At 72.2% G+C, this 115343-nt stretch carries 89 protein-coding genes and 2 riboswitches (1 of these 91 running past the window's edge); of the genes, 59 read left to right on the top strand and 30 right to left on the bottom strand.

The window, feature by feature from the left end:
• The 4 genes from B085_RS0136185 to B085_RS0136170 all read left to right on the top strand — a co-directional run.
• On the top strand, positions 1-69 hold the final stretch of the coding sequence (locus tag B085_RS0136185; RefSeq protein ID WP_078620223.1) for a tetratricopeptide repeat protein. 891 nt of this gene lie to the left of the window's left edge; the window shows 69 of its 960 coding nt (coding positions 892-960); its start codon lies off the left edge, out of view; its stop codon occupies positions 67-69.
• Positions 70-688: 619 nt separating this feature from the next.
• Positions 689-1312: a DUF6230 family protein gene (locus tag B085_RS0136180; RefSeq protein ID WP_018563483.1), complete on the top strand. Its 624-nt coding sequence runs from the start codon at positions 689-691 to the stop codon at positions 1310-1312.
• Positions 1313-1403: 91 nt separating this feature from the next.
• A complete protein-coding gene (locus tag B085_RS0136175; protein WP_018563482.1) occupies positions 1404-2015 on the top strand; it encodes a DUF6114 domain-containing protein in 612 nt (203 codons plus the stop codon).
• Entirely contained in the window at positions 2005-3267 is a 1263-nt protein-coding gene (locus B085_RS0136170; RefSeq protein ID WP_018563481.1) for a hypothetical protein, read from the top strand. The genes B085_RS0136175 and B085_RS0136170 overlap by 11 nt, the downstream gene beginning before the upstream one ends.
• A 115-nt stretch (positions 3268-3382) precedes the next feature.
• On the opposite strand, the gene pyk is transcribed toward B085_RS0136170, so the two are convergent.
• From pyk to pta, 3 genes are all read right to left on the bottom strand, one after another.
• Complete coding sequence (gene pyk / locus B085_RS0136165; RefSeq protein WP_018563480.1) at positions 3383-4807, bottom strand: pyruvate kinase; 1425 nt, start codon at positions 4805-4807, stop codon at positions 3383-3385.
• 108 nt (positions 4808-4915) lie between these two features.
• A complete protein-coding gene (locus tag B085_RS0136160; protein WP_018563479.1) occupies positions 4916-6067 on the bottom strand; it encodes an acetate kinase in 1152 nt (383 codons plus the stop codon).
• Between the two features lie 23 nt (positions 6068-6090).
• A complete protein-coding gene (gene pta / locus B085_RS0136155) occupies positions 6091-8169 on the bottom strand; it encodes a phosphate acetyltransferase (RefSeq protein ID WP_018563478.1) in 2079 nt (692 codons plus the stop codon).
• Between the two features lie 158 nt (positions 8170-8327).
• On the opposite strand from pta, the gene B085_RS0136150 reads away from it, so the two are divergent.
• Positions 8328-9353 (top strand): ATP-dependent 6-phosphofructokinase, encoded by a 1026-nt coding sequence (locus tag B085_RS0136150; protein ID WP_018563477.1) that lies wholly within the window; start codon positions 8328-8330, stop codon positions 9351-9353.
• Between the two features lie 30 nt (positions 9354-9383).
• On the opposite strand, the gene B085_RS0136145 is transcribed toward B085_RS0136150, so the two are convergent.
• Both B085_RS0136145 and B085_RS0136140 read right to left on the bottom strand, forming a co-directional pair.
• Positions 9384-10067 carry a response regulator gene (locus B085_RS0136145; RefSeq protein WP_018563476.1) on the bottom strand — a complete coding sequence of 228 codons (684 nt, stop codon included), beginning with the start codon at positions 10065-10067 and terminating at the stop codon, positions 9384-9386.
• Positions 10064-11698 carry a sensor histidine kinase gene (locus tag B085_RS0136140; protein WP_026251809.1) on the bottom strand — a complete coding sequence of 545 codons (1635 nt, stop codon included), beginning with the start codon at positions 11696-11698 and terminating at the stop codon, positions 10064-10066. Before B085_RS0136140 ends, B085_RS0136145 begins: the two co-directional genes overlap by 4 nt.
• A 143-nt stretch (positions 11699-11841) precedes the next feature.
• Between B085_RS0136140 and B085_RS0136135 the strand changes: the two genes are divergently transcribed.
• The 6 genes from B085_RS0136135 to fxsT all read left to right on the top strand — a co-directional run bounded on the left by B085_RS0136135 (position 11842) and on the right by fxsT (position 22457).
• Positions 11842-13224, top strand: a complete 1383-nt coding sequence (locus B085_RS0136135) for a C4-dicarboxylate transporter DctA (protein ID WP_018563474.1) — start codon at positions 11842-11844, stop codon at positions 13222-13224.
• Between the two features lie 492 nt (positions 13225-13716).
• Positions 13717-13914, top strand: coding sequence for a hypothetical protein (locus B085_RS0136130; RefSeq protein ID WP_018563473.1), 198 nt, complete (start codon positions 13717-13719; stop codon positions 13912-13914).
• Positions 13915-13946: 32 nt separating this feature from the next.
• Positions 13947-16304 carry an FxsB family cyclophane-forming radical SAM/SPASM peptide maturase gene (locus B085_RS0136125; RefSeq protein WP_037733168.1) on the top strand — a complete coding sequence of 786 codons (2358 nt, stop codon included), beginning with the start codon at positions 13947-13949 and terminating at the stop codon, positions 16302-16304.
• A 1-nt stretch (position 16305) separates the two neighbouring features.
• Positions 16306-17091 (top strand): aminoglycoside N(3)-acetyltransferase, encoded by a 786-nt coding sequence (locus tag B085_RS0136120; RefSeq protein WP_018563471.1) that lies wholly within the window; start codon positions 16306-16308, stop codon positions 17089-17091.
• 121 nt (positions 17092-17212) lie between these two features.
• Positions 17213-18556, top strand: a complete 1344-nt coding sequence (locus tag B085_RS0136115) for a TIR-like protein FxsC (protein ID WP_051102251.1) — start codon at positions 17213-17215, stop codon at positions 18554-18556.
• Positions 18540-22457, top strand: a complete 3918-nt coding sequence (fxsT, locus tag B085_RS0136110) for an FxSxx-COOH system tetratricopeptide repeat protein (RefSeq protein ID WP_026251808.1) — start codon at positions 18540-18542, stop codon at positions 22455-22457. Before B085_RS0136115 ends, fxsT begins: the two co-directional genes overlap by 17 nt.
• Before the next feature lie 7 nt (positions 22458-22464).
• Here the strand turns inward: fxsT and B085_RS0136105 are convergent, their stop codons facing one another.
• The 6 genes from B085_RS0136105 to B085_RS0136080 form a co-directional block, all read right to left on the bottom strand.
• Complete coding sequence (locus B085_RS0136105; RefSeq protein ID WP_106435120.1) at positions 22465-23346, bottom strand: alpha/beta fold hydrolase; 882 nt, start codon at positions 23344-23346, stop codon at positions 22465-22467.
• 48 nt (positions 23347-23394) lie between these two features.
• Positions 23395-24291 (bottom strand): DUF4231 domain-containing protein, encoded by an 897-nt coding sequence (locus B085_RS0136100; protein WP_018563467.1) that lies wholly within the window; start codon positions 24289-24291, stop codon positions 23395-23397.
• Positions 24292-24476: 185 nt separating this feature from the next.
• On the bottom strand, positions 24477-27098 hold the full coding sequence (gene glgB, locus B085_RS0136095; protein ID WP_018563466.1) for a 1,4-alpha-glucan branching enzyme: 2622 nt from the start codon (positions 27096-27098) through the stop codon (positions 24477-24479).
• A 37-nt stretch (positions 27099-27135) separates the two neighbouring features.
• Complete coding sequence (locus tag B085_RS0136090) at positions 27136-28593, bottom strand: maltokinase N-terminal cap-like domain-containing protein (RefSeq protein WP_018563465.1); 1458 nt, start codon at positions 28591-28593, stop codon at positions 27136-27138.
• A gap of 272 nt (positions 28594-28865) precedes the next feature.
• Positions 28866-30566 (bottom strand): maltose alpha-D-glucosyltransferase, encoded by a 1701-nt coding sequence (gene treS / locus B085_RS0136085; RefSeq protein ID WP_018563464.1) that lies wholly within the window; start codon positions 30564-30566, stop codon positions 28866-28868.
• Positions 30563-32560 (bottom strand): alpha-1,4-glucan--maltose-1-phosphate maltosyltransferase, encoded by a 1998-nt coding sequence (locus B085_RS0136080; protein ID WP_018563463.1) that lies wholly within the window; start codon positions 32558-32560, stop codon positions 30563-30565. Before B085_RS0136080 ends, treS begins: the two co-directional genes overlap by 4 nt.
• Positions 32561-33128: 568 nt before the next feature.
• Here B085_RS0136080 and glgP point away from each other — a divergent pair.
• Complete coding sequence (glgP, locus tag B085_RS0136075) at positions 33129-35765, top strand: alpha-glucan family phosphorylase (RefSeq protein ID WP_026251804.1); 2637 nt, start codon at positions 33129-33131, stop codon at positions 35763-35765.
• Between the two features lie 85 nt (positions 35766-35850).
• On the opposite strand, the gene B085_RS0136070 is transcribed toward glgP, so the two are convergent.
• The 5 genes from B085_RS0136070 to glgX form a co-directional block, all read right to left on the bottom strand.
• Positions 35851-38226 carry a M4 family metallopeptidase gene (locus tag B085_RS0136070; protein ID WP_026251803.1) on the bottom strand — a complete coding sequence of 792 codons (2376 nt, stop codon included), beginning with the start codon at positions 38224-38226 and terminating at the stop codon, positions 35851-35853.
• Positions 38227-38774: 548 nt separating this feature from the next.
• Entirely contained in the window at positions 38775-40661 is a 1887-nt protein-coding gene (locus B085_RS0136065) for an ABC transporter ATP-binding protein (protein WP_018563460.1), read from the bottom strand.
• The gene (locus tag B085_RS44920; protein WP_051102250.1) at positions 40658-42502 is read right to left on the bottom strand and encodes an ABC transporter ATP-binding protein; all 1845 of its coding nucleotides are present in this window, start codon (positions 42500-42502) and stop codon (positions 40658-40660) included. The genes B085_RS0136065 and B085_RS44920 overlap by 4 nt, the downstream gene beginning before the upstream one ends.
• Positions 42503-42536: 34 nt before the next feature.
• Positions 42537-43808, bottom strand: a complete 1272-nt coding sequence (locus B085_RS0136055; protein ID WP_106435113.1) for an MFS transporter — start codon at positions 43806-43808, stop codon at positions 42537-42539.
• Between the two features lie 63 nt (positions 43809-43871).
• Positions 43872-46154, bottom strand: coding sequence for a glycogen debranching protein GlgX (glgX, locus tag B085_RS0136050; RefSeq protein ID WP_018563457.1), 2283 nt, complete (start codon positions 46152-46154; stop codon positions 43872-43874).
• Positions 46155-46416: 262 nt separating this feature from the next.
• On the opposite strand from glgX, the gene B085_RS0136045 reads away from it, so the two are divergent.
• The 5 genes from B085_RS0136045 to B085_RS51565 all read left to right on the top strand — a co-directional run bounded on the left by B085_RS0136045 (position 46417) and on the right by B085_RS51565 (position 51762).
• Positions 46417-47553, top strand: coding sequence for an Ig-like domain-containing protein (locus tag B085_RS0136045; RefSeq protein WP_018563456.1), 1137 nt, complete (start codon positions 46417-46419; stop codon positions 47551-47553).
• A 202-nt stretch (positions 47554-47755) separates the two neighbouring features.
• A complete protein-coding gene (locus B085_RS0136040) occupies positions 47756-48934 on the top strand; it encodes a L,D-transpeptidase (RefSeq protein ID WP_018563455.1) in 1179 nt (392 codons plus the stop codon).
• Positions 48935-48992: 58 nt separating this feature from the next.
• Complete coding sequence (locus B085_RS0136035; protein ID WP_018563454.1) at positions 48993-49760, top strand: enoyl-CoA hydratase/isomerase family protein; 768 nt, start codon at positions 48993-48995, stop codon at positions 49758-49760.
• A gap of 149 nt (positions 49761-49909) precedes the next feature.
• A complete protein-coding gene (locus B085_RS0136030; protein ID WP_202470684.1) occupies positions 49910-50512 on the top strand; it encodes an ATP-binding protein in 603 nt (200 codons plus the stop codon).
• A 290-nt stretch (positions 50513-50802) separates the two neighbouring features.
• A complete protein-coding gene (locus B085_RS51565) occupies positions 50803-51762 on the top strand; it encodes a scabin-related ADP-ribosyltransferase (RefSeq protein ID WP_018563452.1) in 960 nt (319 codons plus the stop codon).
• Between the two features lie 163 nt (positions 51763-51925).
• Here the strand turns inward: B085_RS51565 and B085_RS0136020 are convergent, their stop codons facing one another.
• The gene (locus B085_RS0136020) at positions 51926-53563 is read right to left on the bottom strand and encodes an FAD-dependent oxidoreductase (RefSeq protein ID WP_018563451.1); all 1638 of its coding nucleotides are present in this window, start codon (positions 53561-53563) and stop codon (positions 51926-51928) included.
• Between the two features lie 140 nt (positions 53564-53703).
• On the opposite strand from B085_RS0136020, the gene B085_RS0136015 reads away from it, so the two are divergent.
• From B085_RS0136015 to B085_RS0135970, 10 genes are all read left to right on the top strand, one after another.
• Positions 53704-54804, top strand: a complete 1101-nt coding sequence (locus B085_RS0136015) for a SchA/CurD-like domain-containing protein (RefSeq protein ID WP_018563450.1) — start codon at positions 53704-53706, stop codon at positions 54802-54804.
• An 81-nt stretch (positions 54805-54885) separates the two neighbouring features.
• Complete coding sequence (locus B085_RS44910) at positions 54886-55323, top strand: cupin domain-containing protein (RefSeq protein WP_018563449.1); 438 nt, start codon at positions 54886-54888, stop codon at positions 55321-55323.
• Positions 55320-56588 carry a beta-ketoacyl-[acyl-carrier-protein] synthase family protein gene (locus tag B085_RS0136005; protein ID WP_018563448.1) on the top strand — a complete coding sequence of 423 codons (1269 nt, stop codon included), beginning with the start codon at positions 55320-55322 and terminating at the stop codon, positions 56586-56588. Before B085_RS44910 ends, B085_RS0136005 begins: the two co-directional genes overlap by 4 nt.
• On the top strand, positions 56585-57805 hold the full coding sequence (locus tag B085_RS0136000) for a ketosynthase chain-length factor (RefSeq protein WP_018563447.1): 1221 nt from the start codon (positions 56585-56587) through the stop codon (positions 57803-57805). The genes B085_RS0136005 and B085_RS0136000 overlap by 4 nt, the downstream gene beginning before the upstream one ends.
• Before the next feature lie 28 nt (positions 57806-57833).
• Positions 57834-58091: an acyl carrier protein gene (locus B085_RS0135995; protein WP_018563446.1), complete on the top strand. Its 258-nt coding sequence runs from the start codon at positions 57834-57836 to the stop codon at positions 58089-58091.
• Positions 58092-58094: 3 nt separating this feature from the next.
• A complete protein-coding gene (locus B085_RS0135990; RefSeq protein WP_018563445.1) occupies positions 58095-58556 on the top strand; it encodes an SRPBCC family protein in 462 nt (153 codons plus the stop codon).
• Complete coding sequence (locus tag B085_RS0135985) at positions 58553-58885, top strand: TcmI family type II polyketide cyclase (protein WP_018563444.1); 333 nt, start codon at positions 58553-58555, stop codon at positions 58883-58885. Before B085_RS0135990 ends, B085_RS0135985 begins: the two co-directional genes overlap by 4 nt.
• A complete protein-coding gene (accD, locus tag B085_RS0135980; protein WP_018563443.1) occupies positions 58878-60608 on the top strand; it encodes an acetyl-CoA carboxylase, carboxyltransferase subunit beta in 1731 nt (576 codons plus the stop codon). Before B085_RS0135985 ends, accD begins: the two co-directional genes overlap by 8 nt.
• Positions 60605-61195 carry an acetyl-CoA carboxylase biotin carboxyl carrier protein gene (locus B085_RS0135975; RefSeq protein WP_018563442.1) on the top strand — a complete coding sequence of 197 codons (591 nt, stop codon included), beginning with the start codon at positions 60605-60607 and terminating at the stop codon, positions 61193-61195. The genes accD and B085_RS0135975 overlap by 4 nt, the downstream gene beginning before the upstream one ends.
• A gap of 6 nt (positions 61196-61201) precedes the next feature.
• Positions 61202-62548, top strand: a complete 1347-nt coding sequence (locus tag B085_RS0135970; protein ID WP_018563441.1) for an acetyl-CoA carboxylase biotin carboxylase subunit — start codon at positions 61202-61204, stop codon at positions 62546-62548.
• Positions 62549-62552: 4 nt separating this feature from the next.
• Here B085_RS0135970 and B085_RS0135965 read toward each other — a convergent pair whose 3' ends face one another.
• Entirely contained in the window at positions 62553-63629 is a 1077-nt protein-coding gene (locus B085_RS0135965) for a methyltransferase (protein WP_026251801.1), read from the bottom strand.
• Complete coding sequence (locus tag B085_RS0135960; protein ID WP_051102249.1) at positions 63626-64696, bottom strand: right-handed parallel beta-helix repeat-containing protein; 1071 nt, start codon at positions 64694-64696, stop codon at positions 63626-63628. Before B085_RS0135960 ends, B085_RS0135965 begins: the two co-directional genes overlap by 4 nt.
• A gap of 135 nt (positions 64697-64831) precedes the next feature.
• Between B085_RS0135960 and B085_RS49805 the strand changes: the two genes are divergently transcribed.
• The gene (locus tag B085_RS49805; protein WP_158689892.1) at positions 64832-65050 is read left to right on the top strand and encodes a hypothetical protein; all 219 of its coding nucleotides are present in this window, start codon (positions 64832-64834) and stop codon (positions 65048-65050) included.
• 316 nt (positions 65051-65366) lie between these two features.
• Here the strand turns inward: B085_RS49805 and B085_RS0135950 are convergent, their stop codons facing one another.
• On the bottom strand, positions 65367-65990 hold the full coding sequence (locus B085_RS0135950) for an FMN-dependent NADH-azoreductase (protein ID WP_018563437.1): 624 nt from the start codon (positions 65988-65990) through the stop codon (positions 65367-65369).
• Positions 65991-66110: 120 nt separating this feature from the next.
• Positions 66111-66563 (bottom strand): MarR family winged helix-turn-helix transcriptional regulator, encoded by a 453-nt coding sequence (locus B085_RS44905; RefSeq protein WP_018563436.1) that lies wholly within the window; start codon positions 66561-66563, stop codon positions 66111-66113.
• A gap of 67 nt (positions 66564-66630) precedes the next feature.
• On the opposite strand from B085_RS44905, the gene B085_RS0135940 reads away from it, so the two are divergent.
• The gene (locus B085_RS0135940) at positions 66631-67719 is read left to right on the top strand and encodes an ABC transporter permease (RefSeq protein WP_018563435.1); all 1089 of its coding nucleotides are present in this window, start codon (positions 66631-66633) and stop codon (positions 67717-67719) included.
• Positions 67720-67803: 84 nt separating this feature from the next.
• Complete coding sequence (locus tag B085_RS0135935; RefSeq protein WP_018563434.1) at positions 67804-68589, top strand: hypothetical protein; 786 nt, start codon at positions 67804-67806, stop codon at positions 68587-68589.
• A gap of 33 nt (positions 68590-68622) precedes the next feature.
• Here B085_RS0135935 and B085_RS0135930 read toward each other — a convergent pair whose 3' ends face one another.
• The 4 genes from B085_RS0135930 to gcvT all read right to left on the bottom strand — a co-directional run bounded on the left by B085_RS0135930 (position 68623) and on the right by gcvT (position 73071).
• Positions 68623-70005 (bottom strand): L-serine ammonia-lyase, encoded by a 1383-nt coding sequence (locus tag B085_RS0135930; RefSeq protein WP_018563433.1) that lies wholly within the window; start codon positions 70003-70005, stop codon positions 68623-68625.
• A 154-nt stretch (positions 70006-70159) separates the two neighbouring features.
• Complete coding sequence (gene glyA / locus B085_RS0135925) at positions 70160-71431, bottom strand: serine hydroxymethyltransferase (RefSeq protein ID WP_018563432.1); 1272 nt, start codon at positions 71429-71431, stop codon at positions 70160-70162.
• A 61-nt stretch (positions 71432-71492) separates the two neighbouring features.
• Positions 71493-71873 (bottom strand): glycine cleavage system protein GcvH, encoded by a 381-nt coding sequence (gcvH, locus tag B085_RS0135920; protein ID WP_018563431.1) that lies wholly within the window; start codon positions 71871-71873, stop codon positions 71493-71495.
• An 85-nt stretch (positions 71874-71958) separates the two neighbouring features.
• A complete protein-coding gene (gene gcvT, locus B085_RS0135915) occupies positions 71959-73071 on the bottom strand; it encodes a glycine cleavage system aminomethyltransferase GcvT (RefSeq protein ID WP_018563430.1) in 1113 nt (370 codons plus the stop codon).
• A 55-nt stretch (positions 73072-73126) separates the two neighbouring features.
• A riboswitch (glycine riboswitch) is annotated at positions 73127-73249 on the bottom strand.
• 1 nt (position 73250) lies between these two features.
• A riboswitch (glycine riboswitch) is annotated at positions 73251-73351 on the bottom strand.
• A gap of 173 nt (positions 73352-73524) precedes the next feature.
• Here gcvT and B085_RS0135910 point away from each other — a divergent pair.
• On the top strand, positions 73525-74202 hold the full coding sequence (locus tag B085_RS0135910; protein WP_018563429.1) for an AAA family ATPase: 678 nt from the start codon (positions 73525-73527) through the stop codon (positions 74200-74202).
• A 34-nt stretch (positions 74203-74236) separates the two neighbouring features.
• Here B085_RS0135910 and B085_RS0135905 read toward each other — a convergent pair whose 3' ends face one another.
• Positions 74237-74980 carry a hypothetical protein gene (locus B085_RS0135905; RefSeq protein WP_018563428.1) on the bottom strand — a complete coding sequence of 248 codons (744 nt, stop codon included), beginning with the start codon at positions 74978-74980 and terminating at the stop codon, positions 74237-74239.
• A 182-nt stretch (positions 74981-75162) separates the two neighbouring features.
• On the opposite strand from B085_RS0135905, the gene B085_RS0135900 reads away from it, so the two are divergent.
• Positions 75163-75945, top strand: coding sequence for an enhanced serine sensitivity protein SseB (locus B085_RS0135900; protein ID WP_018563427.1), 783 nt, complete (start codon positions 75163-75165; stop codon positions 75943-75945).
• A gap of 77 nt (positions 75946-76022) precedes the next feature.
• Entirely contained in the window at positions 76023-76808 is a 786-nt protein-coding gene (locus B085_RS0135895; RefSeq protein WP_018563426.1) for an enhanced serine sensitivity protein SseB C-terminal domain-containing protein, read from the top strand.
• Positions 76809-77091: 283 nt separating this feature from the next.
• Here the strand turns inward: B085_RS0135895 and B085_RS0135890 are convergent, their stop codons facing one another.
• Positions 77092-78603 (bottom strand): DUF885 family protein, encoded by a 1512-nt coding sequence (locus B085_RS0135890; RefSeq protein ID WP_026251796.1) that lies wholly within the window; start codon positions 78601-78603, stop codon positions 77092-77094.
• A 323-nt stretch (positions 78604-78926) separates the two neighbouring features.
• Between B085_RS0135890 and B085_RS0135885 the strand changes: the two genes are divergently transcribed.
• From B085_RS0135885 to B085_RS0135785, 21 genes are all read left to right on the top strand, one after another.
• Entirely contained in the window at positions 78927-79919 is a 993-nt protein-coding gene (locus B085_RS0135885) for an ABC transporter permease (protein ID WP_018563424.1), read from the top strand.
• 104 nt (positions 79920-80023) lie between these two features.
• Positions 80024-81796 carry an ABC transporter substrate-binding protein gene (locus B085_RS0135880; protein WP_037733159.1) on the top strand — a complete coding sequence of 591 codons (1773 nt, stop codon included), beginning with the start codon at positions 80024-80026 and terminating at the stop codon, positions 81794-81796.
• 106 nt (positions 81797-81902) lie between these two features.
• Positions 81903-82901: an ABC transporter permease gene (locus B085_RS0135875; protein WP_018563422.1), complete on the top strand. Its 999-nt coding sequence runs from the start codon at positions 81903-81905 to the stop codon at positions 82899-82901.
• On the top strand, positions 82898-84010 hold the full coding sequence (locus B085_RS0135870; RefSeq protein ID WP_018563421.1) for an ABC transporter ATP-binding protein: 1113 nt from the start codon (positions 82898-82900) through the stop codon (positions 84008-84010). The genes B085_RS0135875 and B085_RS0135870 overlap by 4 nt, the downstream gene beginning before the upstream one ends.
• Positions 84011-84021: 11 nt before the next feature.
• Positions 84022-85086, top strand: a complete 1065-nt coding sequence (locus tag B085_RS0135865) for an ABC transporter ATP-binding protein (protein ID WP_018563420.1) — start codon at positions 84022-84024, stop codon at positions 85084-85086.
• A 26-nt stretch (positions 85087-85112) separates the two neighbouring features.
• Positions 85113-85778, top strand: coding sequence for a trimeric intracellular cation channel family protein (locus tag B085_RS0135860; protein WP_086020780.1), 666 nt, complete (start codon positions 85113-85115; stop codon positions 85776-85778).
• 71 nt (positions 85779-85849) lie between these two features.
• Entirely contained in the window at positions 85850-87019 is a 1170-nt protein-coding gene (locus tag B085_RS0135855) for a cysteine desulfurase family protein (RefSeq protein WP_018563418.1), read from the top strand.
• Between the two features lie 197 nt (positions 87020-87216).
• Positions 87217-88380 (top strand): tRNA 2-thiouridine(34) synthase MnmA, encoded by a 1164-nt coding sequence (mnmA, locus tag B085_RS0135850; protein WP_026251794.1) that lies wholly within the window; start codon positions 87217-87219, stop codon positions 88378-88380.
• Between the two features lie 76 nt (positions 88381-88456).
• Entirely contained in the window at positions 88457-88996 is a 540-nt protein-coding gene (locus B085_RS0135845; RefSeq protein ID WP_018563416.1) for a TIGR00730 family Rossman fold protein, read from the top strand.
• 27 nt (positions 88997-89023) lie between these two features.
• Positions 89024-89713, top strand: a complete 690-nt coding sequence (locus tag B085_RS0135840) for an SDR family oxidoreductase (RefSeq protein ID WP_018563415.1) — start codon at positions 89024-89026, stop codon at positions 89711-89713.
• A gap of 92 nt (positions 89714-89805) precedes the next feature.
• A complete protein-coding gene (locus B085_RS0135835; protein WP_051102256.1) occupies positions 89806-90771 on the top strand; it encodes a methionine synthase in 966 nt (321 codons plus the stop codon).
• A 7-nt stretch (positions 90772-90778) separates the two neighbouring features.
• A complete protein-coding gene (gene ligA, locus B085_RS0135830; protein ID WP_018563413.1) occupies positions 90779-93007 on the top strand; it encodes an NAD-dependent DNA ligase LigA in 2229 nt (742 codons plus the stop codon).
• A 216-nt stretch (positions 93008-93223) separates the two neighbouring features.
• Complete coding sequence (locus tag B085_RS0135825; RefSeq protein ID WP_018563412.1) at positions 93224-95332, top strand: putative bifunctional diguanylate cyclase/phosphodiesterase; 2109 nt, start codon at positions 93224-93226, stop codon at positions 95330-95332.
• A 211-nt stretch (positions 95333-95543) separates the two neighbouring features.
• A complete protein-coding gene (gene gatC / locus B085_RS0135820; RefSeq protein ID WP_018563411.1) occupies positions 95544-95840 on the top strand; it encodes an Asp-tRNA(Asn)/Glu-tRNA(Gln) amidotransferase subunit GatC in 297 nt (98 codons plus the stop codon).
• A 5-nt stretch (positions 95841-95845) separates the two neighbouring features.
• Positions 95846-97339 (top strand): Asp-tRNA(Asn)/Glu-tRNA(Gln) amidotransferase subunit GatA, encoded by a 1494-nt coding sequence (gatA, locus tag B085_RS0135815; RefSeq protein WP_018563410.1) that lies wholly within the window; start codon positions 95846-95848, stop codon positions 97337-97339.
• Positions 97336-97575: a hypothetical protein gene (locus tag B085_RS0135810; protein ID WP_018563409.1), complete on the top strand. Its 240-nt coding sequence runs from the start codon at positions 97336-97338 to the stop codon at positions 97573-97575. Before gatA ends, B085_RS0135810 begins: the two co-directional genes overlap by 4 nt.
• 25 nt (positions 97576-97600) lie before the next feature.
• On the top strand, positions 97601-99109 hold the full coding sequence (gene gatB, locus B085_RS0135805) for an Asp-tRNA(Asn)/Glu-tRNA(Gln) amidotransferase subunit GatB (RefSeq protein WP_018563408.1): 1509 nt from the start codon (positions 97601-97603) through the stop codon (positions 99107-99109).
• A 244-nt stretch (positions 99110-99353) separates the two neighbouring features.
• On the top strand, positions 99354-101552 hold the full coding sequence (locus B085_RS44900) for an MMPL family transporter (RefSeq protein WP_018563407.1): 2199 nt from the start codon (positions 99354-99356) through the stop codon (positions 101550-101552).
• Between the two features lie 17 nt (positions 101553-101569).
• Entirely contained in the window at positions 101570-102187 is a 618-nt protein-coding gene (locus B085_RS0135795) for a hypothetical protein (RefSeq protein WP_018563406.1), read from the top strand.
• A gap of 179 nt (positions 102188-102366) precedes the next feature.
• Positions 102367-102567: a hypothetical protein gene (locus B085_RS0135790; protein WP_018563405.1), complete on the top strand. Its 201-nt coding sequence runs from the start codon at positions 102367-102369 to the stop codon at positions 102565-102567.
• A 50-nt stretch (positions 102568-102617) separates the two neighbouring features.
• Positions 102618-105695: a helix-turn-helix transcriptional regulator gene (locus tag B085_RS0135785; protein WP_018563404.1), complete on the top strand. Its 3078-nt coding sequence runs from the start codon at positions 102618-102620 to the stop codon at positions 105693-105695.
• Between the two features lie 30 nt (positions 105696-105725).
• On the opposite strand, the gene B085_RS50280 is transcribed toward B085_RS0135785, so the two are convergent.
• The 3 genes from B085_RS50280 to B085_RS0135770 all read right to left on the bottom strand — a co-directional run bounded on the left by B085_RS50280 (position 105726) and on the right by B085_RS0135770 (position 108204).
• Positions 105726-105893, bottom strand: a complete 168-nt coding sequence (locus tag B085_RS50280; RefSeq protein ID WP_018563403.1) for a DUF6191 domain-containing protein — start codon at positions 105891-105893, stop codon at positions 105726-105728.
• Positions 105894-105916: 23 nt separating this feature from the next.
• Positions 105917-107053 (bottom strand): PQQ-dependent sugar dehydrogenase, encoded by a 1137-nt coding sequence (locus tag B085_RS0135775; protein WP_026251791.1) that lies wholly within the window; start codon positions 107051-107053, stop codon positions 105917-105919.
• 158 nt (positions 107054-107211) lie between these two features.
• Positions 107212-108204 carry an aldo/keto reductase gene (locus B085_RS0135770; RefSeq protein WP_026251790.1) on the bottom strand — a complete coding sequence of 331 codons (993 nt, stop codon included), beginning with the start codon at positions 108202-108204 and terminating at the stop codon, positions 107212-107214.
• A gap of 56 nt (positions 108205-108260) precedes the next feature.
• Here B085_RS0135770 and B085_RS0135765 point away from each other — a divergent pair, with 56 nt between their 5' ends.
• The 5 genes from B085_RS0135765 to B085_RS44895 form a co-directional block, all read left to right on the top strand.
• On the top strand, positions 108261-109214 hold the full coding sequence (locus B085_RS0135765) for a 2-hydroxyacid dehydrogenase (protein WP_018563400.1): 954 nt from the start codon (positions 108261-108263) through the stop codon (positions 109212-109214).
• 272 nt (positions 109215-109486) lie between these two features.
• Positions 109487-112339 (top strand): putative bifunctional diguanylate cyclase/phosphodiesterase, encoded by a 2853-nt coding sequence (locus B085_RS0135760; RefSeq protein ID WP_026251789.1) that lies wholly within the window; start codon positions 109487-109489, stop codon positions 112337-112339.
• Between the two features lie 212 nt (positions 112340-112551).
• Positions 112552-114429, top strand: a complete 1878-nt coding sequence (locus B085_RS0135755) for an acetolactate synthase large subunit (protein ID WP_018563398.1) — start codon at positions 112552-112554, stop codon at positions 114427-114429.
• Positions 114430-114461: 32 nt separating this feature from the next.
• Positions 114462-114989, top strand: coding sequence for an acetolactate synthase small subunit (ilvN, locus tag B085_RS0135750; RefSeq protein ID WP_018563397.1), 528 nt, complete (start codon positions 114462-114464; stop codon positions 114987-114989).
• Between the two features lie 76 nt (positions 114990-115065).
• The coding region (locus tag B085_RS44895; RefSeq protein ID WP_037733156.1) for an NAD(P)-binding domain-containing protein at positions 115066-115343 on the top strand (278 nt) is incomplete at its 3' end.

Here is a 115343-nt window from a genome sequence, read left to right as displayed (position 1 = left end):
GAGGTGATCGGTGCCGACGACCCCCGGGTGACGGCCGCCCGCGCGGCCCTCGCGCGAGTGCTGTTCTGACCTGATCACGTAAGGTGGCCGTGCTTCGAAAGCCATTTCGAGCCCGGCGCAGGACCGGCCGCGCTTTACCAAATCTTGATGAAGCGCGGCCGCTGTTACTTCCGGTAAGAGAGTGACAGGACTCTGTCCGCATCTGTTACCCGGTGGGCGATTTTCACACCCTCATCGCAACTACGTACGGTAACCGTTGTGGTCTAGACCATAACTTCTGGGTTATCGCACCGTTACCCGCTAGTAACGACGCCCCTTGTGCAGCGGCGCCGAATGGACCACGATCGGCCAAGCCCGGTCCGTCGCCGAGAAGTCGGCATCCAGCCGTCCGATTCGTGCGCGGGTCCCCACCGGGCCGGGACGCCGAAGCTGTGCCAGCAGTGGACGCGGACCGCGGACAGGGGGGTCTCCGCCGTCCGGCGGGGCCTGTCCAGCAGGTTGCGCGAGAGCGTGGCCGTGTGGTTGTCGCTCGGGGGTGATCGCCGATTTTCGGACAGTGTCGTCCGCTCTTACCCGCGTGACGGCCGTCGATACGGCGCTCTCCTTCCCGAGGACGTAGCACTTCTCCCATCCCGCCGCAATCCCCACGATTCCGGCCGGAGATGTACGTCCGAGAAGGAGGAAAGTCATGGAGTCGCTCATCCGCGGCGGTACCAGATGGAAGCGGTTCGCCGTCGTCATGGTGCCCAGCATCGCTGCCACCGCGGCGATAGGCGTGGCCCTGGGTCAGGGCGCGCTCGCCGCGTCGTTCAGCGTTTCCGGCCAGCAGTTCAAGGTCAAGGCCCAGGACCTGGACGGTGACGGCTTCGTCCAGTACGGAGCCCTGGACATCCAGCACGGCGGCAAGCCGATCCCGGTCGCGGTCTCCGCGTTCGACTCGGCCACGATCACCGGACTGTGCCAGTCCGTGGTCGTGCCGACGCCGATCGGCGACGTCACGCTGAAGCTGGGTGCCGGCAACAACGGCAAGAAGGTCGAGGCGAAGAACCTCTACATCGACCTCGACCAGCTCGACGCCGACGCGGAGTTCACCGATATCAACATCGGTGTCGCCGCCGAGGACACCCAGCAGGGTCCCGGAGTGAAGGCCGGCGACAAGATCGTCCCCGGTTCCTTCGCGCAGGAGGCCCGGAAGGCCCACCTCACCGGTGTCGAGCAGACCGCGTGGGCGACCAGCGCGGGCACCTTCAAGCTCAGCGGGCTGAGCATGTCGGTGAAGATGGGTTCCGGCGCGAAGTACGAGTGCTTCTAGCCTGACCAGAGGGGGTGGGGGGCACGGGATGCCCCTCACCTTCCTCACCCCCGACTCTTTCCAGAACGCCAGTCCCAGGGAGCTGTTTTCCATGAGCGCCGAGACACACGGACTGAGGGGCCGGTTCGGCTATTGGCGGTTCCGCTTCCGCGTATGGCGCGGGCAGCGGCCGTTCTGGGCGGGCCTGCTGACGCTGCTGGCCGGTCTGCCCATCGCGTACTTCCCGTACGCCCATCTCTCACTCGGCGCGCTGAGCCTGACCATGGCCACCACGGCCGGGTCCGGTTCGCTGATCATCGGCGTGCTGCTGGTCGTACTCGGCCTCACCATGTGGTTCCAGTCGGCGGTGCGGGTCTTCTCGGGCGTCGCGTCGATCCTGCTGGCGCTGGTGTCGCTGGTGGTCTCCAACTTCGGCGGCTTCGTGATGGGCTTCCTGCTGGGCCTGATCGGCGGCGCCCTCGCCGTCTCCTGGGCCCCGGGCGTACCGCCCGCCGACGGCGGCGCGGACCCGGCGGAACTGCCCGGCAGCGGCAAGGGTGACGACGGTGACGCCGGCTATGTGCCGCCGCCCGGCTCCCCCTACGCGGCGGCCTACGGCGAGTACCAGGCCGACCCGGCCGGCGACCAGGCGGCGACCGCCCCGCAGCACCCGGTGGACGGCGCCGAGACCGTAGACGCGAACGGGAGGCACAGTGCGGGGTGATGAGGTCCAGCCCGCTTCCGGGGTCGCCGCCGGCAGCGGCACCCGTGAGAGAACGGGGCCGCGGCACGCGGCACCGAGGAAGTCGCTGCTGACCAAGCTGCAGATGCCCGCGGGCAAGGCGATAGCCCTGGCCGCGATGCCGACGGCGGTCCTGATGGGCATGGGACTGACCCCGAGGCTGGCCTCCGCCGACGAACTGCCGAAGAACCCGTTCTCGGGCACCAAGTGCGTCGAGCAGCCCGACGAACCGTCGGAGTCCGCTAGGCCGGGCGTCACCCCGTCGAGCGGGGCCACCAAGTCCCCGACCGAGACCCCCACCCCGTCCGTGAGCCCCTCGTCGGGATCCCCTGGTTCCGGTGACGGGGGCGGCAAGGGCGACGAGAGCGGCGGCGGTTCCTCCGGTGGCGCGGGGACGACGGCGCCCGAGCCGTCCGCCTCGCCGTCGGCGACCAAGCAGAGCAACCCGCTGGACCCGCTGGGCGTCGGTGACGCCCTGGGCGACCTGCTGGGCCTCGACAAGGAGAGCGAGGAGTCCGCCACGGCGACCCCCTCGCCGAGCACGACCCCCGTCCCGGGCGCGACCTCGGCCGCTCCCGGGCCGAGCGCCTCGACGGGCACGGTGAAGAAGGCCGGGGACACCACCGACACGCTGAAGAAGTCGGTGTCGGAGGCGGTCGAGAAGCTCTCGGAGACGACGGGTGAGGTCACGCAGACCCCGAACCCCTCGCAGAGCTCGCCGGCCGTGTCGGAGGACGGCAAGACCCCGTTCCCGTGCCCGACCCACGACGCGCAGGCCCTGGCGGACGCCGCCTACCAGGAGACGCAGTCGCTGCTGCCGGACGACCCCTGGGTCCTGCGCAGCAGCCTGCTGACCCTGACCGGGCTCGACTACAAGGGCATCGTCGAGGTCAAGACCTGGAGCGGAAAGGTCAAGAAGGTCCTGAAGTTCACCGCCACCGGCGTGGACATCAAGGACCTGCGGCAGGAGGTCGTGGGGCCGAACGGCACCGTCGGGCACGTGGACGCCCGCAAGGGCAGCACCTCGACGATCCGCAACGGCACGGTGACGATGTACACCGAGTCGCTGAAGGGCAACCTCTTCGGGCTCATCCCCATCGAGTTCACCCCGGACACCCCGCCTCCGATCAACGTGCCGGCCGCCTTCTTCACCAACGTGACGGTCGAGCAGGCCGGTCAGTTCGGCGGCACGCTGAAGGTCCCCGGCATGCACGTGTACAACACCGCGGACTGAGCGAACCGGCCCGCCCGCACGGAGGACCCCTCCGGGAGCCGCACGAGGAAACGGCGGAGGGCGCCGTCCCCGCAAGGGGAGGCGCCCTCCGCCGTTCCCGTGTCCGGGCGGCCGGTCAGACCGCGCGGTGGCCGAGGTGGTGGACCCGCACCAGGTTGGTGGTGCCGGGGACGCCGGGCGGGGAGCCGGCCGTGATGATCACGGTATCGCCCTCGGTGTAGTCGCTGAGCTTCAGCATCTCCTCGTTGACGATCTCGACCATCTCGTCGGTGGTGTTCACGTGCGGGACGACGGTGGTCTGCACGCCCCAGGTGAGCGCCAGCATGTTGCGGGTCGACTCGTCGGTCGTGTACGCCACCACCGTCTGCGGCACGCGGTAGCGGGCCAGCCGGCGGGCGGTGTCGCCGGACTTGGTGAAGGCGACAAGGGTCTTGGCGTCCAGGTAGTCCGCGAGCTCGGCGGCGGCGCGGGCGACGGCGCCGCCCTGGGTGCGCGGCTTGCGGCCCTCGAGCGGCCACAGGCCCTGCTTGAGCAGTTCGACCTCGGCCGCCTCGATGATCCGCGACATCGTCTTCACGGTCTCGATCGGGTACTTGCCGACGCTGGACTCCGCGGAGAGCATGACCGCGTCCGTGCCGTCCAGGATCGCGTTGGCGACGTCGGAGGCCTCGGCGCGGGTCGGACGGGAGTTGGTGATCATCGACTCCATCATCTGGGTCGCGACGATCACCGGCTTGGCGTTGCGGCGGCAGAGCTCGATCAGCCGCTTCTGCACCATCGGGACCTTCTCCAGCGGGTACTCCACCGCCAGGTCGCCGCGGGCCACCATGACGCCGTCGAAGGCGGCGACGACGTCCTCCATGTTCTCGACCGCCTGCGGCTTCTCGACCTTGGCGATGACCGGCACGCGGCGGCCGACCTCGTCCATGACGCGGTGGACGTCGCGGACGTCCTTGGCGTCGCGCACGAAGGAGAGCGCCACCATGTCGACGCCCATGTACAGGGCGAAGCGCAGGTCCTCGATGTCCTTCTCGGACAGGGCGGGGACGTTGACCGCGGCGCCGGGCAGGTTGATGCCCTTGTGGTCGGAGATGACGCCGCCCTCGACGACCAGGCAGCGGACCCGCTGGCCCTCGACCTCGATCACGCGCAGCGCGACGTTGCCGTCGTTGATCAGGACGGGGTCGCCGGCGCGGACGTCGGCGGGCAGGCCCTTGTAGGTGGTGCCGCAGATGGTCTTGTCACCGGGGACGTCCTCGGTGGTGATGACGAACTCGTCACCGGCGACCAGCTCCACGGGACCGTCCGCGAAGGTCTCCAGGCGGATCTTGGGCCCCTGGAGGTCGGCCAGCACGCCGATGGCACGTCCGGTCTCCGCGGAGACCTTGCGCACCCGCTGGTAGCGCTCCTCGTGCTCGGCGTGGCTGCCGTGGCTGAAGTTGAAGCGGGCCACGTTCATTCCGGCCTCGGCCAGCGTCTTCAGCTGGTCGTAGGAGTCGACGGCGGGACCCAGGGTGCAGACGATTTTCGCTCGGCGCATGACGACGATCCTATCGGGTTTGTTCCGCTCCGGAATTTTCCCGTGCGGGGGAGGCATGGACGGTGCGGACGGCGGCCATAGAGTAGAGCCTGCGGCGGCCTCGACGAGTCACCGGCCGGTCACCAGCGAGTACGTCTGCTGCGCGATCTCCAGCTCCTCGTCGGTGGGGACGACCGCGACCACCACCCGGCTGCCCCCGGCCGACACCACACGGGCGGCGCTGCCGCGCACCGCGTTGCGCACCGGGTCCAGCTCGACGCCCAGAGCCTCCAGGCCGTCCATGGCGGCGGCCCGGACCGCCGCGGAGTTCTCGCCGACGCCCGCCGTGAAGGCGATCGCGTCGACCCGTCCCAGCACGGCGGTGTAGGCGCCGACGTATTTGCGCAGCCGGTGGACGTAGACGTCGAAGGCGAGCTGCGCGGCCGCGTCGCCCTCGGCCATCCGGCGGGCGATCTCCCGCATGTCGTTGTCGCCGCACAGGCCGAGCAGGCCGGAGCGCTTGTTGAGCAGGGTGTCGATCTCCGCCACCCGCATCCCGCCGACGCGGGCCAGGTGGAAGACCACGGCCGGGTCCAGGTCCCCCGAACGGGTACCCATCACCAGGCCCTCCAGGGGGGTGAGCCCCATCGAGGTCTCCACGCACTCCCCGCCGCGCACGGCGGAGGCGGACGCGCCGTTGCCCAGGTGCAGCACGATGACGTTGACCTCGGCCGGGTTCCTGCCCAGCAGCCGCGCGGTGGCGCGGGAGACGTACGCGTGCGAGGTCCCGTGGAAGCCGTAGCGGCGCACCTGGTGGGCGTCGGCGGTCTCCCGGTCGATCGCGTAGCGGTAGGCCTGCTCCGGGATCGTGGAGTGGAAGGCGGTGTCGAAGACGGCGACCTGCGGCAGGTCCGGGCGCAGGTCGCGGGCGACCCGGATGCCGGTGACGTTCGCCGGGTTGTGGAGCGGGGCCAGCGGCGCGAGTTCCTCGACGGCGGCGAGCACCTCGTCGTCGATCAGCGTCGGCGCGGTGAAGCGCGTGCCGCCGTGCACGACCCGGTGGCCCACCGCGGCCAGTTCGGGGGAGTCCAGGCCGAGGTCGCGGGCGGCGAGCTCGTCCGCGACGGTCTTCAGCGCCTCGGCGTGGTCCGCGGCCCCGCCCGGCTCGCCGATCCGCTCGACGATCCCGGCCGCCGGCCGGCTGCCGTCGGCCATGTCCAGCAGCTGGTACTTCACCGACGAGGAGCCGGAGTTGAGCACGAGTACGCGGGTGGCGGTCACGTTGCCTTCCCTGTTGTGGCCGGTCACCGGTCGCCCTGGGCCTGGATGGCCGTGATGGCGACGGTGTTGACGATGTCCTGGACGAGCGCGCCGCGCGACAGGTCGTTGACGGGCTTGCGCAGACCCTGCAGCACCGGGCCGACCGCCACGGCGCCCGCCGAACGCTGCACGGCCTTGTAGGTGTTGTTGCCCGTGTTGAGGTCCGGGAAGATCAGCACGGTGGCGTTCCCGGCGACCTTCGAGTCCGGCAGCTTGGTGGCCGCGACCTTCGCGTCGACCGCCGCGTCGTACTGGATCGGGCCCTCCACCAGCAGCTCCGGGCGCCGCTGCCGGACCAGTTCGGTGGCCCGGCGCACCTTGTCCACGTCGGCGCCCGAGCCGGAGGTGCCGGTGGAGTACGACAGCATCGCCACCCGCGGCTCGACCCCGAACTGGGCGGCCGTCTCGGCGGACTGGATCGCGATGTCGGCCAGCTGCTCGGCGTCCGGGTCCGGGTTGACGGCGCAGTCGCCGTACACCAGCACCCGGTCGGCCAGGCACATGAAGAAGACGGAGCTGACGATGGACGCGCCCGGAGCGGTCTTGATGATCTCGAAGGCCGGGCGGATCGTCGCCGCCGTGGAGTGGACGGCGCCGGAGACCATGCCGTCGGCGAGGCCCTGCTCGACCATCAGCGTCCCGAAGTAGGAGACGTCGGCCACGACGTCGTACGCCAGCTCGTAGCTGACGCCCCGGTGGGCGCGGAGCCTGGCGTAGAGCTCGGCGAAGTTCTCGCGCAGCGGCGAGGTCTGAGGGTTCGTCAGGGTGCAGCCGGGCACGTCGACGTTGACGCCGAGCTCGCCGGCCCGCTTGCGGATCGCGTCCTCGTCGCCGAGCAGGACGATGTCGCACACGTCCCGGCGCAGCAGGACCTCGGCCGCGTGCAGGATGCGCTCCTCGGTCCCCTCGGGCAGGACCACCCGGCGGCGGCCGGAGCGGGCCCGCTCGATCAGCTCGTGCTCGAACATCATCGGGGTGACGCGCTCACCGCGGACCACCGACAGCCGCTCGGTCAGCTCGGGACCGTCCACGTGCTTCTCGAAGAGCCCCAGGGCCGTCTCCGCCTTGCGGGGGGTGGCCGCGCCCAGCCGCGCCTCCAGGGCGAAGAGCTCGGCGGCGGTCGGGAAGCTGCCGGCGGGCACCGACATCACCGGCGTGCCGGGGGCCAGCCGCGCCGCCAGGGCCATGATCTCCGGGCCGGGCACCTCGTCCAGGGTGAGCAGGATGCCGGCGATGGGCGGGGAGCCGGCGGAGTGCGCGGCCAGCGAGCCGATGATCAGGTCCGCCCGGTCGCCGGGGGTGATCACCATGCAGCCGGGGGTCAGCGCGCGGATGAAGGTCGGCAGCATCGCCCCGCCGAAGACGAAACCCATCACGTCCCGGGACAGCCCGCCGTGGTCGCCGAGGAGCACCTCGGCGTGGAGCGTCTCGACGACCTGGGAGACGGTGGGGGCCGACAGCGCGGGCTCGTCGGGCAGGACGTACGAGGGCACCGGGAGCCGGCGGCGCAGCCGCGTCGCGGTTTCCTCCAGCACCTGCGGGGGCACCCGGTTGGCGATCATGGCGATGATGTCGCAGCCCAGCCCGCTGTACGCCTGGTGCGCGTTGCGGACCTCGTCCACCACCGAGTCGGCGCTCTGGTCGCGGCCGCCGACCACCGGGATCACCGAGGCGCCGAACTCGTTCGCCAGCCGGGCGTTGACGCCCAGCTCGCCGGGGAGGTTGGTCTCGTGGAAGTCCGAGCCGAGGACGAGCACGGTGGGGAACTCCGCGGCCACCAGGTGGTAGCGGTCCACGAGGCGGGCGATGAGCGCGTCCCGGCCCTGCTCGGCCTGGAGCGCGGCCGCCTCCTCGTAGCTCAGGCCGTAGGCGGTCGCCGGGTCCTGGGTGAGCCGGTAGCGGCTGCGCAGCAGCTCGAACATCCGGTCGGGTGTGTCGTGGACGAGCGGCCGGAACACCCCGACGCGGTCCACCTGCCGGGTCAGCAGCTCCATCACGCCCAGCTCGACGACCTGGCGGCCGTCCCCCCTGCCGATACCGGTTACGTACACGCTGCGCGTCACGCGCTCTCTCCGTTCCTGCCCGGGCGTGCTCCACCCAGTCGGGTGGCGGACATCTGTTGACATTACCGTTCGGTGTGCGTATGGCGCGCGGCGGGTGCGGTGCGGACCTACGATGCGAAAAGGCGACCGTACACGCGACGGAGGGAGCGTGGAGCGCCATGCGCATCGGAGTCCTCACCGCCGGCGGCGACTGCCCCGGGCTCAACGCCGTCATCCGCTCGGTGACCCACCGCGCGCTGACCTACCACGGCGACGAGGTCATCGGCTTCGAGGACGGCTTCAAGGGCCTGCTGGAGGGCCGCTACCGTCCGCTCGACCTCAATTCCGTCAGCGGCATCCTCGCCCGGGGCGGCACCATCCTGGGCTCCTCCCGGCTGGAACGCGCACGTCTCCACGAGGCCGCCGACAACTGGCGCACCATCTGCTCCGGCTACGGCCTGGACGTCCTCATCCCCATCGGCGGCGAGGGTACGCTCACCGCGGCCCGGCTGCTCGCCGAGGCCGGAATGCCGGTGGTCGGCGTCCCCAAGACCATCGACAACGACATCTCCGCCACCGACCGCACCTTCGGCTTCGACACCGCCGTCACCGTCGCCACCGAGGCCATCGACCGCCTCAAGACCACCGCCGAGTCCCACCAGCGCGTCATGGTCGTCGAGGTCATGGGCCGGCACGCCGGGTGGATCGCCCTGGAGTCCGGCATGGCCGGCGGCGCCCACGGCATCTGCCTGCCGGAACGCCCCTTCGACCCCGCCGACCTCGTCGCGATGGTCGAGGAGCGCTTCGCCCGCGGCAAGAAGTTCGCCGTGGTCTGCGTCGCCGAGGGCGCCCACCCCGCCGAGGGCACCATGCCGTACGCCCACGGCGAGATCGACGCCTACGGCCACGAGCGCTTCGCCGGGATCGGAGCCCGGCTCGCCGCGGAACTCGAGCAGCGCATGGGCAAGGAGGCGCGCCCCGTCATCCTCGGCCACGTCCAGCGCGGCGGCGTCCCCACCGCGTACGACCGGGTGCTGGCCACCCGCTTCGGCTGGCACGCCGTGGAGGCCGCGCACAAGGGAGCCTTCGGCTGCATGACGGCGCTGCGCGGCACCGCGGTGGACCTGGTGCCGCTCGCCGACGCGGTGATGGTGCTCAAGCGGGTGCCCGAGGACCGCATGCAGGAGGCGGAGTCGGTCTTCTGACGGTACGTCACCCGCGTTCGGCCCGGCGGCTCACGGACGGCGCTGCGGGGCCCAGCGGTAGGTGAGTTCGGGCCTGCCGACCTGGCCGTACTGCGGGGCGCGGACCGCGCGGCCGGTCTCCACCAGGTGCTCCAGGTAGCGGCGGGCGGTGATCCGTGAGACGCCGACGGCCTGGGCCGCCCCGTTCGCCGACAGGCCCTCCGCCGCCTCCCGCAGCGCCGTGGTCACCGCCTCCAGGGTGGGGCCGCTGAGGCCCTTGGGGAGCACGGAGCCCTCCGGGCTGCGCAGCGCCGCCAGCGCGCGGTCCACCTCGTCCTGCCCCGAGGCCTCTCCGCCGGCGAGCTCGTCGCGGTAGCGCGCCCAGCGCTCCAGCCGGTCGCGCAGGGTGGGGAAGGTGAAGGGCTTCAGCAGGTACTGCACCACCCCGACCGAGACGGCCTGCCGCACCACGCCGAGATCGCGGGCCGAGGTCACCGCCACCACGTCGGCGGTGTGCCCGGCCGCCCGCAGGGTGCGCACCACCTGCAGCCCGTGACCGTCGGGCAGGTTGAGGTCGAGCAGGATCAGGTCCACCTGGTGGCGTTCGAGGGCGCGCAGCGCCGCGCCGCCGGAATGGGCCACCGCGGCCACCGTGAACCCCGGCAGCCGGTCCACGTACAGCCGGTGGGCGTCCGCCGCCACCGGGTCGTCCTCGACGACCAGCACTTTGATCATGTCCGCACCTCCCCGCGCAGCGGCAACCGTACGGTGAAGGATGCGCCGCCGCCCACCGCCCGGTCCAGGTCCACCGTGCCGCCCGCGCGACGGGCGGTCTGCTCGACGAGCGCGAGCCCGAGGCCGTGCCCGTGGCTCTTGGTCGTCCAGCCGCGCAGGAAGACCTCGCGCACCACCGCCGGGTCCACCCCCCGCCCGCTGTCGGTGACCCTCAGCAGCAGCTCGTCGTCGTCGGCGCGGGCGGTGACCTCGACGTGCGGGCGCGCCGCCGACTGCGCGGTCCCCTCGATGGCGGCGTCCAGGGCGTTGTCGACCAGGTTGCCCAGGAGGGTGACGAGGTCCCGGGAGGTCAGCGAGGCGGGCAGCACCCCGTCGTCGATGCGGCTGTCCCCGGTGACCGTCAGCTCCACGCCGCGCTCGTTCGCCTCGGCCGCCTTGCCCAGCAGCAGCGCGGCCAGCACCGGTTCCGCCACCGCGGCCACCACGCGGTCGGTCAGCGCCTGGGCCAGCTCCAGTTCGGCGGTGGCGAAGTCCACCGCCTCCTGGGTGCGGCCCAGTTCGATGAGCGAGACGACCGCGTGCAGCCGGTTGGAGGCCTCGTGCGCCTGCGAGCGCAGTGCCTCGGCGAAACCGCGCACGGAGTCCAGCTCGCCGGTGAGCGACTGCAGGTCGGTGTGGTCCCGCAGGGTCACCACGGTGCCGCGGCGCTCCCCGCCGCGCACCGGCGAGGTGTTGACCACCACCACCCGCTCCGCGGTCAGGTGCACCTCGTCCACCCGCGGCTCGGCCGCCAGCAGCGCGCCGGTCAGCGAGGCGGGCAGCCCGAGGTCGGCGACGTAGGAGCCCACCACGTCCCCGGGCAGGCCCAGCAGTTCGCGGGCGGCGTCGTTGCAGAGAGCGACCCTGCGGTCGGCGTCCAGCAGGATCAGGCCCTCGCGCACCGCGTGCAGGGTCGCCTGGTGGTAGTCGTACATGCGGCTCAGCTCGTCCGCGGCCATGCCGTGCGTGTGGCGGCGCAGCCGGGCGTTGGCGAGGTAGGTGCCCAGGCCCCCGACCGCCAGGGCCGCCGCGGCGATCCCGATGAGCGCCGCCAGTTGGTCCCGCACCTGGTCGGTGATGGCCTCGAGCGTGATGCCGACGCTGACCAGGCCGATGATCCGGCCGTCGTCGAGGACGGGGGTGACCACGCGTACGGACGCGCCCAGCGTGCCGGTGTACGTCTCCGTGAAGGTGCCGCCGCGCTGTGCGCCTTCTATGTGCCCGAGGAAGGGGAGGCCTATCTGCCGGGTGTCGGGGTGCGTCCAGCGGATGCCGTCCGGGCTCATGATCGTGATGAAGGAGACGCCGGTGTCCCGCCGGACCTGCTCGGCGTACGGCTGGAGCGCGGCGGTGGGGTCCTCGCCGCGGATCGCCGCCGCGACCGAGGGGGCGTCGGCCACCGCCAGCGCGGCGGCCGTGACCCGGTCCTCCGCGGCGTCCTCCGCGCGCTCGGCGGCGTTGACGTAGACGAGCACCGCGATGCCCGCGACCACCATGGCCACGATGACCACCTGCATCGCGAACAACTGGCCCGCCAGGCTGCGCGCACGGCGGCGCGGCCGGGGGTGGCGGAGGCGGGTCGGGAGCGGCATGCCCACCAGTGTGCACAGGTCCCGCGAACACAATGAACGCAAACGTGACCTGGCTCACTGCACGGGCGCATAGTCACCGGGACCTATCCAATCGCGGACGTCCCGGGACGGCGTCCGGGTGGACCGAGGAGACGAAGGTGTCAGTGCCGGTACAGAGCCGTACCCAAGGTCGCAGGGACCGCACCCATTTCCTGTACATCGCGGTGCTCGTCGCCGCGATCGCCGGCGCCGTGCTCGGCATGGTCGCGCCCGACGCGGCCGTCGAGCTGAAGCCCATAGGCACCGGGTTCGTCAACCTGATCAAGATGATGATCTCGCCGATCATCTTCTGCACGATCGTGCTCGGCGTGGGCTCGGTCCGCCAGGCCGCCAAGGTCGGCCGGGTCGGCGGCCTAGCCCTCGGCTACTTCGTGGTGATGTCGTTCGTCGCCCTGGCCATCGGCCTGGTGGTCGGCAACATCCTCCAGCCCGGCGAGGGGCTGCACCTGACCGACGCGCTCAAGGACGTGGGCCAGGCGCAGGCCAAGGACGCCCCGGCCGAGACCCTGCCGGACTTCCTGCTGAGCATCATCCCGGTCACCCTGGTCTCCGCCTTCACCGAGGGGCAGGTGCTGCAGACCCTCCTGGTCGCGCTGCTGGTCGGTTTCGGCCTGCAGGCCATGGGGCCGGCGGGCGAGCCGATCCTGCGCGGTGTCGGCCACATCCAGAAGCTGGTCTTCCGCGTGCTGTCCATGATCATGTGGGCGGCCCCGATCGGTGCCTTCGGCGCGATCGCTGCGGTCGTCGGCTCGGCGGGCGTGGACGCCCTCAAGGCGCTCGCCACGATCATGTTCGGCTTCTACGTCACGTGCCTGATCTTCGTCGTGGTCGTGCTCGGCCTGATGCTCCGCTTCTTCGCCGGGGTCAACCTCTTCCAGCTGCTGAAGTACCTCGGCCGGGAGTTCCTGCTGATCGTCTCCACCTCCTCCTCGGAGTCGGCGCTGCCCCGCCTGATCGCCAAGATGGAGCACCTGGGCGTCAGCCGTCCGGTCGTCGGCATCACCGTGCCGACCGGCTACTCCTTCAACCTCGACGGCACCATGATCTACCTGACCATGGCCTCGCTGTTCATCGCCGACTCGATGGGCCAGCCGCTCTCCCTCGGCCAGCAGATCACCCTGCTGCTGTTCATGATGGTCGCCTCCAAGGGCGCCGCCGGCGTCACCGGCGCGGGCCTGGCGACCCTCGCCGGCGCGCTGCAGTCGCACAAGCCGGCCCTGGTCGACGGTGTCGGCCTGATCGTCGGCATCGACCGCTTCATGAGCGAGGCGCGCGCCGTCACCAACTTCGCGGGCAACGCGGTCGCCACGGTGCTGATCGGCACGTGGACCAAGGAGTTCGACCGTGAGCAGGCCCGGCGGGTGTTCGCCGGCGAGCTGCCCTTCGACGAGACCACGCTCGTCGACGACGGCCACGGCGCGGCCCCCGAACCGGCCGCGCCGGCCGAGCCGACGGACACCGGCAAGGAGCCGGTGAAGACGGCCTGACCTGCCGTCACCCCCAGAACGGTCCCGCCGGGCGGATCCCCCCTCCGCCCGGCGGGACCCGCATTTGTGCGGGGTTCACCCGGTCGGCCCATGGTGCGGCGCGAATTTCCGCCAGAGTGGGCCGGGCGCGCGGGAGCCGGTGAGGGAGCGGGCGCACAGGGCTCGTGCGCTGGGCGCGCGGCCTGCGCCACGACACGCCGGATGCCGTGACGAGGGGGCGGGTGCCGAGCGGCGCTCGTTCCGCTCCAGAAACTTGGTCTCGAATCGGGAAACTTCTCAACTACCGCCCTGCATAAGGGAGATAATCACACGGCCCGGCCATGGGGGGTGGGGAGTACGCGTGCCTGCTGGACTTGACGAAAACGTGCACTTGTCACGGCTCGCTCGTTATGCGTGTGCGTCGCCTTTCTGTGTCCGGGATGAGATATTTGCCGCATTCCGGACAAATGGTGTGCGCGCGCCAACGCACCCCGAGTGAACGAGGTCCCCGCTATGACTGCCACCCCCACCGTGATGGCCGAGAACGACGTCCTGGCCGGGCGCTCGCAGACGCGGCGGAGGATCCCGCTGGCGGAGCTCGCCTCCCGCGGCAGCTCGCACGCCTCGCCGACCCTCAGCCGCGTGATGCCCGCCGCCGCCTCCGCCGGGAACGTCCCGGTCGCGGCCTTCCAGTCGTTCAGCAGCAAGTAGGCCCGACCGACTCGGGGGTCCGGGCCGCAGCCATGGAGACACCGGCGCCGACCAGGGCGTTGTCGCAGTTCGTACTGAAGTTGCACAGCCGGTGCGACCTGGCGTGCGACCACTGCTACGTCTACGAGCACGCCGACACCAGCTGGAAGGCGCGGATCCGCGCCACGCCGCACGAGGTCGTCGAACGCGTGGCGGCACGGATCGCCGAGCACGCCTCGGCGCACCGGATCCCGGCCGTCCAGGTGGTGTTCCACGGGGGAGAACCCCTCCTGGCCGGGCCGGCACGGATCCGCCGGGCCGCCGCCGCCTTACGCGGGGCGCTCGACGGAGTGTGCGCCCTCGAGCTCGGCATCCAGACCAACGCCGTGCTCCTGGACGAGCGGTTCTGCGACGTCTTCGACGAGTTCGGCATCTCGGTCGGCGTCTCTCTCGACGGCGGCCGGGCCGAGAACGACCGCCACCGGCGGTTCGCCGACGGGCGGGGCAGCTACGACCGCGTGGTGGCGTCGATCGGGCTGCTCCGCGAGCCGCGCTACCGCCATCTCTTCGGCGGACTGCTCTGCACGATCGACGTCGAGAACGACCCACTGGCGGTGTACGAGGCCCTGATGGCGCTCGAACCGCCCCGCGTCGACTTCCTGCTGCCGCACGCCACCCACGACGTCCCGCCCACGCGTCCCGGCGGTACCCCGGCGCCCTACGCGCAGTGGCTGCTGGCCGTCCACGGCCGCTGGACGGCCGAGGGACGCCCGGTCCCGGTGCGGGTCTTCGACTCCGTGCGCCGGATGCTGCGCGGCGGGAGCAGCCTCGTCGAGTCGATCGGCACCGATCCGGTCGACCTCGTCGTCATCGAGACCGACGGCGGCTTCGAGCAGGCGGACTCGCTCAAGACCGCCTACGACGGCGCACCGGCCACCGGGATGGACGTGTTCGCCCACTCCCTGGACGAGGTCGCCGCCCACCCCGGCATCGCGGCGCGGCGGCAGGGCAAGGAGGGGCTGTGCGACGAGTGCCGCCGCTGCCCGGTCGTCGACGTCTGCGGCGGGGGACTGTACGCGCACCGCTACCGCACCGGGACGGGATTCGCGAATCCGTCCGTGTACTGCGGTGACCTGATGGAGTTGATCCTCGGCATCCGCGAGGCCGAGGAGACGGAACGGGAGAACCCGGTGAGCACCGCGTCGGGGCAGCAGCCCCAGTCCCCCCTGACGGAGGATTGGATCGACCAGCTGGCCGCCGGCTACGGCGACGCCGCGACCGTCGCCGCGCTCGCCGCCGAGCAGCTGGAGCACACCCGCGGGCTGCTCACGGCCGTCTGGGAGCGTGCTCCCCGCGACGGCAGGACCGCCGCGGTCTGGCGGGTGCTCGCCGAGGTCGACGAGGCCGCGCCGGAAGCCCTGGACAAGGTGCTCGGCCACCCCTACGTACGGACGTGGGCCCGGCACTGCCTGGAGACGGGCGGCGACCGCGGGGCGGACGTGGCGGGGCTCGCCGAGTTCGCGGCCGCCGCCGTGGTGCGGGCCGCGGGCCGGTACGGGGCGGCGGTACGGGTGCCCGTGCACGACGGCGCGGTCCGGCTGCCGGGCCTCGGCCGCGTCCTGGTCGGCGCCGCCGACGGCGAGGACGCCGAGGTCACCGCCACCGCCGACGGTTTCTCCGTGAGCGCCGCGGGCGGCACCGTACGGATCGACGTGCACGGCCCGGGGGACGCGCGGTGGCACCCCGTACGGCGGGTCGGCCCGGCCGGCTGGAGCGTGGCGCTGGAGGACACCGACCGCTACCGCGACGCCCACCAGTGGCCCCCGGTGCCCCGGCAGGGCGAGGCCGAGGTGAAGGCCTGGCACGAGGACCTGGTCGCCGCCTGGGACTTCATCGGCCGTGAACTGCCCCGCTACGCACCGGGCCTGGCCGCCGGGCTCGGCACCGTCACCCCGCTGGTCCCGCCGGGCGACGGCAGCGACGTCAGCGGGGCCGCCCGGCAGGCGTTCGGCGCGGTCGGCATCGCGCGGCCCGCGTCACCGGACACCCTGGCCCTGCTGGTCGCCCACGAGTTCCAGCATGTGAAGCTCGGTGCCGTACTGGACCTGATGGACCTGTACGACCCGGAGGACACCCGCCTCTTCCACGCCCCGTGGCGCCCCGATCCGCGCCCGCTGGAAGGGCTGCTGCAGGGGACGTACGCCCATGTCGCCGTCGCCGAGTACTGGCGCGCGCTGGCCCGCCGGGGCGTCCCGGGGGCGGCGGCGCCGTTCGCCCGGTGGACCCGCGAGACGGCGGAGGCGGTCGACCGGCTGGCCGGCAGCGGATCGCTCACCCCGCTCGGCAAGCGGTTCGCCGACGGGATGGCCCGCACCGTCGCCCCCTGGCTCTCCGAACTGAACGGGGTCTGAGGTGCACACGCTGAGAAGCCTGACCCGGGATCTGCGCGCGCTGGGCGTCGAACCGGGGGAGGTGCTGCTCGTCCAGGGCTCACTGAAGGCGCTCGGCCCGGTCGAGGGCGGCGGCCGCACCGTGGTCGCGGCCCTGCGGGCGGTGCTGGGCGACCACGGCACCCTGGTCGCGTACGCGGCGACGCCGGAGAACTCGGTCACCTCCCGTGTGGACCGGCAGCGCACCGAGGGCATGGACGAGGCGGAACTGGCCGCTTACCGCGAGTCGATGCCCCCCTTCGACCCGCTGACCACCCCCGTGTCGCCCAGCGTGGGGCGGCTCGCGGAGGAGGTGCGGCTGCTCCCGGGCGCACTGCGCAGTGCGCACCCGCACACCTCCTTCACCGCCTTCGGCCCGGCCGCGAGCTTCGTCACCGAGGCCCACGCGCTGGAGAGCCACCTCGGTGAGGACTCGCCCACCGCCCGGCTCTACGACCTGCGGGCCCGCGCCCTGCTGATCGGCGTGGACCTGTGGGTCTGCACCGCCTACCACCTGGCCGACTACCGGGCCGTCCCGCCGCCGGACCGCCCGTACCGGGCCCTGGTGCGCACGGAGGACGGCGGCGGGGAATGGGTGCACTTCGAGGCGCCCGACATCGACGACCGGCACTTCCCGGGGATGGTCCCGGTGGTCGCGAACGGGTGCGCGGTGCTGGACGGCCCGGTCGGCGACGCCTCCTGCCATCTGGTGCCGATCGCCGACGCGGTGGATGTCATCGCCAAGTGGCTCGTGAACAACGGCCGTTGACCTGATCCGCGCAAAAATGATGGTCATGCGCTATTCCGCCGGAGAATCGGCGGTTCCTACACTGAGATTCCCTCACGAGGGGTGGAGCGGGGTCGTGTAGGTCGGGCGGGGGAGATGGCGCATGGCATTACCCGTGGGGCAGGGAGACGCCTCGGACAAGCCCTATTTCTTCCTCAGTTATGCGCACACCCCCAGGAACGACCCCTCGGACCCCGACCCCGACCTGTGGGTCGCCAAGCTCTACAACGACCTGTGCGCGCACATCCTGCAGATGACGACGCTGCCCGCCGGGGTGCGGGCGGGCTTCATGGACCGGGGGATGAACGTCGGCGAGGGCTGGCCCGAATCGCTCGCCGAGGCGCTCGCGCACTGCCGGGTGTTCGTCCCGCTCTATTCGCCCCGCTACTTCCGCAGTCAGCAGTGCGGCAAGGAGTGGTACGCCTTCTCGCAGCGCGCCGTCTACCACCGGTCCCTGCACGACCGCCAGATATCCGGCATCGTGCCCGCGCTGTGGGTGCCGGTCGCGGCGAACGACATGCCGGGCCCGGCCGAGGGACTGCAGTTCAACCACGCGGACTTCGGCGAGGACTACGCCGCCGAGGGTTTCTACGGGCTGATCAAGCTCAGCTACCTCAAGCACGAGTACGAGCGGGCCGTCTACCGCCTCGCCCAGCGCATCGTGCAGGTCGTGGAGGACACCAAGATCGCCAAAGGGCGCCACCTCGACTACCACCACGTCCCCAGCGCCTTCGGCCCCCCGGGTGCCAGCCGGCCGCTGCGCGTGACGGTGCTCGCCTGCTGCGACACCGAGGAGCTGCCCGCGGGCCGCAGCCCCACCTGCTACGGGCCCTCGCCGCGCGACTGGAACCCCTACCGCCCGCAGAGCAGCCGGCCGCTGGCCGACCACGCCGCCGACCTGGCGCGCAACCTCGACTACCGCGTCAGCGTGGGGGTCTTCGAGGAGGAGCTGGACCGCCTGCTGGACCCCACCCCCACCGCCCCCGGGCTGCTGCTGCTCGACCGCTGGGCCCTGGAGTCGGCCGAACGGCGTGAGATGCTCAGCCGCTTCGGCAGCGAGCACCGCCCCTGGGTCAGCGTCCTGGTGCCGTGGAACCGTGCCGACCCGGAGTCCAACGGCCACGAGGAGAACCTGCGCCGCCTCGCCGACGACGCCCTCGACCCCAGCCGCACGGACGGTACGGGCGGGCGCTTCGTGCGCAACAACATCCCGAGCCTCGAGGTCTTCAGCGACGACGTGCCCAGGGCCGTGGGACGCGCGGCCAAGCACTACGCCGCCCACGCCCCGGCCTTCCCGCCCCGGGGCCCGCACAGCTCCCGCCCCAGGCTCCGGGGTCCGTCCGCCGGGGCGTACGGATCCGACCGCTCCTCCCCGCACGGCCTGCACGACGACCGCGGCACCACTGAACCCGACAAGCCGGAGGGCCAGGATGACCGAGAGCCGTAACGGACGTGTGATCACGTTCTACTCGTACAAGGGCGGCACCGGACGGACCATGGCCCTGGCGAACACCGCCTGGATCCTCGCCGCGAACGGCCACCGGGTGCTGACGGTGGACTGGGACCTGGAAGCCCCCGGCCTCTTCCGCTTCTTCCACCCCTTCCTCGACTCCTCCGCGCTCGCGGCCACCACCGGCATGATCGACCTGATCACCGAGTACCGGGAGGAGGCGCTGCGCGACGTGCCGCGGCCGCCCGACTGGCACCGCCAGTTCGCCAGGGTCCGCCCGCACGCCATCTCCCTCAACTGGGCCTTCCCCGACGGCGGCAGCCTGGACTACCTGTCCGCCGGCCGGCAGGACCGCAACTACTCCACCGCGCTCACCGGCATCGACTGGGACGTCTTCTACGACCGCTTCGGCGGCGGCCAGTTCCTGGACGCCATGCGCGCGGACATGCGCCGCCACTACGACTACGTCCTCATCGACAGCCGCACCGGGCTCAGCGACATCGCCGACATCTGCACCGTCCACATGCCCGACGAGCTGGTGGTCTGCTTCACCCTCAGCGACCAGAGCATCTACGGCGCCTCCGCCGTCGCCCGCGACATCGAGGAGCGCTACAACGGCCGCGGAATCCGCATCTTCCCCGTGCCGATGCGCATCGACGACGGGGAGAAGGAGAAGGCGGACGCCGGACGGGCCCTGGCCCGCGCCCGGTTCGAGGGGCTGCCGGCCGGGATGGACGACGACGAACGCGTCTCCTACTGGGGGTCGGTGGAGATCCCGTACCGCCCCTTCTACGCCTACGAGGAGATCCTGGCGACCTTCGGGGACGCCCCGGGCCTGTCCAGTTCGATGCTGTCGGCCTGCGAACGCCTCACCTCCGTGGTCTCCGGAGGCTCGGTGACCTCGCTGCCCCCGATCGCGGAGTCCGAACGGCTGCGCTGGGCAGCGGAGTTCACCCGCCGCAGGCCCGTCCCGCCGTCCGGGCTGGTGCTGGCTTACGTGCCCGAGGACCGCATGTGGGCGGACTGGATCGAGTGGATCCTGACCCGGGCCGGCTTCCGGGTCGTCCCCTGGGACGTGGAGACGCACACCGCCCCCGCGGATCAGCCCGCCGTGGCCGGAGCCTCGTCCCGGACCCTCGTCGTGCTGTCCGCCGCCTACCTGCGCTCCCGGCGGGCCATGCGCGTGTGGGAGTCGAGCGCGGGCACCGACCCCTCGGGCCTGCAGCACCAACTGATGCCGATCCGGGTCGGCGACGTACGCCCCGGCCCGCCGCTGGCCCAGCGGAGCCCGGTCAGCCTGGTGCGGCTCGACCACTCCGCGGCCGCCACCACCCTGCTGCGCGCCCTCGGCCGGGACGAGGCGGACCTCAACCCGACCGCCATGGCCGGCGGCCCGCGCTACCCCGTCGGCGACCCCAAGGTGTCCAACCTGCGGCCCCGCAACACCTTCTTCACCGGTCGCTCCACCGTCCTGGACCGGCTGCGCGACCGCCTGGGCGGCGGCAACCCCTCCGTCCAGCCCTTCCCGCAGACCCTCCACGGCCTCGGCGGCGTCGGCAAGACGCAGGTGGCGCTGGAGTACGCGCACCGTTTCAAGGCCGACTACGACCTGGTGTGGTGGATCGAGGCGGAGCAGGAGGACCGGATCGCGCCCTCCCTCGCCGAACTCGCCCGCCGTCTGGAACTGCGCGTCGGCGACAGCGTGTCCGAGGCCGCCGAGGCGGCCCGCGAGGAACTGGCCGCCGGCACCCGCTTCGCGCGCTGGCTGCTGGTCTTCGACAACGTCGAGGACCCCGAGCGGGTACGCCGCTTCTTCCCCGGTGGGCGCGGCCACATCGTGGTCACCGCACGGAACAAGCCGCCGACGGGACCGACCGAGCCGCTGGAGATCGAGGTCTTCAACCGCTCGGAGAGCGTGGAGCACCTGCGCCGCCGGGTCGGCGGCATGACCCGGGAGGACGCCGGGCAGGTGGCCGAGGCGGTCGGTGACCTGCCGCTGGCCGTCGAGGTGGCCGCCGCGTGGCTCGCCGAGACCGCCACCCCCGTCGACGTCTATGTGCACCAGCTCAAGGAGCAGACCACCAAGGCCCTGTCGGTCACCACCGCCGCCGGCTACCCGCGGGAGGTCGGCGCGACCTGGAGCATCTCCATCAGCCGGCTGCGCAACCAGTCCAAGGCCGCCGTCCGGCTGCTGGAGCTGTGCGCGTTCTTCGCGGCCGAGCCGATCTCGATGACCCTGATCGAGAGCGACTCCATGATCCAGGCGCTGCTGCCCCACGACCGCGAGCTGCGCGACCGCTACATGCTCGGCAAGGTCATCCAGGCGCTGAACCGCTTCGCCCTGGCCAAGGTCGACCCGGCCGACAGCAGCATCCAGGTGCACCGGCTGGTGCAGGCCGCCGTGCGCGCGGAGATGACCGAGGACGACCGGCAGGAGACGATGCACGAGGTGCACCGCATCCTCGCCGAGGCCCGGCCGCCGGAGGACGCCATCAACGACCCGGCGAACTGGCCCGGGTTCGAGCTGATCTGGCCGCACCTCGCCCCGTCGCAGGCCGAGGAGTGCCGTGAGGAGAAGCCGCGCCAGCTGCTGGTCAACCGCGTCCGCTACCTGTGGAAGAGCGGCGAGCTGGAGCAGGCGCGGCTGCTGGCCGAGCAACTGCTCGGCGTGTGGAAGCAGTCCCTCGGAGAGGACGACCTGCAGACCCTCAACCTGCAGTTCGAGCTCGCCAACGTGCTCCGCTCGCAGGGCAAGTACCCGGAGGCGCGGCGGTACGACGAGGACACCCTGGCCCGGCAGACCTCACTGCTGCCCGCCGGCCACCCGCACACGCTGATCACCGGCGGCAGCCTCGCCGCGGACCTGCGGGCACTCGGCCTCTTCCAGGAGGCCAGGGAACGCGACGAGGAGATCTACGCCGGATTCAAGGACATCTTCGGCGAACAGCACCCGCGCTCCCTCGTCGCGGCCAACAACCTCGCCATCGACTACCGGCTCACCGGGGACTCCGAACTCGCCCGCCGCCTGGACCAGGAGACCGTGGACCGGCGTACCCCGATGCTCGGCGACCGCCACCCGTACACCCTGTCCACCAAGGCCAATCTCGCCCGCGACCTGCGGGAGGTCGGCGACTACACCGGTTCCGTGGCGATGCTCGAAGAGGTGATGGACGTCTTCCAGGACGTCCTCAACCCCGACGTGCCCGAGACGCTCCGCAACGCCAAGAGCCTCGCGGTCTCGCTGCGCAAGGCGGGCCGGGCCGCCGAGGCGATGCGGCTCACCCAGGTGACCTACGACCGCTACCTGGAGCGGTACGGGCCCGACGTGCCCGACACGCTCGCCTGCGCGCTCAACCTCGCCGCCGACTACTCGGCCGCCGGCGACAAGGAGAAGGCCCGCGACCTGGCCGCCGACGCCCTCGCCTCCTACCGCCGGATGCTCGGCGACGACCACCCGTTCACCCTGGCCTGCCGCAACAACCTCGCCATCTACCTGCGCGGCAGCGGCAACGCCGAGGAGGCCGTGGCGGTCGGCAACGACACCCTGGCGCGGCTGGAGCGGGCCGTCGGACCCCGCCACCCGTACACCCTCAACTGCATGATCAACCTGGGCAACGCCACGGGCGAACTCGGCGACAGCGAGCGGGCCGTGACCCTGCTGGAGACCGCCCTGCGCGGCATCACCGAGCGCTACGGACCCGAGCACCCGGACGCCCTGGCCTGCGAGATCAACCTGGCCTACGCCCTGCGGCAGTCCGGCCGGCACGCACGGGCGCAAGCGATCCGCGGCCGGGTGCTCCCGGAGTGCGTACGGCTGCTCGGCGAGGAGCACCCCCTCAGCCGGGCCGCCCGCGAGTGGTACCGCGTCAACCGGGACCTGGAGCCGCAGCCGGTGTGAGCGGCGGTCAGGCGGGCACGGACCGTTCCCGGCCGTCCCCGGCGGCCGCCCAGGCCAGCACGCGGGGCAGCACCGACAGGGCCGCGAAGTGCGCGGCCCCCGGTTGCACCACCATGGTCGCGCCGGGGATGTGCTCGGCCAGCCAGCGGGAGTGCGCCACCGGCGAGAACACGTCGTCCTCGCCGTGCCACAGCAGCACCGGCACCGCGATGCGGTCCAGGCCGAACCCCCAGCCGCGGTTGAACGCCATCGTGTCGTCGATCCAGCCGTCGGCCGAGGTGCGCAGCGCCTCAGCGTAGGTGCGCAGCAGCATCGTGCGCAGGCCCGCGTCCGCGATCACCAGCTGGTCCGGCAGCGGCATCTCCTCGCGGAGCAGGGCGAGCAGGCTGGCCGGATCGTCGCGGATGGTGCGGGAGCGCAGTTCCAGCCGGGCGGCGAGCCGCCGGTGCGCCGCGTCGGCGGTGGTGTGGTCACGGACGTTGGACCGGGTCATCCCCGCGTGCCAGGCGAGCCCCCGCGCGTCCCGCGGCGCGAGCCCCACCAGCACCGCCACCCGCCTCACCCGGTCCGGCAGCAGCGCGGCGCAGGCCAGCGAGTGCGGACCGCCGCCCGAGCGGCCGACGACCGCGAAGGCGTCCAGGCCCATGGCGTCCGCGATCGCCGCGACGTCGGCGGCGGCGTCCGCGACCCGGCGGTTCGGCAGCCGCTCGGAACCGCCGTAGCCGGGCCGGTCGAAGGAGATCAGCCGCACCCCCAGCCGGTACAGCACCGCACTGCGCGGCACCGGGCCGAGCCGGCTGCCGGGGGTGCCGTGCAGCAGGAACACGGGTCTGCCCCGCGGATCGCCCCGGGTCTCCACCGCCAGTTCCCGACCGTCCCTCGCCCGCACCACACGCACTCCGAGCGGCCCCCTCTCGTGTGTCCTCCGGTCCGTCCCTCACACCCGCATCTCGCGCCTCGCCTGCCAGGTGGTGTGCTCCCGGGACACCGCGTCCTCGGCGTCGCGGGTCAGCTGGGACCACAGGTGCTCGGCGTGCGGGTCGTCCAGGTCCAGCGACGCCAGCTGCACCCGGATCAGCTCCAGCTCGTCCGCCGCCACCCGGTACGCCGCGGCCAGCGGACTGTACTGGCGCAGCTGCGCCCAGGCGGCGACCGAGGCCGTGATGGCCGACACGAAGCCCAGGGTGTCGAAGGGGGACCAGCCGCCCGCCCGCAGGACCAGGAACAGGATGCCGAGCAGCGGGAACGTCATCGCCAGGCGTCCCGCCCGGCGCCCGTTCACCTCGCAGCGGGCCGCCTTGACCGTGTACCACTCGTGCTGCACCCGGATGCGCTCCCGCAGGTACACGTCGTGGCGCACGCGCAGCGGTGCGTCGCGCAGCCGCCGCATCGCCGGGGTGATGCCCGAGTCGACGTGCGGGGGCAGCGCCCTGCTGCGGCGGAAGGTGTGCAGGACGTCGCCGAGCTGCAGCCGGTACAGGGCGTCCGGGTCGCGTTTGTCGCCGGGTGGCGTGAAGGGGTCGGCCCGCACCGAGTACTTCCAGGCGAGCGTCTTCATGGACTCGGCCAGCGCCCGGCCCTCGTACCAGAGGCCCTGCGGGTTGTGGCGGTGGATCACCCAGGTCGTCCACGCGGCGAACGCGAACATGACGGCCGCGAGCCACGAGGCCCAGTGCAGGCGGCCCGCGGTCGCGTCGAACGAGCTGAAGACGGAGGCCGCCGTGAGCAGGCCGAGCTGGCGGCGCGACAGCCGTACGGTCTGCAACTGGCCCCGAAGCGAAGCCCGGTCGGCGCCCCAGAACAGGTCCGACAGCAACTCCCGTTCGTTCACCATCGACAGCGGCCCCCCGGTACTCGCCGAATCCCGCAGTCACCTCAGTATGGGCGCGCAGGGGGGTGGCCGCCCAGTAGGCGTCCGGCCGAACTCCCGCTCCCAACGGGCCCCTTGCTCGCGCGGGCGGCGCCCGCCCGCACCTGGCGTGGTGCGGGCGGGCGACATCGCGTCGTCGTGCCCTCCGGTCAGGCGGGGCGCAGCCAGACCGTGGCCAGCGGGGGCAGCGTGAACTGCACACTCTGGCGGCGGCCGTTCCAGGCGACCGGCTCGGACTTCAGCGGCTCGGCGTTGGTGACGTCGCTCCCGCCGTACGCGGCGGCGTCGGTGTTCAGCACCTCCCGCAGTGCCTCCACCCCGTCCGGCACGCCGATCCGGTAGCCGTGCCGGACGACCGGCGAGAAGTTGCTGACCGCGACCAGCGGGTTCCCGCCCGCGTCCAGGCGGACGAAGGAGAAGACGTTGTCCTCGGCGGCGCCGCCGTCGAGCCAGGCGAAGCCGTCCGGGGTGGTGTCGCGCTGCCACAGCGGCGGTGTGGCCCGGTACAGGGTGTTGAGGTCCCGGACGAGGTCCCTTACGCCGCGGTGGTCGCCCGCCGCGGAGTAGGTCTCGTCGAGCAGCCACCAGTCCGGCCCGTGGTCGTGGGACCATTCGGCGCCCTGGGCGAACTCCTGCCCCATGAACAGCAGTTGCTTGCCCGGGTGGGCCCACATGAAGCCGAGGTAGGCGCGGTGGGTGGCGCGCTGCTGCCACCAGTCGCCGGGCATCTTGGCCACCAGCGCGCGCTTGCCGTGGACGACCTCGTCGTGCGAGATCGGCAGGACGTAGTTCTCGCTGTAGGCGTACACCATCGAGAAGGTCATCTCGTTGTGGTGGTACCTGCGGTGCACCGGCTCGTGCTGGACGTACTCCAGCGAGTCGTGCATCCAGCCCATGTTCCACTTCAGGCCGAAGCCGAGCCCGCCGAAGCCGGCCGGGCCGACGTGGTGGGTGGGACGTGTGACGCCGTCCCAGGCGGTGGACTCCTCCGCGATGGTGACCACACCGGGGCAGCGCCGGTAGACGGTCGCGTTCATCTCCTGGAGGAAGGCGACGGCGTCCAGGTCCTCGCGGCCGCCGTAGGAGTTCGGCGCCCACTGGCCGTCCTCGCGCGAGTAGTCGAGGTAGAGCATCGAGGCGACCGCGTCCACCCGCAGCCCGTCGATGTGGAACTCCTCGCACCAGTAAACCGCGTTGGCCACCAGGAAGTTGCGGACCTCGGTGCGGCCGAAGTCGAACTCCAGCGTCCCCCAGTCGGGATGCTCCCCGCGCCAGGGGTGCTCGTAGAGGTTGGTGCCGTCGAAGTCCGCCAGCGCCCAGTCGTCCTTGGGGAAGTGGGCCGGCACCCAGTCCATGATGACGCCGATGCCCGCCCGGTGCAGCGCGTCCACCAGGTACCTGAAGTCGTCCGGGGTGCCCATGCGGGCGGTCGGGGCGTAGTACGAGGTGACCTGGTAGCCCCACGAGCCGCCGAAGGGGTGCTCGGCGACCGGCATCAGCTCCACGTGCGTGAAGCCCAGATCGCGCACATAGGCCGGCAGTTGCTCGGCCAGTTCGCGGTAGGACAGCCCCGGCCGCCAGGAGGCGAGGTGCACCTCGTACACGGAGAAGGGCGCCTCGTGCACCGGCAGGCTGCCGCGCGAGGCCATCCAGTCGGAGTCCTGCCACTCGTGGTGGGACGCGGTGACCACGGAGGCGGTGGCCGGCGGCTCCTCGGTACGGCGGGCCATCGGGTCGGCCTTGAGCCGCCGTCCGCCGTCCGCGCCGCAGACCTCGAACTTGTAGCGCCGGCCCTCGCCGACCTCGGGCAGGAACAGCTCCCACACGCCGGAGGAGCCCAGCGAGCGCATCGGGAAGGCGGTGCCGTCCCAGTAGGTGAAGTCGCCGACCACCCGCACCCCGCGGGCGTTGGGGGCCCACACGGTGAACCGGGTGCCGGTGACGCCCTCGTGGGTCATCGGCTCGGCGCCCAGCGCCCGCCACAGCTGCTCGTGCCGCCCCTCGTGGATGAGGTGCAGGTCGAACTCGCCGAGCGCGGGCAGGAAGCGGTACGGGTCGTGGACCTCGCGCTCTTCGCCGTCGTAGGCGACGGCCAGCCGGTACTCGGGGACCTCCGTCAGCGGGAGCACCCCGCTGAACAGCCCGTCGCCCTCGTGGTTCAGCACCGTCCGCGTCCCGTCGCCGGTGACGACGGCCACGCTGCGCGCGTACGGCCGCAGCGCCCGGAAGGCCAGGCCGTCCGCCACGCGGCGGACGCCGAGCAGCCCGTGCGGGTCGTGGTGGGCGCCGTCCAGCAGCCGCCGGCGCTCGCCCGGGTCGAGTTCCGGGGCCGGCGGAACGTCACCGGTTGCGGGGCCCGCGGCCGGAGCGACCTCGGGCGCGGGCGGCGGCGCCTGGTGGCCGACCCCCGCGGGGGGCGCGGTGCGCGGGGCCGTGCCCGAGGCGGGCGGGCGTTGGGACCCGGCGGGGTCGTAGCCCCGCGCGACGGCCTCGGAGGAGCCGGACGCGTCCGGTCGCGGGTGGCCCGCGGCGGCCGGGCCGGCGCCCTCGGCCGCGGGTTGCGCACCGGAGGCCTTGCCACCGCGGGCGGGTTTCGCGCCGGCCGCCTTCTGCGGCCGGGTGGCCGGGGCCGGCGGGTTCGGCGGGGCTGCGGGGGGCGGCGGGGGAGCCGAGCCCTCGGACCCGCTGCCGCGTGCGGGACGTGCGGCGCGGGCCCTCCCGTTCCCGCCCGGGCCGGGGGTGGCGTCGGGGAACGGCTGGCGATCGGTCACGATCAGGTCCTCCTCGGATGGGCGTGGGGGTGCCCGGTCAGGGGGTGCGGCCGTGCGGCGGCTGCGCGAGACGGCGCACCGCGGCCATGGGGATGGGCAGCCAGGCGGGCCGGTGCCTGGCCTCGTAGAGCACTTCGTAGACGGCCTTGTCGGTCTCGAAGGCTCGTATGACGACGGGCTCGTCCCTCGGATCGGTACCGGCGGCCTCCGCGTAGCCCGCGCAGAAGGCGGCGCGCTGCGTCTCCGCCCATTCGGGCGCCCCGGGGGCGGACGGGTCGTGGTGCCGGGCGGCGTAGTCGAAGGAGCGCAGCATCCCGGCGACGTCCTGCACCGGGGGCGCGGGACGGCGGCGTTCGGCCAGCGGCCGGGCCGGCTCGCCCTCGAAGTCGATGAGAACCCACCCTCCGGGCCCCGTGCGCAGGGCCTGACCGAGGTGGAGGTCGCCGTGGACGCGTTGCGCGGCCAGCGTCGTGCCGCGCGTGCCGAGCGCCGCGAGGTCGTCGAAGGCGGTCCTCAGCGCGGCGCGGTACGGCCGCAGGGCGGGCACCGCCGCCGCGGCGGCGTCCAGCCGTCCGGCCATCGCGGCGGCGAGCAGTTCGATCTGCGGACGGCGCAGGGTGCTCGTCGGCAGGGCGCGGGCCAGCGCCAGATGGACCTCCGCGGTGGCGCGCCCCAGAGCGCGCGCCTCGCCGGAGAAGTCCGTGCCGTCCTCCACCGCCTGCAGGGCGAGTTCCCACGCCCCGGCCGAACCGGGCAGGAAACGCTGCAGCACGCCGAGCGTGGCGGGCTCGTCGTAGAGGCCGAGCGCCTCGAACCAGGCGGCGGGCGCCGGGACCCGCCGCGAGCCCGCCCGCGCCAGGGCGAGCGAGAGCTCCAGGTCGGGGTTGGGGCCCGGGGCGATCCGCCGGAACAGCTTGAGGATGAACGTGTCGCCGTAGATGACCGAGCTGTTGGACTGCTCGGCGGTGGACAGCCGGGGCGCCAGCCCCGCCGGGATCGCCGCGGCCGGCTCGGAACCGAAGCGCAGGTGCCCGGTGCGGCCGGGGGCGCGCAGCCGCTCCAGCAGCAGGGACGTCAGACGCGGGTCGTGCAGCGCCTCGTAGATGGTCAGGCCGTCCAGGGGGCCGCCGACGGCGTGCCCGACGAGGGCGGGGGCGAGCGCGGGCGGCAGCAGTGCCCGGGTGCCGAGCAGCAACTGATAGGTGTCGGCCGGCTGCCCGCGCCCGGTCCCGGGCATCCGCTCCTGCACGTCGTGGTGGACGTCGAGCAGCAGATGGAGCAGTCCGGGGGTGCCCAGCCGCCCGTCGGCGGGCAGCAGCTCGGTGGCCGAGACCAGTCCGAAGCCGCTGATCGGCCGTCCCTTCCCGGCGAACCACCGCTGCCGGGGCAGCCACTCCCGCAGCATCGGGACGAGCGCGGAGAGCAGCCCCGGCGCCGGGGGCACGGTGGTCCCCGACCGGACTGCGGAGGTGCGAAGCCACGAGGTGTCCGACATGACGTCCTTTCCTCGGGTGCCGGGCCTGCTGGTTCCCTAAGTGAAGGGGCGTGCTGCGGCGATGGTCCGACGAGTGGGACGTGTCGGACGAATATCATCCGAGCCGGTGGATCAATTGGCGTACTTGGCGTACTTGGCGTACTTGGCGTACGAGGGACAAGGGCCCGTACAGCATCCGATATGACGCTGGATCCGGCAGGGGGAGCCTGCCCCGGCGGCCCGGCACGAAACCGTGCCGGGCCGCCGGGTCGCCGTCACCCGGCGGGGACCGCCTACACCGCGTCGCGGCGCAGCCGGAACCAGTAGAAGCCGTGACCGGCGAGGGTGAGCAGGTACGGCCATTCGCCGACGGCCGGGAAGCGCACCCCGCCGATCAGCTCGACGGGATGCCTGCCGGTGAAGGACCGCAGGTCGAGCTCGGTGGGCTGGGCGAAGCGCGAGAAGTTGTTCACGCACAGGACGAGGTCGTCCTTGTACTCGCGCAGGAAGGCCAGGACGGCCGGGTTGGTGGAGGGGAGTTCGGTGTACGAGCCCAGGCCGAAGGCCGGGTTCTGCTTCCGGATCTCCACCATCCGGCGGGTCCAGTGCAGCAGCGAGCTCGGGGAGCTCATCTGCGCCTCGACGTTGGTGACTTGGTAGCCGTAGACCGGATCCATGATGGTCGGCAGGTAGAGCCGGCCCGGATCGCAGGAGGAGAAGCCCGCGTTGCGGTCCGGGGTCCACTGCATGGGGGTGCGCACGGCGTCGCGGTCACCGAGCCAGATGTTGTCGCCCATGCCGATCTCGTCGCCGTAGTAGAGGATCGGCGAACCCGGCAGGGAGAGCAGCAGCGCGGTGAAGAGCTCGATCTGGTTGCGGTCGTTGTCCAGCAGCGGGGAGAGCCGGCGCCGGATGCCGATGTTGGCCCGCATACGCGGGTCCTTGGCGTACTCCGCGTACATGTAGTCGCGCTCTTCGTCCGTCACCATCTCGAGCGTCAGCTCGTCGTGGTTGCGCAGGAAGATGCCCCACTGGCAATTCTCGGGGATCGCCGGGGTCTTGGCCAGGATCTCCGAGACCGGGTAGCGCGACTCCCGGCGCACCGCCATGAAGATGCGCGGCATGACCGGGAAGTGGAAGGCCATGTGGCACTCGTCGCCGCCCTTGGCGTAGTCGCCGAAGTAGTCGACCACGTCCTCGGGCCACTGGTTGGCCTCGGCGAGCAGCACCGTGTCCGGGTAGTGGGCGTCGATCTCCTCGCGGACCATCTTCAGGAAGTCATGGGTACGCGGCAGGTTCTCGCAGTTGGTGCCCTCCTCCTGGTACAGGTACGGCACCGCGTCCAGCCGGAAGCCGTCGATGCCGAGGTCCAGCCAGAACCGCAGGGCGGCCAGGATCTCCTCCTGGACCTTGGGGTTCTCGTAGTTGAGGTCCGGCTGGTGCGAGAAGAAGCGGTGCCAGTAGTACTGCTTGCGCACCGGATCGAAGGTCCAGTTGGAGCTCTCGGTGTCGACGAAGATGATGCGGGCGTCCTGGTACTGCTTGTCGTCGTCCGCCCAGACGTAGTAGTCGCCGTAGGGGCCGTCCGGGTCCGTGCGGGACTGCTGGAACCACTCGTGCTGGTCGCTGGTGTGGTTGACGACGAAGTCGATGATCACCCGCATCCCGCGCTGGTGGGAGGCGTCCACGAATTCCACGAAGTCGGCCAGGTCGCCGAACTCCGGCAGTACGGCCGTGTAGTCGGCGACGTCGTAGCCTCCGTCTCGCAGCGGCGAGGCGAAGAACGGCGGCAGCCACAGGCAGTCGACGCCCAGCCACTGCAGATAGTCCAGTTTGGCAGTGAGCCCTTTGAGGTCGCCGATGCCGTCGCCGTTGCTGTCCTGGAAGGACCGTACGAGGACTTCGTAGAAGACGGCCCGCTTGAACCAGTCGGGATCCCGGTCTTTGGCCGGGGTGTCTTCGAACGTGTCAGGTACGGGTTCGTTGACGATCAAGTGGGTGACCCTCCTGTCGATGGAGTAGGTCGCAGGGTGAGGATGTGCGCGGGCGTACGGCCCGGCTCGAGGCGCACATAGTTGTCCCTGCCCCAGTGGTAGGTCTCGCCGGTGAGCTCGTCGCGCACCGGGGTGGACTCGTGCCACGCGAGGCCGAGTTCCGGCATGTTCAACGAGACGGTCGCCTCCTGGGTGTGGTGCGGGTCCAGGTTGACGACCACCAGTACGACATCGCTGCCGTCGCCCGAGCGCTTGGAGTACGCCAGCACCGCGTCGTTGTTCACGGGGTGGAAGCGCAGATCGCGTAGCTGCTGGAGCGCGGGGTGACGGCGTCGCAGCCGGTTCAGCGTGGTGAGCAGCGGAGCCAGCGAACGGCCGTCGGCCTCGGCTGCCGCCCAGTCGCGGGGCTTGAGCTCGTACTTCTCCGAGTGTAGGTACTCTTCGCTTCCCTCGCGCACCGGCGCGTTCTCACAGAGCTCATATCCGGCGTACACCCCCCATGTGGGGGAGAGCGTCGCCGCCAGGACCGCACGCGCCTCGAACGCCGGGCGGCCGCCGTGCTGCAGATAGGCGTGGAGGATGTCCGGGGTGTTGACGAAGAAGTTGGGCCGCATGTAGCTCGCGGCCTCGCCGGACAGCTCCGTCAGGTACTCCGTCAGTTCCTGCTTGCCGTTGCGCCAGGTGAAGTAGGTGTACGACTGCTGGAAGCCGATCTGGGCCAGGGTGTGCATCATGGCCGGACGGGTGAAGGCCTCCGCCAGGAAGATGACGTCGGGGTCGGTGCGGTTGATGTCGGCGATGACCTTCTCCCAGAAGACCACCGGCTTGGTGTGCGGGTTGTCGACCCGGAAGATCCGCACCCCGTGGTCCATCCAGTGCCGCAGCACCCGCTCGGTCTCCTGCACGATGCCGCCGAAGTCGGCGTCGAAGGCGATCGGGTAGATGTCCTGGTACTTCTTCGGCGGGTTCTCGGCGTACGCGATCGAGCCGTCCGCCCGGGTGGTGAACCATTCGGGGTGCTTGCCGACCCACGGATGGTCGGGGGAGCACTGCAGCGCGAAGTCCAGGGCGATCTCCAGCCGCAGCTCGCGCGCCCGCTCCACGAAGAAGTCGAAGTCCTCGATCGTGCCGAGGTCCGGGTGGACGGCGTCGTGGCCGCCCTCCGCGGAGCCGATCGCCCAGGGCGAGCCCACGTCGTGCGGCCCGGGGTCGAGCGTGTTGTCCGGCCCCTTGCGGAACGCTGCGCCGATCGGGTGGACGGGTGGCAGATAGACCACGTCGAAGCCCATCGCGGCGATCGCCGGCAACCGTTCGGCCGCCGTGCGGAAGGTGCCGGACCTCGGTGGTCGCCGGCCCGTGGGGTCCACCACGGCACCCTCGGACCGGGGGAACATCTCGTACCAGGACCCGAACAGCGCACGCTGCCGCTCCACCTGGAGGGCCGCCGGACGGGAGGCGCTGACCAGGTCGCGCAGCGGGTGCCGGCCGAGCACCTCCACCACGTCGGCCGTGAGGGCGGCGGCGTGCCGCTCGGCGGGGGTGCGGGAGGTGTCGCGCAGGGCGTCGGCGGCGGCCAGCACCACGGCGCGGCCGTCCTTCTTGGGTACCCCGGCCGCCGCGCGCTCGTGCAGTTCGGCCCCCTCGGCGAGGACCAGTTCGGTGTCGATGCCCGCGGGGACCTTGATGTCCGCGTGGTGCCGCCAGGTGGCCACCGGATCGCTCCAGGCCTCCACCGTGTACGTCCAGCGGCCCTCCGCGGTCGGGGTCACCTCGGCGCCCCACCGGTCGGTGCCGGGGGCGAGTTCGCGCATGGGGATCCGTGGCCCGGAACGTCCCGCGGGGCTGCGCAGGACCACGTTGGCCGCCACCGCGTCATGTCCCTCGCGGAACACCGTGGCGGTGACCTGGAAGGTCTCGCCGACCACGGCCTTGGCGGGGCGGCGGCCGCAGTCGACCAGCGGGCGGACGTCCAGGACGGGGATACGACCGATCATTGCGCCTCACCAGTTTGTGCGGGTGGCCGGACGGGTACCTTCCGCTCTTTTTATCTGCTCCTTCGGATGCCTGCCTGTGGGCATGACCGCTCCTGTCCGCGTTCACTCGGGTGGGCGGATACGAGTTGTGGTGTGGGAGGGTTCGGCGCCGCGTCGCGCAAGGGTGAGCCTGCCCATTGGATGACGGTCGAATACTCCCCGGGAAGGGGTACTGGCGCGTAAGTTGCGCTCCCGGCGCCCCCGGCGGCGCCCGGACGAAGACAACCGGCCACCGTCCCGCGGCCCGGCGCGCACGGCCGCCGGGGGCGCCGGGCCGCCGCCCGTGACCCCGTCCCCGGCCGTACGTCGTAGCCCCCTTGGTGCGCCGCGGCCACGGCCGTGCCGCAGTGGTCGTAGCCGCCGCCCGACACGCTGACGAGGCGCCCGCCGGCCCGCGGGCGGGGGGCCCGGGACGCCCGTGACGTCCCCGTACGCCAGGGCACGGGTGCCGCGTGGCGGCGCCCGGGTTCGGGATGTTGGGTCCCCGGTTGTCGCCACCGCACCGAAAGATGCCGCTACCGTCGGAGATGTGAAGGCTATTCGTCGATTCACCGTGCGAACCGTCCTGCCCGAACCACTACGTCCCCTGGGGGAGCTCGCGCAGAATCTGCGCTGGTCCTGGCACAACGAGACCCGTGAGCTGTTCCAGTCCGTCGACCCCGAGGGCTGGAGAGCCGCGGCCGGCGACCCGGTGCGGCTGCTCGGCGCCGTCTCGAAGGACCGGCTGAACGCCCTCGCCAAGGACCGCAGGTTCCTCCGCCGGCTCGGCACCGCCGTCGAGGACCTCCACGACTACCTCGGCAATCCGCGCTGGTACCAAGGGGCCGCCGAGGAGGGGGAACTCCCCTCCGCCATCGCCTACTTCTCACCCGAGTTCGGGATCACCGCCGCGCTGCCCCAGTACTCCGGCGGCCTCGGCATCCTGGCCGGCGACCACCTCAAGGCCGCCAGCGACCTGGGCGTGCCGCTGATCGGGGTCGGCCTGCTCTACCGGCACGGCTACTTCCGCCAGTCCCTGTCCCGGGACGGCTGGCAGCAGGAGCACTACCCGGTGCTCGACCCGAACGAGCTGCCGCTGTCGCTGCTGCGGGACGAGGACGGCGGCCCCGTCCTGGTCACCCTGGACCTCCCCGGGGGCCGAAGCCTGCGCGCCCACGTGTGGCTGGCGAGGGTCGGCCGGGTCCCGCTGCTGCTGCTCGACTCCGACGTCGAGGAGAACCACCCCAACGAACGCGACGTCACCGACCGCCTCTACGGCGGCGGCAGCGAGCACCGGCTGCTCCAGGAGATGCTGCTCGGCATCGGCGGCGTCCGTGCCGTACGCACCTACTGCGCGCTGACCGGGCACCCGGCGCCCGAGGTCTTCCACACCAACGAGGGCCACGCGGGCTTCCTCGGCCTGGAGCGCATCCGCGAGCTCGCGGCCGACGGAGAAGGGCTGGATTTCGACTCCGCCCTGGAGGCCGTGCGGGCCGGCACGGTCTTCACCACCCACACCCCCGTACCGGCGGGCATCGACCGCTTCGACCGGGAACTGGTCGCCCGGCACCTCGGCGACGAGGGCGAGCTGCGCGGCGTGGACGTCCAGCGGGTGCTGGAGCTGGGGATGGAGACCTACTCCGGCGGCGACCCCAACGTCTTCAACATGGCCGTGATGGGGCTGCGGCTCGCGCAGCGCGCCAACGGAGTGTCCACCCTGCACGGCGGCGTCAGCCGCGAGATGTTCGCCGGACTGTGGCCGGGCTTCGACCCGGAGGAGGTGCCGATCACCTCCATCACCAACGGCGTGCACGCCCCCACCTGGGTGGCGCCCGAGGTGTTCCGGCTCGGCGCCCGGCAGGCCGGCGCCCAGAACGCCGAGGACGCGATGACCACCGGTCTCGCCGACACCTGGGAGAGCGTCTTCCGGATCCCCGACGCCACGATCTGGGAGCTCCGCCGGGAGCTGCGCGAACAACTGGTGCGGGAGGTGCGCCGCAGGGTCCGCGCCTCCTGGCGGCAGCGCGGCGCCGGCTCCGCCGAGCTGGGCTGGGTCGACGACGTCCTCGACCCGGACGTGCTGACCATCGGCTTCGCACGCCGGGTCCCGTCGTACAAGCGGCTCACCCTGATGCTGCGCGACCAGGACCGTCTGATGGAGCTGCTGCTGCACCCGGCCCGGCCGATCCAGATGGTCGTCGCCGGCAAGGCGCACCCGGCCGACGACAGCGGCAAGCGGCTGGTGCAGGAGCTGGTGCGCTTCGCCGACGACCCCCGGGTGCGGCACCGCATCGTCTTCCTGCCGGACTACGACATGGCCATGGCCCAGCACCTCTACCCCGGGTGCGACGTCTGGCTGAACAACCCGCTGCGGCCGCTGGAGGCGTGCGGCACCTCCGGCATGAAGGCCGCGCTCAACGGCTGCCTCAACCTGTCCGTCCTGGACGGCTGGTGGGAGGAGTGGTTCGACGGCAACAACGGGTGGGCGATCCCCACCGCCGACGGTTTCGGCGCGGCCGGCGACCCCGACCGCCGCGACGACATCGAGGCCGCGGCCCTGTACGACCTGATCGAGAACCAGGTCGCCCCCCGCTTCTACGACCGCGGCGCGTCGGGTCTGCCGGTCCGCTGGATCGAGATGGTGCGGCACACCCTGAGCACCCTGGGGCCGAAGGTCCTCGCCGGGCGCATGGTCCGCGAGTACGTGACCCGGCTGTACGCGCCCGCCGCGCGCGCCCACCGCCTGGCGGGCGGCGGGGAGTGCGTCGAACTCGCCGCGTGGAAGCGGCGGGTGCGCGAACAGTGGCCCATGGTCGCCGTCGACCACGTGGAGACCGGTGCCTCGGTCGGCGGCTCACCGGAGCTCGGGACGACGCTCACCCTGCGGGTCCAGGTGGCCCTCGGCGGCCTGGAGCCCGGGGACGTGGACGTCCAGGTGGTGTCCGGGCGCGTCGACGAGTCCGACCGGATCGCCGACCCGACGGTGGTCTCCCTCAAGCCGGGCGGACGGCCGGACCTGGAGGGCCGCTGGCTCTTCGAGGGCCCGCTCGCCCTCGACCGCACCGGACCCTTCGGCTACACCGTCCGCGTCCTGCCGACGCACCGGCTGCTCGCCTCGGTCGCCGAGCTCGGGCTGATCGCCGTGCCGCCCGAGGCGACGGGGATGACGGCGGGCGTGCTGCGCTGAGCCGGACGCCCCGCGGGAACGGGACCGGGCCCCGGCCGTCGTCGACGACGGCCGGGGCCCGGAGTGCGCGGTCAGCCGAGGGGGGTCAGCTGCTGGTGTTCACCGCGGTGTCGTCGACCACGAAGCTCGTCTGCAGCGAGGAGTCCTCGGTGCCGGTGAACTTCAGGGTGACGGTGGAGCCGGCGAAGGCGTTCAGGCTGAAGGACTTCTGGGTGTAGCCCGAGGCCTTGTTGAGGTTGGAGTAGGTGGCCAGGGTGGTCGACCCGGCGGTGACCGTCAGCTTGTCGTACTGGGTGCTGGTGGTCGTCTCGGCGGAGTCGATGTGCAGCCAGAAGGTGAAGGTCGCCTTGCAGCCCGCCGGAACGGTCACCGACTGGGAGAGCGTGTCGGTGTGGGTCGAGCCGTAGCCGTCCAGCCACGCCTTGTACGAACCGCCGTGGGCGGCCTGGCTGCTGGAGTTGGTGATCACACCGCTGGAGGCCGTCCACGAGGCGCTGCCGGACTCGAAGCCGGGGTTGCCGAGCAGCTGGGCGGAGGCGCAGCTGCCGGGTGTGGTGACGGTCCAGGTGAAGGACGCGGTGCCGGTCTTCGCGGCGGAGTCGGTGACCGTGACCGTGGTGGTGTACGTGCCCGCGGTGCTCGGGGTGCCGGAGACCAGGCCCGTGGAGGCGTTGATCGACAGGCCGGAGGGCAGGCCGCTCGCCGCGTAGCTCAGCGCGCCGCTGTTGGTGCTGCTCGCCTGGATCTGCAGGCTGACCGCGGTGCCCACGGTGCTGCTCTGGTTCCCCGGGTTGGTGACCGTGACGCCCGAGACGGGCGCGTGGCTGCCGACGCCGATGCCGGCGAAGGCGTTCTGCACGCCCGCGTACTGGGCGGAGCCGGCGCCGTACAGCGCCTGGGCGGCGTTCAGGGCGGCGGTGCGGGCGCCCGCGTAGTTGGTGCTGCTCGTCATGTACGAGGTCAGCGCCTTGTACCAGATCTGCAGCGCGGCGGCGCGGCCGATGCCGGTGACGGCGATGCCGTCGGCGGTCGGGCTGTTGTAGCTCACGCCGTTGATGACCTTGGCGCCGCTGCCCTCGGAGAGCAGGTAGAACATGTGGTTCGCCGGGCCCGAGGAGTAGTGGACGTCCAGGTTGCCGATGCCGGAGTACCAGTTGTCCGGCGAGGTGCCGTCGCGGGACGGCTTGTCCTGGTAGCGCAGCGGGGTGCCGTTGCCGTTGATGTCGATCTCTTCACCGATGAGGTAGTCACCGATGTCGTTGCCGTTGTTCGCGTAGAACTCGACGCCCGTGCCGAAGATGTCGGAGGTCGCCTCGTTCAGGCCGCCGGACTCCCCGGAGTAGTTGAGGTTCGCCGTGGCGGAGGTGACGCCGTGGCTCATCTCGTGGCCCGCGACGTCCAGCGAGGTCAGCGCGTGGGTGTTGCCCGAGCCGTCGCCGTAGGTCATGCAGAAGCAGCTGTCGTCCCAGAAGGCGTTGACGTAGCCGCTGCTGTAGTGGACCCGCGAGTACGCGGCGACACCGTCGTTGCGGATGCCGCTGCGGCCGAAGGTGCTCTTGTAGAAGTCCCAGGTCGTCTGCGCGCCGTAGGCGGCGTCGGCGCCCGCGGTCTGGGTGTTGGAGCCGGTGCCGTCGCCCCAGACGTCGTCGGCGTCGGTGAACAGCGTCCCGGTGCCGGAGGTGCCGCGGTTGAGGTTGTACGTCTTGTGGCCGCCGCGGGTCGTGTCGTTCAGCTGGTACGTCGAGCCGGACAGCGTGGTGGTCAGCGACACCTGGCCGCTGTACTGGGTGTTGCCGGTACCGGTCTTGACGTCCTGGTACCGGTGGAGCTCCCTGCCGGTCGCGGCGTCGGTGACGACGTGCAGCCGGCTCGGCGTGCCGTCGTCCTGCAGCCCGCTCACCACGGTCTCCCAGGCGAGCTTCGGGGTGCCCTGGCCGGCCCAGATCACCTTGCGGGCGTCGTCGGCGACGGGCGCCTTCGCGTCCAGGGACTTGGCGGCCTTCAGCGCGGCGGTGGTCGCGGCGGACTCGACGACCTTTGGCGTCGTCGAGGCGACCGTGATCCTCTGGCTGGTGTTGAACGTCGTGCCGACCGTGCCGGCGCCCTTGGCGGGCGTGTGCACCACGAGGTCGCCGCCGAGCACGGGGAGCCCGGCGTAGGTGCGCTCGTAGCGGGTGTGCAGCGTGCCGTCGGCGTCCTTGACGACGTCCCTGACGACCAGTTTCTCCTTGCTGCCCAGACCCAGCGACCGGGCCGTGACCGCGGTGCGGTCGCTCGCGCTCTTGATCAGCGCCGTGCGCTGGGCGGGGGTGAGCTTCGCCTCGAGGGCTCCGGTGCGGAGCTGGCTCGTGTGGGGGGCGGCGTTCGCCGTCGCGGACGTGGCCGGTATGCCGACGGCGATGAATGCGGCGGTGGCGACCACACTGGCGGCCGCGACAGCCTTGCGGGGGGATCGTCTCACTCGGACTCCTACTGCGTCGGCCGCGGTTGGCGGCCGGGGACAGCCGGGCAGACGGGGTGTGCTGCCCGGGCGGAACTAGCCGTGCGGGTGGGACGTGCGGAGTTCGGACGGTGCGTCAGCACGAGGTGGTGCGGTGTGTGGGCGTACTGACGGCCGACCGGGGGAAGAGTGCCACTGTTCACCGCTTGGTGTCATGTACGTGACGAGAAGTTGGCCGAATTCGTCCTTTGAGGGGGACGGCGGGTTCGCATTCCGGACAGGGCGGGGCGAACGGTCCCGGTGGGTGGGGGTGGTGCCGGTGGGCGGGCGCGGGTTCGCCTCGCGCCGTTCGGGCGCACGGCGGCCGGCTGCGGACGGGAGGGTGGATCGCCTCTCCTCGGCAGTGTGCGGGCGGGTGCGTGGCGCCTGAACCCGAGCCACCCACCTACCCGCACACGGCCGACCGGCCCCGGACCGCCGCCCTCCCGTCCGCAGCAGGCCGGTTGCTCCCGAAGGCGCGAGACGGCGCGCAGCCGGACGACCGGCGCGGCATCCACCGGCCGCCGGCCCTACACGAGGCTGTCGCGCCAGGCCTGGTGCAGATCGGCGAAGCGTCCCGCGCCGGAGATGAGTTCGGCCGGGGTGCCGTCCTCCACGACGCGGCCCTGGTCCATCACCAGCACCCGGTCCGCGATCTCCACCGTCGACAGGCGGTGCGCGATGATCACGGCCGTGCGGCCGCGCAGCACCTCGCGCATCGCCTGCTGCACCGCGCGCTCGCCCGGCACGTCCAGCGAGGAGGTCGCCTCGTCCAGGATGAGCACCGCCGGGTCGGCGAGCAGGGCGCGGGCGAAGGCCACCAACTGGCGCTGGCCCGCCGAGATGCGGCCGCCGCGCTTGCGCACGTCGGTGTCGTAGCCCTCGGGCAGCGCCGTGATGAAGTCATGGGCGCCGATCGCCCTGGCGGCCGCCTCGATCTCCTCGCGGGTGGCCTCCGGGCGGCCGATGGAGATGTTCTCGGCGACGGTGCCGGAGAAGAGGAACGCCTCCTGGGTCACCATGACGACCCCTCGGCGCAGTTCGGGCAGGGCCAGGTCGCGCAGGTCCACCCCGTCCAGGGTGACCCGGCCGTCGGTCGGGTCGTAGAACCGGGCCAGCAGCTTGGCCAGCGTCGACTTGCCCGCGCCGGTGGCGCCGACCACCGCGACCGTCTGCCCGGCGGGCAGCCGCAGGCCGAAGCGGGGCAGCACCTCGCCGCCCGTGCGGTAGGCGAAGCGGACCTGATCGAAGACGACCTCGCGGCCGGGAACGTCCGCCTCCGTGGCCGGCAGTGTCCGCGGCGTCCGCGGCTCGGGCACCGAGGGCCGCTGGGCCAGCAGCCCGGCGATCTTCTCCAGCGAGGCGGCCGCCGACTGGTAGGAGTTGAGGAACATGCCGAGCGGGTCGATCGGCGCGTACAGCCGCCGCAGGTAGAGCACGAAGGCGGCGAGCACGCCCAGCGCGAGCGAGCCGGAGGCCACGCGGTACGCGCCCCACACCACCACCAGCGCCACCGAGGTGTTGGCGATCAGCCAGGAACCGACGGTGAAGCGGCCCATCTCCAGTATCGCGTCGCCGTTGGCCTTGCGGTGGGTGGCGTTGAGCTCGTCGAAGGCCTCGTCGTTCGCCTTCTCGCGGCGGAAGGCCTGCACGGGCCGGATGCCGTTCATCGTCTCGGTGAAGCGCACGATGACGGCGGCGATCGCCGCGGAGCGGAGCGTGTAGACCTTGGCCGACCGGCGCCTGAAGATCCGCACGGTCACCACCAGCGGCACCGCGGTGGCGAGCGCGAACAGGCCGAGCCCCCAGTCCAGCCACAGCAGGACCGCCGAGATGTAGAGCACCGACAGCCCGACGTTCAGCAGCTCCTGCAGGCCCTCGGTCAGCAGCTCCCGGATCGACTCCACGTCGGAGGTGGCGCGGGCGATGATCCGGCCCGAGGTGTACCGCTCATGGAAGTCCAGGCCGAGCGCCTGGGCGTGCCGGAAGATCCGGCTGCGCAGCTCGACCAGCACGTCCTGGCAGATCCGGCCGGCCTGCCGGATGAACGTGCGCTGCAGCAGGCCGCCCGCCACGGCGCAGCCGATGTAACCGACGGCCACCGCGATCAGCGGGCCGTGGTCGTCGCGGCGCAGCGCCGGGATGGCCCGGTCGATCGCCACCGCCACGATCAGCGGGCCCGCCTGCACGGCCGCCTGCTGCAGCAGCAGGAGTACGGCCGCCAGCCACACGCGCCGCCGGTGCGGGCCGACCAGTTCGCGCAGCAGCGCGCGTGACGCCCCTTCGGGCGCCGGGAGCCGGTCCTGGTCGAAAGCGTCGTCCTCCCGGCCCTCCCGTGCCTCCCCGGACTCCCGGTTCCCCGCCGGCTCCTCGTCGGCCGACTTCTCGGCGGGCTGCGACTGGGCGACGGAGGTCATCGGGTGCTGCTCCCTTCGAATTGCGGGCGGTCCGGCGCGGCGGGAGTGCTCCCGTCCTGGCCGGACATCAGGCGGCGGTAAGCCGCGGAGGAGGTCAGCAGCTCCTGGTGGGTGCCGACCGCGGTGACGCGGCCCTCCGACAGCAGGGCCACCCGGTCGGCGAGCATCACCGTGGAGGGACGGTGGGCGACCACGAGTGCCGTCGTGGTGGACAGCACCTGGCGCAGCGCCGCCTCGACGAGGGCCTCGGTGTGCACGTCGAGGGCGGACAGGGGGTCGTCCAGCACCAGGAAGCGGGGGCGGCCGACGACCGCGCGGGCCAGCGCGAGCCGTTGCCGCTGACCGCCGGACAGGCTCAGGCCCTGCTCCCCGACCTGGGTGTCCACACCCTGCGGGAGCTTGTGGACGAAGTCGCACTGGGCGATCTCCAGTGCCCGCAGCAGGTCCGCCTCGTCGGCGCCGGGCGCGCCCATCAGCACGTTCTCCCGCACGCTGGCGGAGAACAGGGTGGGCTCCTCGAAGGCCGTCGCGACCAGGGAGCGCAGCGCGGAGCGGGTGAGCAGCGCGGCGTCGGTGCCGTCCAGCGTGACGCGGCCGCCGGTCGGCTCGTACAACCGCGGGATCAGCGAGGTCAGGCTCGTCTTGCCGCTGCCCGTCGCGCCGACCAGCGCCACGGTCTCGCCGCTGCGGATGTGCAGGTCGACCCCGGTGAGCAGGTCGGGGGTGCCCTCGGGGGCGTCGGGGTAGCGGAAGCGCACGGCGCTGAAGCGGATGCCGTCGGCGGGCTGCCCCTCCTCTGCGGTGCCCGTGCCGGTGCCCGTGCCCGTGCCGGTCTCCGGCGGGACCTCGGTGTCCAGGACCTCGAAGACGCGGTCGGCGGCGGTGGCCGCCTCATTGCTGAAGGACAGCAGCCAGCCCAGCGACTCCACCGGCCAGCGCAGCGCGAGCGCCGTGGAGAGGAAGGCGACCAGGGTGCCCGCCGACAGGTCGCCGTCGGCGACCTGCACCACGCCCAGGACCAGCGCCGCGCCGAGCGCGACGTCCGGCAGGCCGACGATGACCATCCACAGGTCGGCCAGCAGCCGGGCCTTGCGCAGCTCGGTGCCGCGCAGTTCGCGCGACTGCCGGTGGAAGGCCTCGGCCTGGCTGCGGTGCCGGCCGAAGGCCTTGATGATGCGGATGCCGAGCACCGACTCCTCGACCAGCGTGGTCAGATCGCCGACCTGGTCCTGGGCGGTGCGGGTGGCCACCTGGTACCGCGCCTCGAAGTACGAGCAGAGGATCACCAGCGGCACGACCGGGCCCAGCAGGATCAGCCCCAGCGACCACTGCTGCACGAACAGGATGGCGAAGCCCGCGACGATCGTGGCGGTGTTGACCGCGAGGAAGACCATCGGGAAGGTCAGGAACATCCGCAGGATCTGCAGGTCGTTCGTGGCCCGGGAGAGCAGCTGGCCCGAGCCCCAGCGGTCGTGGAAGGACACCGGCAGGCGCTGCAGCCGGTGGTACAGGTCGGCCCGCATCGTGGCCTCGAGCCCGGCCATGGGACGCGCCACCAGCCAGCGCCGAACACCGAAGAGCCCGGCCTCCAGGAGACCGAGCAGCAGCACCAGCCCACCCCCGAGCCACACCCCGGACGGGTCGCGGTGGGCGACCGGACCGTCCACGATCCACTTCAGGACCAGCGGGATCAGCAGTGCCAGGCAGGACGCGACCACGGCCACACCCGCGGAACCGAACAGCCGGTGGCTGACCGGCTTCACGTACGGCCACAGGCGCAGCAGTGAGCGCACCGCGGATCGGGAACGTTCGGGCTCGGGTTGGTTGGTCGACTCAGGCATCGTTTCAGAGGGTACGTGCGACCGCCGACAACGCTCACCCGGATTTTCGGCCGAGGTCGCGCACGGCGGGCACCGCCAGCAGCGCCACGCACACCAGCAGGGTCACCGCACCCCCGGCGAGCAGCACCGGGCGCGCGCCGAGGAGGCCCGCCGCCGGCCCCGCCAGGGCCTGGCCGACGGGCAGCATGGCGACCGATCCGGCGACCTCGTACGCATGGATCCGGTTGAGGATCTCGCCGGGCACCTGGGTCTGGACGCTGGTGGCCCACATCACACTCCAGAACGCCCAGGCCGTCCCGGCGACCAGCACCGCCGCCGCGACCGCGGGCACCGGCAGCCCGGCGCCGACCGCCGCCGGGTAGAGCGCGAACCCGAACAGCGCCACGGCCCCGCCCCGCAGCGGCCGGGCCGGCCGCACCCGTATCGCCAGCAGCCCGCCGAGCGCGGTGCCGGCGCCCAGCGCGGAGGAGACCAGGCCGTACGCCTTCGGGCCGTGCTCGGGCAGGATCTCCCCGGCCGCCAGCGGGGTCACCGGGCCCATGACGAGGATCATGAAGCCCATCCAGATGACGATCACCGACCACATCCAGGTGCGGGCCCGGAACTCCCGCCACCCCTCCACCAGGTCGGCCCGGAAACCGGTGCGCGCGCCGGCGTCCCGCGCCTGCCGGGCGGTGCGCCCCGGCAGCCGGAGCAGCAGCAGGCAGACGGCGCTCACGGCGTAGGTGCCGGCGTGCACGGCGAACACCCCGCCCGCGGAGGTGAAGGCCACCAGCACTCCGGCGAGCGCCGGGCCGGCCAGCGCCATCAGCGACTCGGCGGTGCGCACCACCCCGTTCGCCTCCTGGACGTCCCGGGCCACCTGGGGCACCGTGCTGGCCACCCCCGGCTGGAACATGGCGCCCGCCACGCCGTTGACCGCGCCGATCACGCAGATCTGCCAGAGCACGACGTGCCCCGAGAAGAAGAGCCAGGCGGCGAGCGACTGCGTGGCGACCCGCGCCAGATCCGCCCCGATCATCAGGCCGCGGGCGCTGAACCGGTCGGCGAACACCCCGCCGAGGACGACCAGCCCGGCGAAGCAGGCGGTGAAGGAGGCCATGGCGTAGCCGATGTCCCCGGCGCCGTACCCGTGCTGGAGCAGTCCCGCCGACAGGGCGACGGGCAGCATCGAGTCGCCGAGCATGGCGACGCTGCGGGCGGTGAAGTACAGGCTGAACCCCCGTGACCACAAAGGGTCCCGGGGGGCGGCCGGCGCGGCGAGGGCGGAGGCGCACGGCGGCGAGGGCGGAGGTGCGGAGGTCACGGCCGACCAGTGTGGACTGGACCAATCGGCCGAGTCCACACCTTTGCCGCCGCGTCTCGTCCCTCAGACGGCGCGCAGCAGCAGCACCGTCCTGCCCGGCACCGTCAGCGCCCGCCCGCCGCGGTGCCGGGTGCCCGGCGGTTCCGCCTGGTCCTCCCGCGAGGTGTCGAGCAGCAGCTCGTACTCCCGGGCCCACGGGCCGCCCGGCAGCGTGAAGCGGACGGGACGGTGGGAGGCGTGGAAGACGGCCAGGAAGCTGTCGTCGGTCACCGGACGGCCGCGTGCGTCGTGGTGCGGGATGTCGGCGCCCGACAGGTACATCCCGAGCGTGGACGTGGGGCCGTACCAGTCGCCGTCGGTCATCTCCCGGCCCTGCGCGGTGAACCAGGCCAGGTCCCGCAGTCCCCCGGCGGACTGCGGCCGGCCGGAGAAGAAGGCCCGCCGGCGCAGCACGGGGTGCGCCCGGCGCAGTGCGATCAGCCGGGCGGTCAGGTCGCGCAGCGAGGCCCAGGCCGGATCCTCCGGCAGCGACCAGTCCAGCCAGCTGATCTCGTTGTCCTGGCAGTACGCGTTGTTGTTGCCGCCCTGGGTGCGGCCCGTCTCGTCCCCGGCCACCAGCATCGGCACGCCGGTCGACAGCAGCAGCGTCGAGAGCATGTTGCGCAGCTGGCGGCGGCGCAGCTCGCCCACGGCCGGGTCGTCGGTCTCGCCCTCGTGGCCGCAGTTCCAGGCCCGGTTGTCGTTGGTGCCGTCGCGGTTGTCCTCGCCGTTGGCCTCGTTGTGCTTGTGTTCGTAGGTCACCAGGTCACGCAGGGTGAAGCCGTCGTGGGCGGTGATGAAGTTGACCGAGGCGTACGGACGGCGCCCGCCCCACGCGTACAGGTCGCTGGAACCGGACAGCCGGTACCCCAGGTCGCGCACGTCGTGCCGGCTGCCGCGCCAGAAGTCCCGGACGGTGTCGCGGTAGCGGTCGTTCCACTCCGTCCACAGCGGCGGGAAGGCGCCGACCTGGTAGCCGCCGGAGCCGACGTCCCAGGGCTCGGCGATGAGCTTGACCCGGCGCAGCACCGGGTCCTGGGCGATGACGGCGAGGAAGGGGGAGAGCATGTCGACGTCGTGCATCGACCGGGCGAGCGCCGCGGCGAGGTCGAAGCGGAAGCCGTCGACGCCCATCTCGGTCACCCAGTAGCGCAGCGAGTCGGTGATCAGCCGGAGCACCTGGGGCTGGACGACGTGGAGGGTGTTGCCGCAGCCGGTGTAGTCGGCGTAGCGGCGCGCGTCGCCCGCCAGCCGGTAGTAGCCGTGGTTGTCGATGCCGCGCAGGGAGAGGGTGGGCCCGAACTCGCTGCCCTCGGCGGTGTGGTTGTAGACGACGTCGAGGATCACCTCCAGCCCCGCGTCGTGCAGGGCCCGCACCATCCGCTTGAACTCGCCGACCTGCTGTCCGCGGGTGCCGGTGGCGGCGTAGCCGGCGTGCGGGGCGAAGTAGCCGATCGAGTTGTAGCCCCAGTAGTTGCGCAGGCCGCGGCGGAGCAGATGGTCCTCGTGGGCGAACTGGTGCACCGGCAGCAGTTCGACGGCCGTCACGCCGAGGCCGGTGAGGTACTCGATCGCCGCCGGGTGGGCCAGCCCGGCGTAGGTGCCCCTCAGTTCGGGCGGGATGCCGGGGTGGCGCATGGTGAAGCCGCGGACGTGCACCTCGTAGATGACGGAGTCGGCCCAGGGCGTCTTGGGCCGGCGGTCGTCCGTCCAGGGGTCGTCGTCGTCCACCACGACGCCCTTGGGCACGTACGGGGCCGAGTCGCGGTTGTCCCGCACGGTGTCGGCGACCGCCTGCTCCGGCCAGTCGCGGACGTGGGCGTACACCTCGGGGGGCAGCGTGAAGTCGCCGTCGACCGCCCGCGCGTACGGGTCCAGCAGCAGCTTGGCCGGGTTCCAGCGGGCACCGGTCCACGGGTCCCAGCGGCCGCCGACCCGGTAGCCGTAGCGGTGGCCGGGCAGCACGCCGGGCACGAAGCCGTGCCAGATCTCATGGGTCAGTTCGGTCAGCGGGACCCGGGTCTCGGCCCCCTCGTCGTCGAACAGGCACAGCTCCACCGACTCGGCGCCGCCCGCCCACAGGGCGAAGTTGGTGCCCGGGCGTCCGTCGGGGCCGGTGTGGAAGCGTGCCCCCAGCGGCTGCGGGCTGCCCGGCCACACCACGGTGTCCCCGGCCCCGGCGGGCCCGGAGACCGCCGGGGCGGTCTCCGGGCGCGGCAGCGGCACGGCCACAGGGGCGGTCCGGTGGCCGTTCGGGCGCAGCTTTCCGGACCGGCCGACCGATTCGTCCTCGCGCGTCTCCGACACGTGCTCGCCTCCTGCGGCTCGGGGGACGCCGGACCCGGCCGGCGCCGGCCGTGCCCGTGCGCGGCGCGGTGTCCCTCCGCGCGCGCGTCGCGCCCTCCCGCTTTACCTTCCCGTTCACCCCGAGGCGTCACACGCGTGATCGATCGTGGGCATCGCGGACGTTTCCCCGGGGCCGTCCGGTCGTTGACCGAGCGTGACGACTGCGGTGCGGCGCGCTCTGCGCGCGGGGGCGGGGCTTGCCACCGCCATGTGGCTGGCGGGGATGCTGACGGCGTGCGGGCTCGGGTTCGGGCCCGCGGACAGCGGTGCGCCGGCCGACGACACCCCGAAGGTGTCCGAGGCGAGGATCAGGATCACTCCGGTGGACGGTGCGCGTGACGTGGAGGCGGACGACCCCTTCACGGTCGAGGCCGAGGACGGCCGGCTCACCTCCGTGCACGTCGAGGACGGGGACGGCGAGGCGGTCGAGGGCGTGTTCACCGCCGACCGGTCCCGCTGGCACGCGCGGTCGAGGCTGTCGCTCTCGGAGAAGTACACGGTGGACGCCGTCGCCGAGGACACGGGCGGTCGCCGCGCCGCCAAGCACGCGGTGTTCACCACCCTCGTCCCCAAGAACACCCTGATCGGCTACTTCACGCCCGAGGACGGCCAGACCGTCGGCACGGGCATGATCGTCTCCCTGGACTTCAACCGGCCGGTCGCCGACCGCGAGGCCGTCGAGCGTGCCGTCAGCGTCGGTTCCTCACCCGCGGTGGAGATCGCCCCGCACTGGTTCGGCAACCGGCGCCTCGACTTCCGTCCCCGCGAGCGCTGGCGTCCCGGCACGAAGGTGACGCTCTCGCTGCGGCTGCGCGACGTCGAGACCGCCCCCGGCGTCTACGGGGTGCAGTCCAAGGACGTCACCTTCGACATCGGACGGGACCAGACCAGCACCGTGGACGCCGCCGCGCACACCCTGACGGTGCGCCGCGGCGGGCAGGTGACGCGCGTCCTGCCGATCTCGGCGGGCGCCCCGTCCAACCCGACGTACAACGGCTCGATGGTCATCTCCGAGAAGCTCCGGCTGACCCGGATGAACGGGGACACGGTGGGCTTCGGCGGCGAGTACGACATCCCCGACGTCCCGCACGCCATGCGGCTCACCCGCTCCGGCACCTTCGTGCACGGCAGTTACTGGGCGGCACCCGGCACCTTCGGGGCGGCCAACACCAGCCACGGCTGCGTCGGGCTCTTCGACGTGAAGGGCGGCGGCACGGCCACCCCGGCGGGCTGGTTCTTCGCGCACTCGCTCGTCGGCGACCTCATCACCGTCGTCAACTCCCACGACCGGACCGTCTCTCCCGACAACGGTCTCGGCGGCTGGAACATGGCCTGGGAACAGTGGGCGGCAGGCGCCTGAGGCCGGGCCCGGCGACTGGGACGGAACGGTGACAATACCGGGATCCCCAACGCCGGTTCCGTGTGGTTCTCTAAGCGCAGGGTGAGGGGGACTCACACTTGGGCCACGGGGCCACGGGCCGGTTTTGGGGAGAAGACAGTTGAAGGCGATACAGGGCGCGCCGGGCGCGAGGCGGACCACCTTGGCCCTGGCGGTGGGGGCGATGCTGCTCCTGGTCAGTGCGTGCGGGGGCAGCGCCAGCGGCGACAGCAAGGACGGGGACAAGGCCAAGCCGGGGGCCTCGGCCTCGCAGGGCGGCAAGGGCGACACGACCGAGTCGCAGGCCGTCGTCACCATCGCGCCGGAGGACGGCGCCGACGAAGTGGCCACGACGGGGGACCTCAAGGTCACCGCCGGCAAGGGCAAGCTGACCTCGGTCGTGGTGAAGAGCGGCAAGGGTGACCCGGTCGAGGGCAAGATATCCACCGACGGCACCAGCTGGGAGCCGACCGAGACGCTCGGCACCTCCACCAAGTACTCGGTGGACGCGATAGCCAAGGACGGCGCCGGCCGTGAGTCGGCCAAGCACGCGAGCTTCACCACGGTCACCCCGAAGGACACCTTCATCGGCTTCTTCACCCCCGAGGACGGCCAGACGGTCGGCGTCGGCATGCCGGTCTCGCTCAAGTTCAACCGGGCGATCACCGACAAGAAGGCGGTCCAGGACGCGATCAAGGTGACCGCGAACCCCTCCGTGCCCGTCGTCGGCCACTGGTACGGCGACCAGCGCGTCGACTTCCGTCCCGAGAAGTACTGGGCCAAGGGCACCAAGATCACCCTGTCCCTGCGGCTGAACGGCGTCGAGGCGGCGAAGGGCGTCTACGGCACCCAGTCCAAGGACGTGCACTACACCATCGGCCGCAGCCAGGTGAGCATCGTGGACGCCGCGAAGCACACGATGAAGGTCTACCGCGACGGCAAGCTGACGAAGACCATACCGATCACCTCGGGTGGGCCCGGCACGACGACCTACAACGGCAAGATGGTCATCACCGAGCGGTACAAGGTGACCCGCATGAACGGCGACACCGTGGGCTTCGGCGGCGAGTACGACATCAAGGACGTGCCGAACGCCCAGCGGCTGACCACCTCGGGCACCTTCATCCACGGCAACTACTGGGCGTCGCCCGGCACGTTCGGCAACTCCAACGTCAGCCACGGCTGTGTGGGCCTGCGGGACGTGCGCGGCGGCAACGGCAACACCCCGTCGTCGTGGTTCTACAACAACTCGATGATCGGCGACGTCGTGGAGGTCAAGAACTCCCACGACAAGACCGTGCAGTGGTGGAACGGGCTCAACGGCTGGAACCTGCCGTGGAGCCAGTGGACCCCCGCCTCCTGACGCGCCCCGTGAGGCACGTCGCAGCGTAAACGGGCGTTCACGGATACCCTCGTCGGCCATGACAGTTAATCTCGAGGTCGACGAGGGTGTCGGCACCATCCGCCTGGACCGCCCTCCGATGAACGCCCTGGACATCGCGACCCAGGACCGGCTCCGCGAGGTCGCGGAGGAGGCGTCCGGGCGCGAGGACGTGAGGGCCGTCGTGATCTGGGGCGGCGAGAAGGTGTTCGCGGCGGGCGCGGACATCAAGGAGATGCAGGTCATGGACTACGAGGCCATGGCCGTGCGGGCCCGCGCACTGCAGGACTCCTTCACGGCGGTCGCCCGGATCCCCAAGCCGGTGGTGGCCGCCGTGACCGGTTACGCCCTCGGCGGCGGCTGTGAACTCGCGCTCTGCGCCGACATCAGGATCGCCGCGGACGACGCCAAGCTCGGCCAGCCGGAGATCCTGCTCGGCCTCATTCCCGGCGCGGGCGGCACTCAGCGACTGTCGCGCCTGGTGGGCCCCGCCAAGGCGAAGGACCTCATCTTCACCGGCCGCATGGTCAAGGCCGACGAGGCCCTGACCATCGGCCTGGTGGACAAGGTGGTCCCGGCCGGGGAGGTGTACGCGCAGGCACGCGCCTGGGCCGAGCGCCTGGCCCGCGGGCCGGCGCTGGCGCTGCGCGCGGCCAAGGAGGCGGTGGACGCCGGCCTGGAGACCGATCTGGAGACCGGCCTCACCATCGAACGCAACCTGTTCGCTGGGCTGTTCGCCACCGAGGACCGTACGACCGGCATGCGCAGCTTCGTCGAGGACGGTCCGGGCAAGGCGAAGTTCCGCTAGGACCAACCCGGTTGAGTGACAGTCGGCACCCGACGGGTCGCCTTAAGCCGACCTTAAGAGGACCTTAAGGCGGCCCGCGCCGATTTCGCCGTCCTTTCGTCTCGGACGAGCTCTTCGTGCAGGTGAGAGGGGCTGTGTGAGATCCATCATTGCCTTTGACATATGCCAGTACGGCAACTCGGAATGACGCGTTCCGCCCCGTCAATTCCCCCGATCCGCCCCGAACCGCCGTTGCGTACGGCCATCATGAGAGCATGGCGGGGCAGCAGGGAGCATCTGAGCAGCCGCAGCGGGTAACGGCACCGGCGGCGGGGTGGCCGCCCACGGCGGTCGACGATCTGGCGGCGACGTCCCTCGATCTGTTGGGGAATCCCTCCGTGGACGAGGTGCGGCTCTCCTCGCGCCCGGAGTCCGCGGCCACGGCCCGACGGCTCGCCCGGTCGGTGCTGCGGCTCTGGGGCCTTCCCCACTTCGACGACGTCGTCGAGTTACTCGTCTCCGAACTCGTGGGCAATGCCGTGCGTCACACGGGGGCCCGCACCTTCGGTCTGCGCATGCTGCGCCGCCGCGGCTGGATCCGGGTGGAGGTGCGCGACCCGTCCCGGGCGCTGCCCTGCCTGATGCCGGTGCGCGAGATGGACGTGAGCGGGCGGGGGCTCTTCCTGATCGACAAGCTCGCCGACCGCTGGGGCGTGGACCTGCTGCCGCGCGGCAAGACCACCTGGTTTGAAATGCGGGTCATGGACCGCTGAACGGCAAATGAACAGTTGACCTGCGTTTGCAAGGTCAGTGTCCCACCTCACTCCTACATCGTGAGGTTTCGGCGGCGATGTCTCGTATAGTTATGGAGTAACGACCCCCCATGACCCGGGCTCGGTCGTCCCATGGCGTCGTGGATCACACCCCCTGGCTCCACGACGAATCGAGAGGCCCCAGCAGCGTCGCACAACGATGCGCAGGGGCCTCTTTCGTCTTCCGGCGGGACACGCCGACAAGGGTGAGTATTCCGGCGACCGGGCTATACCGGGGTGATCGTGGGCATATGATCGCACTGCGCACACTGCGCCGGCTCTGCGCCGCCGCCCTTTCCCTGGGGGTGCTCGCACTCCCCGTCTGCACGGCCGCCGCGGCCGTCGTCCCGGGTCTTCCACGCGACCCGGCCGTCCCCGAATGGTGCCCCGTCGTTCCCGACCGGCTCTACGCCGCCGCGGACACCAGCGTCGACCTCGACCGGATCAGGCCGGACGAGCCGGCCTGGCGCTCCAACTGCAACGCCCTCTTCCGCGGCGACGACCGCCCGCCGGAGGCCGTCTTCAAGGACGGCCTGCGTCCCGAGGACGTGGGCGACGGCGAGTACGACCTCCAGGCCTACGCCCGGCGGGAGCAGCCCTCGCCGTTCGTGACCACCACCTACGACCGCGAGTTCCTCAAGCAGCAGACGACCGCCTACCACTACTACATCGACGCCCCCGGGGGCATCGAGCTCGACGAGACCCTCGGGACCCGGGAGCTGCGCTCGGCCCGCACGGGCGTGGTCTTCCCCGGGGGCATCGCCCGGCAGTTCATCGTGAAGGCCTGCCCGGTGGACAAGGCCACCAAGGCCGAGGTCACGGCACGGTGCGTGCCCAACCCCGCGTACTCGCCGTGGCGCGGCTGGCCCGCCCCCGAATGGACGGGAGTGAAGGAGCCCGTCGCCCCGTCCGCCGCCCAGCCGGGCAAGCCACCGGCCGTCCGGCCCTCCGTCCCGCCGGCCGCCCCGCAGGGCACACCACCGGCCGCCAGGCCCTCCACCCGGCCCTCCGTCCCGCCGGCCGCCCCGCAGGGCACACCACCGGCAGCCCGGCCCTCCGCGCCTCCGGCGGTCCAGCAGGGCAAGCCACCGGCCGGACGTCCGGCTGCCCCGCCGGCTGCCCCGCCGGCCGTCCAGCAGGGCACGCCGCCCGCCGCACAGCCGGGCGCGCCCCGGTCCTCGGTGGAGGCCGGGGACGGCCCGGTGGGCTGACGGCGCCCTGCTCGTCGTGCGGGTGCGGTGACCGGCCCCGGCCGGTCACCGCACCCGGGGCGGGGCGCCGGCGAACACGAACGGCGGCCACCAGCGCTCCCATGAGCGTGGCGGCCGCCGTCATCCGGTCGACCGTCCCGCGGTGCCGCCCGCGGGGCGACGGTCAGCGCAGGCGCAGCACCGCGGTGAGCACCTCTTCCAGCGTCGCCGCGGGGTCCTCCACGGTGTCACGGCTCCGCCAGGCGACGAAACCGTCGGGGCGGACCAGGATCGCGCCGCTCGGCGTCATGCCGTGCACCGCCGTCCAGTCCGTGCCCGCCTCGGGCACCAGGTCGGCCTGGGTGGACTCGCCGAGCCGGTAGGCCTCCAGCGGTACCCCGAGGCGCTCCGCGACCGCGCGGGCCGCGTCGTGCCAGGCCGTGCCCTTCGGACCGTCGCCGGTGAGCAGCACCATGGAGCGCTCGTACAGGTCCAGCGTGGAGCGGCGCTCGCCGTCCCGGGTGGTCACCCACACATGCGGGGAACGGCCGCCGGGTTCGGCGACCGGGCGGAAGTCCTCGGGCACGACCGGGCGCCCCGGGTCCGCGCCGAGGAACGCGCCCTCGGGGTAGCGGTAGCCCAGCGCGACCACCAGGACGCCCTTCTGGGGTCCGCCGCCGGCCGGCGGCGCGTAACCGGGGTGGGCGTGCTCGGCGGAACGGGCCGACGCCCGCTCGCTGGTGGCCACGGCGACCGGGCGGCGCTCGGCCTCGTACGTCTCCAGCAGCTCCGGCCCGGCCCAGCCGCCGGTGACCGCGGCGAGTTTCCACGCCAGGTTGTGGGCGTCCTGGATACCGGTGTTGGAGCCGAACGCCCCGGTGGGGGACATCTCGTGGCACGAGTCGCCGGCCATCAGCACCCGCCCGCGCCCGTAGGAGTCGGCGACCCGCTCCGCGGCCCGCCAGGGCGCCCGGCCGGTGATCTCGATCTCCAGGTCCGGCACACCCACCGCGGTACGGATGTGGGCGGCCAGCCGCTGGTCGGTGAAGTCCTCCGTCGTCTCTCCCCGCTCGGGGTGCCAGGGCGCGTGGAAGACCCAGTTCTCCTGGTTGTCGACGGGCAGCAGCACACCGTCGGCGTCCGGATTGGTCAGGTAGCAGGCGATGAAGTAGCGGTCGCCCACCGCGTCGGCCAGCCGCTTGGCGCGGAAGGTCGCGCTGATGTTGGCGAACAGGTCGCCGCGGCCGGTGTGGCCGATGCCCAGGGCGCTGCGCACCGGGCTGCGCGGGCCGTCGGCCGCGACCAGGTAGTCGGTCCTGAGGGTGCTGCGCTCGCCGGTCTCGCGGTCCATCAGCTCGCAGGTGACACCGTCGTCGTCCTGGGTGAACGAGACCAGCTCGGTGCTGAAGCGCAGGTCGCCGCCGAGCGTGCGGGCGTAGTCCAGGAGCACCGGCTCCAGGTCGTTCTGGCTGCACAGGCACCAGCCGCTGGGGCTGATGCCGGACAGCCGGCCGCCCGGGTCGATCTCCCGGAACAGCCACTCCGCGTTGTCCGAGGTCAGCGACTCGGCCTGCAGGATGCCGTGGTTGTCGGCGAGTACGGAGGCGGCCCGCCGGATCAGCGGCTCGGCCCCCGCCGTGCGGAACAGCTCCATGGTCCGCAGGTTGTTGCCGCGGCCACGGGGGTGGATGGAGGTACCCGGGTGCTTCTCGACGAGGACGTGCCGGACGCCGAGTCGGCCCAGGAAAACCGAGCTGGAGAGCCCGACGAGGGAGCCCCCCACGATGAGGACCGGAACCCGGTCTTCGGCCTGTGGAGTCATAGCTCCCTTGATGCCCGATTACCGGGGGTATTTTCGCCCGTCACCCAATTGGATCACATATCTCGCACCGGTTGGGCCACCACAGCACGATCGTTGGACGACGGACCTCGGGGGTTGCTAGCTCTCGGAAGAGGTGGAATATGCCGGCCCAGGCCGAAAAGGTCTCGCAGTCCGCGCTCGATGGCAATCGCCTGCGCGTCGTCCTCATGCTTGAAGTCGAGGACGGCGCCGAGCAGCGGTTTCTTGATGCGTATGACCAGATGTGCCGCCACGTGGCTGCCGTGCCAGGACACGTCAGCGACCAGTTGTGCCAGTCGATCGAAAATCCCTCGCAATGGCTGATCACCAGTGAGTGGGAGAGTGCGCTGCACTTCCTCGCCTGGGTGGACAGCCCGACCCATCTGGAGATGGTGCAGCCGATGCACGGCTGCGTGAAGGACACCCGCTCGCTCCGCTTCGGGGTGCTGCGGGAGACCCGTACCTCCTACGAGTCCGGTCGCATGCAGACCGTGCCGCGGGTCGGGGACGGGATCATCCGCCACGCCATCACCTTCACCGTGAAGCCCGGCAGCGAACAGAAGGTGGCGGACATCCTGTCCGGCTACACCTCGCCGCAGGCCGTGGTCGACGAGAACACGCGGCTGTGCCGCACCTCGCTGTTCATGCACGGCAACCGTGTCGTGCGCGCCGTGGAGGTGGAGGGAGACCTGGCCAGGGCACTGCGTCACGTCGCCCGCCAGCCCGAGGTGCGGGCGGTCGAGGAAGCCATCAACCCCTATCTGGAGGTGGACCGGGACCTCAACGACCCGGGTTCGGCACGGGAGTTCTTCGCCCGCGCCGCGCTCCCGGCCGTGCACCACGTCGCCAGGGGCGCCGACCGGCCGGAATCCCTGAGCCGGCACGCCCTGATCTACCCGGCCAAGGCGGGCTCCGGCCCGGCCGTCGCCAAGATGCTCGCGCAGCAGGACGAGGAGGCCGTGGACGTCCCGAAGGGGCCGCTCGCGCGCAGCACCGTCTACCTCCGCGAGGACATCGTGGTGCGACTGGTGGACCTGCGGGTCCCGGTGGAGGAGGTTCCGCTCGTCGCCGTGGGCGCCGCCGGCAAGCACAAGGCCGGCGTGCTCGCCAGGCTGCTCGACCTCGGTCCCGACTGGGACCTCGCGGACGAGCAGGGCATGAAGCGGTTCCTCGTCGAGTGCGACATGCGCATGGTCACCGACCGCAGCGCGGCCACGTCCTGACCCGTCCGAGCGATTGGCAGCCGGCAGGTACCGGCCGGCCCGGGGTGCGCCCCGGGCCGGCCCCCGCCGGAGGAGGCAAGCATGGATGATCTTCTGACCGACGAACGGAACGTTCCGTTCACGCCGACCATCGTGAACCTGGGGGACACCCCGCACAACCGCCGCCGCGGCGGCGACCTGCGGGCGATGCTCACCCCGACCACGTGCGGCGCCACCAGCGGCTTCATGGGCGTGGCGCTCGTGGACCCCGGTGACCGGATCGGCGAGCACTACCACCCGTACTCCGAGGAGTTCGTGTACGTGGTCTGCGGTGCGCTGGAGGTGGACCTCGACGGCGAGCCCCACGTGCTCCGCCCGGAGCAGGGCCTGATGATCCCGCCGTACGTCCGCCACCGCTTCCGCAACGTGGGCGACACCGAGGCCCGGCTCGTCTTCCACCTCGGTCCGCTCGCTCCGCGCCCGGAGCTGGGACACGTCGACACCGAGGTCACCGAGCAGACCGAGGACGCGGCGTCATGACCCGCCGGGTGGCGGTCACCGGGGCCGGTGTCGTCGCCCCCGGCGGTGTCGGGGTCCCCGCTTTCTGGGAACTGCTCACCGCCGGCCGGACGGCGACCCGCGGGATCACGCTCTTCGACCCGACGGGCTTCCGGTCCCGCATCGCCGCTGAGGTCGACTTCGACGCGGCGGCCTGCGGGCTGACCCCGCGGGACGTGGAACGCGCCGACCGGTACGTCCAGTTCGCGCTCGTCGCGGCCGCCGAGGCGATCCACGACGCCGGGCTGGAACTGGACGAGGAGGACCCCTGGCGGGTCGGGGTCTCCCTCGGCACCGCTGTCGGAGGCACCACCCGGCTGGAACACGACTACATACGCGTCAGCGAACGCGGCGCCCGCTGGGACGTCGACCACCGCAAGGCGGGTGCGCATCTGCACCGGGCGTTCGCGCCCAGCGCGCTGGCCTCGGAAATAGCCGAACGGCACGGCGCCCGCGGCCCCGTGCAGACCGTCTCCACGGGCTGCACCTCCGGCCTCGACGCCGTGGGCTACGCGTTCCAGACCATCGAGGAGGGACGCGCCGACATCGTCATCGCCGGTGCTTCCGACTCCCCGATCTCACCCATCACGGTCGCCTGCTTCGACGCCATCAAGGCCACCTCCCCCAACAACGACGACCCGGCCCACGCATCCCGGCCCTTCGACGCCCGCCGAGACGGCTTCGTGATGGGTGAGGGCGGCGCGGTGCTCATCCTGGAGGAACTGGAGCACGCCAAGGCGCGCGGGGCCCGGATCTACTGCGAGATCGGTGGCTACGCCACGTACGGCAACGCCTACCACATGACCGGGCTCACCACCGACGGCCTGGAGATGTCCGAGGCCATCGACCAGGCCCTGGACCACGCCAGGATCGACCCGGCCGGCGTCGACTACGTCAACGCGCACGGCTCGGGCACCAAGCAGAACGACCGTCACGAGACCGCGGCGGTCAAGCGCTCGCTGGGCGCACACGCCTACTCCACGCCCATGAGCTCCATCAAGTCCATGGTCGGCCACTCCCTGGGTGCGATCGGCGCCATCGAACTCGCCGCCTGCACCCTGGCCCTCGCCCACGGCGTGGTACCGCCGACCGCCAACTACGAGACCCCGGACCCCGAGTGCGACCTGGACTACGTCCCGCGCACCGCCCGTGAGCTGAAGCTGCGCACCGTGCTGTCCGTCGGCAGCGGGTTCGGCGGCTTCCAGTCCGCGGTGGTCCTCAACCGACCGGAGGGGAGCCAGCGATGAACACGCAAGCGGTGGTCACCGGCATCGGCGTCGTCGCACCGAACGGAATCGGAGGCGACGCCTTCTGGAAGGCGACCAGGGAAGGCGTCGCCGTCCTCGACGCGGTCACCCGCGAGGGCTGCCAGGACCTGCCGCTTCGCGTCGCGGGAGAGGTCCGCGGCTTTGACGTGTCAGAGGTCGTCGAGGACCGCTACACGGTGCAGACCGACCGGTTCACCCACTTCGCGATGGCGGCCGCCGACCAGGCACTCGCCGACTCGGGACTGCGTTTCGACGAGGAGGCCCCCTTCGACATCGGAGTGGTGACCGCGGCCTGCTCCGGCGGCGGCGAGTTCGGCCAGCGCGAACTGCAGCACCTGTGGGGCAAGGGGCCGCGCTTCGTCGGCCCGTACCAGTCCATCGCGTGGTTCTACGCCGCCAGCACCGGACAGATCTCGATCCGCGGCGGCTTCAAGGGCCCCTGCGGCGTGGTCGCCAGCGACGAGGCCGGCGGTCTCGACGCCGTCGCCCACGCCTGCCGCAACATCACCCGCGGCACCGGCACCCGGGCCGTCGTCGTCGGCGCCGCCGAGGCGCCGCTGGCGCCGTACTCGGGTGTCTGCCAGCTCGGATACGAAGAACTCAGCCTGGAGGAGGACCCCGAACGGGCCTATCTGCCCTTCACCCGGCACGCCCGCGGCTTCGCCCCCGCCGAGGGCGGTGCGATGCTCGTGGTCGAGGACCCCCGGCACGCCGCCGGCCGCGGGGCCGAGGTGCAGGCCGTCATCGCGGGGCACGGCGCCACCTTCACCGGGGCCTCGCGCTGGGCGGAGTCCCGTCAGGGACTGGGCCGCGCCATCCGCGACGCCCTCGCGGAGGCCGGGTGCGCACCCGGGGACATCGATGTCGTCTTCGCGGACGCGCTCGGCACCCCGGAGGCGGACCGCGCCGAGGCGGGGGCACTGGCCGACGTGTTCGGCAAGCGCGCCGCGAAGATCCCCGTGACCGCCCCCAAGACCGGCACCGGCCGCGCCTACTGCGGCGCCCCGGTGCTTGATGTGGCCGCCGCCGTGTTCGCCCTGCGGCACGCAGTCGTGCCCCCCACCCCCAACATCACCGACACCTGCCACGACCTCGACCTGGTCACCGGCCGGCCCCGGCCGGCGGAACTGCGGACCGCGCTGGTGCTCAGCCGCGGCCTGATGGGTTCCAACTCGGCCCTGGTCGTACGGGCGTAGCGCAGGCGCTGTGAAGGAGAGCTCTTCCATGAGCAAGGAACTGACCTACGGCGAACTCGCCGCCCTGATGAAGTCCAGTGCCGGCATCACCGTCGAGGCGGGCCTCCTCGTCGGCCACCCGGAGACCCCTTTCGCAGAGTACGGCCTGGACTCGCTCGGCCTGCTCGGCATCGTCGGCGCCCTGGAGAACGACCGGGGCATCCCGATCGCCGGCGACGCCGACTCGTGCAAGACCCCCGGCGCCTTCATGGACGTCGTCAACACCTCACTCAAGGCAGGAGTCTGACCCATGCCCGGCCACACCGAGAACGAGATCACCATCCCCGCCCCCATGGACGTCGTCTGGGACGTCACCAACGACGTGGAGGGCTGGCCGGACCTGTTCAGCGAGTACGCCTCCGTCGACATCGTCGAGCGCGAGGGCGACCGGGTCGTCTTCCGGCTCACCATGCACCCCGACGAGCACGGCCAGGTCTGGAGCTGGGTCTCCGAGCGGACCGCCGACCGTGCCACCCGCACGGTGCGCGCGCACCGGGTCGAGACCGGCCCGTTCCAGTACATGGACATCCACTGGAAGTACGAGGAGGTCCCCGGCGGCACCCGGATGCGCTGGACCCAGGACTTCGCCATGAAGCCCGGCGCCCCCCTCGACGACGAGGCGATGACCGACCGGATCAACGACAACTCCAAGATCCAGCTGGAGCTGATCCGCGAGCGGATCATGCAGCGCCACGGCGGCGGCGCGGCATGAACCGCTACCGCAGCCTGATCGTGGCCAGGATGAAGCCCGGCGTCGAGGAGCAGGTGGCGCAGGTCTTCGCCGAGTCGGACAAGGGCGAACTGCCCGGCCTGATCGGGGTCACCGGGCGCAGCCTGTTCCAGTTCGGCGACGTCTACCTGCACCTGGTCGAGGCCGACCGGCCGCCCGGCCCCGAGGTCGGCAGGTACAAGGACCACCCGGCGTTCCGGGACATCAGCGAGCAGCTGTCGTCCTTCATCTCCGCGTACGACCCCGAGACCTGGCGCGAGCCCAAGGACGCCATGGCCCGGGAGTTCTACCGCTGGGAGCGCAGTGGCTGACAAGGCCACCGCCGAGCCGGACTGGGTGCGCTGCGAGCGCTGTGCCGCGCTCGTCTACGGCAAGCGCTACACCCGTACGCTGCGCGTCTGCCCCGAGTGCGGCGCGCACGGCCGGCTCACCGCCCGGCAGCGGCTCGACCTGCTGCTGGACGCCGGCTCCTGCAGGCCGCTCGCCGCGGAGCGCGGCGAGCGGCCCGCGGAGCAGGACCCGCTGGGCTTCACCGACACCCGCCCGTACGCCGAACGGCTGCGCGAGGCCCGGGCGGAGACCGGGATGGACGAGGCCGTCGTCTGCGTGGCCGGCACCGTCGAGGGGCAGCCGGTCGTGGTCGCCGCGATGGACTTCCGCTTCCTCGGCGGCAGCCTCGGTCTGGGGGTCGGTACGCAGATCACCCGGGCCGCCCGGACGAGTCTGCGACGGCGCGTCCCCCTGCTGCTGGTGACCGCCTCCGGCGGCGCCCGTATGCAGGAGGGCGCCCTCTCACTGATGCAGATGGCCAGGACCGCCCAGGCGCTCGCCGAGCTCGACGAGGCGGGCGTCCTCGTGGTGTCCCTGGTCACCGACCCCACCTACGGCGGCGTCGCCGCGTCCTACGCCACCCTCGCCGACGTCATCATCGCCGAGCCCGGCGCCCGGCTGGGCTTCGCCGGACCGCGCGTCATCCAGCAGACCACCGGCCAGCGGCTGCCCGAGGGCTTCCAGACCGCGGAGTTCCTCCTCTCGCGCGGCCTCATCGACGACGTCGTCCCGCGTGCCGCGCTCCGTCCGACGCTGGCCCGGCTGCTGCGGCTGCGCTCCGGGGAGGGGCTCGCGCGGCCGGGTGGGCGCCGTCCCGTCGAGCCGCCGCGGCCGGCGACCGTGCCGCGCGGGCCCGCCGTACGGGTCGTCCGCACGGCGGACGAGCTGCCGGAGCGGGACGCCTGGGAGGCGGTGCGCCTGGCCCGGCACCCGATGCGGCCCACGGCCGCCGACTACGCGACCCATCTGCTGCAGGACTTCCACGAGCTGCACGGCGACCGGCTGGCCGCCGACTGCCCGGCCGTCATCGGCGGGCCGGGTCTGCTGCACGGCAGCCCCGTCATGCTGATCGGCCATCACAAGGGCGGCCCGGGGCTGGAGGAGCGCCGGCGGCGGCACTTCGGCATGGCCACCCCGGCCGGCTACCGCAAGGCGGCACGCCTGATGCGGACCGCCGCCAAGCTGGGCATCCCGGTGGTGACCCTCATCGACACCCCGGGCGCCAACCCGGGTCCCGACGCGGAGAGCGGCGGCCAGGCCCTCGCCATCGCGGAGAACCTGCGGTTGATGGCCCGGCTTCCCGTACCGGTCGTCGCCGTGATCACCGGCGAGGGCGGCAGCGGCGGGGCACTGGCCTTCGCCGTCGCCGACCGGGTCCTGGTCAGCGCCAACGGCATCTACTCCGTGATCAGCCCCGAGGGCTGCGCCGCGATCCTGTGGAAGGACCCCGGCGCCGCCCCCGCCGCGGCGGCCGCCCTGCGGCTGCACGCCCGCGATCTGCTCCGGCTGGGCATCGTCGACGGCGTGGTCCCCGAGCCGCCCGACGGCGCCCACGGGGACCACGCCCACGCGGCCGCCCTCGTCGGCGGCGCGCTCTCGGCCGCCCTGGACGAACTGCGTCCCTGGGGCCCCGACCGGCTGCTGGCCGAGCGCCGCGACCGGTTCCACCGTTTCGGCCGACTGGAGGAGGAGGCAGCACCGTGACACTCCACGGCGACGACAGGACGGCCCGCCCCCCTGGCGCGGGCAAGGCCCTCAACGGAACGTCCCCCGGCGGTGCGCCGGCCGGGCTCCCGGCGCTGGAGGCGGTCTGCCGCAGCGCCACCGAGCTGGCCCGCTCCATGCCCACCCCGCCGCGGCGGATCAGGCTGCGGCACGGGCAGACGGCGGTCGAGATCGAATGGCCGCAGGCGCGGGAACAGCACCCGGCGGACACCACCGGGCCCGCCTCTGCACCGGCACCCGCGCCCGCCGCCGGAGGACCGAGTCAGGGCGCACCGGAGGCGCAAAGGGCGCACGGAGCGCACGATTCCACCTCACTTCACTACGTCTGCGCCCCCACGGTGGGCACCTTCTACCACGCCCCGGAGCCGGGCGAGCGCCCCTGCGTCTGCGTCGGCGACCTCGTCCGCCCCGGCCAGCCCGTGGGCGTCCTGGAGGTCATGAAGATGATGAGCGTCGTCGAGGCGGACGTGGCCGGCCGGGTCGTGGAGGTCGTCGTCCCGGACGGGCAGCCCGTCGAGTTCCAGCAGCCGTTGATCGCACTGGAGCCGATACCGGTGGGGGAGTGAGGGACCGTGTTCTCCACCGTCCTGGTCGCCAACCGTGGCGAGATCGCGCTGCGGGTCGCGCGCGCCTGCCGTGAACTCGGCATCCGGACCGTCGCGGTGTACTCCACCGCCGACCGCGACTCGGCCGTCGTCCGCTTCGCCGACGAGGCCGTGCACATCGGACCGCCCCCGGCGAGGGCGAGCTACCTCAACATCCCCGCCGTCGTCGAGGCCGCCCGCCGCACCGGCGCGCAGGCCGTCCACCCCGGTTACGGCTTCCTGTCCGAGGACCCCGACTTCGCCGAGGTCTGCGAGGCCAACGGCCTCACCTTCATCGGGCCCTCCCCGGACGTGCTCTCCCGGCTGGGCGACAAGGCCGCCTGCCGCGCGCTGATGGCCGAGGCCGGACTGCCCGTGCTGCCCGGCAGCACGGGTCCGCTGGCCGGGGCCGCGGACGCGAAGGAGGCGGCGCAGCAGACCGGTTACCCGGTGATCCTCAAGGCCGTCGCGGGCGGCGGGGGGCGCGGCATGGCGGTGGTCACCGATCCGGACCGGCTGCTCGACAGCTACCGGCGCACCGCGGCGCACGCCCGGTCCGTCTTCGGCGACGACCGGCTCTACCTGGAGCGGTACGTCGAGCGGGCCCGCCATGTGGAGGTGCAGGTGCTCTGCGACCGGCACGGCGCCGTCGTCCACCTCGGCGAGCGCGACTGCTCGGTGCAGCGGCACCACCAGAAACTGGTCGAGGAGACCCCCGCCCCCGACCTGCCGGCCCGGCTGAGGTCGGCGATGTGCGAGGCGGCCGTCCGCGGCGCCCGGGCGGTCGGCTACACGGGCGTGGGCACCTTCGAGTTCGTGCTCACCCCCGAACGCGACTTCCACCTGATGGAGGTCAACTGCCGGCTCCAGGTGGAGCACCCTGTCACCGAGATGGTCACCGGGATCGACCTGGTCCGGGAGCAGATCCTGGTCGCCGCCGGTCATCCGCTGACCCTGCGCCAGGAGGACGTCGTGCACCGCGGGGTCGCCGTGGAGTGCCGCGTCAACGCCGAGGACCCCTCACGCGACTTCGCCCCGACCCCGGGCGTGCTCACCGAGTTCGAGGCCCCCGGCGGCCCCTTCGTACGGGTGGACACCCACGCCTTCCCCGGCTGGCGGATCGGGCCCGACTACGACTCGCTGCTCGCCAAGGCCGTCGTCTGGGCCCCGGACCGGGAGCGGGCGCTGGCCCGGATGGACCGCGTCCTGGAGGAACTGCGGGTGCGCGGCGAGGGCGTGTGCACCACGGCCGGCTTCCTGCGGAAGGTGCTGGCCCGCCCGGAGTTCCGGGCGGGCCGGCACACCACCGGTCTGGTGGGGGAGATGACCGGCTAGCCGGTCACCGCCCCCCGCCGACGGTGCTGTGCAGGGCGTGCAGGTAGGCGTTGACCGGGGTCACCTCGCCGACCTGCAGCCCGGCCTCCGTCATCAGCTTCACCATGCTGTCCCGCGTGTGCTTCTGGCCGCCGACGTTCAGCAGCAGGAGCAGGTCCATGGCGGTGGTGAAGCGCATGGACGGCGTGTCGTCGATGAGGTTCTCGATGACGATCACCTTCGTGCCGGCGCCGCCCGCCGCGACGACGTTGCGCAACGTGCGCCGTGTGCTGTCGTCGTCCCACTCCAGGATGTTCTTGATGATGTACATGTCGGCGGTCACCGGGATGTCCACCCGGCAGTCCCCGGGCACCAGCCGGGCCCGCGCGGCGAGCGGACCGCCCTCGCGCAGCCGCGGGTCGGCGCCGGCCACGACCTTCGGCAGGTCCAGCAGCGTGCCCTGGAGCTCGGGGTGCTTCTCCAGCAGCGCGGCCAGCACGTGTCCCTGGCCGCCGCCGATGTCGGCGACCGAGCCGACACCGGACAGGTCGAGCAGCGCGGCGATGTCCTCGGCGGACTGCCGGCTGGAGGCGGTCATGGCGCGGTCGAAGACGCGGGCGCTCTCGCGGGCGTCGTCGTGGAGGTACTCGAAGAACTCCTTTCCGAAGACCTCCGGGAAGATGTTGCGGCCGCCGCGCACCGCCTCGTCCAGCCGCGGCCAGACCTCCCACGTCCACGGCTCGGTGCACCACAGCGCGATGTAGTGCAGGGTGTTCGGGCTGTCCTTGCGGAGCATCCGCGACATCTCGGTGTGGGCGAAGCGGCCGTCGGCCTGCTCCTCGAAGATCCCGTACGAGGCCAGGGCGAGCAGCAGCCGGCGCAGCTGGCGCGGCGCGGTGCCGACCATGGCGGCGAGCTCGTCGACGGGCGACGGGTCCTTGCCGAGAGCGTCCGGCACGCCGAGCCTGACCGCGGCCCGTACTGCGGCGGCACAGGCGGCGCCGAAGACGAGCTCGCGCAGCCGCATCGCCGGCGGAGTGGCGGCCTCGGCGCGCGCCGCGTTCGCGGTGCCGTCCGCGCTGGTGGTTTCTGTCAAGGTCATTCCTCGCACAACCCCTTCGGTTCGGAGACGCGGCACGTGTTGTCACGGAGGACATTCGCGGTGCCCCGGTCACGGTCGGCCAGATCGGCCGGGCTGTTGCCCAGGGTCGTGTTGCCCCGGACGGTGTTGCCGGTGTCGGGGGCGCCCACCACACTGCGGAAGAGCACGATCCCGCCGGACATCGGTGAGGTGCCGTGGTTGTCCACGACCCGGTTGCGGACCACCAGGGTCCGCTCCGCCCCCGTCAGCACGATCCCGGCACCCTGGATGAACGGGAGCCGGGCGTTGGGCGGGCAGTACTTGTTGTTCGCCGCCACGAGGTTGTCGGAGACGGTCAGGCCCCCGGCCCGCGGGACGCCCTCGTCGCCGACGACGAAGACGCCGCCGCAGTTGGCGGTGATGTGGTTGTCCACGACCCCCAGGTTGCGCACCCGGCGCAGCACGACCCCGATCCGGTTGCCCGTCAGCTCGTTGCCGCTGACGCGGGTGCGCCGGGTGTCCAGCGCACCGCCCTCGGCGTCGGCGGTGTTGGCCAGGAAGATCCCCGACTCGCCGTTCTGCCGGGAGACGTTGTCGCGCAGGAGGGTGCGCACCGAGTGCTGGACACCGATGCCCTGGTGCCCGTTGTGCTCGGCGGTCACGTCACTGACCTCCAGACCGTCGGTCCAGGAGGCGTCGACGCCGTTCTTGCGGAAGCCGGAGACCGAGAGCGACAGCAGCCGGACGCCGTCCAGGCCGCTCTGCTCCGTTCCGGTGACGCACAGCCCGTGGCCCGCCTGGGCGCAGGCGTTCCCGTCGGGCCTCGCGTCCGGGGTGAGGACGGTGTCGGCGCCGTGGCCGACCAGCGTGAGCCGGGGCTTGGTCACGTTGACGCTGCCCGGGTAGGTCCCGGGGAGGATCTTGATGACGTCGCCCGGCCGGGCCCGGTCCACCGCTGCCTGGACGGACTCCCCGGGCCGGACGACGAGCGCGCCCGGCGACGCCGCCTCGGCCCGGGGAAAGGCGCACAGCCCCAGCACACTGACGACCGCGGCCACGGCGGCCGCATGCGGCCGACGAAGTGTCATGACTGCCGTACCTGCTTTCCGGGCGACGTCCTGAGTCACCCGAAATCTGACGCTATGAGTGGTTCTGGCGGATCGCCACTCTGCCGGGGCATCAGAGGCGGCGCGCGGCGGAGGTCGCCGGCACCACCACCACCGGTGACCGAGCACCCCCGCGTCGACCGTTCCGTCGGCCGCCGGGTACCAGAGCCATTGGGCGCCCGGGACCTGGCCGACCGTCAGGACCGTGCGGCCGCCGTCCTTCGGGCCGCCGGCGCCGCCGGCAGGCGGGCCTCCCCGGCGTCCGGCCGCTGCGGCGGCACGACCAGCCCCGCCGCGGTCTGCGGCGTCCCCGCCCCGCGCAGCGCGGGGATCTGACGGTCGGTCGGACCCGGAGCACGGCGGGCGGGCCGGGCAGGTCCCCGGCGCAGGGTCCCACGGCGACCGGCACGGTACGGGCGGCGGGCGCCGCCTCCAACACCCCGCCTACCAGGGCGAGCACGGCGTCCCGCGCGACGGCCGGGTCCCCGAGCACACTGCGGACGCCGCCGATCCGCGCGAGGTTCACCAGCACCTGGCCCCGGCCGACCGCGCCGAGCCTGGTCAGTTGGGGAAGCGGCCCCGGACCGGGGGCGGGTGTGCCGACCGGTACCAGACCCCCCTGACCACCCGCGGGGAGTGCCCCGTGCGGGCCTCAGGCCGCCCGTGCGGGCGTGCCGAGCGAGGCGCTGATCGCGTTCCCCGCCCCGCGGACCGAGGAGTCGAGCTGCTCGGGGGTGTACCCGTTGACGGCGATGATCTCCACGTCGGTGATGCCCATCCAGCCGAGGACGCCGCGGACATAGGGGGCGTGGAAGTCCATGGGCGCCAGGGCCGGGTCGTCGAAGTCGCTGCCGGACGCCCGCAGGACGACCGCCCTCTTGCCCTTCAGCAGGCCCTCCGGGCCGTCCTCGCCGAAGGCGAAGGTGCGGCCCGCCATCATCACCTGGTCGATCCACGCCTTGAAGGCGGCGGGCACGCCGAAGTTGTACATCGGCACGCCCAGCACCAGCACGTCGGCCTCCTCCATCTCGCGGATCAGCCGCTCGGAGGCGGCCACCGCGGCCTCGGTGGCGGCGTCGGCGGCCTCGGCGGGGCCGAAGACCCCGGTGATCCACTCGGGCGAGACGAACGCCGGGGTGTCGAGGGTGAGATCGCGGTAGGTGACGGTGCCGTGCGGGTCGTCGTTCTTCCAGGCGTCGACGTACGCGGCGGACAGCCGACGGCTCGCGGAGCCCTCGGTGCGGGCGCTGGAGTCGATGTGCAGCAGGTGAGCCATGGGATTCCCCAAAAATACTGGATCGCACAATCCATATCCCGGGTGGGCGGAGCGCGATCGGGTGGTAGGTCGTGCTGCCACGGTAGGGGAAATTTGCTTGAAAGGTAAACTAGTGAGAGTTCAATCACTCTCGGCCAGTGCGTGCGGGTTGAGGGTGGCCAGCATCCGCTGCAGGTCGGCCCGGACCCGCTCGCGCTCGTGCGGGGCGAAGGGGGAGAGGGCCTCTTCCTCCGCCGGCGCGATGGCCCGCTCGGCGTGGGCCGCGAGCTCCTCGCCCTCGGGGGTGACGCTGATCTCGATGATCCGGCCGTGCGTCGGGTGTGCCCGCCGCTCCACCAGTCCGCGCTCGGTCAGCCCCTGTACGGCGGTGCCCATGGACTGCGGCGTGACTCCGCACCGGCGCGCCAGTTCGGCGCTCGACATGGCCCCGTGGACGCTCAGTTGCATGAGGGCGCTGAACTGCGCCTGGGTCAGTCGCAGCGGGCGCATGGCGTGCTCGATGCGGATCGCGTAAGCCTGCGAGAGCTGCCAGATCAGATAGCCGATGTGCTCGCGGGGTTCGCGCAGGGGCATGCCGGGTGCCTTCCTTTTGTCTGTTAACTTATATAAGTCAGCTTACATGTTTGGGAGGAGCCTATTCGTGGCCGACAGCGTGCTCATCACGGACGCACAACCGCCGGCGGATCAGCCTCCACCGCGCCACCGGCACCGGCACGTCCCGGGACCGCAGACCGACGCACCGCCCGCCCGGCCGGGACTGACCGGCCCGAAGGCCGTGATCACCCCGGTGATCACGGTGCTCGTCGTGGGGCTCTCCTTCGTCAGCGTCTTCCTCGCCGCCTTCCACACGCCCACGGCGCACCGGCTGCCGGTGGCCGTCGTGGCCTCGGACCACTCGGCGGCCCTGTTCGACGTCCGCCTCCAGCGCATCGCGCCCGAGGCCTTCCAGGTCGACCGGTACCCAGACGCGGCGTCGGCCCGGGACGCGGTGGAGCACCGGGAGGCCTACGCGGCCTACCTGTCCGAGGGCGGCATGCAAAGGGTCGTCTACGCCGGCGCGAACGGCCCCGCCGTGTCCGCCCTGCTCACCCCCCTGGCGTCCGTCCCGCACGGCGAGGGCCACAAGATCCCCGTGGTCGACATCCTGCCGCTGTCGTCCGGTGACAGCAGAGGGCTGTCGGTCTTCTACGCATCCTTCGGGCTGATCCTGGCAGGGTTCCTGTTCGGCCAGCTGACCTACCAGGTCGCGCCACGGCTCTCCTTCAGCCAGCGGGTCCTGAGCATCGGCCTCTTCGCCGTCGTCGGCGGCCTGGCCACCACCCTCATCGCCTCCACGGCCTTCGGCGCGATACCCGGTTCCTTCCTGGGGATCTTCGCAGTCGTCACGCTCATGGCCGGGGCGGTCGCCGCCGCCACCGTCGCGCTCATCCGCGTCTTCGGCCCGGCCGGGGTCCTCCTGGGCTCCATCTTCATGCTCATCATCGGGAACGCCACCAGTGGCGGCGTCCTCCCGCCGTACTTCCTGCCGGGCTGGCTGGAGCCCCTGGCCTCCGTCATGCCGGCCGGCGTGGGCGTCCGTGCCATGGACGGAATCGCCTACTTCCACCACGACGGCCTGACCCGCGGGATCGTCATCCTCTGCAGCTGGATCGCGGCGAGCGTGGGCACCATGTTCCTGCTCGACCGCATCGCGGCGACCTCGGGGATCGTGCACGCGGCCACCCGCTGACGGGAACGGCTGCTCCCGGGGGCGCAGCCGGCCGGCCTCCTCCAGGACGACGACCGGCCGCGCCGCCCCCGGCAGGCTGGGGCCATGGCGACGACCACCGAACCCACGGCCCCGGGACGCACCCTCGGCGGCCTGCGCACGGCAGACCGCCTGTGCCACGCGACCGGCGCCGTGCTGATCCTGTCGGGCCTGTTCCACCTCGCCGTCCTCGCGGTGGACGGCGGTCCCTGGGACGGCCCGGTGTCCTGGCGCAAGCCCGTGACCTTCGGGCTCTCCTTCGGCCTGACCCTCGTCGCGATCACCTGGGTCACCTCGTACCTGGACGTCCGCGCGCGCCTGCGCACCCCGCTGCTGGTCGTGTTCGCCGCCGACTGCGTCGTCGAGGTCGCCGGCATCACCCTGCAGGCGTGGCGGCGCGTGCCGTCGCACCTCGACATGGAGACCGGCTTCGACACCGCGGTCTCGATGACCCTCGCGGTCGGCGGCGGCGTACTCGTCGCCGTCCTGTCGGCTTTCGCCCTCGCGTCCTTCCGGCGCCGTCCCAACGGCCCCGCCGGCATGCCCCTCGCCCTGCGCGCCGGCTTCGCGATCCTGCTCGTCGCCCTGCTCTCCGGCGCCGCCATGATCGCCCGCGGCGTCTACCTCACCCGCACCGGCCACCAGGCCGCCGCCTACGCCTCCACGGCCCCCCTCAAGCCGCTGCACGGCGTGAGCCTGCACGCCGTCCTCGTCCTGCCCGCCCTGGCCCTGCTGCTGTCCCGCACGCCGTGGAGCGACCGGGCGAACGCGCGCATCCTCCGCGCCGCCACCGCCTGTTACGCCCTCGCGGTCGCCGCGACAGCCGTGTGGGCGGTGCTCACGTACCGCTGACGCGCAGTCCGCCCCGGCTTGGGGTCCGCGGCGTCAGCACTCGATGACGTTGACCGCGAGCCCGCCCCGCGCCGTCTCCTTGTACTTGACCTTCATGTCGGCCCCGGTCTCCTTCATGGTCTTGATGACCTTGTCGAGGGAGACGTGGTGCCGCCCGTCCCCGCGCATCGCCATGCGCGCGGCGGTGACGGCCTTGACCGCGGCCATCCCGTTGCGCTCGATGCAGGGGATCTGGACGAGCCCGCCGACCGGGTCGCAGGTGAGGCCGAGGTTGTGCTCCATGCCGATCTCCGCGGCGTTCTCGACCTTCTCCGGGCCGCCGCCGAGGACCTCGGCGAGGCCGCCCGCGGCCATGGAGCAGGCGGAGCCGACCTCGCCCTGGCAGCCGACCTCGGCGCCGGAGATGGAGGCGTTCTCCTTGAAGAGCATGCCGATCGCGCCCGCCGCGAGCAGGAAGCGGACGACGCCGTCCTCCCTCTCCGCCTCCGACGACTGCCCGGCCACGAAGTTCACGTAGTAGTGCAGGACGGCCGGGATGATGCCGGCGGCGCCGTTGGTGGGGGCGGTGACGACGCGGCCGCCCGCGGCGTTCTCCTCGTTGACGGCCATGGCGTACAGGGTGACCCACTCCATGGCGTGCGCCGCCAGGTTGCCCTCGGCGCGCAGCTGGCGGGCGGTCGCCGAGGCGCGGCGGCGGACCTTGAGGCCGCCGGGGAGGATGCCCTCGCGGGTCAGCCCGGCCCGCACGCAGTCCTGCATGACGCGCCAGATCTCCAGCAGGCCCGTGCGGATCTCGGCCTCGGTGCGCCAGGCCTTCTCGTTCTCCAGCATCAGGCCGGAGATGGACAGCCCGGTCTCCCGGGTGAGGCGGAGCAGCTCGTCGCCGGTGCGGAAGGGGTACTTCAGCACGGTGTCGTCGAGCTTGATGCGGTCCTCGCCGACCGCGTCCTCGTCGACGACGAAGCCGCCGCCCACCGAGTAGTAGGTCTTCTCCAGCACGGGCGCGCCGGTCTCGTCGTACGCGAAGAGCGTCATGCCGTTGGCGTGGTACGGCAGCGAGCGGCGCCGGTGCAGGACCAGGTCGTCGGCGGCGGAGAACGGGATGTCGTGGGCGCCGAGCAGGCTGATGCGGCCGCTGCTGCGGATGTGCTCGACCCGCTCGTCGGCGGTGTCGACGTCGACGGTGCGGGGGGAGTGCCCCTCCAGGCCCAGCAGCACCGCCTTGGGGGTGCCGTGACCGTGGCCGGTCGCGCCGAGCGAGCCGAAGAGTTCGGCGCGCACGGAGGCGACACCCGCCAGCAGGTCGTCGTTCTTCAGCCGCTGGGCGAACATCCGCGCGGCGCGCATCGGGCCGACCGTGTGGGAGCTGGACGGGCCTATGCCGATCGAGAAGAGGTCGAAGACGGAGATGGCCACGGTGCGATGACTCCTCGGATTCGCGGACCCCGTTGTCCGCGGGCGGCCGGCGGGGTCGCCGCCGGAGTGGTACGTGGGCGGCGTGGGTGCGCCGCGCTTGCTCCAGTGTGCGGGACCGTCCTCGCGGACGGCCCCGCACACCGGGTGATGCTCGCTACTTCAGGCCGGGGTACAGCGGGTGCTTGCCGGCCAGGGCGGTGACCCGGGCGCCGAGCGCCTTGGCGGTCTCCGCGTCGAAGCCCGGCTTGAGGGCCTCGGCGATGACGTCGGCGACCTCGCGGAAGTCCTCGGTGCCGAAGCCGCGGGTGGCCAGCGCCGGGGTGCCGATGCGCAGGCCGGAGGTGACCATCGGCGGACGAGGGTCGTTCGGGACCGCGTTGCGGTTGACCGTGATCCCGATCTCGTGCAGCCGGTCCTCGGCCTGCTGCCCGTCGAGCTCGCTGTCGCGCAGGTCCACCAGGACCAGGTGGACGTCGGTGCCGCCGGACAGCACCGAGACACCGGCCGCGGTGACGTCGTCCTGCGTCAGCCGCTCCGCGAGGATCCTCGCGCCCTCCAGGGTGCGGACCTGGCGGTCCTTGAACTCCTCGCTCGCCGCCACCTTGAAGGCGACCGCCTTCGCCGCGATGACGTGCTCCAGCGGGCCGCCCTGCTGGCCGGGGAAGACCGCCGAGTTGATCTTCTTGGCGAGTTCCGCCTTGCACAGGATGACGCCGCCGCGCGGGCCGCCCAGCGTCTTGTGCGTGGTCGTGGTGACGACGTCCGCGTACGGCACGGGGGAGGGGTGCAGCCCCGCCGCCACCAGACCGGCGAAGTGCGCCATGTCGACCATCAGGTACGCGCCGACCTCGTCGGCGATCCGCCGGAAGGCCGCGAAGTCCAGCTGCCGCGGGTACGCCGACCAGCCGGCGATGATCAGCTTCGGGCGGGACTCCTTGGCCAGGCGCTCGACCTCGGCCATGTCGACCTGCCCGGTCTCGGCGTCCACGTGGTAGGCGGCCACGTTGTAGAGCTTGCCGGAGAAGTTGATCTTCATGCCGTGGGTCAGGTGCCCGCCGTGGGCGAGGTTCAGACCCAGGATCGTGTCGCCGGGGTTCAGCAGCGCGAACATCGCGGCCGCGTTGGCCTGCGCGCCCGAGTGCGGCTGGACGTTGGCGTGCTCGGCGCCGAAGAGCGCCTTGATCCGGTCGATCGCGAGCTGCTCGACGACGTCGACGTGCTCGCAACCGCCGTAGTAGCGGCGGCCGGGGTAACCCTCGGCGTACTTGTTGGTCAGCACCGAGCCCTGGGCCTGGAGCACCGCGACCGGAGCGAAGTTCTCCGAGGCGATCATCTCAAGGGTGGACTGCTGACGGTGCAGTTCGGCGTCGACGGCGGCGGCGACGTCGGGGTCGAGCTCGTGCAGTGAGCTGTTGAGAAGCGACATCAGGGGGTCATCCGTCCGGAGGTCGGAGTGGACAGGGCGCAGCGGTGGAGGTCTCGGGCGGTCAGCTGCCGGTGAAGGCGGTGTACTCGTCCGCGGAGAGCAGGTCGCCCGGCTCCTCGGAGATCTTCACCTTGAACAGCCAGCCGCCCTCGAAGGCCGCCGAGTTCACCAGCGACGGGTCGTTGACGACGTCCTCGTTGACCTCGGTGACCTCGCCGGAGACCGGGGCGTACAGGTCGCTGACCGACTTGGTCGACTCCAGCTCTCCGCAGGTCTCACCCGCGGCGACCGTGTCGCCCACCGCCGGGAGCTGGACGTAGACGACGTCGCCGAGGGCGTTGGCCGCGTGCTCGGTGATGCCCACCGAGGACACGCCGTCCGCGTCGGCGGCCGAGACCCACTCGTGCTCCTTGCTGTACCGCAGCTGCTGGGGGTTGCTCATGGCGTGAATTCTCCTGGATGACGGTATGTGCTGGTGAACGGCTGTCTTGACAGATGGGACGGCTGTACCGGATGTGACCGGGACCTCAGCGCTGCCGCTTGTAGAACGGCAGGGCCACCACCTCGTACGGCTCATGCGTACCGCGGATGTCCACGCCCACACCAAGGGCGCCCGGCGTCGCGTGCGCGGCGTCCACGTACGCCATGGCGATCGGCTTGCCCAGGGTCGGGGACGGGGCGCCGGAGGTGACCTCGCCGACCACCTCGCCGCCCGCCACGACGGGGTAGCCCGCCCGGGGGACCCGGCGGCCCTCGGCGACCAGGCCGACCAGCTTGCGCGGCGGCGTGGCCTCGGCCTTGGCGGCGGCCGCGGTCAGCGCCTCGCGCCCCACGAAGTCACCCGGCTTGTCGAACTTCACGACCCGGCCGAGGCCGGCGTCGAAGGGGGTGAGCGCGGTCGTCAGCTCGTGCCCGTACAGCGGCATGCCCGCCTCCAGGCGCAGCGTGTCCCGGCAGGACAGGCCGCAGGGCACCAGGCCGGCGTCCGCGCCCGCCTCGGTCAGCGCCTGCCACAGCTTCTCCGCGTCGGCCGGGGCGACGAAGAGCTCGAAGCCGTCCTCGCCGGTGTAGCCCGTGCGGGCGATCAGCGCGGGGACGCCGGCCACGGTGCCCGGCAGGCCCGCGTAGTACTTCAGCCCGTCCAAATCGGCGTCGGTGACCGACTTCAGGATGGCGGGGGAGTTCGGGCCCTGGACGGCGATCAGCGCGTAGGCGTCCCGGTCGTCGCGGACCACGGCGTCGAAGCCGGCGGCGCGTTCGGTGACCGCGTCGAGGACGACCTGGGCGTTGGAGGCGTTGGCGACGACCATGTACTCCTCGTCGCCGAGGCGGTAGACGATCAGGTCGTCGAGGATGCCGCCGTCGGGCGCGCAGATCATCGTGTAGCGGGCACGTCCCACGGCCAGCGCCGAGATGTGGCCGACCAGCGCGTGGTCCAGCGCCTCGCCCGCGGCCGGACCGGTGACCGTGATCTCGCCCATGTGGGACAGGTCGAAGAGACCTGCCCGGGTCCGCACGGCGGTGTGCTCGTCGCGCTCGCTGGCGTACCGCAGCGGCATGTCCCAGCCCGCGAAGTCGGTCATGGTGGCGCCGAGGGCGCGGTGCAGCGCGTCCAGTGCGGTACGGCGGGGTTCACTCATCGGGCGGGCTCCCAAGGCGAGGAAGGGACAGGTAGGGCGATGACGGGGAAGGTCCTCCCCATCTGTCATCGGAACCTGAGAGGTTCACCTGGACCCTCCGGTCGGAGGAGTCCCGGTTTGCACCTTGGGTGGGGCGGCGCCCCCGTCGCCGGGAGGGCTCGCCCGCTTTTCAGATGTGCCTCGAACGCGCGGTATCTGTGCCTGAGAGATTCAAGGGAGGACTTGCTCCTTCGGCGTCCCGCCCGCCGCAGCGGTGCGGAAGCTCTCCCGCGCGGCCTCGAACGGCCTATATGTGATTGAGGCCGCCATCATTGCACGGGCGCCCGCCGTTGTCGCGATCGAGTCCCGGATGTCCCGGTCCGGTCCCGATCCGGTTGTAACGCCGCCGTTTCTCTGGGTAGGCAAAGACACAGGATTTACCATTTCTTGAACGTCGGACCCGGAGGGCGAACTGTGCGGTGGCAGAGTGCGTATGCGACGGCCGGGGGCCCGGCCGTGTCCCGGCCGGTACCGGCGCGGGCCGGGGGGGCGCGCCGCGGGGGCCGCTCCGTGCGGCCGCGCCGGCTGCTCGATCTGCGGCGGGGGCGGCGGCCCGTGCGCACACTGCGCTATCCGCCGGGTGACGTCCTGGTCGTCTCCGGCCTTCCCGGCGGCGGCAAGAGCACCCTCATGCGGCGCGCGAAGGGCAGTGCCCGCCTGATCGACTCGCAGGACGTGAGGGAGCGCTGGCAGGCCCGGCTGCCGCGGCTGCTGCCGTACGCCCTCTACCGCCCCCTGGTGCGGATCGCGCACTATGCCGGGCTGTGGCGGGCGCTGCGCTCGGGCGACAGCGTCGTCGTGCACGACTGCGGCACCCTGCGCTGGGTGCGCGCCTGGGTCGCCCGCCAGGCGCGGCGCCGGGGGCGGGGTATGCACCTGGTGCTGCTGGACGTCCCCGTGGTGACCGCTCTGGACGGTCAGCGCGAACGCGGCAGGGGGGTGTCGGCGTACGCCATGGCCCGGCACCGCAGCGCCTCGCGCCGGCTGCTCGCCGAGGCGGAGGCCGGCCGGCTCCCCGGGGCGTGCGCCTCGGTGGTGCTGCTGGACCGCGAAGCGGCCCGGGAGCTCGAGGCCATCGACTTCGACGGCTGAGCGGCCGGGCCGCGTCGCGTGAGGGGCGGTACCGCTACTGACCCTGGAGGTCCATTTCGGCCTGCGGCGCGATCTGCGCCTCCGGCGGCAGCTGCTCTCCCTGGTCGTTCAGGGGGAGCGGCAGCGGGAGCGGAAGCGGCAGCGGCAGCGCGCCGGTGAGCAGCTTCGGCACCGCCATCAGCAGGGCCTGCAGGTCGGCGACGACGGTGGCGACACCGGCCGTCACACCCGCGAGGTCCTTGGCGACCACCTTGGCCAGCAGGTCCGTGACGTCCTGGACCAGCTTGGTGAGCGCGTTCTTGACGTCGGTGACGGCGTCCGCGGCGCTCTGGTCGCCCGGCCCGCCGACCTGGTCGATGGCGCCCTGGTCACCCGGCTGACCGAGATCGCCTGGCTCCAGGCCCGGTTGTGGCGCGCCCGGATCGAAGGCCGACGGGTCGGTGACGCCGGGAGATACCGCACCAGACTGGTCGAGGACCGAGGCCAGCTGACGGCTCGCCTCCTCCAGACCCCTGCGGAGTTCGTCCAGCTTCGCCGAGTCCGGGCTTTCGATCTGGGCTTCCTGGGTGAGCTTGGCCCCGATGGACAGCGTGTCACCCAACTTGGCGATGAGTTCGGCGTTGCCCGTCTCCGCCGCCCGGGCGGCGAGGTGCTCGACCTCGACGGCCGTGCTCCGGGTGGGGGCCTGGGCACTCGCGACACCGCCGGTGAGGCCCATCGTCAGCGCGGCGCACACGGCCGCCGCTATGAGGGTGGAGTTGATCCTGGTGATGCGCATGTCGAGATATCTCCCGTTTGAGGGTTTTCTCCTTGCTCGTCCTACCTTCGGAGCCGTAGTGACGCTTCGCAACCGGACGATAGCTATATGTGACGTATATGAGGTGCGGGGTCGCTCGCGCCCGCCGCCGGATAGGGTTTCCACGGAGCGCACCACCACGGCAAATTGCGAGGCGAGACGCAGTGAACATCCCGGGGCAGCGGATACCGGACGGCTTCGCCCCGTCGGGCCACGGTGCCGGCGGCTGGCCCGCCAACGAGCTGGAGGAAGTGCTGTCCGCGGCACTCGGTGATCCGGGTGCCACGGCCCGTGTCCTGGAGGTGCTCGGGCGTTCGCAGTTGTGGATCCCGCTGCCGAACGGCGGCGGTCCCGAGAGCACGGACCTCGACCTGCCGACCCTCGAACTCGAAGGCGGCGTCTACGTTCCGGTCTTCAGCTCCGAACAGCAGTTCCTGGCCGCCGGTTCCGGCATGGACTTCGCCGTCGCGCCCGCCCGTGAGTTCGCCCGCGGGCTGCCCCCGCAGCTCGGGATCGCCGTGAACCCCGGGGGCGCGGTGGGTCTTCCGCTGCCGCCCGCCGCGGTGATGGAGCTGTGCCGCACCGACCGCGAGCCCGGCACCCCGAGCGGCGCCCGGGTCCGGCTGTGGGAGCCCTCGCCGCACGAGGAGCCGGTCGACTTCCTGGCCGCCGCGGCGGGCGAGTTCGCCGTCACCCCCGTCGTGCTCTCCGCCCGCCGCGCCCTGGCCAGCGTCGAGGGCGACCCCGCCACGCTCTTCGTCGGCGTCGAACTCGACCGCTGGCAGGAGGAGGACCGGGCCGCCGCCATGGCCGCCCTCGGGCGCGCGCTCGGCGCCGTACCGCTTCCCTGGCAGGTCAATCTGGTGCTGCTGGACGTCGCACAGGACCCCATCGGCGACTGGATGCTGGAGCGCGTGCGACCCTTCTATGTCGGCACGGGCGCATAACCTGGGTCCGGCACGACACCCGAGGCATTCGGCGAAGCAGACGACGCGGACAAGGCAGACGCGGAAGGGCGGGACACGTGAGCGCCGGCGTGGGAGGGGGCGGGGGGCTGGAGCATGCGCTCCGGCAGGTGACGCCCGGTAGGTACGACGCCTACGAGGAGGTGCTGCGGGCCCTCGCCGACAGCCAGGTGTGGATGCTGCTCTGGCAGGGCACCCCCGGCGGGGCGGACGCGCAGTACGGCAACATGGAGGTCGCCGGCCACGGCTATGCGCCCTGCGTGACCTCGCCGCAGGAGTTCACCGCCTGTGGCTGGAACCGGGCCCACGAGGTGGTGTCCGGTCGCGAGATCGCGGCCTCGCTCTTCCCCGACCGCTGGGGCCTGTGGCTCAATCCGCACGCCCCCGGCGGCGGCATCGGCATCCCCTGGCTCGACCTGCGCCGCGTCTGCCTCGGCCTCGACCGGTCCCCGGCCGGACCGCTGCGGATCGGCGAGCCCGCGCTCCAGATCCCCCAGTACTACGCCCTGTTGACCCAGCAGGCCCATCGCAACCCGGCCGTCCGCTCGCTGCGGCGCGCCTGGGTGCAGCCCGCGCTGGGCGAGCCGTACCTGGCGATCGGCGTCGACCTCTACGAGGCCGGGCCGCAGGCCGTGGAGACGGTGCGCCTGATGATGCAGTCCGCCCTCGGCGCGGTGCCGCAGGGGCTGCCGGTCGCCACGGTCGCGCTCAACGACGAGTACGACCCGGTCGGCATGTGGATGCGGGCCTCGGCGCAGCCCTTCTACTCCCGCGACGCCCACGGCGCGCCGGGTGCGCCGGGCGTGCCCGGGGCGACGTACGGCTGGGCCCCGCAGCCCTACTGAGGCCTGCGGGGGGAGTTCCGGGTGCCGTGGCGCCGGTGTGTGGGCCGGTGCGGGTCCGTTGCGCCTGCGGCCGGCTTTTCCCGCCCGCCCGTGCGGCACCGTCCGCGGGTGCGGGTGACCCCCGTGGGTGGTGCCGGCGCGTCGGCGGCTGCGGCCGGTTCCCGCCCCGCGATCACGCAGCGCGGGCGGTAACCGGCGGGAGGGTGGGAGACAGCCCGCCGCAGGTGCGGCGGATCCGCACTCGTCCACGCACCGCGGCGAGGGCCCCGCGAGGGGCCGCCCGTCACAGGACCGCGTCGATGAGCCCCAGCGGCGGGCTCCCCAACTCCAGCAGCGCCCCGTGGAACCGCTGCAGCGAGAACTCCTGCCCCCAGGCGTCCCGGGCGCGCTCGCGCAGCCGCATGATCTCCAACTTGCCCCAGGTGTAGCGGCCGTACGCCGCGTCGAAGGTGCCGCGCCGGGCCTCGGAGGCGGCACCGGCCCGTGCGAGGTGGGCGTCCCGCATGAACCGCTGCGTCGCCTCCTCCAGCGTCATCGCCCCTGTGTGCAGCCCGATCGCGCACGCGAGCCGGGTGACGCGTACGAGCGCCTCCAGGGACACGCCGATCGCGAAGCGGGGGTCACGGGAGCGGAAGCCCTCCTCGAGGCAGACCTCCTCGACGTAGTGCGCCCAGCCCTCGCAGAAGGACAGCGAGTGCAGGACACGCCGTACCTGTGTGGGTGCGTGCCGCAGTGCCCTTCCGTGGGCGAAATGGCCGGGCGCCACCTCGTGGACGGTGATGGCCGGCAGGCTCGTGCGGCTGAAGACCGAGAGCCACTCCTCGCGCTCCTCCTCCGGCCAGTCCGGCTCCGGCGGGGTGACGTGGTACCAGGAGGCGGAGTCGGCCTCCTCCGGTGCGGCCCAGGTCATCATCGCCATGGACCAGCGGCGCGACGGCGGCGCCGGACCCACGAGGCAGTCGCCGTCGAGCCAGGGCACGAGCCCCCGCCGGCGGGTGAAGTCGATGACCTCCTCGGTGAGCCGGGCCGCCTCGGGGATGACCCCGTCGGCGTCCGGGTGGTCGGCCAGCAGCCGCGGGATGAGCTCGTCCACGGTGGCCTTCGGGTCCAGCCGTCCGCAGGACTCGGTCAGGAGCGCGGTCAGCCGGTCCCGTTCGCGCTCGGCTTCGTCGGCGAGCGCCGACAGGTCCACGCGCAGACCTTCCTGACTGCCCATCAGCAGTGCGAGCGCCTCCCCGCCGAGCCGGGGGTCGGGGTCGCCGGTCTCGGCGGCGCGGGCGATGTGGTCGACCAGGCGGGCGTGCGCGGCGAGCGCGGGACCCGCTTCCGGCTCGGTCTCCGGGTCGAGGTCGGCGGCGAGACCGCGGACCGCCCCGAGGAGTGCCCCGGCGACCGGCGCGCTCACCCTGTCGAGCGATGCGATGGCCGCGTCGACGGCGTCCGGCCACTGCTGGAGGTGGCGTCTGCGGGCCTCGGAGAGTTCCTCGCGGGGTGCGTACTCGCGGTCGTAGGCGGTGAGTTCAAGGTTGGACAAATGCGGATACGGGTCGCGGCGGTGCAGCTCAAGCTCGCCGTACTGGACCTTGAGGGTGTCCTCGAAGACCGAAAGGTGCCGTTCGTCGTGAGGGTCGGGAAGGGCCGGTTCGCGGAGCCGGGCGTGGGCGAGCGAGGACAGTCCGCGGCGGACGCCGTCGGGCGACAGGTCCTGCACCTGGCCGTCGTACTCGTGGAGTCCCGCCATCTCCCTGACCACCGGGACCATCAGGTCGCACACGGAGCGAAGCCGATCATTCATGGCATCGAAGGTAGCGACTTCCGTTGCCCCGCGGCGATCTGTCAACGCGCGTAACACTGCGGTAATAACGGACGAAGGTTCACCACATCACGGTTGCGCATCGCTTCCCTGCGGGGTCTGGCGCGTGATCCAAGCCCCATGAAGACTCGCGCACCAAGGCGCTTCCTACGTCGCCTTAACGATTCATCACAAGCCAAACACACAGCCCAGCGCCACCGCACCACCATCAAGAGCTGCGCCCGACATGGTCGGTCCGCTCCGTCGACCCGGGCGGACGGCCAGGCGAAGCCGGCCACCGCCGGCAGGGGGATGCACGAGGAGACATGACAGCACCGCTGCACGACACCGCTGAGACGACCGTCGCCGACGTCACCGCCGACATACCCGCGAAGGCGATCGAGGGGCGTTCGCCCGGGCGCATCGCATGGATGCGCCTCAAGCGCGACAAGGTGGCGCTGGCGGGCGGCGTGATCGTCGTCTTCCTCATCCTGGTCGCGATCTTCGCCCCCCTCATCGTCAGCGTCCTCGGTCACCCGCCGAACGACTTCCACGAGGACAAGATCGACCCGCTCTTCGGCACCCCCACCGGCAAGTGGGGCGGCATCAGCGGGGATTACCTCTTCGGCGTGGAGCCGGTCAACGGCCGCGACGTCTTCAGCCGCATCGTCTACGGCACGCGGATCTCCCTGCTGGTGGCCTTCCTGTCGGCGATCGTCGCGGTCGTCCTCGGCACCTTCTTCGGCATCATGGCCGGTTACTTCGGCGGCTGGGTCGACGCCGCCATCGGCCGTGTCATGGACGTCCTCCTGGCCTTCCCCCAGCTGCTCTTCATCATGTCCCTGGTCTCGGTCATGCCGAACTCGCTGCTGGGCTTCAGCGGCACCGGCGTGCGCATGGGCGTCCTGGTGGTCGTGATCGGGTTCTTCGGCTGGCCCTACGTCGGGCGCATCGTCCGCGGCCAGACGCTGAGCCTGAGGGAACGCGAGTACGTCGACGCGGCCCGCAGCCTCGGTGCCGGCCGCGGCTACATCCTCTTCCGGGAACTGCTGCCCAACCTCGTCGCCCCGATCACCGTCTACGCGACGCTGATGATCCCGACGAACATCCTCACCGAGGCCGCCCTGAGCTTCCTCGGGGTCGGCGTGAAGCCGCCCACCTCGTCGTGGGGACAGATGCTCTTCAAGGCGCTGTCCTTCTACGAGACGGACCCGATCTTCATGCTGATCCCGGGTCTGGCCATCTTCATCACCGTGCTCGCCTTCAACCTCTTCGGTGACGGCGTACGGGATGCGCTGGACCCGAAGGGCTCCCGCTAGCCCTCGCACACCGCCCCTGCCATTCCCGTCAGGTGGCTTCTCACCGAGAAGGACCGCAGGTCCGCGGAAAGTCGCGGACCGCGAATCACGGAGGTTACGAAAAAGTGACATCCCCACGCTCATCGAGGCGCAGGCTGGCCGCAGGGACGGCCGTCGTGGTCGTCGCGCTGCTGTCCACCGCCGCTTGCGGCGGAGGCGGCGGTGGCAAGTCCGACGGCAACGCCAAGGCCCCCGGATTCAACGCCGCCGTCAACAAGGTGGCGAACGCGTCCGACAAGAAGGGCGGCACGCTCAAGTTCATCGGCACGCAGGACGCCGACTCCTGGGACCCGCAGCGCGGTTACTACGGCTTCATGTGGGACTTCGCGCGGTACTACACGCGCCAGCTGGTCTCCTTCACCCCGGAGCCGGGTCTCGCCAGCACCACGCTGAAGCCGGACCTCGCGACCGGCCTCGCGAAGGTCGAGGACGGCGGCAAGACCTACACGTACACCCTGAAGGACGGCCTGAAGTGGGAGGACGGCTCCCCGCTGACCTCCAAGGACGTCAAGTACGGCATCGAGCGCATCTGGGCGCAGGACGTCATCTCCGGTGGCCCGATCTACCTGCAGCAGGTGCTCGACCCCAAGGGTGAGTACAAGGGCCCGTACAAGGACACCTCGGCCGACAAGCTCGGCCTGAAGTCCATCGAGACCCCGGACGACAAGACCATCGTCTTCCGCCTGCCGAAGCCCAACAGCGACTTCGAGCAGATGCTGGCGATGCCGTCCGGCTCCCCGGTCCCGGCGGCCAAGGACACCGGCGCGAAGTACGGCCTCAAGCCGTTCTCCAGCGGCCCGTACAAGTTCCAGTCGTACACGCCGAACAAGTCGATGGTGCTGGTCCGCAACACCAACTGGAGCGCGTCCACCGACGACCTCCGCAAGGCGCTGCCGGACAAGATCACGGTCACCCTGACCACCAACGCCGACGACATGGACAAGCGCCTGATCAACGGCGACTACGACCTGGACCTCAACGCCACCGGCGTCGGCCAGGCCGCGCGCGCCGAGGTGCTCGGCAAGAACAAGGCCAACGCCGACAACCCGGACACCGGCTTCATCCGCTACGCGGTCTTCCCGACCACGGTCAAGCCGATGGACAACATCCACTGCCGCAAGGCGGTCATCCTCGCCGCCGACCACAAGTCGCTGCAGACCGCCCGCGGCGGCCCGCAGGCCGGTGGCGCGATCGCCCCGAACATGCTCCCGCTGGGCATCAAGGGCGCCGACGGCAAGTACGACCCGTACAACGTCCTGAAGGACACCACGGGCAACGTCGAAGAGGCCAAGAAGGAGCTCAAGGCCTGCGGCCAGCCCAACGGCTTCAAGACCACGATCGCGGTCCGCAACAACAAGCCGATCGAGATCGCCACGGCCGAGTCGCTGCAGGAGTCGCTGAAGAAGGTCGGCATCACCACCGAGCTCGACGAGTTCGACGGTGCGCAGACCTCCGGCATCATCGGTGCCCCGAAGACGGTCAAGTCCAAGGGCTACGGCATCATCATCATGGGCTGGGGCGCCGACTTCCCGTCGGGCCAGGGCTTCCTGCAGCCGCTGGTCGACAGCCGGTTCATCCTTGAGAGCGGCAACAACAACTTCGCCGAGATCAAGGACAAGGCCATCGACGGCCTGTTCGACCAGGCGCTGCAGCAGACCGACGCGAACGCTGCGGCCGAGATCTACAAGCAGATCAACCAGAAGGTCTCCGAGGGCGCGTACTACCTGCCCTTCACCTTCGAGAAGAACATCATCTGGCGCAGCTCGCGCCTGACCAACGTCTACACGGCCGACGCGTACAACGGCCGCTACGACTACGCCTCGCTGGGCGTGCAGTAACAACTCTCGAATCGATCGAGTGCCACACCCGCTAGGCACGAAGGGCAGGTGATGGCCGCGTGCGGCGGCCCGGGGAACCCCCCGGGCCGCCGCCGGGCCGAGCACAGTGCTTGCATACATCATCCGGCGACTGTTCGCTGTCGTCGTCATGTTGCTGGTCATCACATTGGTGACCTTCGGGATCTTCTTCCTGATCCCCAAATGGGTCGGTGTCGACCCCGCCACCTACTTCATCGGGAAGCAGGCGGACCCGGCCTCGCTTGAGGGCATTCGGAAGAAGATGGGCCTCGACGACCCCATCCTCGTGCAGTTCGGCAAGTTCCTGTGGGGGCTGGTCGCCGGGCGTGACTACGCCAACGGCACGGACGTCACCCACTGCTCCGCCCCCTGCTTCGGCTACTCCTTCCGCAACGAGCAGGCGATCTGGCCGGTCCTGACCGACCGTCTTCCCGTGACGATGCAGCTGGCCGCCGGCGCCTGCGTCATCTGGGTCATCGTCGGTGTCGGCACCGGTGTCGTCTCCGCTCTCAAGCGCGGCTCGGCGCTCGACCGCTCCCTGATGACGGTCGCGCTCGCCGGCGTCTCGCTCCCCATCTACTTCACCGGCATGATCGCCCTGGCGGTGGTCGTCTACGGCCTGGGATGGATCGACGGCCAATATGTGCCGTTCGGTGAATCGGCCTCCGGCTGGTTCGGCGGCATGCTGCTGCCATGGGTCACACTCGCCTTCCTCTACGCGGCCATGTACGCCCGGATGACCCGGGCCACCATGCTCGAGATCATGGGCGAGGACTACATCCGCACCGCGCGGGCCAAGGGCCTGCGTGAGCCGGTCGTCATCGGCAAGCACGCCATGCGCTCGACCATGACGCCGGTGCTGACCATCCTCGGCATGGACCTCGGCGCCCTCGTCGGCGGCGCGATCCTCACCGAGACGACGTTCAGCCTGCCCGGCATCGGCCAGGCGGCGGTGAAGGCGATCTCGGACAAGGACTTCCCGCTGATCCTCGGCGTCACGCTGATCGCGGCCGTCGCCGTGGTGGTGGCGAACCTTCTCGTAGACCTGCTGTACGCCGTCGTCGACCCGCGCGTGAGGCTGTCATGACCGACCTCCCCATCCAGAAGTCCGGCACCGGGGCGGATTCCGCCCCGAACGAGCCGGTGGCCGGGAAGGCGCAGCCCACGGCGTTCCTGGAGGTCCGCGACCTCAAGGTGCACTTCCCGACCGACGACGGCCTGGTGAAGTCCGTCGACGGCCTCTCCTTCCAGCTGGAGAAGGGCAAGACCCTCGGCATCGTCGGCGAGTCCGGCTCCGGCAAGTCCGTCACGTCGCTGGCGATCATGGGTCTGCACCGGGCAGGCCAGTACGGCCGCAGCAAGGCCCGGATGTCCGGCGAGATCTGGCTCGAGGGCAGGGAACTGATCTCGGCCGACCCGGACGAGGTCCGGAGGCTGCGCGGCAAGGACGTCGCGATGATCTTCCAGGACCCGCTGTCGGCGATGCACCCCTACTTCACCGTCGGCGCGCAGATCGTCGAGGCGTACCGGGTGCACCACGACGTCTCCAAGGCCGTGGCCCGCAAGCGCGCGATCGAGATGCTCGACCGCGTCGGCATCCCGCAGCCCGACAAGCGCGTCGACGACTACCCGCACCAGTTCTCCGGCGGCATGCGGCAGCGCGCCATGATCGCCATGGCGCTGTCCAACAACCCCGACCTGCTCATCGCGGACGAGCCGACCACCGCGCTCGACGTGACCGTGCAGGCGCAGATCCTGGACCTGATCCGGGACCTGCAGAAGGAGTTCGGCTCCGCGGTCATCATCATCACCCACGACCTCGGCGTCGTCGCCGAGCTCGCGGACGACATCCTGGTGATGTACGGCGGTCGCTGCGTGGAGCGCGGGCCGGCCGAGAAGGTCTTCTACGAGCCGCAGCACCCCTACACCTGGGGCCTGCTGGGCTCGATGCCCCGCCTGGACCGTGAGCGCACCGAACGGCTCAACCCGGTCAAGGGCTCCCCGCCGAGCCTGATCAACGTGCCGTCCGGCTGCGCCTTCCACCCGCGCTGCCCGTACGCGGAGCTCACCGGCGGCGCGAGCACCACCGTCGTTCCGGAACTGCGCGAGGTCGGCAGCCGGCACCACGCCGCCTGCCACCTGGGCGCGGCGGACCGGGAGCGCATCTGGACCGAAGAGATTGCGCCGAAGCTGTGAAAGGCCAGGAGATGACGATCCCCCAGCAGTCGACCGCCGACGGGTCGGATGCGCTGCTCAAGGTGAGCGGCCTGGTCAAGCACTTCCCGATCACCAAGGGCCTGCTGCGCCGTCAGGTCGGCGCGGTCAAGGCCGTCGACGGCATCGACTTCCACGTCAACCCGGGGGAGACCCTCGGCGTGGTCGGCGAGTCCGGGTGCGGCAAGTCCACCATGGGCCGGCTGATCACCCGGCTGCTCGAACCGACCGGCGGGAAGATCGAGTTCGAGGGCCGGGACATCACGCACCTGGGCACCGCGGGCATGCGCCCGCTCCGCCGCGACGTGCAGATGATCTTCCAGGACCCGTACTCCTCCCTCAACCCGCGGCACACCGTCGGCACCATCGTCGGCGCGCCGTTCCGGCTGCAGAAGGTGCAGACGGAGAACGGGGTGAAGCGGGAGGTCCAGAACCTCCTGGAGCTGGTCGGCCTCAACCCCGAGCACTACAACCGCTACCCGCACGAGTTCTCCGGCGGCCAGCGGCAGCGCATCGGCATCGCCCGCGCGCTGGCGCTCAAGCCCAAGCTCGTGGTCGCGGACGAGCCGGTGTCGGCGCTCGACGTCTCCATCCAGGCCCAGGTGGTCAACCTCCTGGACGACCTGCAGAGCGAGCTCGGCCTGACCTACGTGATCATCGCGCACGACCTGTCGGTCATCCGGCACGTGTCGGACCGCATCGCGGTCATGTACCTCGGCAAGATCGTCGAGGTCGCCGACCGCGAGGACCTGTACACCAAGCCGATGCACCCGTACACCAACGCGCTGCTTTCCGCGGTGCCGGTGCCGGACCCCAAGCGGCGCGCCAAGCGCGAGCGGATCCTGCTGACCGGCGACGTCCCGTCGCCGATCTCCCCGCCGTCCGGCTGCCGCTTCCACACCCGCTGCTGGAAGGCGACCGAGGTCTGCAAGGCCACGGAGCCCCCGCTGGTCACCCTGGCCACCGGACACGAGGTCGCCTGCCACCACCCGGAGAACACCGGTGACTCGGGCGACTCCGGCGGCGGTACGGCCGGGAAGACGGCCGAAAAGGCATAACCCCGGCCCCCGGCACAATGGGACCGGTGCAAACCGAACTGTTCAGCCACTCCGTCCAGCACGTGCTCGACCTCGTCGGAATCTTCGTCTTCGCGATCTCCGGCGCGCTGCTCGCCGTACGCAAGAACTACGACGTCTTCGGCATGGCGGTGCTCGCCGAGGTCACCGCGCTGGGCGGAGGGCTGATCAGGGATCTGATCATCGGAGCGGTCCCACCGGCCGCCTTCACCGACCTCGGGTACTTCCTCACCCCGCTGATCGCCACCACGGTGGTGTTCTTCCTGCACCCCCAGGTCGAGCGGATCAACACCACCATCAACGTCTTCGACGCCGCCGGCCTCGGCCTCTTCTGCGTCGCCGGCACCACCAAGGCCTACGACTACGGCCTCAACCTCACCGCCTCGGCCACTCTCGGCCTCGCCACCGCCGTCGGCGGGGGCGTGCTGCGCGACCTGCTCGGCAACGAGGTCCCCTCCCTGCTGCGCTGGGACCGCGACCTGTACGCGGTACCGGCCATCGTGGGGGCCACCGTCGTGGTGGCGCTCATCAAGTTCCAGGCCCTGACCCCCGCCACCGGGGTGCTCGCCGTCGTCAGCGCCTTCGCCCTCAGACTGCTGGCCATGCGCTACCACTGGCGCGCGCCCCGCGCCTGGCACCGGCGCACCACCGCGGCGGAGGAACTCCACCGGTAGCGGGGCACCGCCCCGGGAGGGCGGGCCTCGGTCCTGGAGAGCGCCGCGGCGGCCGTAGAATCACGCTCATCATGGCCTACCTCGACCACGCCGCCACGACCCCGATGCTGCCGGAGGCGGTCGAGGCGATGACCGCGCACCTCGCCGTCACGGGCAACGCATCCTCCCTCCACGCGGCCGGCCGCCGGGCCAGGCGCACGGTGGAGGAGTCCCGCGAATCCCTCGCCGCCGCGCTCGGCGCCCGCCCCAGCGAGATCGTCTTCACCGCGGGCGGCACCGAGGCCGACAACCTCGCGGTCAAGGGTCTGTACTGGGCCCGCCGCGACGCCGACCCCCGACGCACCCGGGTCCTCGCCAGCCCCGTCGAGCACCACGCCGTCCTCGACGCCGTCGACTGGCTCGCCACGCACGAGGGCGCCCGGGTCGAATGGCTCCCGGTCGACGCCTACGGGCGCGTCCACCCCGAGGCCCTGCGCGAGGCCATCGCCCGCGACCCCGGCGATGTGGCCCTCGCCACGGTGATGTGGGCCAACAACGAGGTCGGCACGATTTTCCCGGTCGTGGAACTCAGCGAGGTGGCACGGGAGTTCGAGGTCCCGCTGCACTCCGACGCCGTCCAGGCCCTGGGCCAGGTCGAGGTCGACTTCGCGGCGTCCGGGCTCGACGCGATGACCGTCACCGGGCACAAGGTCGGCGGCCCGTACGGGGTCGGCGCGCTGGTGCTCCGGCGCGAGGTCGGACCGGTCCCCATCCTCCACGGCGGGGGCCAGGAGCGCGGCGTACGCTCCGGCACGCTGGACGTGCCCGCGGTCGCCGCGTTCGCCGTCGCCGCGGCGCTGGCCGCGGAACGGCACGAGGACTTCGCGCGGGAGATCGGCGCCCTCCGCGACGACCTGGTCGTCCGGGTCCGCGAGGCGGTCCCCGAGGCCATCCTCAACGGCGACCCCACCTCCGGAGGCCGCCTCCCGGCCGGCGCCCACTTCTCCTTCCCCGGGTGCGAGGGCGACTCCCTGCTGATGCTGCTCGACGCCCAGGGCATCGAGTGCTCCACCGGGTCCGCGTGCACCGCGGGCGTCCCCCAGCCCAGCCACGTCCTCCTGGCCATGGGCGCCGACCCCGACCTCGCGCGGGGCTCCCTGCGGTTCTCCCTCGGGCACACCTCGACGGCCCAGGACGTCGTGGCCCTCGGCGAGGCCATCGGCCCCGCGGTGGCCCGCGCCCGCAGCGCGGGCCTGATGTGACGCCCTCGCCCGCGGCGCCCTCGCCCGCGGGCGCGACGCACCCGCATCCGCAGCGGTGACGTGCGCGCCGCAGAGCGCCGCGGCGGGCGCGACGCATCCGCATCCGCCCACGCACCGGCACCCGCACCCGCCCGCAAGGGCCCCGCGGTGACCGGCCCCGCAAGACCCCGCCGGGGCGCCGTACTCTAGGAGGCGCTATGACTGACTTCCCCGGTGCACCCACAGGCCCTGGCGACGGCCGTCGCCTCCGCGTGCTCGCCGCGATGAGCGGTGGCGTCGACTCGGCCGTGGCGGCCGCCCGCGCCGCCGAAGCGGGGCACGACGTCACGGGCGTGCACCTCGCCCTGTCCGCGAACCCGCAGTCCTTCCGCACCGGAGCCCGCGGCTGCTGCACGGTCGAGGACAGCCACGACGCCCGCCGCGCCGCGGACGTGATCGGCATCCCCTTCTACGTCTGGGACCTGGCCGACCGCTTCCGCGCCGATGTCGTCGACGACTTCGTCGCCGAGTACGCCGCCGGCCGCACCCCCAACCCCTGCCTGCGCTGCAACGAGAAGATCAAGTTCGCCGCGCTGCTCGACAAGGCGATCGCCCTCGGCTTCGACGCCGTGTGCACCGGCCACTACGCCACCGTCGTCGTCAACCCCGACGGCTCCCGCGAGCTGCACCGCGCCTCCGACGCCGCCAAGGACCAGTCCTACGTGCTCGGCGTCCTCGACGAGCGGCAGCTGGCGCACGCCATGTTCCCGCTCGGCGACACCCTCACCACCAAGGGCGAGATCCGGGCGGAGGCGGCGCGCCGCGGTCTGTCCGTCGCCAAGAAGCCCGACAGCCACGACATCTGCTTCATCGCGGACGGCGACACCCAGGGCTTCCTCGCGCGGCGCCTGGGAACCGCCGAGGGCGACATCCTCGACGAGGACGGCAAGCGCCTGGGCACCCACTCCGGCGCCTACGGCTACACCGTGGGCCAGCGCAAGGGCCTGCGCCTGGGCGTGCCCGCCGCCGACGGCAAGCCGCGCTACGTGCTCGACATCTCTCCGGTGAACAACACGGTCACCGTCGGCCCGGCCGAGGCGCTGGACGTCACGGCCCTGACCGCCATCCGCCCGCGCTGGTGCGGCACCGCGCCCGACGGCGCCGGGCCGCGTACGTACACCGCCCAGCTGCGCGCCCACGGCGACGACGTGCCCGTCACGGCCGAGCTGGCCGACGGGGAACTGCGCGTCCGTTTCACCGGCGGAGCCGTCCGCGGGGTCGCGCCGGGCCAGGCGGTCGTGCTCTACGACGGCACCCGCGTCGTCGGCTCGGCGACGATCGCCGCGACGGAGCGCAGCCCGCGCGCCGCCGCGAGCGCCTGACCTTCCGCACGCGGGCCACGGAACGGGCCGGGCGCCCCCTGCCCGGCTCCCGGCGGCATGCGCGAGACTGGCCCGCATGAACATCTGCGTCTTCCTCTCCGCCGCCGACCTCGAGCCCCGCTACACCGAACCGGCCCGCGAGTTCGCCGAGTTGATCGGCAAGGGCGGCCACACCCTGGTGTGGGGCGGCTCGGACGTGGGCCTGATGAAGGTGATGGCGGACGGGGTGCAGGAGCACGGCGGGCGCCTGGTCGGGGTCTCGGTGGAGTTCCTGGCGGCCAAGGCCCGCAAGGGCGCCGACGAGATGGTGATCGCGGCCGACCTGGCCGAGCGCAAGGCGGAGCTGCTGGCCCGCGCGGACGCCGTGGTGGTCATGGTGGGCGGCACCGGCACGCTGGACGAGGCGACGGAGATCCTGGAGCTGAAGAAGCACGGGCTGCACACCAAGCCGGTCGTCCTGCTCAACACGGCGGGCTTCTACAACGGGCTCAAGGAGCAGTTCCAGCGCATGGACGCGGAGGGCTTCCTGCCGCTGCCCCTCACCGACCTGGTGTTCTTCGCCGAGGACGGGGTCTCGGCGCTCGCCTACCTGGAGGAGAGCGCCGGCATCGTGTGAGCCGGCGGGGATGACAGCATGGGGCCCATGTCGATTCACCTGATCACCGGCGCGGGCTCCGGCATCGGCGCCGTCGTGGCGCAGCGCCTCCTCGAACGCGGCGACGAACTGTGGCTGCTGGCCCGCGACGCCGGACGCGCCAAGGAACTGGCCGGCCGCTTCCCGGGCGCGCGCACCCTCGTCGGCGACCTCGCGGAACCGGAGCGGCTCTCCTGGGCGCTGGGCCACCAGTCGCCGCCGGACCGGCTGGACTCCCTGCTGCACATCGCGGGCGTCGTGGACCTGGGGCAGGTGGGCGAGCTCACCCCGAAGACCTGGAACCGGACGCTCGCCGCCAACCTCGTCGCCCCCGCCGAGCTGACCCGCCTCGTCCTTCCCCAACTGCGGCTCTCCCGGGGCCACGTGGTCTTCGTCAACTCCGGCGCCGGGCTCAACGCGCACGCCGAGTGGGGCGCCTACGCGGCCAGCAAGCACGGCCTCAAGGCGCTCGCCGACTCCCTGCGCCAGGAGGAGCACGCGAACGGGGTGCGGGTCACCTCCGTCTACCCGGGCCGTACCGCCACGCCCATGCAGGCCAAGGTGCACCAGCAGGAGGGCAAGGCGTACGACCCCTCGCGCTGGATCGCCCCCGAGTCGGTCGCGACGGCGATCCTGACGGCGCTCGACCTGCCGCGGGACGCCGAGATCAACGACCTGACGATCCGGCCGGGAGCCTGACGGGCCCGCCGTCGTAGGCTGCACCGGTGAGCACGGAAGGTACCGAAGCGAAGTTCCGGCTGCCCGAAGGGGCGGCCACCGGTGTGGGGTCGATGCCGGGAGGTGACGCGCGCGAGGCGGCGCGGACGGCGACCGGGGCGCTCGAGGCGCTGCCGTTCCTGCCGGAGCTGCCCGCGCGCGGCCCGGGCGCCGACATGATCGGCCGCACCCTCGGGATGCTGGTCGAGCTGTACGCGCGGGTGGAGCCCAGCGGATGGCGGTTCGGCGACCGCCCCGGCCGGGACACCCGCCGGGCCGGTGCGTGGCTGGGGGAGGACCTGGACGCCCTGGAGGAGTTCACCCAGGGCTACGAGGGCCCCCTCAAGCTCCAGGCCGTCGGGCCGTGGACGCTCGCGGCCTCCGTCGAGCTGAAGAACGGCGAGGCGGCGCTCTCCGATCCCGGCGCCTGCCGCGACCTGGCCGCCTCGCTCGGCGAGGGACTGCGGCTGCACCTGGAGGACGTGCGCCGGCGCGTGCCCGGCGCACAGCCCGTGCTGCAGCTGGACGAGCCCTCGCTGACCGCCGTGCTCCAGGGCCGGGTCAGGTCCGCCAGCGGCTACCGCACGCACCGCGCGGTGGACCGGGGCGTCGTCGAGGGCGCGCTGCGGGACGTCATGGCGGCCGTCGGCGGCGGGGACGGCGTGCCCGTGATCGCGCACTCCTGCGCCCCGGAGGTGCCCTTCGCGCTGCTGCGCAGAGCCGGGGTGGCGGGAGTGTCGTTCGATTTCTCGCTGCTCACGGAGAGTGACTGGGACGCCTTCGGTGAGGCGGCCGAGGCGGGAACCGCGCTCTTCACCGGTGTCGTCCGGGGTACCGACGCCCCATTGTCGGACCCTGCGGGTAGCGTCAGTGGTGTTCGGGCGCTGTGGCGCAGGCTGGGGCTGTCGCCGGGGGATCTGGGCACCTCCGTGGCGGTGACCCCGTCCTGCGGACTGGCGGGGGCCTCGCCGGCCTATGCCCGTGCCGCGCTCGTGCACTGCGCGAAGGCGGCACGCTCGCTCGTCGACAACCCTGAGTGAGGATGGGATGAGGAAGGACGTGGACGTGGAGGACTCCGTGATCCCCGAGGGCGCCAGGAACGAGGACGTGCCGGCGCCGGCGCGCGAGCTGCACGCCTCCCTGGCCGAGCAGGTCGAGGAGCACCGCTTCCGCTACTACGTCAAGGACCAGCCGGTCATCAGCGACGCCGACTTCGACAAGCTGCTGCGGCGGCTGGAGGAGCTGGAGAACGAGCACCCGTCGCTGCGCACGCCGGACTCGCCGACCCAGAAGGTGTCCGGCGCCTACGCGACGGAGTTCACCTCCGTCGAGCACCGCGAGCGCATGCTCTCCCTCGACAACGCCTTCACCGAGGAGGAGCTGAACGCCTGGGCCGACCGCCTCGCCGCGGAGCTGGGCCCCCCGGCGGGAGAGGGCGGCACCTACCACTTCCTGTGCGAGCTGAAGGTCGACGGCCTCGCTGTCAACCTCACGTACGAGAACGGCCGCCTGGTACGCGGCGCCACGCGTGGCGACGGCCGCACCGGCGAGGACATCACGCCCAACGTCCGCACGATCGCCGAGATCCCGGACCGGCTGGCGGGGGAGCGCGTCCCCGCGCTGGTCGAGATCCGCGGTGAGGTCTTCTTCCCCATGGAGAAGTTCGAGGAGCTCAACGCGCGCCTGGTCGAGGCGGGCGACAAGCCCTTCGCCAACCCGCGCAACGCCGCCGCCGGCAGCCTGCGGCAGAAGGACCCCCGGGTCACCGCGAGCCGCCCGCTGCACATGGTGGTGCACGGCATCGGCGCCCGCGAGGGCTTCACCATCGACTGCCAGTCGCACGCCTACGAGCTGCTGCACGAGTGGGGCCTGCCCACCACGAGGTACGCCCGCGTGGTCGGCACGCTCGCCGAGGTCAAGGAGGCCATCGCCTACTACGGCGAGCACCGCCACGACGTCGAGCACGAGATCGACGGCATCGTCGTCAAGGTCGACGAGATCCCGCTGCAGGGCCGGCTCGGCTCCACCGCCCGCGCGCCGCGCTGGGCCATCGCGTGGAAGTACGCGCCGGAGGAGGTCAACACCAAGCTGGTCGACATCCGGGTCGGCGTGGGCCGCACGGGCCGTGTGACGCCGTACGCGGTGGTCGAGCCGGTCACGGTGGCCGGCTCCGAGGTCGAGTTCGCCACCCTGCACAACCAGGACGTGGTCAAGGCCAAGGGCGTGCTCATCGGCGACACCGTCGTGCTGCGCAAGGCCGGTGACGTCATCCCGGAGATCCTCGGCCCGGTCGTCGACCTGCGGGACGGCGGCGAGCGCGCGTTCGTGATGCCCGCCCAGTGCCCCGAGTGCGGCACCCCGCTGCGGCCGATGAAGGAGGGGGACATCGACCTGCGCTGCCCCAACGCGCGGGGCTGCCCGGCGCAGATCCGGGAGCGGGTCTTCTATCTGACCGGCCGCAAGTGCCTGGACATCGAGAACTTCGGCTATGTCGCCGCGGCCGCGCTCACCCGGCCGCTGGAGCCCGCCGAGCCGCCGCTGCGCGACGAGGGCGACCTGTTCGACCTCACCCCCGAGGAACTGCTGCCGATCCGCGCCCATGTTCTCGACCAGAACACCGGCCTGCCCAAGCGCGACCCGGAGACGGGTCAGGAGAAGGTCGTCTCGGTCTTCGCCAACCAGCAGGGCGAGCTGAAGAAGAACGCGGCGGCCATGCTGGAGAACATCCAGAAGGCCAAGGAGCAGCCGCTCGCCCGGATCATCGCGGGCCTGTCGATCCGTCACGTGGGCCCGGTCGCCGCCGAGGCCCTGGCCCGCGAGTTCCGCGACCTGGACGCCGTCTTCGCCGCCGACGAGCAGCGCCTGGCGGGCGTCGACGGCGTCGGCGGGATCATCGCCGCCTCCCTCAAGCAGTGGTACGAGGAGGAGTGGCACCGCGAGATCCTCCGCAAGTGGAAGGCGGCCGGGGTCCGCTTCACCGAGGAGGGCTCCGACGAGGGGCCGCGTCCGCTGGAGGGCCTCACCGTCGTCGTCACCGGCACCCTCGCCACCCACACCCGGGACGGCGCGAAGGAGGCGCTCGTGAGCCGCGGCGCCAAGGTCACCGGATCGGTCTCCAAGAAGACCGACTTCGTGGTCGTCGGCGACAGCCCGGGCTCCAAGTACGACAAGGCGGTGCAGCTGAAGGTGCCGATCCTGGACGAGGACGGGTTCGCCGTGCTGCTCGGGCAGGGCGCGGACGCGGCCCGGGAGGCGGCCGTGAACCCGGAGGGCTGACACCCCATCATCACCCTTTCGGCCCATAGGGGAACGATCCGGGAGGGTGGGATCCATTCCGGGCAACAGCAGCCGATCGGTGCCCGTGACAGCCTTTATCGGCCTACTGTTGAGAGGCGCGCCTTCCGGGCATGGGCCCTCCAGCAGCCCGGCGGTCAATGCCTCGGGCAAGGGCGTGTGGTGGAACGGCACACGCGGCTGCGAGAGGGTACGGGCATGGAACCGACGGACAGCGCCGGACCGGCGCGGCGGCTGCTCGGACCGGCCGCGCCGGTGCTGCCCGCGGCGGCACTCAGGTACTCGGTCGTGGGCGCCGCCGCGGCGGCCCTGGCGGTGGGCGTCGTCCGGATACTCGTGGACGGCAACGCCTTCTTCCCCGGCGGCGACGCCGGCTGGGCGTTCGCCGTGCTCACCGGCATCATCGTCGGGCATCTGGTCGCCATGGGCCGGGACCGCTGGTGGGGCGGCACGGGCTCCGGCGCCGCGCTGACCCTCGCCGTGCTGCTGCTCTACGGCTGGGTGCCCGCGGTACTGGTCAGCCTGGCCGTCGTCGTCCTGGTCGGCGCGGCCCGCCGGCACCGCTGGCGCGAGGCGCTGCTGCACGGCGCCGTGGACATCCTCGGCATCGGCGCGGCCTCGCTCGCGCTCTCCGTCTTCGGCACCCACCCGTCCGTCGAGCAGCCCTGGCAACCCGCCACGTGGGGGGTGGCCGCCGTCCCCGCGGTGCTCGCCGCCGCACTCGGCTACCTGGCCGCGACCCGCACCCTCCTGTGGTACGCGATCGTGCCGCGCGCCGGAGCACTGCCCACCGTGGCCCGCACCGCGCTGATACGCCAGGGCTTCGTCGGCGTCGCACTGCTCGGCATCTCTCCGCTGATCATCATCGTCGCGGCCGATCTGCCCCTGCTGCTGCCGCTGTTCGCCGTGCCCCTGATCGCACTCGACTCCACGCTCTGGATCGCGCACGCCCGCGCCGAGGAGCAACTGCGCGACCCGCTCACCGGACTGCCCAACCGTCAGTGGCTGCTGGAGCGCACCTGGACCGCGCTGGACGACGCCGCCCGCAGCGGCGAGCGCGCCGCGCTGGTCCTGATCGACCTCGACAAGTTCCGCTCCGTCAACGACACCCTCGGCCACATGGCCGGCGACCGGCTGCTGCTGCAGATCGCCGACCGCCTGCGGCTCGCCCTGCCGCGCGGCGCCGAGGTCGCCCGGCTCGGCGGCGACGAGTTCGCCGTCCTGCTCCCCACCTGCGACGCACCGACCCGCGCCCAGCGCATCGCCAGGGCCCTGGTCGCCGCCCTGAGTTCGCCGTTAAGTCTCGACGGCCTGACCCTGGTCCTCGAGGCCAGCGCCGGGGTCGCCGTCTACCCCGATCACGCCGACGACGCCGAGGGCCTGCTGCGCCGCGCCGACGTCGCGATGTACCAGGCGAAACGTGACCGCAGCGGCGTCGAGGTCTATGAGTCCTCCCGCGACGGCAACACCCCCGACCGCCTGGGCCTTCTCGGTGACCTGCGCCGCGCGCTGGACCGCGGCGAGGTCGAGCTGCACTACCAGCCGAAGGTCCGCTTCGACGGGCAGGTCGCCGGGCTGGAGGCGCTGGTCCGCTGGGTGCACCCCGAGCGCGGCCGGGTCAGCCCCGAGGAGTTCATCGCGATCGCCGAGACCTCCGGGCTCATGCCGCAGCTCACCGAGTACGTCCTGGAGACCGCACTCGGGCAGGTCGCCCGGTGGCGGGCGATGGGGCTCGACGTCCCCGTCGCCGTCAACGTCTCGCCCCGCGACGTCCACTCGCCCGGCTTCGCCGGGGCCGTCGCCGCCCGCCTGGCCCGGCACGGGGTCCCGCCGGGGGCACTGCAGCTGGAGATCACCGAGCACGTGCTGCTGGAGGACCCGCAGCGCGCCGCCGACACCATGGCCGGGCTGACCGGGCACGGGGTGAAGATGTCGCTGGACGACTTCGGCACCGGCTACTCCTCCCTGGTGCATCTGCGGCGGCTTCCGGTCAGCGAGCTGAAGATCGACCGCTCGTTCGTGGCACGGCTGTCCGTCGACGCCGAGGACGCGGAGATCGTGCGCTGCACGGTCGACCTCGCCCACTCCCTCGGCCTCCTCGTCGTGGCGGAGGGCGTCGAGGACGACGAGACGTGGGAGCGCCTGCGGGACCTGGGCTGCGACGCCATCCAGGGCTGGCTCGTCGCCGCCGCGATGCCCCCGGAGGAGACCACGGCCTGGCTGCGGCTGCGCGGCCGTTCCGGTTGGCGCCGGCCGGCGGAGCTGGAGGCCGCGAAGGAGCGGGCCGCCGTCCCCGACGCGCAGTAACGTTTGCGGGCCTGCGACCTGCGGGCCCGCACCCGCCGCGCGGTGTCGTGGGCGCCCCGTGGAGCCCACCCGCCCGGCGGCACCGCGCGCCCGGCAGGCCCCGTCCCGGCGCACCCCGGCCGGGCGAAGTGCAAACCGTTTCGCCCCCGGGGCGCCCGCGCCCATAGGATTGGGCGCGAAAAGACCAAACTCACCCCCAGAGGATCGCTGCATGCCAGGCATCACGCGCGAGGAGGTCGCCCACCTCGGCCGGCTGTCGCGTCTGGAGCTGAAGGACGAAGAGCTCGACCACTTCGCCGGACAGCTCGACGCCATCATCGGCGCGGTCGCCCGCGTCTCCGAGGTGGCCGGCGAGGACGTACCGCCGACCTCCCACCCGCTGCCGCTGACGAACGTCATGCGCCCTGACGAGGTCAGGCCCAGCCTGACCCCGGCGGAGGCGCTGTCCGGCGCACCCGCCCAGGAGCAGCAGCGCTTCAAGGTGCCGCAGATCCTGGGGGAGGACTGATCACGATGACCGATCTGACCAGGCTCACCGCCGCGCAGACCGCGGCCGCCGTCGCCTCCGGCGAGACGTCCGCCGTCGAGGTCGCCCAGGCCCACCTCGACCGCATCGGCGCGGTCGACGAGAAGGTCCACGCCTTCCTGCACGTCGACACCGAGGGCGCCCTGAAGGCCGCCAAGGCCGTCGACGACAAGCGTGCCGCCGGCGAGAAGCTCGGCCCGCTCGCGGGCGTCCCGCTGGCGCTGAAGGACATCTTCACCACCAAGGGCATCCCGACGACCGTCGGCTCCAAGATCCTCGAGGGCTGGATCCCGCCGTACGACGCGACGCTGACCGCACGCCTCAAGCAGGCCGGCATCGTCATCCTCGGCAAGACCAACATGGACGAGTTCGCCATGGGGTCCTCCACCGAGAACAGCGCCTACGGCCCGACCGGCAACCCGTGGGACCTCACCCGGATCCCCGGCGGCTCCGGCGGCGGTTCCTCCGCCGCCCTTGCCTCCTTCCAGGCCCCGCTCGCCATCGGCACCGACACCGGCGGCTCCATCCGCCAGCCGGCCGCCGTCACCGGCACGGTCGGCGTCAAGCCCACCTACGGCGGCGTCTCCCGCTACGGCATGGTCGCCTTCAGCTCCTCGCTGGACCAGGGCGGCCCCTGCGCCCGCACCGTGCTGGACGCGGCGCTGCTGCACGAGGTCATCGCGGGCTACGACCCGATGGACTCCACCTCCATCGACGCCCCCGTCCCGCCGGTCGTCGAGGCCGCGCGCAACGGCAACGTCAAGGGCCTGCGGGTCGGCGTCATCAAGGAGTTCGCGGGCGAGGGCTACCAGCCCGGCGTCATGGAGCGGTTCAACGAGTCCGTCGAGCTGCTGCGCGAGCTCGGCGCCGAGGTCGTCGAGCTGTCCTGCCCGTCCTTCGAGTACGCGCTCGCCGCGTACTACCTGATCGCGCCGTCCGAGTGCTCGTCCAACCTGGCCCGCTTCGACGGGCTGCGTTACGGCCTGCGGGTCGGCGACGACGGCACCCGCAGCGCCGAGGACGTCACCGCCCTCACCCGCGAGGCCGGTTTCGGCCCCGAGGTCAAGCGCCGCATCATGCTGGGCACGTACGCGCTGAGCTCCGGCTACTACGACGCGTACTACGGCAGCGCGCAGAAGGTCCGCACCCTGATCTCGCGTGACTTCGAGCGCTCCTTCCAGCAGGTCGACGTGGTGATCTCGCCGACCACCCCCACCACCGCGTTCCCGATCGGCGAGCGCGCGGACGACCCGATGGCGATGTACCTCGCCGACCTGTGCACCATCCCGGCCAACCTGGCGGGAAACGCGGCCATGTCCGTGCCCTGCGGCCTCGCTTCCGAGGACGGGCTCCCGGTCGGTCTGCAGATCATCGCCCCGGCCATGGCCGACGACCGCCTCTACCGTGTCGGTGCGGCCGTCGAGTCGGCGTTCACCGCACGCTGGGGCCACCCGCTGCTGGAGGAGGCACCGATCCTGTGAGCAAGCTCGAGAAGGCCAAGGGTTTCAAGAAGAGCAAGTCCGGAACCTACCTGTCGATCGGCACGACGCTCTTCGGCGCGGTCGGTGTGGCACGGCAGATGAAGCGGGGCCGCGCGGAGAGCGACACGCTGCTGCTGATCGACGCGGTGGTCAGCGCCGCGGCGATCGCCACCGGCGTCGCCCTGCTGCTCCGCCAGCTGCGCCGGCTCGGCGACGACGACGTGTTGTCGTCCTGACGGGGAACTGAGAGGTATCAAGACTGTGACCGTCACGGACCTGGTGTCGTACGAGGACGCGCTCGCGTCCTATGACCCGGTGATGGGCCTCGAGGTCCACGTCGAGCTCGGCACCAAGACGAAGATGTTCTGCGGCTGCTCGACGACACTCGGCGCCGAGCCCAACAGCCAGGTGTGCCCGGTGTGCCTGGGCATGCCCGGCGCGCTGCCGGCCGTCAACGCGGCCGGCGTCGAGTCGGCCATCAAGATCGGCCTCGCGCTCAACTGCGAGATCGCTCAGTGGTGCCGCTTCGCCCGGAAGAACTACTTCTATCCGGACATGCCGAAGAACTTCCAGACCTCCCAGTACGACGAGCCGATCGCCTTCAACGGCTATCTGGACGTCCAGCTGGAGGACGGCGAGGTCTTCCGTGTGGAGATCGAGCGCGCCCACATGGAGGAGGACACCGGCAAGTCCACGCACGTGGGCGGCGCCACCGGCCGAATCCACGGCGCCTCGCACTCGCTGCTGGACTACAACCGGGCCGGCATCCCGCTGATCGAGATCGTCACCAAGCCGATCGAGGGCGCCGGTGAGCGCGCGCCCGAGGTCGCCAAGGCGTACGTGACCGAGCTGCGCGAGCTGATCAAGGCGCTGGGCGTCTCCGAGGCCCGTATGGAGATGGGCCAGATGCGCTGCGACGTCAACCTGTCGCTGCGCCCCGTCGGCCGGGAGAAGTTCGGCACCCGCAGCGAGACCAAGAACGTGAACTCGCTGCGCAGCGTCGAGCGGGCCGTCCGCTTCGAGATCCAGCGGCACGGGGCCGTGCTCTCCTCGGGCGGCACGATCGTCCAGGAGACCCGGCACTTCCACGAGGACACCGGCTCCACCACCTCCGGCCGCATCAAGGAGGAGGCGGAGGACTACCGGTACTTCCCGGAGCCCGACCTCGTCCCCGTCGCCCCGGCCCGCGAGTGGGTCGAGGAGCTGCGGGCCGGTCTGCCCGAGCTCCCGCGGGTGCGCCGCGGGCGTCTGCAGAAGGACTGGGGCATCTCCGACCACGAGATGCAGTCGGTGCTCAACGCCGGCGCGATCGACCTGATCGTCGCCACCATGGAGGCGGGCGCCGACGCGGCCGCCGCACGCAAGTGGTGGATGGGCGAGCTGGCCCGCCGTTCCAACGAGGACGGCGTGGAACTGGGCGCCCTGCCCATCACCCCGGCCCAGGTGGCCCGGGTGGCGGCGCTGGTGGCCGAGGGCTCGCTCAACGACAAGCTGGCCCGCCAGGTCATCGAGGGCGTGCTGGCCGGTGAGGGCGAGCCGGACGAGGTCGTGGACAAGCGCGGCCTGAAGGTCGTCTCGGACGAGGGCGCGCTCGGCGCGGCCGTCGACGAGGCCATCGCGGCCAACGCCGCCGTCGCCGACAAGATCCGCGGTGGCAACCTCGCGGCGGCGGGCGCGCTCATCGGCGCCGTCATGAAGATCACCCGCGGCCAGGCCGACGCCAAGCGCGTGCGCGAGCTCGTGCTGGAGAAGCTGGGCGTACAGGGCTGATCCGAAGCGGCCGTCACAGCAGGTCGGCACTGAAGGGGCGGGCTCCCGGCCGGGGGCCCGCCCCTTCCGCGTCGTCGCGGGTCGGCCGCTTGTAAGGGCGAGATAAATTCCCCTCACGGAGTGTGATTCGGCGCACGAACGCGGCCAACGATCTTTTCTTCCTGGTTCAGTCGAGGACGTACGAGTGGTGTTCTTTGCGGGCCCTTCGCCGGCCCGAAAGATCCGCGCAACCCCAGGGAGAGCCATGGCCGCCCTTGCCCGCTGGTGCCTCGACCGCCGTCTCGCCGTCGTCCTGCTGTGGCTCGTCGCCCTGCTCGGTCTGTCCACGGCCGCCCTGGTCGCCGGGTCCGCCTACTCGAACGACTACGACATCAAGGGCACCGACTCCAGCAAGGCCACCGCCCTGCTGAAGGAGGCCTTTCCGGGCTCGGCCGGCGACAGCGACACGATCGTCTGGCACACCGACAAGGGAACCGTCGGCGTCGCGTCCGTCAGGGAGCGGCTGACCGGCACGCTGGACGAGGTGGCCGAACTCCCCGGGGTCGCCTCGGTGACCAGCCCCTACGGCACCGAGGGCGCCGCGCAGATCAGTCAGGACGGGCACACCGCCTACGCGACCGTGATGTTCGACAGGCCCACGGACGACTTGCACGCCGACCAGGTGCGCAAGGTCGTCGACACCGCGAGGGCCGCCGCCGACGACAACACCCAGGTCGCCCTCGGCGGTGGCGCCATCGCGCTCACCGAGGGCGGCGGCGGGCACATGAGCGAGGCCGTGGGCGTCGCCGTGGCGGCCGTGGTGCTGCTGGTGGCCTTCGGCTCGCTCTTCGCGATGTTCATGCCGATCATCACCGCGCTGGTCAGCGTGGGCACCGCGTACATGGCGATCGAGCTGCTCGGCCACCTGATCAGGGTCGCCGACTTCGCGCCGATGCTCGGCATGCTCATCGGCCTGGGCGTCGGCATCGACTACGCCCTGTTCATCGTCACCCGCCACCGCAGAGGCCTCAAGCAGGGACTGCCCGTACGCGAGGCCGCCGAGCAGGCGGTCGCCACGACCGGCCGGGCGGTGGTCTTCGCCGGCGGCACGGTCTGCGTGGCCCTGCTCGGCATGCTGATCCTGCGGCTGTCCTTCCTCAACGGCGTCGCGATCGCCGCCTCCCTCACCGTGATCCTCACCGTCGCCGCATCGGTGACGCTGCTGCCCGCACTGCTGGGCACCATCGGGTTGAAGGCGCTCAGCCGCCGGGAGCGGCGCCGGCTCGTCGAGCACGGGCCGTCGCCCGAACTGCCGACCGGTTTCGCGGCCCGCTGGTCCGCCTTCGTCGAACGGCACCCCAAGGTGCTCGGAGCGGTCGCCGCCGTCGTGATGCTCGTGCTGGCCCTGCCCACGACCTCCCTGCACCTGGGCGCCTCCGACCAGGGCAACAGCGCCGCGGGCACCACCACCCGCCAGGCGTACGACATGCTCTCCGAGGGCTTCGGGCCGGGCTTCAACGGCCCGCTGCAACTGGTCGCCACGTCCGGTGACGCCGCCGACCGCGCGGCGCTGGAGCAGCTCACCGCCGTCCTGGCGCGCACCGAGGGCGTCGCCGCGGTGCACATGGAGCAGCCGCAGCACGGCAGCGGGCCGGACGTCATCGACGTCGTCCCCACCACGTCCCCGCAGGACCAGGCCACCGACCGGCTCGTCACCCACCTGCGCGAGGACGTCATCCCCGAGGCCACCGAGGGCACCTCCCTGCAGGTGTACGTCGGCGGTGTCACCGCGGGCTACGCGGACTTCGCCTCGGTGATCGTCGGCAAGCTGCCGCTCTTCGTGGGCTCCGTCATCGGCCTGGGCTGCGTACTGCTGCTGCTGGCCTTCCGCAGCTTCGGCATCCCGCTCAAGGCCGCGGTCATGAACATCGCCGCCGTCGCCTCGTCCTTCGGCATCGTGGTCGCGATCTTCCAGTGGGGCTGGGGGAGCGAGCTGCTGGGGCTGGGGGCGGCCGGCCCCATCGAGCCCTTCCTGCCGGTGATCATGGTCTCGGTGCTCTTCGGGCTCTCCATGGACTACCAGGTCTTCCTCGTCAGCCGCATCTACGAGGAGTGGCGCGAGACCCGTGACAACCGCCGCGCGGTCCGGGTGGGCCTCGCGGAGACCAGCCGCGTGATCAACTCGGCCGCGGTCATCATGATCTCCGTCTTCCTGGCCTTCGTGCTCAGCGGCGACCGCGTGATCGCGATGTTCGGCATCGGGCTGGCGGCCGCCGTCGCACTCGACGCCTTCATCCTGCGGACGCTGCTCGTACCGGCGCTGATGCACACGCTGGGCGACTGGAACTGGTGGCTGCCCAGGTGGCTGGAGCGCCGGCTGCCGCGGATCTGCATCGAGGGCCCGGCGGAACCCGCTCCGGCCGCCGCGGACGAGGCCGACTCTCAGAAGGCTCTCATAATCTGACCGTACGGTTGCCGCCCATGGAGACCACCAAGACCCACGGGCCGGAAGCCGGCGAACTCGACGCGGACCGCGGGCCCGACCGGACCGAGGACGACGGCGCGACGGACGCGACCGCGCCCGGGACCGCACCCGAAACGGCGTCGCCCGGCGCCGCGCCCGCCACGTCCGGCGAGCCGCAGGACCTCGACGAGCACGACGACGTCGACGAACCGGAGACCCCCGGCAGTGCGGACGCCCCCGCCGGGGTCGTCCCCGGTGCGGCGGCCGTCGTCGGCGCCGCCCTCGGCCTCGCGTCCCTCACCGGAACCTGGCTGGGCACCGTACTGGCCGAGCGGCGACAGCTGATCGGGCAGATCAACACCTCCTCGGGCAGCCCCGCCCAGCAGATCGAGCAGATATACGGCGCGCCCTGGCACACCACGGCCGCCGTCAACGGCGTCTGCGCGCTGGTCGCCCTCGTCGTCCTCGGCGCCGTGCTGCTCGCCGGCCGGAACGCCGCGCCGTGGGTGCGCGCGGTCGCCTGGGGCGGTCTCGCCCTCGGCGTGCTCGGGCTGTGCGTCGCCGCCGGGACGTGGTTCGACCTCTTCGGGGGGCTGCCGAGCGTGGCCGGCACCCCGGTCTCGTCCGGCGGCTGAGGCCTTGGAGGAGGGCGGCGCCCGGGCCCCGGCGGCCTGAGCGGTCCGCCGCGCGGGCTAAGGCGTCCGCACCCCCGAAGCCTGGGCGGTTGCCCGATGTGGTCCACCCCCCTTGGGGACGAGGCTGATGGCACGGAGAAGACCTCCGGACCATCGGTCCCGAACCCGAGGAGCAACGGATGTACACCCACGAACTGCTGGGCCGCGAGAAGGCGGAGCGACTGCTGCGCGAGGCCGCCCGGTACCGCCTGGCCCGTCAGGCACGCGAGGGCGCCCGCGCCGCCGCCGGCCGCCGTGCGACCGCCGCCGGCCACGACGAGGGAAGGCGGCACGCCAGGAGGGCCGGCCGGCTCATCCGGCGGCTGAGGGCCGCCGGATGAGCACCGCGGTGCCGGTGGAAACAGGTACCGCGCCGTCAGGGCCCCGTGCGATGCTCGGGACCGTGCAGAACCAGTCGGTCAGCCCGGTGTTCATCGGACGCACCCGCGAACTGACCCGCCTCACCACCGCGCTCGCCCGCGCTCATGCGGGCGAGCCGCAGGCGCTGGTGATCGGCGGCGAGGCCGGCGTCGGCAAGACCCGGCTCGTCGAGGAGTTCCTCGCCGCGGCCGAGGACGGACCGGCGACCGTCACCGCCGTGGGCGCCTGCGTGGAGATCGGCGCGGACGGGCTGCCGTTCGCGCCCGTCGCGACGATCCTGCGCGCCCTGCACCGCCGGCTCGGCGACGAACTCGTCGCCGCGGCCGCCGGCAGCGAGACCGAACTCGCCCGCCTGCTCCCGGGGCTGGGCGGGTCGGACGGTCCCGATCCGCTCGCGGACCAGCGCGACGAGCACGGCCGCGCCCGGCTCTTCGAGCTCACCTCGCGGCTGCTGGAACGGCTCTCGGAGGAGCGCACGCTCGTCGTCGCGCTGGAGGACCTGCACTGGGCCGACCGCTCCACCCGCGAACTCCTCGGCTACCTGCTGCGCTCGCTCTCCCGCGGCCGGCTCGTCGTCCTGGCGACCTACCGCTCCGACGACATCCACCGGCGCCACCCGCTGCGGCCCTTCCTCGCCGAACTCGACCGGATGCGTTCCGTCGCGCGCCTCGAACTGTCCCGCTTCACCCGCGCCGAGGTCCGCGCCCAGGTCGCCGGCATCCTCGACTCCGAGCCCTCCCCCAGCCTGGTCGACCGGGTCTTCGGCCGCTCCGACGGCAACCCCTTCTTCGTCGAGGAACTGGCCTGCAGCATCACCCAGGGCTGCCGCACCGGACTCAGCGACAGCCTGCGCGACCTGCTGCTCGTCCGCGTCGAGACACTGCCCGAGACCGCGCAGCGCGTCGCCCGCGTCGTCGCCGAGGGCGGCTCCGCCGTCGAGTACCGGCTGCTGGAGGCCGTCGCCGGGCTCGGCGAGGACGACCTCATCGAGGCCCTGCGCTCCGCCGTGGGCGCCAAGATCCTGCTGCCCACCGACGACGGCGACGGCTACCGCTTCCGGCACTCGCTGGTCCGCGAGGCCGTCGGCGACGACCTGCTGCCCGGCGAGCGCAGCCGCATCAACCGCCGCTACGCGCGGGCCCTGGAGACCGACCCCGCTCTGGTGCCCGCCGACGAACTCCCCGCCAGGCTGGCCAGTTACTGGTACCACGCCCACGAGCCCGCCAAGGCGCTGCCCGCCGTGCTGGCCGCCTCCGTCGAGGCGCGGCGCCGTCACGCCTACGCCGAACAGCACCGGCTGCTCGAACGCGCCCTGGAACTGTGGGACGACACCCCCGTGGACGTCCGCGAGGAACTGCGGCCGGTCGACTACGTCGAGGTCTTCCCGCCCGCGACCCTGGCCTTCGGCACCGGGGACCCCGGCGGCTGCCACCCGGACGGCGCGCCCCTGCAGTACATGGACCTGCTCGCCGAGACGACCGTGGCCGCGCGCCTGAGCGCCGACCGCGAGGGCGCCTACGAGGTCACCAAGCGGGCGCTGCGGCTGCTGGAGCGCTCCGGCGACCCGCTGCGCGCGGCCTGGTTCTGGATCCAGCGCTCCCGGCTGATGGTCGCCATGGGCCGCGGCGACGGCTGGGCCGAGATCGCCGAGGCCCAGGAACTCGTCCGGGGGCTGCCGCCGTCAGCGGTCCACGCCGAGGTGCTGGAGAGCGCCGCCGGCTGGGACATGATGCACGACCCGGGGCCGGACAGCATCGCCATGGCGGAGCGCGCCATCGAACTGGCCCGGCTGGTCGGCGCCGAGGAGACCGAACTGCACGCCCGCGTCACCCTGGGCATCCTGCTCGCCGACGCCGGTGACGCCGACGCGGGCATCGCCGAACTGGAGGCCGCCCGCGCACGGGCCGCCGCCGCACGGTACGGCAGCCTCACGGTGAACACCGACGCCAACCTCGCCGCCCTGCTGGAGGCCGTGGGCCGCTCGGAGGAGGCGATCGCGGTGGCCCGCAGGGGAGTGGAGAGCGCCACCCGCCACGGGCTGCGCGACGGCGTCACCTTCGCCTCCGCCAACCAGGCCGAGTCCCTGCTCGCCCTCGGCCGCTGGGACGAGGCGGTCGAGGTCGCCGCCCGCGGCCGGGAGAACACGAACCACGCCCTGTACCTCGGCTGGGCCGCGACCCTGCTGGCCCATGTCGCCGTGCGACGCGGGGAGTACGACCGCGCCGAGGCCGAGGTCGCCGCCGCACGGGACCATCTGGGCCCCCAGGACCACCAGCCGCAGAACACCCTGCCGCTGCGCCATCTGACCATCGCCGTCGCCGCCGGGCGGGGACGCTTCCTGGAGGCGAGGGCCGCGGTACGGGCCGCCCTGGAGGCCGGGTTCCCGCCCGCGTTCCACCGCTACGTCTGGCCCATGCTGCACACCGCGGCGACCGTCGAGGCGGACGCCCTGGGGCTGCCCGGCGCGGAGGCGGGACGCGCCGAGATGCTCGCCCTGATACGCAAGGCGGCGGGCCGGCTGCCCCGGTTGTCCCCGGTGTGGGCCGCCCACGCCCTGTTCGTCGAGGCGGAACTGCTGCGCGCCGAGGGGGGCACGGGCCCCGAGCCCTGGGCGGCCGCCGAGGCGGCGTACACCGCCCTCGACCGCCCTTACCCGCTCGCCCTGGTACGGCTCCGGCACGCCGAGGCCCTGCTCGCCCTGCACGAGCCCGGCGCCCGCGACCGCGCGTCCGCCCTGCTGCGCCGGGCGGGCGAGGTCGCCGACTCCCTGGGCGCCGTCCCGCTGCGCGACGCCGTCCGGCTGCTCGCCCGGCGGGGCCGGCTGGCGCTGGAGGAACCGGAGGCGGCCGCCGCCCCCGAGGCCGCGGAGGAGCCGGAGCCCTTCGGCCTGACGGCGCGCGAGCGTGAGGTGCTGCGCCGCGTCGCCGCCGGCTACACCAACCGCCGCATCGCCGAGGAACTGTTCATCTCGCCGAAGACCGCCAGCGTGCACGTCTCCAACATCCTCGCCAAGCTCGGCGTCTCGGGCCGCGGCGAGGCGGCCGCGCTCGCCCACCGGCTGCGGCTGTTCGCCGGTCGGCCGGGCTGAGTCCCGCCCCCGCGGCAGGCAGGCGCAGGGCTAGCCGGCCCGCGGCGGACGTATCAGGACGGCGCCCGAGTCCAGGTCGACCGGGCCCCGGCCGGGATCGGCGTCCCCCTCCTCGTCACGCACCAGTTCCAGGCGGTTGCGTTCGTCCTCGGCGTGCCTGCGGCCCGGAGCGAACAGCTCGTCCAGCGCGTTGAACATCGCACCCCCAGGGTGTCGTCGGGTCAGCTCACCCGCAGCCGCAGGATGCGGTCGTCGCCCTTGCGGGGATCGCCGCGGCCGTCGGTGTTGCTGGTGGTCAGCAGAAGTCCGCCGTCCGGATCGGCGAGGACGGTGCGGAGGCGGCCGTACTCGCCGACGAGGAAGGCCTGCGGGTCGGCCGCGGCTTTCGTCCCGACCAACGGGATCCTCCACAGGCGGGCGCCGCGCAGCGAGGCCATCCAGATCGAGCCGTCCGCGTAGGCGATGCCGCTGGGCGAGGCGTCGTCGGTGCGCCATTGCGCGACGGGGTCGGCGTAGCCGTCGCGGTGGGCGAGGCCCTCCACGACGGGCCATCCGTAGTTCTTCCCCGGCTCGATCAGATTGAGCTCGTCCCAGGTGTCCTGCCCGAACTCCGCGGCCCACAGCCGTCCCCGGCTGTCCCAGGCCAGGCCCTGCACATTGCGGTGGCCGTAGGAGTAGACGACGGAGTCCGCCTCCGGATTGCCGTGCACGGGCTCACCGTCGGGCGTCATCCGCAGGATCTTGCCGCCCAGGGACTTCCTGTCCTGCGCCAGACCGCGTTCGCCGCTCTCGCCCGTGCCCGCGTAGAGCATGCCGTCGGGGCCGAAGGCGATCCGCCCGCCGTTGTGGATGGCGCCGTGCGGGATGCCGCGCAGGATCGTGTCCGGCGCGCCCAGTTGCTCCCCGGCCGGCTTCGCCGGGTCGTAGAGCATGCGCGCGATGCGGTTGTCCGATTCGGTCGTGAAGTACGCGTACACCAGGTGGTCGGTGGCGAAGTCCCGGGAGACGGCGAGACCGAGCAGCCCGCCCTCGCCTCCCGAGGAGACCCCGGGCACCGTGCCGACGGTGTTCGTGCGGCCGCCGGCCGCGGCCACCCGGACGATGCTTCCGGTGTCGCGGGAGGCCACCAGCAGATCGCCCTCCGCCAGCGCGACCACGCCCCACGGGGTCGTGAGCCCGGTGGCGACCGTGCCGGTCACCTCCGCCGTGCCCTTCGCCGGGGCCGAGGGCTCGTCGGTGCCGCCGGAGGCCGGTGCGGACGCGGAGGCGGAGGCGGAGGCCGGGGGAGCCGGGGTGGAACCACCGTCCTGGGAACATCCGGCGGCGAGCAGCGCGGCACTGGCCAGCGCGGCGGTCACGACGGCGGCACGGCGTCCCACGCTTCCCTCCCGGGGGTTCTCCGGCTCGGACTCCAAGAACATCACATCCATCACTACACCGCCCGGCCCTTGGCGGTTCCCACCGCGGACCGTGGATCTCCCGCGGCCGACCCGCCCCGTCGGCCCCGGTGGCCACCTCAGTCCCAGGAGCCCCGCGCCGGCGGCAGCGCCGCGATCTCCGCGAAGTCCTCCTCGGTCAGCCGCAGTTCCGCGGCCCCGGCGTTCTCCGCCGTCCAGCGCTGTTGCTTCGCCCCGGGTATCGGCACGACCTGCCGCCCCTGTGCCAGCACCCATGCCAGCGCGACCTGCGCGGGCGTCGCGCCGTGCACCTCGGCGACCCTCCGCAGCCCCGCGACGATCGGCTGGTTCGCGGCCATCATCTCGGCCGTGAACCGGGGATGGCGGGCCCGTACGTCGTCGGGCTCGAAGCCCTGGCCGGGGGTGAGCGTGCCCGTCAGGAAGCCGTTGCCGAGGGGCATCGCGGCCATGAAGCCGACCCCGCGCTGCGTGCACCACGGCAGCAGCTCGGCCAGCGCCTCGGGCGACCACACCGACAGCTCCGCCTGCACGCAGCTCACCGGGAAGACCTGCTGGGCGCGGCGCAGCTGCCGCAGTGTCTCGTCGTATATACCCGCGCCCGCGCGCCGGGCCGCCCGGGCGCCCACCGCGCACCACCCCAGGGCGCGCACCTTGCCCGCCGCGACCAGTTCCGCCATCGCGCCCCACGTCTCCTCGACCGGGACCTCGGGGTCGGCGCGGTGCAGCTGGTAGAGGTCGATCACGTCGGTCTGCAGCCGGCGCAGCGACGCGTCGCAGGCCCGCTTCACGTACGAGGGGCGGCCGTTGGCCACCAGGTGCTGCTCGCCGACGAGCAGTCCGCACTTGGTGGAGACGAAGACCTCCCGGCGACGCTCCTTCAGCACCCGCCCCAGCAGCAGCTCGTTGGTGAACGGCCCGTACATGTCGGCGGTGTCCAGCAGCGTCGTGCCGTGGTCGACCGCCGTGTGCACGGCCCGCAGTGACGATTCGCCGTCCTGCCGGGACGCCGTGTAGGCCCAGCTCATCGGCATGCATCCCAGGCCGACGGCGCCCACCTCCAGAGCCGCTGATCCGACCGTCCTGCGCTCCACCTGGCTGACCTCCGCTGACCTCTCGCGCCGCCCCACTGTGCCATAGCCTCCTGACCATGGCTGACATCACCCGGAACCACCGCCCCACGGTCTGGCTCCCGATTCCCGCAGACGACGTCGAAGGGCTCCCCGCCGAACTCGACTACCTCCACTGGGACGGCGACGGGGAGTTCCCGGCCGACCCCGCCGACGCCGCGTTCTACGTGGTGCCCTACATGAAGGGGCCGGAGGTCGCGGGCCGCCCGCTGCCGCGCATGTCCGGGGTGAGGGTCGTGCAGACGCTCACCGCGGGCGTCGACCACGTCACGCCGTTCCTCCGGCAGCTCCCCGCGGGGGTGCGGCTGTGCAACGCCCGCGGGGTGCACGAGGCGAGCACCGCGGAGCTGGCCGTCGCGCTCACCCTGGCGGCCCTGCGCGGCATCCCCCGCTTCGTACGCGGTCAGGACGCCGAGGAATGGCACGCGGGCGTCTACCCGGCCCTCGCCGACAAGCAGGTGCTCATCGTCGGCTACGGATCGATCGGCGCGGCCATCGAGGACCGGCTCACGCCGTTCGAATGCCACGTCACACGGGTCGCCCGGCTGGCCCGGCGGTCCCCGCGCGGCCCCGTGCACGCCCTGAAGGACCTGCCCGGGCTCCTGCCGCAGGCGGACGTGGTCGTGCTGTCGACCCCGCTCACCCCGGACACCCGCCATCTGGCCGACGCCGGGTTCCTGGCCGGGATGAAGGACGGGGCCCTGCTGGTGAACGTCGCGCGCGGACCCGTGGTCGACACCAAGGCGCTCCTCGAGGAACTGGAGGCCGGGCGGCTGCTGGCGGCACTCGATGTCACCGATCCGGAGCCGCTGCCGCCGGGGCACCCGCTGTGGCACGTGCCGGGCGTCCTGATCAGCCCGCACGTCGGAGGCAGCACCTCCGCCTTCCTGCCCAGGGCGAAGCGGCTGCTCCGCGAGCAACTGCGCCGTTTCGCGGCCGGCGAGGACCTCGCCAACGTCGTCCTGACCACCTGAGAACGCCATGGCACCTGGTGCCGCACGCGTGGGGCAGGACGCTACGCGTGGTCACGCTGTGTAGAGGAACTATGTCCCTGAGTGACTGAACTGGTGTATCGTCCCGCACTGGGGGAACACGGCCGGCGTGGCTCGGCGAGCCGCGAACGGGCGTGGGACGACTCAGGACTTGATGGGGGGCGACGGGCGATGCACGGCCAATGGAGAAAGCATCCGACGCTGGACCACGGCACACCGTGCCGGGGACGTTCACGGTCCCAGGGGACGACACCGTGAGCGCGCCCGGTGCGGTCCTCTCGCAGGCCTCCGCGCCGGGCAACCGGACGGGCCTGCTGCCCCAGATGCTGCTGGCCGTACTCTGCGGCGGGTACGCCGTCGGGTCGGCCTTCGGGTGGGGCGGTTCCACCGGGCTGGCCCTGGTCATGGGCGACTTCGGGCTCTCCGTGGCGGCGCTGGCCGCCGCCGTCTCCTGCCTGGTCTACGTCCGCAGGGCCACCACCGACCGGTACCGCCCCGCCTGGGCGCTGTTCGCCGTCTCCTCCGCCATGGTGGCGCTCGGCAACGGCATCTGGGGCTGGTACGAGGTCGTGCTGCGGGGCGACGTGCCGCGCACCTCGGTCGCCGACTTCTGCTTCCTGCTCTTCGCCCCTCCCGCCATCATCGGGCTGCTCGTGCTCGCCAAGCGGCCGGTCACCCGGGCCGGCTGGGTCTGCCTCGGACTGGACGCCTGGCTCATCGGCGGCTCCCTGCTGACCCTCTCCTGGACCCTCGCCCTGGCCCAGACGGCCCTGTGGGAGGGCCACAGCACCGCGCGCATCGCCCTGTCCCTGGCGTACCCGCTGCTGGACATCATGCTGGTGAGCATGGTGCTGGCGCTGCACTTCCGGCGGTCCTCGGCAAACCGGGCGGCGGTGAACACCGCCATCGCCTCGCTGGCCCTCACCGTGCTGTGCGACGCGCTGTTCACCTCGCCCCTGCTGCGCGAGCACTACAACTCCGGCCAGATCCTGGACGCCGGATGGTTCGCGGGCAGCATGCTGCTCGCCTACGCCCCGTGGGTCGGCGAGCGTGGCACCGCCGAGCGGGTCGCGGCCGAGCGGGGGACCGCCGAACGGGAGCAGGAGCAGGGCCGCCGCATGAGCGGGTCGCTGGCGGCCCTGACCCCGTACCTGGCCGCCGCGGTCTGCGTGCTCGGCATCCTCTACAACGTCATCGACGGCCGCAAGAGCGACCGGGTGGTCCTCCTGACCGGCTGCACCGTCGTGCTCGCCCTGGTGGTGCGCCAGGGGATCATGCTGCTGGACAACATGGCCCTCACCCAGGAGCTGGCCCAGAAGGAGAACCACTTCCGGTCGCTCGTGCAGGGCTCCAGCGACGTCATCATGATCGCCTCGCCGACCGGCGCGCTGCGCTACGTCAGCCCCGCCGCCAAGGGCGTTTACGGCTGCGACCCCGAGGAGTGGGTCGGCACCGAGTTCGCCAGCCACATCCATCCCGAGGACCTGGGGCGGGTGGTGCACGAGGTGCGGCGCTTCCTGGCCGCGCACGCGGCCGAGGAACCCGCCACCCGCATCGAGTGCCGCATACGGCACGGGGACGGCAGCTGGCTCAACGTCGAGTCCAGTGTCAACCGCCACCAGGGCGGCCTGATCTTCAACAGCCGCGACGTCACCGAGCGGGTGCGGCTCCAGGCGCAGCTGCAGCACAACGCCTCGCACGACCCGCTCACCGACCTGCCCAACCGGGCCCTGTTCACCGAACGGATCCGCCAGGCGATCGGCGGCCGCCGGGCCGGCGACGGCGACACCGGCACCACGGCGGTGCTCTTCATCGACCTGGACGGCTTCAAGGCGGTCAACGACACCGTGGGCCACCAGGCCGGCGACGAGCTGCTCGTCCAGGCCGCGCGGCGCCTGCAGGACTCGGTGCGTGCCGGCGACACCACCGCACGCCTGGGCGGCGACGAGTTCGCCGCCCTCATCTGCGGCACCAGCGCCGATCCCCATCTGCGCGAGTACCAGGTCCACGAGGTCGCCGACCGGCTCCGCGCCGCCCTCTCCGAGCCCTACCGGGTGGACGGCACCGAGGTCCGGGTGGCCGCCAGCATCGGCGTGGCCTTCGCCGACCCCGGGGTCAGCCCCGGCGAGCTCCTGCGCAACGCCGACCTGGCGATGTACCGGGCCAAGCAGGCGGGCAAGGGTCGGGTCGAGTTGTACGCGCCTGCCATGCAGGCCGAGGTCGTACGCCGCGCCGAGCTCGCGGGACGGCTGCGCACGGCCCTGCGGGACGGCGAGTTCGCCCTGCTCCACCAGCCGGTGGTCGACCTCGGCACCGGCGAGGTGACGGCGGTCGAGGCGCAGGCCCGCTGGCGGTCCGCCCAGGGCATCCTTTTCACCCCCGCCGAGTTCCTGCGGGTGGCCGAGGACACCGACCGGACCGCGCAGCTGGCCCGCTGGCTGCTGGAGGAGGCGGTCGGCCAGGCCGCGCTGCGCCACGCCGCGGGCAGCCCGGTGCCCGTCGCCGTACGGCTGTCCACCCGGCGCCTGATGCACCGCGAGCTGCCCACCAAGGACGTGGAGGCCCTGCTCGAACGGCACGGGCTGCCGCCGGACTCCCTCGTCCTGCAGGTCGCCGACCAGGACCCGCGGATCTCCCTGGACGAACTGGAGCGGCGGCTGACCGCGCTGAGCCGGCTCGGGGTGCGCATCGCCCTGGAGGGCTTCGGCAGCGGTTACGCGCCCATGGACACGCTGCGGCGGCTCCCCGTCGACGTGCTCAAACTGGACCGGGGGCTCACCGAGGGCGTCGCGGAGTCCCCGCGGCTGCGGAAGATCACCGCGGGGCTGCTGCGTATCGCCGAGGACCTCGGGATCCGCTCGGTGGCCGAGGGCGTGGACCGCCCCGAGCAGGTGCTGGCCCTGCGCGAGATGAACTGCACCCACGGCCAGGGCATGGCGTTCTCCGGGCCGCTGGACGAGCACCGGCTGCGCTCCTCGCTGACCCGCGGCAGTTATCCCGTGCCCGGTGGGGCGGTCCCGCCGGACAGCCCCAGGATCTCCGTACGCGGCACACGGAAGGCGGACGAGCTACGCTCAAATAATGAGACGCCCGTCCCACCCGCTTGACACTCCCCGCTCGCGAGGAGGAAGGTCAGTCCCATGCGCACCCGAATTCTCGTACTTGGAAAGCGCGTCGGCTGACCCGGGGCCCCTGACCGCCTCGTGGAACGCACCGACGCGCTCCCCTCGCTTGCCTGCCGGCACGAGGGGTTTTTTGTTGCCTGGGATCCAGACATACCGCCCTCTCCACCCTCAAACTCCTGAGAGATGAGAACCAGATGACCGAGCAGGCCACCGGGGCCCACCACCCGCAGCCGCGGGCCCGCGGCGCCGCGCCGCAGCCCACTCCCGCCGAGCGCGTCACGGGCGCCCAGTCCCTCATCCGCTCTCTCGAGGCGGTCGGGGCCGACACCGTGTTCGGTATCCCGGGTGGTGCCATCCTCCCCGCGTACGACCCGCTCATGGACTCCTCGAAGGTGCGCCACGTCCTGGTCCGGCACGAGCAGGGCGCCGGTCACGCCGCCACCGGCTACGCCCAGGCCACGGGCAAGGTCGGCGTCTGCATGGCGACCTCGGGCCCGGGTGCGACCAACCTGGTCACCCCGATCGCCGACGCCCACATGGACTCGGTCCCCATCGTCGCCATCACCGGTCAGGTGGCCTCCAAGGCGATCGGTACCGACGCCTTCCAGGAGGCGGACATCTGCGGCATCACGATGCCGATCACCAAGCACAACTTCCTCGTCACCGACGCGGACGAGATCCCCCGCACCATCGCCGAGGCCTTCCACATCGCGTCCACCGGCCGCCCCGGCCCGGTCCTGGTCGACATCGCCAAGGACGCCCTGCAGGCGCAGACCACGTTCTCCTGGCCGCCCGCGACCGACCTGCCCGGCTACCGCCCGGTCACCAAGCCGCACGCCAAGCAGATCCGCGAGGCCGCCCGGCTGATCAACGAGGCCAAGCGCCCCGTGCTGTACGTCGGCGGCGGCGTCCTCAAGGCCCGCGCCACCGGGGAACTGCGCATCCTGGCCGAGCTGACGGGCGCCCCGGTCACCACCACCCTGATGGCGCTGGGCGCCTTCCCCGACAGCCACTCCCAGCACGTCGGCATGCCCGGCATGCACGGCTCGGTCTCCGCCGTCGCGGCCCTGCAGAGGGCCGACCTGATCGTCGCCCTCGGCGCCCGCTTCGACGACCGCGTCACCGGCAAGCTCGACTCCTTCGCCCCGTTCGCCAAGATCGTGCACGCCGACATCGACCCGGCCGAGATCTCCAAGAACCGCGTGGCGGACGTGCCGATCGTCGGCGACGCCCGTGAGGTGATCGCCGACCTGATCGTCGCCATCCAGGCCGACCACGACGCGGGCCGGCGCGGCGACTACACCGACTGGTGGAAGCTGCTGGGCGGCCTGCGCGACACCTACCCGCTCGGCTACGACCTGCCCGCGGACGGCAGCCTGTCCCCGCAGCAGGTCATCCAGCGGATCGGCGAGCTGGCCCCGGAGGGCACCCTCTTCGCGGCGGGCGTCGGGCAGCACCAGATGTGGGCCTCGCAGTTCATCTCCTTCGAGCGGCCCAACACCTGGTTCAACTCCGGCGGCGCCGGGACGATGGGCTACGCCGTCCCCGCCGCCATGGGCGCCAAGGCCGGCTGGCCCGGTACGACCGTGTGGGCGATCGACGGCGACGGCTGCTTCCAGATGACCAACCAGGAGCTGGTCACCTGCGCGCTGAACAACATCCCGATCAAGGTCGCCATCATCAACAACGGCGCCCTCGGCATGGTCCGGCAGTGGCAATCGCTCTTCTACAACGAGCGCTACTCCAACACCGTCCTGCACGCCGGTGAGACCAACGCGGGCCGCGGTTCCCACCAGGGCGTCAGCGAGACCCCGCCGACCGGCACCCGCGTCCCGGACTTCGTGAAGCTGTCGGAGGCCATGGGCTGCGTGGGCCTGCGCTGCGAGTCCCCCGACGAGCTGGACGAGGTCATCGAGAAGGCCAACGCCATCAACGACCGCCCGGTCGTCGTGGACTTCATCGTCCACGAGGACGCCATGGTGTGGCCGATGGTCGCCGCCGGCACCTCCAACGACGAGATCATGGCCGCCCGCGACGTCCGCCCCGACTTCGGCGACGCCGCGGACGACTGAGGACCGAGAGAGAAGCAGAGGAACGACGCGACATGTCCAAGCACACGCTCTCCGTCCTGGTGGAGAACAAGCCCGGTGTCCTGGCCAGGATCACCGCCCTGTTCTCCCGCCGCGGCTTCAACATCGACTCCCTCGCCGTGGGCACCACCGAGCACGCCGACATCTCACGCATCACCATCGTGGTGAACGTGATCGAGGACCTCCCGCTGGAGCAGGTCACCAAGCAGCTCAACAAGCTGGTGAACGTCCTGAAGATCGTCGAGCTGGAGCCGTCCGCCGCCGTCCAGCGCGAGCTGGTCCTGGTGAAGGTGCGCGCCGACAACGAGTCCCGGTCCCAGATCGTGGAGATCGTCCAGCTGTTCCGCGCCAAGACCGTGGACGTCTCGCCCGAGGCGGTCACCATCGAGGCCACCGGCGGCGCCGACAAGCTCGAGGCCATGCTGAAGATGCTGGAGCCCTTCGGCATCAAGGAACTCGTCCAGTCCGGCACGATCGCGATCGGGCGGGGAGCACGTTCGATCACCGACCGCTCTCTGCGCGCCCTCGACCGGACCGCATAGCGAGACACCAGACTTGATCCCAGCCCGCGGACGTAGTGTGTGGGCAACCCCCCAGATCACCAAGGAGAGACCCGAAGTGGCCGAGCTGTTCTACGACGACGACGCCGACCTGTCCATCATCCAGGGCCGCAAGGTCGCGGTCATCGGCTACGGGAGCCAGGGCCACGCNCACGCGCTGTCGCTGCGCGACTCGGGGGTCGATGTGCGCGTCGGCCTGCACGAGGGCTCCAAGTCCAAGGCGAAGGCCGAGGAGCAGGGTCTTCGCGTGGTCACCCCCGCCGAGGCCGCGGCCGAGGCCGACGTCATCATGATCCTGGTCCCGGACCCGATCCAGGCGCGGGTGTACGAGGAGTC

This window comes from Streptomyces sp. BoleA5 (assembly GCF_000373665.1).
Classification (GTDB): domain Bacteria; phylum Actinomycetota; class Actinomycetes; order Streptomycetales; family Streptomycetaceae; genus Actinacidiphila.
This window is presented reverse-complemented; position numbering and strand designations above follow the sequence as displayed.

Bases quoted from the DNA above. Each gene is read 5' to 3' on its own strand.
- B085_RS0135885 (WP_018563424.1), top strand. From the start codon at position 78,927: ATGACAGCACCGCTGCACGACACCGCTGAGACGACCGTCGCCGACGTC.
- B085_RS0136115 (WP_051102251.1), top strand. From the start codon at position 17,213: ATGGCATTACCCGTGGGGCAGGGAGACGCCTCGGACAAGCCCTATTTC.
- gcvH (WP_018563431.1), bottom strand. From the start codon at position 71,873: ATGAGCAACCCCCAGCAGCTGCGGTACAGCAAGGAGCACGAGTGGGTC.
- B085_RS0135855 (WP_018563418.1), top strand. From the start codon at position 85,850: ATGGCCTACCTCGACCACGCCGCCACGACCCCGATGCTGCCGGAGGCG.
- B085_RS0135835 (WP_051102256.1), top strand. From the start codon at position 89,806: ATGCCGGGAGGTGACGCGCGCGAGGCGGCGCGGACGGCGACCGGGGCG.
- B085_RS44910 (WP_018563449.1), top strand. From the start codon at position 54,886: ATGGATGATCTTCTGACCGACGAACGGAACGTTCCGTTCACGCCGACC.
- B085_RS0136035 (WP_018563454.1), top strand. From the start codon at position 48,993: ATGACAGTTAATCTCGAGGTCGACGAGGGTGTCGGCACCATCCGCCTG.
- B085_RS0136045 (WP_018563456.1), top strand. From the start codon at position 46,417: ATGCTGACGGCGTGCGGGCTCGGGTTCGGGCCCGCGGACAGCGGTGCG.
- B085_RS0136140 (WP_026251809.1), bottom strand. From the start codon at position 11,698: ATGCCGCTCCCGACCCGCCTCCGCCACCCCCGGCCGCGCCGCCGTGCG.
- B085_RS0135865 (WP_018563420.1), top strand. From the start codon at position 84,022: ATGACGATCCCCCAGCAGTCGACCGCCGACGGGTCGGATGCGCTGCTC.
- B085_RS0135965 (WP_026251801.1), bottom strand. From the start codon at position 63,629: ATGACCTTGACAGAAACCACCAGCGCGGACGGCACCGCGAACGCGGCG.
- B085_RS0135905 (WP_018563428.1), bottom strand. From the start codon at position 74,980: ATGCGCATCACCAGGATCAACTCCACCCTCATAGCGGCGGCCGTGTGC.
- glyA (WP_018563432.1), bottom strand. From the start codon at position 71,431: ATGTCGCTTCTCAACAGCTCACTGCACGAGCTCGACCCCGACGTCGCC.
- B085_RS0135870 (WP_018563421.1), top strand. From the start codon at position 82,898: ATGACCGACCTCCCCATCCAGAAGTCCGGCACCGGGGCGGATTCCGCC.
- B085_RS0136145 (WP_018563476.1), bottom strand. From the start codon at position 10,067: ATGATCAAAGTGCTGGTCGTCGAGGACGACCCGGTGGCGGCGGACGCC.
- B085_RS0135765 (WP_018563400.1), top strand. From the start codon at position 108,261: ATGGCTGACATCACCCGGAACCACCGCCCCACGGTCTGGCTCCCGATT.
- B085_RS0136065 (WP_018563460.1), bottom strand. From the start codon at position 40,661: ATGACCTCCGTCGCCCAGTCGCAGCCCGCCGAGAAGTCGGCCGACGAG.
- B085_RS0136080 (WP_018563463.1), bottom strand. From the start codon at position 32,560: ATGATCGGTCGTATCCCCGTCCTGGACGTCCGCCCGCTGGTCGACTGC.
- ligA (WP_018563413.1), top strand. From the start codon at position 90,779: ATGAGGAAGGACGTGGACGTGGAGGACTCCGTGATCCCCGAGGGCGCC.
- B085_RS0136000 (WP_018563447.1), top strand. From the start codon at position 56,585: ATGAACACGCAAGCGGTGGTCACCGGCATCGGCGTCGTCGCACCGAAC.
- B085_RS0136130 (WP_018563473.1), top strand. From the start codon at position 13,717: ATGACTGCCACCCCCACCGTGATGGCCGAGAACGACGTCCTGGCCGGG.
- B085_RS0136020 (WP_018563451.1), bottom strand. From the start codon at position 53,563: ATGACTCCACAGGCCGAAGACCGGGTTCCGGTCCTCATCGTGGGGGGC.
- B085_RS44900 (WP_018563407.1), top strand. From the start codon at position 99,354: ATGGCCGCCCTTGCCCGCTGGTGCCTCGACCGCCGTCTCGCCGTCGTC.
- B085_RS0136180 (WP_018563483.1), top strand. From the start codon at position 689: ATGGAGTCGCTCATCCGCGGCGGTACCAGATGGAAGCGGTTCGCCGTC.
- B085_RS0136040 (WP_018563455.1), top strand. From the start codon at position 47,756: ATGCTGCTCCTGGTCAGTGCGTGCGGGGGCAGCGCCAGCGGCGACAGC.
- B085_RS0135985 (WP_018563444.1), top strand. From the start codon at position 58,553: ATGAACCGCTACCGCAGCCTGATCGTGGCCAGGATGAAGCCCGGCGTC.
- mnmA (WP_026251794.1), top strand. From the start codon at position 87,217: ATGACTGACTTCCCCGGTGCACCCACAGGCCCTGGCGACGGCCGTCGC.
- B085_RS0135960 (WP_051102249.1), bottom strand. From the start codon at position 64,696: ATGACACTTCGTCGGCCGCATGCGGCCGCCGTGGCCGCGGTCGTCAGT.
- B085_RS0135950 (WP_018563437.1), bottom strand. From the start codon at position 65,990: ATGGCTCACCTGCTGCACATCGACTCCAGCGCCCGCACCGAGGGCTCC.
- B085_RS0136090 (WP_018563465.1), bottom strand. From the start codon at position 28,593: ATGTCGGACACCTCGTGGCTTCGCACCTCCGCAGTCCGGTCGGGGACC.
- B085_RS0135990 (WP_018563445.1), top strand. From the start codon at position 58,095: ATGCCCGGCCACACCGAGAACGAGATCACCATCCCCGCCCCCATGGAC.
- B085_RS0136005 (WP_018563448.1), top strand. From the start codon at position 55,320: ATGACCCGCCGGGTGGCGGTCACCGGGGCCGGTGTCGTCGCCCCCGGC.
- B085_RS44905 (WP_018563436.1), bottom strand. From the start codon at position 66,563: ATGCCCCTGCGCGAACCCCGCGAGCACATCGGCTATCTGATCTGGCAG.
- gatA (WP_018563410.1), top strand. From the start codon at position 95,846: ATGACCGATCTGACCAGGCTCACCGCCGCGCAGACCGCGGCCGCCGTC.
- B085_RS0135935 (WP_018563434.1), top strand. From the start codon at position 67,804: ATGGCGACGACCACCGAACCCACGGCCCCGGGACGCACCCTCGGCGGC.
- gatC (WP_018563411.1), top strand. From the start codon at position 95,544: ATGCCAGGCATCACGCGCGAGGAGGTCGCCCACCTCGGCCGGCTGTCG.
- B085_RS0135995 (WP_018563446.1), top strand. From the start codon at position 57,834: ATGAGCAAGGAACTGACCTACGGCGAACTCGCCGCCCTGATGAAGTCC.
- B085_RS0135795 (WP_018563406.1), top strand. From the start codon at position 101,570: ATGGAGACCACCAAGACCCACGGGCCGGAAGCCGGCGAACTCGACGCG.
- B085_RS0136100 (WP_018563467.1), bottom strand. From the start codon at position 24,291: ATGGTGAACGAACGGGAGTTGCTGTCGGACCTGTTCTGGGGCGCCGAC.
- ilvN (WP_018563397.1), top strand. From the start codon at position 114,462: ATGTCCAAGCACACGCTCTCCGTCCTGGTGGAGAACAAGCCCGGTGTC.
- B085_RS0136125 (WP_037733168.1), top strand. From the start codon at position 13,947: ATGGAGACACCGGCGCCGACCAGGGCGTTGTCGCAGTTCGTACTGAAG.
- B085_RS0135790 (WP_018563405.1), top strand. From the start codon at position 102,367: ATGTACACCCACGAACTGCTGGGCCGCGAGAAGGCGGAGCGACTGCTG.
- B085_RS0135785 (WP_018563404.1), top strand. From the start codon at position 102,618: ATGCTCGGGACCGTGCAGAACCAGTCGGTCAGCCCGGTGTTCATCGGA.
- B085_RS44920 (WP_051102250.1), bottom strand. From the start codon at position 42,502: ATGCCTGAGTCGACCAACCAACCCGAGCCCGAACGTTCCCGATCCGCG.
- B085_RS0135845 (WP_018563416.1), top strand. From the start codon at position 88,457: ATGAACATCTGCGTCTTCCTCTCCGCCGCCGACCTCGAGCCCCGCTAC.
- B085_RS0136015 (WP_018563450.1), top strand. From the start codon at position 53,704: ATGCCGGCCCAGGCCGAAAAGGTCTCGCAGTCCGCGCTCGATGGCAAT.
- pyk (WP_018563480.1), bottom strand. From the start codon at position 4,807: ATGCGCCGAGCGAAAATCGTCTGCACCCTGGGTCCCGCCGTCGACTCC.
- B085_RS0136150 (WP_018563477.1), top strand. From the start codon at position 8,328: ATGCGCATCGGAGTCCTCACCGCCGGCGGCGACTGCCCCGGGCTCAAC.
- B085_RS0135825 (WP_018563412.1), top strand. From the start codon at position 93,224: ATGGAACCGACGGACAGCGCCGGACCGGCGCGGCGGCTGCTCGGACCG.
- B085_RS0135890 (WP_026251796.1), bottom strand. From the start codon at position 78,603: ATGAATGATCGGCTTCGCTCCGTGTGCGACCTGATGGTCCCGGTGGTC.
- gcvT (WP_018563430.1), bottom strand. From the start codon at position 73,071: ATGAGTGAACCCCGCCGTACCGCACTGGACGCGCTGCACCGCGCCCTC.
- fxsT (WP_026251808.1), top strand. From the start codon at position 18,540: ATGACCGAGAGCCGTAACGGACGTGTGATCACGTTCTACTCGTACAAG.
- B085_RS0135755 (WP_018563398.1), top strand. From the start codon at position 112,552: ATGACCGAGCAGGCCACCGGGGCCCACCACCCGCAGCCGCGGGCCCGC.
- B085_RS50280 (WP_018563403.1), bottom strand. From the start codon at position 105,893: ATGTTCAACGCGCTGGACGAGCTGTTCGCTCCGGGCCGCAGGCACGCC.
- B085_RS0136175 (WP_018563482.1), top strand. From the start codon at position 1,404: ATGAGCGCCGAGACACACGGACTGAGGGGCCGGTTCGGCTATTGGCGG.
- B085_RS51565 (WP_018563452.1), top strand. From the start codon at position 50,803: ATGATCGCACTGCGCACACTGCGCCGGCTCTGCGCCGCCGCCCTTTCC.
- B085_RS0135840 (WP_018563415.1), top strand. From the start codon at position 89,024: ATGTCGATTCACCTGATCACCGGCGCGGGCTCCGGCATCGGCGCCGTC.